The sequence below is a fragment of the Actinomadura terrae genome (genome assembly GCF_022751215.1).
Taxonomy (GTDB): Bacteria; Actinomycetota; Actinomycetes; order Streptosporangiales; family Streptosporangiaceae; genus Spirillospora; species Spirillospora terrae.
Map to the genome: position 1 here is coordinate 454,499 of NZ_JAICDG010000002.1, position 114,144 is coordinate 568,642.

The window sequence follows — 114,144 nt, forward strand, 5'->3', positions numbered from 1 at the left end:
CTGGAGGTCGCTCTCACCTACATCTTCGGCATCGGCCGGACCCGCGCCCTCGAGACCCTCGCGGGCACCGAGATCAGCGGTGACCTGCGGGTGCACCAGCTCGGCGACGACGAGCTGGTGAAGCTGCGCGACTGGATCGAGGCGAACTACAAGATCGAGGGTGATCTTCGCCGCGAGGTCCAGGCGGACATCCGTCGCAAGATCGAGATCGGGTGCTACCAGGGCATCCGGCACCGTCGCGGTCTGCCCGTCCACGGCCAGCGCACGCAGACCAACGCGCGCACCCGCAAGGGCAAGAAGAAGACCGTGGCCGGCAAGAAGAAGGCCGGCAAGAAGTAGTCCGGAGTCGGTCCTCCGGATCGATGACCTCAAGAGTAGAGAGAGCAGATGCCTCCTAAGAGCCGTGTCGGCGCCAAGAAGGTGCGCCGGAAGGAAAAGAAGAACGTCGCTCACGGGCACGCCCACATCAAGAGCACGTTCAACAACACGATCGTCTCGATCACCGACCCCAACGGCAACGTGATCTCCTGGGCCTCCTCGGGCCACGTGGGCTTCAAGGGCTCGCGCAAGTCGACCCCGTTCGCCGCGCAGCAGGCCGCCGAGGCCGCCGCCCGGCGCGCGATGGAGCACGGCATGCGCAAGGTCGACGTCTTCGTGAAGGGCCCGGGCTCGGGCCGCGAGACCGCCATCCGCTCGCTTCAGGCGACCGGCCTCGAGGTGGGCTCCATCCAGGACGTCACGCCCGTTCCGCACAACGGCTGCCGCCCGCCGAAGCGTCGGAGGGTCTGACCTGCGATGCGCAATCTGGAATTTGCACCGGCGGCACCGCCCGCCACTGTGCTTGCCGGCCGGGTCTGAGGCAGGGGAGATCTAAGAACAATGGCTCGTTACACCGGTGCGGACTGCAAGCTCTGCCGCCGCGAGAAGATGAAGCTGTTCCTCAAGGGCAGCAAGTGCGAGGGCCCCAAGTGCCCGATCGAGATCCGTCCCTACCCGCCGGGTGAGCACGGACGCGGTCGGCCGAAGGAGACCGAGTACCTGCTCCAGCTCCGCGAGAAGCAGAAGGCGCGCCGTATCTACGGCGTCCTGGAGCGCCAGTTCCACAACTACTACGTCGAGGCCAACCGCCAGGGCGGCAAGACGGGTGAGAACCTGCTCACGCTGCTGGAGCGCCGTCTCGACAACGTGGTCTACCGCGCGGGCTTCGCCAAGTCCCGCGACATGGCCCGCCAGCTGATCCGGCACGGCCACATCAAGGTCAACGGCCGCAAGGTCGACATCCCGTCCTTCCAGGTGGGCGAGGCCGACATCGTCGATGTCAAGGCCAAGTCGCTGGAGATGACGCCGTTCCAGGTCGCCAAGGCCGAGGCGGGCGACCGCCAGGTTCCGGCGTGGCTCGGGGTCGACGCCGACCGGATGCGGATCCTGGTCCACTCGCTGCCCGTCCGGCAGCAGATCGACGCTCCCGTCCAGGAGCAGCTGATCGTCGAGCTCTACTCCAAGTAGGGCTCGCCAGGCAGGACCCCGGCTCACCGGGGTTCCGCGGACGGAGTTCCGTGGAATCCTGGTGGGACGGGGAACATTCCAGAACGCGGTAGTCAAATAGCGGGCACCGCGGGAAGAAGGCACAACCATGCTCATCGCACAGCGTCCCACTCTCACCGAAGAGCAGGTCGACGAGTACCGGTCGCGGTTCACCATCGAGCCGCTGGAGCCGGGCTTCGGCTACACGATCGGCAACTCGCTGCGTCGCACGCTGCTCTCCTCGATCCCCGGCGCCGCCGTCACCAGCATCCGGATCGAGGGCGTCCTGCACGAGTTCTCCACCGTTCCGGGGGTGAAGGAGGACGTCACCGACATCATCCTGAACCTCAAGGAGCTGGTCGTCTCCTCCGAGCACGACGAGCCGGTGGTCATGTACCTGCGCAAGCAGGGCCCGGGCGAGGTGACCGCGGCCGACATCGCGCCGCCCGCGGGCGTCGAGGTCCACAACCCCGACCTGCACATCGCCACGCTGAACAACAAGGCCAAGCTGGAGATGGAGCTGACGGTCGAGCGCGGCCGCGGCTACGTCTCGGCCGCCCAGAACAAGCAGCCGGGCCAGGAGATCGGCCGGATCCCGATCGACTCCATCTACTCGCCCGTGCTCAAGGTCACCTACAAGGTCGAGGCGACCCGCGTCGAGCAGCGCACCGACTTCGACCGCCTGATCCTGGACGTCGAGACCAAGCAGGCGATGCTGCCGCGCGACGCGGTGGCCTCCGCCGGCAAGACCCTCGTCGAGCTGTTCGGGCTGGCCCGGGAGCTCAACGTCGAGGCCGAGGGCATCGACATGGGCCCGTCCCCGACGGACGCCGCGCTCGCCGCGGACCTGGCGCTGCCGATCGAGGAGCTGAACCTCACGGTCCGCTCCTACAACTGCCTCAAGCGCGAGGGCATCCACTCTGTGGGCGAGCTGGTCGCCCGCAGCGAGCAGGACCTTCTCGATATAAGGAATTTCGGCGCCAAGTCGATCGAAGAGGTCAAGCAGAAGCTCAACGACATGGGCCTGTCGCTGAAGGACTCCCCGCCCGGGTTCGACCCGAGCGCGGCGGCCGACAACTACGGCGACGACGACCAGAGCTACGCCGAGACCGAGCAGTACTAGAAGGCACGACCCCACGCGGCCGGGGGGACCTCCCCCGGCCGCGTCCGGCTGACATCGGTACCTGGTACGGCCGATGCAGGAAGGAAGCACCATGCCCAAGCCCACCAAGGGTCCCCGGTTCGGCGGCAGCGCCGCGCACCAGCGCCTGATCCTGGCGAACCTCGCCACGGCGCTGTTCGAGCACGGCCGCATCACCACCACCGAGGCCAAGGCCCGGCGGGTGCGTCCGCTGGCGGAGAAGCTGATCACCAAGGCCAAGAAGGGCGACCTGCACAACCGTCGCCTGGTGGCCAAGACGGTCCGCGACAAGGGCGTCCTGCACGAGCTCTTCACCGAGATCGCGCCGCGCTTCGAGAACCGTCCCGGCGGCTACACCCGGATCACCAAGCTCGGCCCCCGCAAGGGCGACGCCGCGCCGATGGCCGTGATCGAGCTGGTGCAGGAGCAGCTGTCCGCGTCCACGGGGACCGCCCCGGCGGCCACCACCGCGACGCAGGCCCCGGCCGAGGACGAGGCGCCCGCCAAGACCGAGGCGGACGACACCGAGGCGACCGCCACGGACGACACCGCCGAGGCCGCCGCCGAGGACAAGGCCAAGGACGACGAGTAACACGCGCTGCTGGAACGTCGGCATCGCGTCCCGCATGTGCTGGTTTGCTCCCCGGTGAGACCGGGGCGTGCTCCGGCGCCGGCGCGACGCGGCGTCAACAGGCCCACCGTCGGTACGGGACGGTGGGCCTGATCTTTGCCAGACTTGATCCCATGGTCACGTCAGGGGGGCGACGGTTCAGCGGGGGGCGTGTCGAGGGAGTGCCCGACGGGCGCACGAGCCCGTCGGGCGGAACGGACGGACGTTGCAGAACGACACGTCGGCTGACATGACCGCACTCGTACGGCTCCGGCTCGACATCGGGTACGACGGGTCGGGCTTCGCGGGCTGGGCGCGCCAGCCGAACCAGCGGACCGTCCAGGGCGTGATCGAGGACGCCCTGGCCCGGCTGCTGCGGCTCGACCCGCCCCCCATGCTCACCGTCGCGGGACGCACCGACGCCGGCGTCCACGCGAACGCGCAGGTCGCGCATCTGGTGGTGCCGGTCGCCGCCTACTCGGCGATCAACGGCACGATGCCGCGCCGCCTCGCCGGGCTGCTGCCCCCCGACGTGCGGGTGTGGCGCGTGTCGCTCGCCCCCGAGGGCTTCGACGCGCGGTTCTCCGCCCTGTCGCGCCGCTACGTGTACCGGGTGTGCGACAACCCGGTGGGGGTGGCGCCGCTGCGCCGGCACGACGTCCTGTGGCATCCGCGTCCGCTGAATTTGGACCGTATGAATGAGGCCGCGCGGCTGCTCGTCGGCGAGAACGACTTCGCCGCGTACTGCCGCAAACGCGAGGGCGCGACGACGATCCGCGAGCTGCTGCGCTACGAGTGGGCGCGCGACGACCGCGACCCGCACCTCGCGCTCGCCACCGTGGAGGCCGACGCGTTCTGCCACTCGATGGTCCGCGCGCTCGTCGGCGCGCTGCTCATGGTCGGCGACGGCCGCCGCGAGCCGGAGTGGCCCGCCCAGGTGCTGGCGGCCCGCGTCCGCGACTCGGGCGTGAACGTGGCCCCCGCCCACGGCCTGTCGCTGGAGGAGATCCGCTACCCGAGCGACGACAGCCTCGCCCGGCGCGCCCAGGAGACCCGCCGCGTCCGAACCCTGAACGCCACCGCCGCCGCCGACCCTCCGGCCTAGGCCGCGGTTCACAGCGACCTCAGCCGTCGCGCGGGCGCGCTGACTGGGCGGTGGGGCCGACGCCGAGGCGAGGCCCCACCGCGAAGATCGCGAAGCGATTCCGCGCCCGCCAAGGCACGGTCAAGGCACGAGCCGCCAGGCGAGTGCCTTGGGCCGGGACTTAATCAACTCAGCTGTGGTTGCGGGCTTCGATGGGGCGGACGTCGTAGTCGAGGAACTGCTGCGCGATCTGCTTGATCGTGGCGTCGCCGGGCTTGGTGGGGCGGCCGTCGGCGTGCTGGACGTAGGCGTAGACGAGGTAGCGGCCGCGGACGGTGGACGCGGCGTATCCGCCGGCCCGGTCGATGTCGGGGGCGTGCTTGGCCGACATCCCGCGGAACCACTCGTACTTGCCGGGGTCTCCGGCGCGGCTCACCTTGAGCGCGGCGGCCTTGGTGGGCAGCACCGCGACGCCGGAGGTGACGGCGATCTCGCGGTCCCGGTCCAGGAAGGTGGCGCGGACGACCTTCCGGCAGTTCTCCTTGGTGAGCGCGGACAGCAGCGCGCCGTTCGCCGCGTACCGCAGATCCTTGTTGATCGACCAGCGGTCGCGGACGTAGGGGCGGCCCCCGAGCGTGATGGTGGTGGCCGGGAAGATCTCGGCGAACTCCATCTCCTTGGGGTCGGTCTTCTCGTCTGAGATGTCGACCGGGGGCGGCTTGGGCGCCGGTGTGGCGCTCTGCTGCGCGGGCGGGGCCGCCTTGCCCTTGTCCTTGTCGGAGCCCGATCCCGTCCCGCCGAGGGCGAACAGCGCGACGACCGCGGCCAGCACCGCCGCCGCGCCCCCGCCGATCAGCAGGGGACGCCGCTTGTTGCCGCCCGCCGGGCGCATGGGGGGCGCGCCGGGACGGGGCGGGGGCGGCTGTTCGGACCCGGTCTCCGGGAAAGGCCCGCTGCCGGTGGGCGGGACCACGCCGGGCGGCAGGATCGCGTCCGGCACGAGGACGGGCGCGAGCGGCGCCTGCTGCTTCTCGGCCTCCTTGGCCTTCTCGAACGCCGACAGCCGCGCGGTCTCCTCCTCGGCCGCCTCGGGCTCCGGCTCGGGGTCGGCGCGCGGGGTCTCCTCGGGCTGCTTCACAAGCAGTTGCGCGGCCTGGACGGCGGGGATGCCGTCGGGGTCGGTGTCGGTCTCGTCCAGCGGCGGGCTGACGAGCGGCTCGGCCGGGACGGCGCGGCGCGAGTCGACGTTCGGCACGCCGCGTCCGGCGACGAGTCTGCCGGGCGAGTCACCCGGGGCCTGGACGGCGGCGGCCTCCGCCGGCGGCTGCTCGTCCGCGACCTCGGGCGGCTCCTCTGCCGTGACCGGCGCGGCGAGCGGGGCCTCGGCAGGGGCGGCCAGTGGCGTCTCGACCGAAGCGGCCGGCGGCGCCTCGACCGGGGCGGCCAAGGGGGCCTCGTCCGGTGCGGGGGCCTGCTGGGGGACGACCGACGCCGCCTCCTGCGTCTCGGCCGCCCACCAGGGGGTTTGCAGGCCGAACGGGGGAAGCGAGCGGGGAGCGGGGGGCGCGGGCTCCGTCCCGGCGACGGCGCTCGCCGCGTCGCCGGAGGGCGCCTCGTCCGGGGAGGCCGCGCCGCCGAAGCTCGGCGGGGCCGCGGCGGCGGGGACGCGCCGCGCCTCCGCCGTGTCGGCGGGCTCCCAGGTGTCTTCAGGTCCAGACATAAGCAGACAGCGTATTCAAAGGGGTCACTTTTGGAGAGGCTTGCCTTCGGTTTCCCTGTAGTGCAGGGCCAGCGAGAGGCCGCTGCCCTTGACGAGCTGCGCTCCGAACGCGCGGACGACCGAGTGGTACTTGGGGTCGATCTTCTTGCCGTCCGGCCGCTGCACCCAGGTCATGATGAGGTAGTGGCCGAAGGCCTCGGACGTGCCGAGCGCCTCGCCCTTGCCGTTGGTCCTGGAGACGCCCTTGCCGGGGAGCGCCTGGAGGAAGGCGTCCTTGTTGCCCGCCGCCTTCACGGCCTGCTTCGCGGCGGCCTCCGTCTTCAGGTTCAGGACGCCGACGGTGCCGATGAGCTTGCCCGTGCCGAGGGCGTAGGTGGCGCGCAGGGCCTGCGCGCAGCCGCCCCGCTTGAGCGTCTTCGTCAGCGTGACGCCGCCGACGACGCCGGTGCAGCCCTTCTTGGAGTTCACGGCCGTCCGCAGGTACTTCTGCTTGCCCGCCTTGAACGACGGCTTGCCGAAGACCTCGGTGAGCGTCAGCGCCTTCGGGTCGGTCGCGCGGCTCTTCAGCTTCACCGGCTCCAGCGGCGGCATCTGCGGGGACGCCTGCGCCTGCGGCTTGGACGCGGTGGGGGAGGGCGCCGCGGCCTTCTTCGGCTTCGGGTCGTCCTTCATCATCGACGCCACGCCGACGCCGCCGCCGATCAGCACGAGCCCCGCCGCCACCGCGCCGCCGATGATCAGCGGCAGGTTGCGGCGGCGCGCGGGGGCGGACTGGTCGTCGCGTCCGCCGGGCGGCATCTCGCCCGGCATGCCGAAGGACTGCCCGGCGACGGGCTGGTCCGCGGGCGCGAAGGGCTGGGGGCCCGACGGGTCGTCCGGGACGCCGAAGGCGTTGGTGCCGGACGGCGAGTCCGGGACGCCGAAGGGCGAGCCCGCGACGGTCTCGTCCGCCGGGTCGAAGGGCTTGGCGCCCGTCGGCTGCCCGAACGGCTGCTCCGGCTCCCCGAACGGCTGGGCGCCGAACGGGTTCGGGCCGGACGGGTCGTCGGGCGGGCCGAACGACTGGCCCGGCGGCTCGAACGACTGCCCGGGCGGCCCGAAGGACTGCGTGCCGGACGGCTCGCCGGACGTACCGGGCTGGTTGAACCCGCCGGGTGCGCCGAACGGGTCCGGTACGCCGAACGGGTCGGTGCCCGACGGACCGGGCCCTGCCTCCGCGCGCGGCGCGAAAAGGCTCTCGTCGTGGTCGTTGCCGTACGGGGACGCCTCTGGCCGGTCGCCTCCGGGGTTGTACGGCTCGTGCGGCGGCGGCACGGACGGCCGGCCGCCGGGCTTGCCTTGATCGCCCGGGTAACCCATGGGTGGGACCTTACCGTTCGTCGTTCGGGGCTCTGGACCTTCGGAACACCCACCATGACATGGGGGCGAACCGGGCGTCGGCGGTTTTGCCAAGGTCACGCCCGGTGCGCGCGCGGTGTCAGATCAGGGTCGGGCCGGGTCAGTCGGGAGCCTGTCAGGGCGCGGGCGCGGTGTCGCGCGCGTCACGTCCAGCCGAAGTCCTGTGTCCACAACGGGCCGCCCCGGCCCGCCGCCATGCCGACGCCGATCGCGCGCAGGTCGCAGTTGAGGATGTTGGCGCGGTGCCCCGGGCTCTTCATCCAGCCGGCCACCACGGCGGCGGCGGTCGCGTACCCCTTGGCGATGTTCTCCGCGCCGGGGCTCCGGTATCCGGCGTCCTCCATCCGCTTCCACGGGCTGTCGCCGTTGCGCGAGGTGTGGTCGAAGTAGTTGCGCGCGGCCATGTCGGCGGAGTGCCTGCGGGCGGCCCTGGCCAGCCGCGCGTCCACGCGCAGCGGTTCGCAGCCGGCCTTGGCGCGCTCAGCGTTGGTGAGCGACACGACCGTCGCCACCGCGCCGCCGGGTGCCACCCTGAGCTGCGGGGTCTCGCTGACCTTCGGCTTCGCGGTCTCGGACGGCTGGACGGACGGCCGCTGCCGCACCGGGGGCCGCGTCGACCGCGTCGGCGGCGGCGTCGGGCTCTCCACCACCGGTGTCGGCTTGCTCGGGCGGGGCTTCGGCGGGCTCGACGTCGTCCGCTGCATGCCGGACGGGGCCGCCGCGACGGACGTGGTGGACGGCGCCCCGGCCGCCGTCGGCTCGGACCGCAGCTCGGGCAGGACGAACCGGTCCAGCGCCACGCCCGTCCCGATGGCCAAGGCGGACGCGGTGACGGTGACGCCGAGGGCGATCATGGCCTTGGTCCCGGTGCGCCTGCGGCGGGGCGGCGGCGGTGCGGGCGGACGCGAGTGCCGTCCAACGGAGGGGGAGGAGCCGGAGGCGGGGGAGGCGGGATGCCGGGGCTCGTGGCGTCCGGCGGACGAGCCGGGTCTGCGGGGAGTGGACAGCGGGGGCTCCCGGGTGCGGGCCGGCGCGTGCCGGCGTGGACCGGTCGGGCGCACCTTATCCCGATATACACCTGAAAGCCCGTAGATCACGTAAATGAGCAACCCAGGCGCGGGGGAGGGTGTATTTGCTCTAGCCCTGGCGGCTGGGTATTCTGCGGGTTTGTTGTGTGTGTAGACGCCTGCCCGCAGGGCGGGGGGTCGAACGCGAACGACGAGCCGGTGTGTCCCCGTGTGAGCGCGCGGCCCCCGGCGTCCCGGAGCGCCTGGTCGGATGCAGACCTCTGATCGGCGCGAGCAGGATATCCGCTGAGAAGTCGACGAGAAACGAAGGTCTACGACCGTGCGCACGTACACCCCTAAGCCCGCTGACGTCCAGCGCCAGTGGCACGTCATCGACGCGACCGATGTCGTGCTGGGCCGTCTCGCCAGTCAGGTCGCGCAGCTGCTTCGGGGTAAGCACAAGCCGATCTACGCGCCGCACCTCGACACCGGTGACTTCGTCGTCATCGTGAACGCCGACAAGGTGGCGCTGACCGGCAACAAGCTGGAGCAGAAGCGCGCCTACCGGCACTCGGGCTACCCGGGCGGCCTGCGCTCGGTGGCCTACGCCGACCTGCTGGCCAAGCACCCGGAGCGGGCCGTCGAGAAGGCGATCAAGGGCATGCTGCCCAAGAACTCCCTCGGCCGGAAGATGTTCGGGAAGGTGAAGGTCTACTCCGGTCCGGAGCACCCGCACCAGGCGCAGAAGCCGGTCCCGTTCGAGATCACCCAGATCAGCCAGATCAAGAAGTAGGCCCGCGCACGCGACCGCGTGCCCGGAACGAAACCGTGGCCGCCGGGGCACCCGCTTGAGACGGGTCAGCCGCCCTGGCTAGAACACCAAGGAGAACCGTGGACGAGTCCACCGGCACGGAGGCGCCCGCCGAGGGCGCCGAGTTCGACTCCTACGAGGACGCGCCGTCCGAGTACAGCACCGAGACCCCCGAGACCGCGGGCGAGAACACGATCGGCCAGCCGATCGCGACCGGGCCCTCCGCGGGCACCGGCCGCCGCAAGCAGGCCATCGCGCGGGTCCGGATCGTCCCCGGCAGCGGCCAGTGGAAGATCAACGGTCGCACCCTGGACCAGTACTTCCCCAACAAGGTCCACCAGCAGATCGTGAACGAGCCGTTCGTGCTGCTGGGCCTGGAGGGCCAGTTCGACGTGCTCGCCCGCGTGAACGGCGGCGGCACCACCGGCCAGGCCGGTGCGCTGCGCCTCGGGATCTCCCGCGCGCTCCAGTTCGCGAACATCGAGCACCGCCCGGCGCTGAAGAAGGCCGGGTTCCTCACCCGCGACGCGCGCGTGCCCGAGCGTAAGAAGGCCGGTCTCAAGAAGGCCCGCAAGGCTCCGCAGTACAGCAAGCGCTGATTCACCCGGCCCAGGCCGGTCCGAGCCGCCGTATCCCGCAGGAGCGGGGTGCGGCGGCTCGCCCATGTCCGGGGTCTCGGTTCCGCGCCGCCGTATCCGGCCGGTGCGGGGCGCGGCGCCCGGTCCATGTCCAGGGTTTCCGTTCCGCACCGCTTATCCATGTCTCGCCATATCTGGCTTGACGCGACTCCGGAGCCGCGCGCCCGTTAGGTTTGATCGGCAGCCGGATCGCGGGCGGCGTCGCGCGGGACGCCGGGTCCGGACGTGTGGATCGTGTGGACATCTGGGACGGGGCCCGGCGCGGCCCTTCTCGTCTCTATCGGGAGAGTTGAACTGTGGGTCGTCTGTTCGGGACCGATGGCGTGCGCGGGCTCGCCAACCGTGATCTGACCGCCCGGCTCGCCATGGACCTGTCCGCCGCGGCGGCGCGGGTACTGGGCGAGGAGGGCGCGTTCCGGGGGCACCGGCCGCTGGCGGTGGTCGGGCGCGACACCCGGGCGTCGGGGGAGTTCCTGGAGGCCGCGGTCGTGGCGGGCCTGGCGAGCGCGGGCGTGGAGGTGCTGCGGCTCGGCGTCCTGCCGACCCCGGCGGTGGCGCACCTGGCGCACGCGCTGGACGCCGACCTCGGCGTGATGCTGTCGGCCTCGCACAACCCCGCCCCCGACAACGGGATCAAGCTGTTCGACCGCGACGGCTTCAAGCTGCCGGACGCCATCGAGGACCGCATCGAGGCGGGCATCGGCGCGCCGTGGGAGCCGCCGACCGGCGCGGGCGTCGGCCGGGTGCGGGACGCGCACGGCGCGGTCGAGCAGTACGTGGCGCACCTGCTGACGACGCTGCCGGTGTCGCTGGACGGGCTGCGCGTCGTCGTGGACTGCGCGAACGGCGCGTCCAGCGACGTGGCCCCCGAGGCGCTGCGCCGCGCGGGCGCCGAGGTGATCACGATCGGCACGGCGCCGGACGGGCTGAACATCAACGCCGGGTGCGGATCCACGCATCTGGAGGCGCTCCAGGCCGCCGTCCGCGAGCACGGCGCGGACGCGGGCATCGCCAACGACGGCGACGCCGACCGCTGCCTCGCGGTGACGGGGTCCGGCGAGATCGTGGACGGCGACCAGATCATGGCGATCCTGGCGCTGGACCTGCGGAAGGCGGGCGCGCTCGCGGGCGACACCGTGGTCGCGACCGTGATGTCGAACCTCGGCTTCAAGCTCGCGATGCGCGCGGCGGGCGTCACGCTGATCGAGACCGCCGTCGGCGACCGGTACGTGCTGGAGGCGATGAAGGACGGCGGCTTCAACTTCGGCGGCGAGCAGTCCGGCCACGTGATCATGCTGGACCACGCGAGCAGCGGCGACGGCGTGCTGACCGGGCTGCACCTGCTGGCGGCGATGGTGCGGCGCGGCCGTCCGCTGGACGAGCTGGCCAAGATCATGACCCGGCTGCCGCAGGTGCTGATCAACGTCCGGGACGTCGACAAGGGGCGCGCGACCACCTCGCCCGAGCTGGCGGAGGCCGTCGCGGCGGCCGAGGCGGAGCTGGGCGACACGGGCCGGGTGCTGATCAGGCCGAGCGGCACCGAGCCGATGGTGCGGGTGATGGTCGAGGCGGCCGCGCAGGACCAGGCGCAAGCGGTGGCCGAGCGCCTCGCGGGCGTCGTCCGCTCCGCCCTGGGGAACTAGCGCACCAGGTCGTCGATCTCCAGGCGGCCGACCTTGAGGTGCCTGATCTCGACGGTGCCCGCCTGGAGGTGCTCGACGACAGCGCGCTTGATCACGAGCTTGCCGATCGCGAGGGCGCCGACCGCGAGCGCCCCGACCGCCACCGAGCCGAGCGCGAGCGAGCCGAGGCCCGTGCCGGCGCGCAGCGTGAGGCCGGTGGCGGACGCGCCGGTCACCTCGGCGCCCGTCGCGCGGGCGCCGACGCCGCGCTCGGTGCGCACGCGCGGACGCGACTCCGCCTCGCCGTGCACCTGGCCGTTGGGCGACTCATCCTGGGGTTCGCTGGTCATCCCCTGATCCTAGGGTCAGCAGCGCGAGAGGAAGTTCTGGAGCGCGTCGTGGTCGGAACGCGTCACGGGCAGGTCGTACTTCTTGGCGACCGCGACGTACTTGACCGCGTACGTGCACTGGAAGTCCTTCTGCGGCTTCCACTCGCCGGGCCCCGAGTCGCTCTTCTGCCGGTTGGGCACGCCCCAGACGGCGAGCAGGTTCGCGGTGTCGTTGGCGAACCGTTCCCGCTGGTCCTCGCCCCAGCGGGACGCGCCCATCCGCCAGGCGAGCGCGAGCGGGTAGACGTGGTCGATCTGCACCTCGGACGCGTCCGACTTGCTGAACGTGATGTCCTTGCCGCTGTAGGGGTCGTGCAGGCGACCCGCCAGGACGACGCACGTCCCCTTCTTCCGGACGTCCTTCATGTCGCGCGCGAGGACGTCGTTGCGCTGGTCGCAGCCGTTGTGGTCGGTGTCCTTCCAGCGCGTTCCGAACTTGTCGCGCTTGTAGCCGCCGCCATCGCCCTCGGAGGCGACCCGCAAAGAGGACAGGTCCCGCCCCGACCCTTTCGTACCCGGCGCCGCCGAAGGCGAGGAGGTGTCGGACAGCCCGACCTTCCCCTCGCAGCCGCTCACCGAAAGGACGGCAAGCGCCGCCCCCGCGACCCACACCGCCGCCGTCCGGTTCCGCCACGCCATACCGCCACCACCCACGTTTTTTGTTGGGCTTTGCCCGTTAAGTCCCCGTTAAACGATCACACTGTACGACCAGCGGTGGCGCGTTTACGGCACGATGGTCGGCGTGCTGCACCTCAGAGCGATCGTTCCGGCGGATCGCACCGACGACGCCTGCGAGGCGCTCGCCGACTGCGCCGGAGCCACCAACGTCGTCGTGATCCCCGGAGCGGCGCGCGCGCCGCGCGGCGACCTGGTCCTGGCCGACATCGCCCGCGAGTCCGCCAACGAGGTGCTCGCCGCCCTCCAGGCCCTCGACCTGGAACGGGACGGCTCGATCAGCCTCGAGAAGATCGACCTGTCGCTGTCGGACGCGGCCGAGCGCGCCGAGCGGCGCGCCCCGGGCCACGGCGACGACGCCGTCGTGTGGGAGGAGCTCGACCGGCAGGTCAGCGAGGGCGTGGCGCTGACCTGGTCGTTCGTCGCTTTCCTCGCGCTGGCCACGCAGCTCGCCGCGATCGCCGCGCTGATCGACTCGCCGGTGCTGGTGGTCGGCGCGATGGTGCTCGGCCCGGAGTTCGGCGCGGTCGCGGCGATCTGCTACGGGCTGACCCGGCGGCAGCCGTGGCGGATCATGCAGGCGGTGCGGGCGCTGGTCGTCGGGTTCCTGGTGGCGATCGCGATCACCTATGTGTGCGCGGTGGTCAGCCACCTGACCGGGGTGATCGAGATGTCCCGGCTGCCCGACGACCGTCCGCTCACCGCGTTCATCTACACCCCCGACCGCTGGTCGTTCATCGTCGCGCTGCTCGCGGGCGCGGCCGGGGTGCTCTCGCTGACGGCGGGGAAGTCGTCCGCACTGGTCGGGGTGTTCATCTCGGTCACCACCGTGCCCGCCGCGGGCAACCTCGCGGTCGCGCTCGCGCTCCGGCACGGCAGCGAGATCAACGGGTCGCTGCTCCAGCTGGCCGTCAACTTCGCGGGCATGATCATCGCGGGTACGGCGACGCTGCTGCTCCAGCGCGCCACGTGGCACATCGTCCTGCGCAGGAAGAGACGGGCTCCCGCCGGCAGGGGAACTTAGGTCGATCGCACGTCGGACCTATGGCTGTGACGCGTAGCACCTAAGGGTGACGTGCGGCGGCGGGCCAGGCACTAGGTTCGGACTATGCCGATCATCGCCACCCAGGGGCTGTCGATGAGGTTCCCCCGGGTGACCGCCCTGGACGACCTCTCCGTGGCCGTCGAACCCGGTGTCGTCGGCCTCGTGGGCGCCAACGGCGCCGGCAAGTCGACGCTCATCAAGATCCTCCTCGGCCTGTTGCCGCCGACCACCGGTACCGCCACGGTGCTGGGCATGGACATCGCCCGCGAGGGCGTCAAGATCCGCGAGAGCGTCGGGTTCATGCCCGAGTACGAGTGCCTCCCGCCGGACGTGTCCGCCACCGAGTTCGTCGTGCACATGGCGCGGATGTGCGGGCTGCCGCCGACCGCCGCCCGCGAGCGCGCCGCCGACACCCTCCGCCACGTCGGGCTGTACGAGGAGCGCTACCGTCCGATCGGCGGCTACTCCACCGGCATGCGGCAGCGGGTGAAGCTCGCGCAGGCGCTCGTCCACGACCCGAAGCTCGTGTTCCTGGACGAGCCCACCAACGGCCTCGACCCGGCCGGGCGCGACGAGATGCTCGACCTGATCCGCCGCGTCGGCGCCGAGTTCGGCATCAGCGTCCTCGTCACCTCGCACCTGCTGGGCGAGCTGGAGCGCGTCTGCGACCACGTCGTGATCATCGACGGCGGCCGGCTGCTGCGCTCCCAGGCCGTCGAGGCGTACACGACCGAGAGCGGCGTGCTCACCGTCGAGGTCGAGGAGGGGCGCGACGACCTGCACCGCGTCCTCCAGGAGCACGGCGCCGCCGCCCGCGCCGAGGGCCGGTTCCTCGTCGTGGACATCGCGGGCGAGAGCACCTACGACCTCGTCCGCGACGGCGTCGCGGAACTCGGGCTGCGGCTGATCCGGATGGAGCAGCGCCGCCACCACATCGAAGAGGTCTTCCAGGACGCACCCGACGTCGCCGGAGCGCCCGGCGCGAACCTCCCGCAGGGGGCGCCGCGATGAGCACCAGCACGATCCACGACATCGGCTACCGGCACTACGACGGCCGCCGCAACGGCCGTGCCTACGTGCTGCGGTCGCTGTACCTGCACAGCCTGCGCGCCGCGTTCGGCCTCGGCCGCCCCGCCCGCGCCAAGGTGATGCCGTTCATCCTCGGGGCGATCATGCTGCTGCCCGCCGCCGGGTCGGTCGCGGTGTTCGCCGTCACCAAGCAGGAGGACGTGCTGATGCGCTACTCCTCCTACGCCCCGACGCTCCAGGTGATCATCGCGATCTTCCTGGCGACGCAGGCGCCCGTGCTGGCCTCGCGGGAGCTGCGCTTCCACGTCGTCCCGCTGTACTTCTCCCGGCCGGTCGGCCACCTCGACTTCGTGCTGGCGAAGATCGCGGCGATGGCCACCGCGTTGTTCGCGCTGATCGGGGTGCCCGTCACCGTCCTGTACGTCGGCGGGCTGGTCACGAAGGCGCCGGACTCGGCCGACCAGCTCGGCCGCTACCTCGCCGCGCTGGTGGGCTGCGCGCTGTTCGCGCTCGTCCTCGCCGCGATCGGGATGGTCGTCGCGGCGTTCACGCCCCGGCGCGGCTTCGGCGTCGCCGCCGTGATCGCCGTGTTCATGCTGAGCAGCACGCTCGTGCTGGTCGTCCAGGGCATCGCCGAGAACCAGACGAACTTCACGGTCTCGGGCTGGGCCGGGCTGTTCGCCCCGTTCAACCTGGTCGACACCGTGCAGGTCAGGCTGCTCAACGCGGAGAAGTCCTCGGTGCAGGTGGCGCCCGGCCTGAAGGGCGGCGTGGTCGCGCTCGCCATGTGCGCCGCCCTCGTGTTCGGCTCGGTCGCGGTCCTGTACCGCCGGTTCCGGAAGGCTGGCCTGTCGTGAGCGAACTGCGACTGGACGCGGTGTCGCGCTGGTACGGCAACGTCGTCGCCGTCAACGGCGTCTCGATGACGGTCGGGCCCGGCGTGACCGGGCTGCTCGGCCCGAACGGCGCCGGGAAGTCCACGCTGATCCACATGATGGGCGGGTTCCTCGCCCCCTCCTCCGGGACGGTCACGCTCGACGGCGCCCCGATCTGGCAGAACCCGGGCATCTACCGCAGCCTCGGGCTCGTCCCGGAGCGGGAGGCCGCCTACGACTTCCTCACCGGCCGCCAGTTCATCCTGGCGATGGCCAAGCTGCACAAGCTGCCCGACCCGCGCGCCGCCGCGAGCCGCGCCATCGGCCAGGTCGAGATGGACTACGCCGCCGACCGGACGATCGGCAACTACTCCAAGGGCATGAAGCAGCGGATCAAGATGGCCTCGGCGCTGGTGCACGACCCGCCCGTCCTGCTGCTGGACGAGCCGTTCAACGGCATGGACCCCCGGCAGCGCCTCCAGCTCATGGACCTCATCCGCCGGATGGCCGAGCAGGGCCGCACGATCCTGTTCAGCTCGCACATCCTGGAGGAGGTCGAGCGGCTCGCCAGCCATATCGAGGTGATCGTCGCCGGGCGGCACGCCGCGTCCGGGGACTTCCGCAAGATCCGCCGGCTGATGACCGACCGGCCGCACATCTTCCTCGTCCGCTCCTCCGACGACCGCCGCCTCGCCGCCGCGATCATCGCCGACGGCTCGGCGCGCAGCGTCCAGCTCACCGACAAGGGCCTCCAGGTCGAGGCCGTCGACTTCCAGCGCTTCACCTGGCTCCTCCCGCAAGTCTCGCGGGACGCGGGCGTCCGCCTCTGGGAGGTCTCCCCGGCCGACGAGTCCCTGGAAAGCGTCTTCTCCTACCTGGTGGCCCGATGAACAGCACCATTGCCATGATCACGTTCCGCGCGATGCTCGGCCGGCGCCGCGCGCTGCTGCTGCTCGCGCTGCCGCTGGTGCTGCTCGTCCTCGCGGCGGTCCTGCGCTACACCGACAACAACGACCTCGACATCTCCGCCGACGTCCTCCAGAAGTTCGGCCTCGCCACCCTGCTCCCGCTGCTCGCGCTGATCGCGGGCACCGGCGTGATCGGCCCGGAGATCGACGACGGCCAGATCATGTACGTGCTGACCAAGCCGATCCCCCGGCAGGTCGTCGTGCTGACCAAGCTCGCGGTGGCGATCGTGCTGGTCACGGTGTTCGCGGTGGTCCCCACACTCCTGGCGGGAGAGATCCTCACCGGCGGGACGGCCGGGATGGCGCCCGCCTTCACGGTCGGCGTCCTGGTCGGCGGCGTCACCTACAGCGCCGTGTTCGTCGCCCTCGCCGTGGCCAGCCGCAACGCCGTCACGATCGGCCTGCTGTACGCGCTGGTCTGGGAGAGCCTGCTAGGCAACTTCGCCCCCGGCGCGAAGTCGGCGTCGATCCAGCAGTGGGCCCTGTCGGTCACCGACGCGATGACCTCGGCCACCCCGGTCAAATCAACGGTGGACCTCTCGGTCGCGATCCCACTCCTGATCACCGTCTCCCTGGGCGGCACCCTCCTAGCCGCCTACCGCCTCCGCTCCCTCTCAGTAGCCCACGCCGAGTAAAAGGAGCCGCCATGGACGCCCTGACCGGCCTGGGCCTCGAAGTCTGGGCATGGCGTGCGGCCAGGAAGCCGCAGACCGGCGACGACGTCGATCACCGAATATGTTGCGACTGGTGACATCTCTATCACCTTCTGTGAAGCCCCGGTGAGGGTCACGCGGCGTGAGGACACTGGGGAGGGCGGTTACTGCCGTCCACCCGTGCGAGGTGCATCCGAAGATGTCGGCCGTGAAGAGGCCCGAGGGCGTGAAGAAGGTCATCGGTGCGCGGCTGCGCGCTCTGCGGGAGGAGCCACGGGACGAGCTCGGCCATTCTCGCTGGTCCCGGGAGAAATGGGCGATCAAGCTTCGCGGCGCGGCCGGGCCGTCCGCGCAGGCTATGCCGGGTGTGCAGAGCCTGGCGCAGATGATCAAGCAGTGGGAATGCGGTGACCATGTTCCCGGTCCCTTTTACCGGGCGTTGTACGCCAGTGTCACGGGTAAGACAGAGAAGGAGCTGTTCAAAGAGGCACTGAGCCCTGAGCCACCAACATCCCTGACGAAGCTCGTGGGCGAAAGTCCTCTCACCTCTCTGGAGGATGATGTGAGACGCCGTGCTGCGATGCAGGTGATCGCTGCGTTGGGTGCCGGGGCCGCGATTCCGCCGGGTCTCCTGGAGACCGCGCTGTCGGGAATCGAGGACGCCCTGGGCAATCCCCAGGACACCGCCGAGTGGGAACGCCTCGTCGCCGATTACGATCACCGGCTGAACGCGTCGCCTGCGGGCGCGCTCGCCGGTGAGCTCACCACCGACCTCGCCGCGTTGAGCGTCGTGCTCAAACGCAACCTCCCACCCCTCCAGACGGCGACATTACTGCGTGTGTCCGCCGCCCTTTCCGGGCTCTTGGCCATCGACTTCTCGGACGCGGGTGACTATCGCGCTTCGCGCGTTGCGTGGGGTGCGGCGACAAGAGCGGCGGATGGATCCGGCGACCAGGACATGCAGGTTTGGACGCGAGGGCAGCAAGCTAAGTTCTCCCAATACTCGGGAGGCTCGCCCTCCACGCTAGTGGCCCTTGCCGACGAAGCGCATCGGATAGCGGGCGGGACGGCATCGCCCGGTCTCGCTCACGCCATCGGCGCGCGCATGTACCTGGCGATCGACGACGGCGACGCCGAGAAGGTTCGCGCATTGCTGGCGGAAATGAACCGCGTGTGCGAACGGATAGGCGATACAGAGCCCGGGCATTCGGTGTTCAGATTCCGAGAGACGCAACGGCTGTGGAGCGAGTCCTACGCCTATGCTCAGGCGGGGGATAAGCGTGCCGCAGAGTCTTTGGCGCAGGCTCGGGGGTTGTACCCCATGAACGTGCTCGCCCCACGGGTGAATCTGACCTTGATCGAATCGGTGTCCCTGGTCAAGGGACGGGAGGTCGGGGAAGGTCTCGAACTGGCGCTGAACGTGCTTCAGGGTCAGGAGCGCACAAGTGCTGGAGGGCGCATGCTCACCGGTTCCGTCCTTGGGCTCCTGCCGCCTGAGGCTCGCTCCCTTCCAGAAGCGCGAGAAATTCGCGCCCTAACGGCGGGGCCCGTCTAGCCTGCGGGTTGGGTTAGGCGGGTTAGTTCTGCTAGGAGTTCTGAGGCTGTTACGTCGTCGAGGTCGCTGAAGGGGCGTTCGCCCTGGCCGTAGGACGTTTTGGCTAGGGCGACTATCTGGAACTCCTGTTGGGCGTACTCGTCCGGGTTGATGGCGCGGACGCCTGGGTCCAGGGCGATCACCAGGTAGTGGTCGTCGGCCAGTTTGCGGGAGACGTGGCGGTGGAAGCCGCCGGTCTCCTTGTCGCCGAGCTTCCAGCCCCGGTCGACCAGGCCGAGGATCGCGCCGAAGTGGACGGTCGCGCCCTCGAACCGCGACAGCCGCGTCGCGTCCCGTTCTTCGGGGGTGAGGGTGTGGACGGGGCGTCCGAGCTGCGGGAACGGCTGGAGGATCTCGTAGTCGGCGAAGACCTCCGACCAGGCGGCCGGGGCGGTGAGGCGCAGCGGGTGCGGCAGTTCGACGGGGGCGGTGATCTCGACCGGGTCGTCGTGGACGTCGGCGAGGGTGCGGTCCTCGGCGACGCGGAACTCGGTCTCGCCGGACTTCCAGACGAGGCGCCGCGCGATGTGCCAGATCAGGGGGTGGGTCAGGAACAGGGCCCGGAACTCGTCGGGGGTCCAGCGGCGGCCCTTCACCATCGCCGTTTCGAGGCGTTTGATCTGCTCGGCGGTGACGGTGCGCGCCTCCTTCTTCAGCTCGGTGAAGCGCTGGTAGGCGGCGGGGGCGAGGGTGTCGTCGTCCTTCACGCCGGGCTTGGGGAGGGTCTTGCGGCGCTTGCCGTCCTCGTCCGTGACGAACGGCTTGAGGTGTTCGTCGAAGCCGACCGTGAAGCGGCGGGGGCCGTAGTCGAGGGTGAGGCCGCCGCTCGCGTCCAGGCCGAGGTCGGGGACGAGCAGGTCGGCGAGCTGTTCGGCGTCCAGGCCGCGCCGCTTGGCTATGCCGTCGATCAGCGACTGGCTGTAGCGGCGGATCCGCCGCTGGTCCTTGGCCTTCTGCGCGAGGCGGTGGAGCTGGCGGAGGGCGCCGTCGGTGCCGATCGAGGTGAACACGCCCAGCGCGGCCGAGCCGCCGTTGTACCAGGACGTGCCCTTGTCCCAGCGCGCGACGATCGGGGCGAGCCGGGCGGCGGTCCGGTCGTCGCCGAGGAGGCACAGCGCGTACTCGACGCCGGGCGACGTCCAGCGCGGACGGGTGTCGTCGGCCTCGTAGAGCGCCCAGGCGAACTCGGCCAGCGACTCGGGGTCGCAGGCTTTCACCACCCGCTCGACTCCCGCGTACGGCTTCTCCGGGGTCGAGATCAGGAACATCGTGACCAGGTTCCGGACGGCGGCCTCCGGCAGCGCGTACTCCCGTCCCGCCAGCAGGACGGGCGGCAGCGCGGCCACGTCGAAGCCGATCTCCGGCAGGGGGTTCGGGTACCGGTCGAGCGGGTCGATGCCGAGCGACGCGACCGCCCGCACCACCTCCTCGCCGTAGGGGCGGACGGCCTCCAGCACCGCCTCGCCCCCGTGCACGTCCGCGACGGAGCGGACGTGGACCTCGGCCCGCTCGCGCTTGGGCCCGGGGCGGCGCACCAGGTCCGGGACGATCAGCGCGATCGCGGCCGGGCCGTGCTGGACGAACCAGTCCTTCGCCGGGTGGCTGTAGGAGTTGTCCTTGTGCTTGAGGCAGAGCTGCGCGATGTGGGCATCGAAGAAGGGGTACAGCGCCCAGAGGTTGTCCAGGTGGAGGACCAGGGGCAGCGCGTCCAGCTCGTAGCGGGCGACGATGCCGCGCAGCGCGAACGTCCCGGAGAGGTCGGCGTGGTAGCGCTCGTCGGCGACCAGGGCGCGGCCGTGCTCCTCGGGGCCGTGCAGGAGGATGTCGAACGCCAGCTTCCGGCGGTGGAGGCGATCGCTCTGCTGGATCGTTCCGTTGGCGAACGACGCGGCGGCGGCGTCGAAGTCGGTGTCGCCCCGCGGCGGGTAGTCGGCGCGGCCCTTCGCGAGCCACTCCTCCCGCTGGCCCGGCGCCCAGTGCACCGTGGTCGCGGTTTTGGGCGCCTTCAGGCCCTTCAGGACGACGGGCTCGGTGTCACGCGACGCGCCCTTGGACCAGGGCGGGTCCACCAGCAGCGGCGGCACGGACTCCTGCGGCGCTTCGGGGGGCGTGTGCGACATCTCACCTGTTTCCTGGGCGGGCCGGTCTCGTGATCGCGGTTTCGACTCGCGGCCGGACGGGACGGTTCCCAGGAAAGCCTGCCAGACCCCTCAGATGCGGCGCAGCCGGACGCGCTGGACGGCGTGCTCCCGATCCTTGTGCAGCACGAGCGTGGCGCGGGCCCGCGTCGGGAGGATGTTGGAGACGAGGTTGATCTCGTTGACGTCCCGCCAGACGCGCTGGGCGAACGCGGCGGTCTCGTCCTCGTCGAGTTCGTGGGCGTACTTGTGGAAGTAGGAGCGGGGGTCGGTGAAGGCGGTGCGGCGCAGCGCGAACAGCCGGTCGACGTACCACTGCCGGATGTCCTCGACCCGCGCGTCCACGTAGATCGAGAAGTCGAAGAAGTCCGACACGCCGAGCTGGCCCGCGGGCGGCGCCTGGAGCACGTTCAGCCCCTCGACGATCAGGATGTCGGGCCGCCGGACGGTCTGCGTCGCGCCCGGGACGATGTCGTACTCCAGGTGCGAGTAGACGGGGATCGCGTGCTCCTCCGCCCCCGCCTTGATCGCGGACACGAACCGCACGAGCGCGCGCCGGTCGTAGGACTCGGGGAAGCCCTTCCGGTCCATGATCCCGCGCTCGGTCAGCACGGCGTTGGGGTAGAGGAAGCTGTCGGTGGTCACCAACTCCACGCTCGGATGCTCGGGCCAGCGCGCCAGCAGCGTCCGCAGGAGGCGCGACGTCGTGGACTTGCCGACCGCGACGCTGCCCGCCACGCCGATGATGAACGGCGTCGGCTGGACCTCCCCGCCGAGGAACCCGCTGACGGTGTCGCGCAGCCGCCCGTCCGACAGGAAGAACAGGTTCAGCAGCCTGGACAGCGGCAGGTAGACCTCCTCGACCTCGGTGATGTCGATCGGGTCGCGCAGGCCGCGCAGCGCGTCGAGCTCACCGTGCGTGAGCGGCAGGGGGGTGTTCTCGCGCAGCGCGCGCCAGGCGTCGCGAGAGAGTTCCACATAGGGGCTCGGCACGCTGTCCCATCCGCTCGTCATGGGTCGAACAGTAACCATCAGCCCGGCCGGGCTTCCCGGTTTTGGACGCCCGGATCTTCACCGTGCGTACACGGTAGCGTCACATATTGGGGCGACTCGCTGGTGGGGCCGGGCGGCGGCATTGAATAGGCTTGCCCGCATGTGCGGAATCGTGGGTTACGTGGGCGGCAGGCCGGCGCTCGACGTCGTGATCGAGGGGCTGGCGCGGCTGGAGTACCGCGGCTACGACTCGGCCGGGGTCGCCGTCCTCGCCGATGGGGAGCTGGCGACGGCCAAGCGCGCGGGCAAGCTCGTGAACCTGCGCGGGGCGCTGGAGGAGGAACCGCCCCCCGCCGGGACGCTCGGCATGGGCCACACGCGGTGGGCGACGCACGGTCCGCCCAACGACCGCAACGCGCACCCGCACGTCGACTGCACGGGCTCGGTCGCGGTGATCCACAACGGGATCATCGAGAACTTCGCGGCGCTGCGCGGCGAGCTGGAGGAGGCCGGGCACAAGCTCGGCTCCGACACCGACACCGAGGCCGTCGCCCACCTGCTGGAGGACGAGCTGAAGGGCGGCGGCGACCTCGCCGCGGCCATGCGGCGGGTGTGCCGCCGTCTGGAGGGCGCGTTCACGCTGGTCGCCGTGCACACCGGCGACCCCGACCTCGTGGTCGGCGCGCGCCGCAACTCGCCGCTGGTCGTCGGCGTCGGGGACGGCGAGAACTTCCTCGCCAGCGACGTCGCCGCGTTCATCGCGCACACCCGCGACGCGATCGAGCTCGGCCAGGACCAGATCGTCGAGCTGCGCGCCGGCGGGGTGACGGTCACCGACTTCGACGGCCGTCCCGCCGAGGTGAAGGAGTACCACGTCGACTGGGACGTGTCCGCCGCCGAGAAGGGCGGCTACGACTACTTCATGCTCAAGGAGATCGCCGAGCAGCCGCGCGCTGTCGCCGACACCCTGCTCGGCCGGATCGGCACCGACGGGCGGCTCACGCTGGACGAGATGCGCATCTCCGACCAGGAGCTCCGCGAGGTCGACAAGATCATCATCGTGGCCTGCGGGACGTCGTTCCACGCCGGGCTGATCGCCAAGTACGCGATCGAGCACTGGGCCGGGCTGCCCTGCGAGGTGGAGCTGGCCAGCGAGTTCCGCTACCGGGACGCGATCCTGTCGCCGACCACGCTGGTCATCGCGATCTCCCAGTCCGGCGAGACGATGGACGCGCTGATGGCCGTCCGGCACGCCCGCGAGCAGAAGGCCAAGCTGCTCGGCATCTGCAACGTCAACGGCTCGACGCTGCCGCGCGAGTGCGACGGCGTCCTGTACACGCACGCGGGGCCGGAGATCGCGGTCGCCTCCACCAAGGCGTTCCTGACCCAGCTCGTCGCCGTCTACCTGATCGCCCTCTACATCGCGCAGGTGCGCGGCACCAAGTGGGGCGACGAGGTGTTCGCGATGGTGCAGCTCCTGGAGCGGATGCCGGAGAAGGTCGAGAAGGTCCTGGAGACGATGGAGCCGGTCCGGGAGCTGGCCCGGTCGCTGGCGGGGGAGCGGTGCGTGCTGTTCCTCGGCCGCCACGTGGGCTTCCCGGTCGCGCTCGAAGGCGCGCTGAAGCTCAAGGAGCTTGCCTACATGCACGCCGAGGGCTTCGCGGCGGGCGAGCTGAAGCACGGCCCGATCGCGCTGATCGAGCAGGGGCTGCCGGTCGTGGTCGTCGTGCCGCCCCGGGCGCGGGACGTGCTGCACGACAAGATCGTCTCCAACATCCAGGAGATCCGCGCCCGCGGCGCCCGGACGATCGTGATCGCCGAGGAGGGCGACCGGTCGGTCGCGCCGTACGCGGACACGCTGATCGCCGTCCCGGCCGTCCCGACCCTGCTCCAGCCGCTGGTCACGACCGTCCCGCTCCAGGTGTTCGCGTGCGAGCTGGCCACCGCGAAGGGGCACGACGTCGACCAGCCGCGCAACCTCGCCAAGTCCGTCACGGTCGAGTAGCCCGACCACCGAGCGTGATCGCCAGGGTGTGCTGACCGGGCGTAAGGGATAAATCACAACACTTCGCCGGGAACCGTGCGCCGTCCCGGCACGTCGCATGGGGAGACCCCGGCGTGTCGGGAGGTGGGCTTGTGGGAGCCCCGGAAGGACTCGGGATCGAGGCGCGCGGCGTGTCGCGGTGCTTCGGCCCGGTGCACGCGCTGCGCGGACTCGACCTCACCGTTCCCTACGGTCAGGTCACGGCGCTGGTCGGGCCCAACGGCGCGGGCAAGACGACGCTACTGCTCATCCTCGCGACGCTGCTGCGGCCGGACGACGGCCACGTGCGGGTCGCGGGGCACGACGTCCGCGCCGATCCCGGCGCGGCACGCCGGGCGCTCGGCTGGATGCCGGACACCTTCGGCGTGTACGACCAGCTGACCGTCCGGGAGTACCTGGAGTTCTTCGCCGACGCCTACGGGCTGGCGCGGGACGCGCGGGACCGCCGCCTCAGGGGGCTGCTGACCCTCGTCCATCTCGACGAGCAGCTCGGGCAGCCCGTCCACGCGCTGTCGCGGGGGCAGAAGCAGCGGCTCGGCGTGGCGCGGGCGCTGGTGCACCGGCCCCGCGTCCTGCTGCTGGACGAGCCCGCCTCCGGCCTCGACCCCCGCTCCCGCGTCGAGCTGCGCGACCTGCTGCGCTCGCTCGCGGCCGACGGGGTCGCGGTGCTGGTGTCCAGCCACATCCTGAGCGAGCTGGAGGAGATCGCCGACCGGGTCGTGCTCGTCGACCACGGCCGGACGGTCGGCGAGCACGCGATGGCCGACCTCGCCGAGGCCGCCGTCGCGCGCGTCCGGTGGCGGATCCGCTCGCTGGACCGCGAGCGGCTCGCCGCGGCGCTGACGATGGCGATCGACGACCTGCCCGGGCTCGACCCGGGCCTCGGGCCCGTCCGCGACCTGCCGTCGGGCGCCGAGGTCGGGCCGCTCACCGAGACCGAGGCCGCGGGCCTGCTCGCCGCGCTCGTCTCCCGGGGCGTGCCGGTCACCGGCCTCGCCCCGGCGGGCAGCGCGCTCGAGTCGGCCTACCTCGCCATGACCGAGACCCGGAGGTGACGCCGGGATGACGGCGCGCGGGGCCGCCCTGGTGGCGCGGCAGGAGATTCGGACCCGGCTGCGGACGGGCCGCTGGCGGGTGCTGCTCGCCGTCTGGTTCGCGGTGGTCAACGGGCTCGCCCTGCTGTTCCGGCTGGCGCTGGAGGCCGACTCCACGTCCCGCTACGGGAGCCCCGGCGTGCCGATGTTCGGCGGCGTGCTGCTCGCGGTGCTCGTGCTCACGCTGCTGATCACCCCGGCGCTCAGCGCCCAGTCGATCAACGGCGACCGCGAGCGCGGCACGCTCGCCACCCTCCAGGTCACCCCGCTCGCGCCCGGCGACATCGCGTTCGGCAAGCTCGCCGCCTCGTGGGGGACGGGCCTGGTCGTGCTGGCGCTCACGCTGCCCTCGCTGCTGTGGCCGGTCGTCGAGGGCGCGATCGGCCCGCTGCGCGCCGTGACCGTCCTGCTCGTCACCGCCCTGCTGATCGGCGTCGTCTGCGCGGTCTCGCAGGGCTGGTCGGCGCTGCTGGCGCGCAGCATCACCTCGGTCCTGATGTCCTACCTGACGGTGTTCGCGCTGATCGTGGGGACGCCGCTGCTGTTCACGATCGCGGTCCCGTTCACCACCGAGCGCCAGGCGAGCGGCTACGACCGCGACCGCACCGACCGGGTCTGGTGGCTGCTCGCGCCGAACCCCGTCGTCATCCTCGCGGACGCGGCGCCGAGCCTGCCCAAGCGCCGCGTCGTCATCGTGGACGGCTCCGCCGGCTACTCGGGCACCTACGACGACGACTCGCGGGCCTACTACGAGTCGCCGCCGAACGACCCGCTCGGCACGATCAGCCGGGGCGTCCGGAAGCTGCGCACCGACGACGGCCATTACCGCCCCTACCGTTCCCGGCGGTCCGACGGGCCGCCGGTGTGGCCGTTCGGGCTGGCGTTCGACCTCATTCTGGGCGCGGGCGCCGTATGGATCAGCGCGAGCCGGCTGCGGACGCCGCTGTACCGCGTGCCCAAAGGCGTCCGCATCGCCTGAACAGGCGCGTTCCACTCAATTCAATGTCGAATTGAGAATCTCAGATGATTTGCAATTCTCAAGGCCGGTCGAATCGGCCGCCCCTCGCCTGCGCGGCGAAACGCCGCCATTCCCGGGCGTCGAAGGCGAGGATACCGGCATCCTGCTCGCCGGCGCGTGTTCCGTCGCGGACACAGATCACGCCGGTGCCGAGTCGCATGACCTCGACGCATCCATTGCTGGCGCCGCATCGGGCGCTCTTTCGCCATCGGGCGGGCGGTGTCGCATCGAAACTCATTCCGGCTCCTGCCTTGAAAGTTGCATCTGCCCGCGGCCGCACTGCCGGTGCCTGAGCACAAGGTAACAAGATCACCGAACGCGGGTGAGGCGGGACGGACGGAAGGGGCGGATGGGGCGGGAGTGCCGAGGAAATACGAGGGTTTCGGTTGAGCCGACGACGAACCGGGCCCGGAAGGGGTGTGACTCCCCTCCGGGCCCGGTCCGTTCGTCACGGGCCCTCATCCCGCGAGAGGCGCGGGCCCCGTCCCTACTGTCAGCCCAGGTCGAATTCGCCCTTCTTGGCTCGTCCGACGAAGTCCCGCCACTCTCCCCGGGAGAATGACAGGACCGGGCTCTGCGCTCCGTGCTTCGCGTCCCGTGCCCCGACGAAAAGGGACGGACCGGCCAGTGCGGCCACTTCGACGCACGTGTTGCTCGCCCCGCAGTGGGCGCTTCTCCGCCAATGCGGAGCAGGAGTGGCGAAAGGGGACACCAGGTGCCTTTCACATAGTGAAGGCCACTCCGCGGCCCGTCACCAGGCATCCCTGGCCTCGATGATGCGCCGCCTCGACTCGGCGGCGTCCCATGCCTGACCAGCGAGATTCATATAGGCGAGCCTGTACATATACGTAACGGTCTCATCCGCAAAGTGGCTGATTGTCAGCGATTCGGTGTGCACGATATCAGGAAAGGTGATGTCGTGCACCGGCGAGAATTCCAGCAGGATAAACGTTTCCGCCAACACCGAGTGCGCGATGTCGAGTGGCAGTATCTGCACGGTCACGTTCGGAAGCTCGCTCATCCGGAGAAGATGGTCGAGCTGCTCGCGCATGACCTTCCGGTCGCCGATCCGGCGGCAGAGAACGGCCTCGTCCATGACCACCGCGAGCTCCAGCGGGCGGTCGCGGCGCAGGAGTTCCTGGCGCCGCATCCGCACCTCGACCCTGCGCTCCAGCTCCTGGGGCGGCAGCGTAGCGAGAGCGCTCCACCCGCCGATCACGTGCCGGGCGTAGCTCTCGGTCTGGAGCAGGCCCGGGAAGACGGTGCTGCCCCACTCCCGGACGGCCGTGGCCTCCGCCTCCAACGCGATGAAGTCCGCGAGGGGGCTCGGCAGGTCGCGGTAGTCCTCCCACCAGTCCCGCTCGGCGGCGGCGTGCGCAAGGGAGATGAGGTCGTCCCTACGCGAGCCGTCGATCTCGTAAAGGTCGAGCAGGCGGTGCACGTCACTGATCTTCGCGCCGGTCCGCGCGTTCTCGATCCGGCTCACCTTGGCGGTCGACCAGGTGAGCCGCTCGGCCACCTCGTCCCCGGTGAGGCTTCTGCGTTCGCGCAGCCTGCGGAGTTCGGCGGCGAGCCGACGTTGCCGGACGGAGGGACCTCGGGAAGTGCTCATTGCCGGAGCCTCTCCAGTCCTGGACGGACTGTTCAGGCCGCATTCTGCCGCACGGGGGCACGGCAGTGCGAACACATCGGACCGATGGACCATGATTCTACGACCGGAGATTCTTTTGCGCACATGACGTCGCAACTTGCATCGCATATTTCATACGGTTGCGGAGCGCGTCCCCGTGGCACCCTAAGTATGTGATCGCCGGGACGTGGAGGCGGCGGGCGGCGTCGAGGCTGGGGAGCTCGCGATGAGGTACGCGCACGAGGTCGGCAAGGTGCGGGCGGCGGAGCAGGCGCTCATGGCCCGCCTCCCGGACGGCACGCTGATGCAGCGCGCCGCCGCCGGGCTGGCGTCGGTCTGCGCGAGGCTCCTGCCCGCCGTCTACGGCGCGCACGTCGTGCTGCTGGTCGGCGGCGGCGACAACGGCGGCGACGCCCTGTACGCGGGCGCGCGGCTGGCCCGCAGGGGCGCGCGCGTCGACGCCGTCCGGGCCGGAACCAAGATCCACGCGGGCGGCCTGGCGGCGCTGCTGGGCGCGGGCGGCCGGCTGCGCGAGGCCGATGAGGACAGCGAGGCCGTGATCGCCGCCGCCGACCTGATCATCGACGGGCTCACCGGCATCGGCGGGTTCGGCGGGCTGCGCGAGCCGCACGCGACGTTGGCCGTCCAGGCCTCGCGGGCGCTCGGGACGGTCGTCGCCTGCGACGTCCCGAGCGGCGTGGACGCGGGCACCGGACGCGTCGCGGGCGCCGCCGTCCAGGCCGACGTGACGGTCACGTTCGGCACCCACAAACCCGGGCTGCTCATCGACCCCGGCGCGTCCTACTGCGGCGTCGTGGAGCTCGTCGACATCGGGATCGGGCCCGACCTGCCCGATCCGGACGTGGTGGCCCCGCGCTCCGCCGACATCCGCCCGCCGGAGCCGGGGCCGGAGTCCGACAAGTACCGGCGCGGCGTCGTCGGCATCCTCGCGGGCGGCGAGGAGTTCACCGGCGCGGCCGTCCTGTGCACGGGCGGGGCGCTGCACGGCGGGGCCGGGATGGTCCGCTTCGCCTCGGCGCCGCGTCCGGTCGAGCTGGTCCGGCAGCGCTGGCCCGAGGCCGTCACGACCGTGATCGAACCGGGCGACGGCGCGGCGCTGGCGAAGATCGGCCGCGTCCAGTCGTGGGTGGTCGGCCCGGGGCTCGGCACCGGGCAGGCCGCCGAGTCGCTGCTGGAGGCCGTGCTCGGCACCGACCTGCCCGTGCTCGTGGACGCCGATGGGCTCACCGTCCTCGCCCGCCGCCGCGACCTGCTGCGCCGGGACGCGCCGACCGTGCTCACCCCGCACGCGGGCGAGCTGTCGCGGCTGGTCGGCGCGAGCCGCGAGGCGATCGAGGCGTCCCGATTGGAGCATGCGCGCGGCGCCGCCGCCGAGCTGGCCGCGACCGTGCTGCTGAAGGGCTCGACGACGCTGGTCGCCGAGCAGGACCGGCCCGTCCGCGTCAACCCGACCGGCACGCCCCGGCTGGCGGCGGCGGGCACCGGCGACGTCCTGTCCGGCCTGATCGGCGCCCTGCTCGCGGGCGGCATGCCCGCGCTGGACGCGGCGACCGCGGGCGCCTACCTGCACGGCCTCGCCGCCCGCCTGGCCTCCGCCGGGCCCTGGACGGACGGCGAGCCCGGACGCGGCGAGGCCCCGATCACCGCCGCCGACGTGATCGCTGCCCTTCCCGAAGCCTTCCGGACGCTTGTTCGGGGGGAGTGGGGGGTCGTCCCCCCACAATGAACCGGGTCGTGTGAGCCGGGGTTGATGGGGCCCGAACAACGGTGGGGACATGGACGTCAAAGCGGGTAGAGGGCACCCTGGGTGCTCGCGGAGGGCGCGTACGGGGGCGTGAGCTGGGGCGGTATGCCCCGGGCACGGCACAGGTGACGGCACACTGGGTGGCCATGAGGGTTTCAGCGGAGGCTCGCGTCGATCTCGACGCGATCGGCGACAACATCGGTCTGCTGCGCGAGCGCGCGGGAGACGCCGAGGTCATGGCCATGGTCAAGGCCGAGGCGTACGGGCACGGGCTGGTCGAGGCGGGTCGGGCCGCCGTCGCGGGCGGTGCCACCTGGCTCGGCGTGGCCAAGCTCGCCGAGGGGCTGCGGCTGCGCGAGGCCGGGGTGGACGTCCGCACGCTGGTGTGCCTGGGCGTCCCCGGCGAGCCGTACGAGCAGGCCGTGGCGCGCGACGTCGACCTGGCCGCCGGCACGGTCTGGATGGTGGAGGAGGTCGTCGAGGCGGCCGAGCGCGCCGGGCGTCCGGCGCGGATCCACCTCAAGGCCGACACCGGCATGAGCCGGGGCGGCGCCGGGGAGCGCGACTGGGCCACGCTGGTGGACGCGGCGCTGAAGGCCGAGGCGTCTGGGCACCTGCGGGTCGTCGGGATCATGTCCCACTTCGCGTGCGCGGACGAGCCGGGCCACCCCTCGATCGCGGCGCAGCTCGACGCGTTCGGCGCGATGACCGAGCACGCCGAGCGGGTCGGCGCGCGGTTCGAGGTGCGGCACATCGCGAACTCGGCGGCGACGCTGACCCTGCCGGAGTCGCACTTCGACATCGTCCGGCCCGGGATCGCGGCCTACGGGCTGACGCCGATGCCCGCCGCCGGGACGTTCGGGCTGCGGCCCGCGATGACGCTCGTGGCCAGCGCGGCGCTGGTGAAGCGGGTCTCGGCGGGCAGCGGTGTGTCCTACGGCCACACTTACATCACCGAGCGTGAGACGACGCTGGCCCTCGTCCCGGCCGGGTATGGGGACGGTATCCCGAGGCACGGCTCGAACCTCCTGGAGGTCTTCGCGGCGGGACGGCGGCGCACGATCGCCGGGCGCGTCTGCATGGATCAGTTCGTCATCGACATCGAGGACGACGACATGGTCGCGGGCGACGAGATCATCCTGTTCGGCCCGGGCGACCAGGGCGAGCCCACCGCGCAGGACTGGGCGGACCCCCTTGGAACGATCTCGTATGAGATCGTCACCCGCATCGGGATCCGGGTGCCGAGGGCGTACTCCGGCCGGGCGGTGTAGGGGCGCGCGAATGGACAGCAGGAACAGGCGCAGGATCGGCATCGTCGGCGCCGTCGCGGGCGTCGGCGCGGCCGGGGTGGGCGCGGCGGTCGGCCTGCGCCGCCTCGCGGTCGGACGCGTCCGGCTGCGCCCCGATCCCGACGCCGACGAGCCGTTCGGCACGCTGCGCGGCGAGGAGCTGACCGTCCAGGCGGACGACGACCTCCCCCTGCACGTCGAGATCGATGAGGGCGCCGACGGCGCCAGCGACCTGACCGTCGTCTTCTGCCACGGCTACTGCCTCACCCAGGACGCCTGGCACTACCAGCGCCGCGACCTGCGCGGCCTCCGGATGGTCTTCTGGGACCAGCGCAGCCACGGCCGCAGCGGCCGGGGCAACCCCCTGCACGCGACCATCGAGCAGACCGGCGAGGACCTGTACGCGGTGCTCACCGCCGCCGTCCCGACCGGGCCGGTCGTCCTCGTCGGGCACTCGATGGGCGGCATGTCGATCATGGCGCTGGCCGACCGGCGTCCCGAGCTGTTCGGCGACCGGGTGGTCGGGGTGGCGCTGGTCAACACCTCGTGCGGGGACCTCGCGGAGATGACGCTCGGGCTGCCGCTGGTGCTGGGCAAGCTCGTCGGCCCGCTGGCGCCCCGGGCGCTGCGCGGCCTCGGCCGCCGCGCCGCCCTGGTCGACCGGGCGCGCGGGCTGAGCGCCGACCTCGCGTTCCTCGTCACCCGCAAGATGGCCTTCGCCGACAAGCAGGTCAGCCCCACGGTCGTCGACTTCCTCGAACACCTGATCAGGGCCACGCCGATCGACGTGATCGCCGAGTTCTACCCGGCGCTGGCCGGGCACGACAAGGCCGCCGCGCTGAAGACGATCGGCCGGTTGCCCGTCCTCGTGCTCGCTGGCGGCAAGGACCGGCTGACCCCCGCCGCGCACGGCCGCCTCATCGCCGAGGCCCTGCCGGACGCCGACCTGGTGGAGGTGGACGAGGCGGGCCACGTCCTGCCCCTGGAGTACCCGGGCGTGGTCACCGGCGCCCTCCGCCGCCTGATCGCCCGCGCGCACCCCAGCCACGTTGAGCCCGACCACGACGAACCCGGCCACGAACAGGAGCGCACCGCATGAAGGGGATCACCGTCGCCGTTCCCACGTCCGGGGACATGCGGGAGCTCGGGGTCCGGCTGGCGGGCAAGCTCGCGGCCGGGGACCTGCTCGTGCTCACCGGGAGCCTCGGGGCGGGCAAGACGACGCTCACGCAGGGGATCGGCGAGGGGCTGAAGGTGCGCGGGCCGATCACCTCGCCGACGTTCGTCATCGCGCGGGTGCATCCCTCGCTCGCGGGCGGGCCTCCGCTGGTGCACGTCGACGCCTACCGGCTGGGCGGTTTCGCGGAGCTGGACGATCTCGATCTGGACGCCTCCGTCGAGGAATCGGTGACGATCGTGGAATGGGGCGAAGGGCTCGCCGAGGGCCTCGCCGACGACCGGCTGGAAGTGATCATTTCCCGTTCGGACGGTCCCGCCGAGGACCGCGAAGTAATGATCAACGGAATCGGTGATCGCTGGTCCGACCTGGAGCTCGACCTCGGCTGACGGTCGCGGAAGATCCTTTTAGTACCCCATTAGTCCGGTCGAACTCGTTGGACCGGACATGTCGTACTCTTTGCCGGAACGAACCTCACCTCGCGACAAATCAGATTGCGCAAGCAGGAGAGGGATCAGGTGAGCGGCAGCGACAGATACAACGTCCCCGAGGGGCGCCGGAGCGGGAGCCATCGCGCCGTCCGCGAGCACCGTCCCCGGCGCCGCCGCCGGGCGGCGATCACGCTGGCCGGGGTCGGCGTGGGCCTCGTCGCGTGCGGGTTCGCCGCGTTCGCCCTCCTCGGCGGCGGAGGTGGGGACGGCGCGTCCGGCAAGGCCGTGGGCGGCGGCGCCACCGAGAGCAGCCCCATGACCGGCAGTCCGTCGATCAAGGCCGAGCGGGCCCTCGTCCCGGACGCGTGCACGCTGGTGGGCGACGAGCTCGCCGGACGGCTCGCGCCCGGCGCCACCCGCAACCAGGCCGACGGCTACCAGTCCGACGACCGGCAGAACCAGTGCGTGTGGGGCGCCTACACCGGCGACCGCAAGCGCCAGCTCACCGTCGAGCTCCGCGCGATCGCCGCCGCCGCGCAGCGGACGCCGACCGACACCGCCCGCGCCATGTTCGCCTCCGAGCGCAAGGACGACGAGTCGGGCAAGGGCCTCCCGGCGGGCCAGGAGCTCACCGAGAAGCGCGGTCTGGACGATGTCGGCGACGAGGGCTACGCCGTCTACAGCGTGGACGAGGGGCAGGGTTCGGGCGAGGCCATCGCCAACGTCCGTGCGATCAACGTGCTGGTCACCGTCCACTACGCGGGTTCGGACGACCGCGACCCCCTCGCCCCCGACGACGCCGTGGACGGCGCCGTGGAGGCGGTCAAGGCCGTGCTGCGAAACCTGACCTGACCTCGCGTCCTCCTAAACTGGCCTCGTGCTGGTTCTGGCTTTCGACACCGCTACCGCCGCGATCACCGTGGCCCTGTACGAGTGGACCCCCGGCGAGGGCGCCGTGCCCCGGGGGGCGGCGGAGGCCGTCGACCGGCGCAGGCACACCGAGTTGCTCACGCCGTCCATCGCCCAGGTGATGGCGGACGCGGGCGCCGCGCCCGAGGATCTGAGCGCGATCGCCGTCGGGGTCGGCCCCGGCCCCTACACCGGGCTCCGGGTCGGGCTGGTCACGGCGCGGGCGATGGGGGAGGCCCTCGGCGTCCCCGTGCACGGCGTCTGCACGCTGGACGTCATCGCCTGGGCCACCGGACGCGACGAGCCGTTCGCCGTCGCCACCGACGCCCGCCGCAAGGAGGTCTACTGGGCGCGGTACGACTCGTGCCGCGCGCGCGCCACCGAACCTGCCGTGGGCCCGGCGCCGGACGTCCTGGACGGCGCGCCCGAGGGCCTGCCCGTCGTGGGCGAGGGCGCGGCCCTGTACCCGGAGGCGTTGGGGTACCCGGAGGCGTCGGGCGACTCCGCGCACGAGCCGCTGCTGCCGACGGCGACGGCGCTCGCGGAACTGGCCGTGGCGCGCCTGGCCGGGCTCAAGGGCCCCGACCTGCTTCCCCCCGAACCGCTCTACCTGCGCCGTCCCGACGCCAAGGAGCCCGGGCCGCGCAAGAAGGTGACCCCGGCGTGAGCGACGTCGTCCTGCGGCAGATGACCGGGGCGGACCTGCCGTCCGTCCACCGGTTGGAGACCGTGCTGTTCCCGGAGGACGCCTGGAGCGAGGGCATGCTCCGCGAGGAGCTCGCCGAGCAGCCGCGGACCAGGCACTACGTCGTCGCCGAGGAGGCGGGCGGCGAGACCGGCGGCGAGATCGTCGGTTACGCGGGCCTCGCGGTCGCGGGCGGGCAGGCCGACGTGCAGACGATCGGGGTCCGCGCCGACCGGCGCGGCGGCGGCATCGGCGCCGCGCTGCTGACCGCGCTGATCGACGAGGCCGTCCGCCGCGAGAGCGAGGCGGTGTTCCTTGAGGTGCGCGCCGACAACGACGGCGCCCGGCGGCTCTACGAGCGGTTCGGGTTCGGCCGGGTCGGCGTCCGCAGACGCTACTACCAGCCCGCGAACGTGGACGCGATCGTGATGCGGCGGATGCTGCATCGCCGTCCCGTGGGCTTCTCCCGGGAGATGTGAATGATTCGCGACGAGCCGCTGGTGCTCGGCATCGAGACCTCCTGCGACGAGACCGGCGTCGGGATCGTGCGCGGGCACACGCTGCTCGCGGACGCGATCGCCTCCAGCGTCGACCAGCACGCGAGGTTCGGCGGGGTCGTGCCCGAGGTCGCCTCGCGCGCGCACCTGGAGGCGATGACGCCGACCGTGGAGCGGGCGCTGGCCGACGCGGGCGTGTCCTTCGCCGACGTCGACGCGTTCGCGGTGACGGCGGGCCCGGGGCTGCCGGGCGCGCTGATGGTCGGGGTGGCCGCCGCGAAGGCGTACGCGCTCTCGCTCGGCAAGCCGCTCTACGGCGTCAACCACCTGGCCGCGCACGTGTGCGTCGACCAGCTCGAACACGGGCCGCTGCCCAAGCCGTGCGTGGCGATGCTCGTGTCGGGCGGCCACTCCTCGCTGCTGCTGGTCCCGGACGTGGCGAGCGACGTCCGCTCGCTCGGCAGCACCGTGGACGACGCGGCCGGTGAGGCGTTCGACAAGGTCGCGCGCGTCCTGGACCTGGGCTTCCCCGGTGGGCCCGTGATCGACCGGATGGCGCGGGAGGGCGATCCGGCCGCGATCGCGTTCCCGCGCGGCAAGTACAACGACGGCACCTACGACTTCTCGTTCTCCGGGCTCAAGACGGCCGTCGCGCGGTGGGTGGAGGCCAGGGAGCGGGCCGGAGAGCCGGTGCCGGTCGCGGACGTCGCCGCGTCGTTCCAGGAGGCCGTGGTCGACGTCCTCACCCAGAAGGCGCTCAAGGTCTGCAAGGACAACGGCGTGCACGACCTGCTGATCGGCGGCGGCGTCGCGGCGAACTCGCGGCTGCGGGCGCTCGCGGCGGAGCGGTGCGCGGCCGCCGGGGTCCGGCTGCGGGTGCCGCGTCCGAAGCTGTGCACCGACAACGGCGCGATGGTCGCGGCGCTCGGGTCGGAGTTGGTCGCCTCGGGCCTCGCGCCGTCCGACCTGGAGCTTCCGGCCGACTCCAGCCTGCCGATCGAGTCGATCACCCTCTGAGGACCGTTACGGGCTGAGCGCGGCGACCAGCCCGGCGAGGTAGTCCTCCAGTAGGGGGACCTTCGCCTCGTCCAGCACCCGGCCCTCCTCCTCGGGCAGCAGGTCGAGGACGCACCGCACGTCCCAGTACGGGTCGTGCTCGTAGCCGCCCGACACCTGGTCGAACGCCGACAGGAACCGCTCGGCGACGCGCGGCCCGTACCGCAGGACGAGGCCGCACCGCATCCGCGCGATGTCGACCGCGATCGGGCCGGACGAGGCGTCCGACCAGTCGACGACGCCGGTGAGCTTCCCGTACGACCAGAGCGTGTTGTCGGTGTGGTAGTCGCGGTGGATGAACCGGGCGGGCGCGAACGGCGGCGGGCCCGACGCCAGCGCGAACGCGCGCTCCCACAGGCCCGGGCGCAGCGCGTGCCGGGGCGGGACCCGCACGTCGAGCCGGTTGTAGGGGACGTAGGGGGGCATCGTGGCCGCGCCGTTCAGCGCGTGCACCGCGAGCAGCGCGGCGGCGAGCTGGATCAGGTACTCGGGCAGGTCGTCGGGCGCGGGCCGGGGCGGATGACCGACCAGCCGCGTGATCAGCAGCGCGGGCACGTCGCAGTACGCGCCGGACGGGTCGGCGGCGACCAGCGAGGGCGTCGGGATCGGGCAGCCCGCCAGCAGCGCCAGCGCGGCGATCTCCCGCTCGGGCGAGAACTCGGTGTCGCCGTAGCAGCGCCGCGCGGTCGGCCCCCGGTCGGGCCCGGCACCGGCGTCGGCCCCGGCGGGCGCCTCGGCGGGCAGTTCGTCGCGGGGCGTCCAGCGGCGCAGGACGAGCCGGTGGGCGCTGCCCGACGGGGTCTCGACGAGCAGCGCGTGGTTGGCGTGGGCGGTGCCGCCCGCCAGCGGCCGGATCATCCGCACCTCGGCGCCCTTGCCCAGGCAGCCCTCCACCCAGCGCAGGGTGGTGGGGCCGAGCTGGGCGCGGGCGGGCGCGGTCGGAGCCGGAGTGTGGGTCACGAGATCCATGAAAACGGATTCCGAAGGGTATTGGGAGTGATTTTGCGAAGACGGAACGTAACATTCTGCACGTCATCGACGTGCCTTGATCAAGATCTTCCGGTGCGGAGGCGGGGTGCCCGGAGGATGCGGTGTGAGGCGGGTGGGGCCGCGTCGCCACAGCGGTGCGATCGCACGACCCCACCCACCCGGAGGTGGCTCAGTCCTTGCCGCCCTCGCGGCGCGGCCGCAGCAGCGCCTCGGCGAGTGCGAGCATCGTCTCCTCCAGCGTGGACAGCCGCTTCAGCACGTCCTCGTGCACCGCGTTGACCTGCTTGGAGACCTCGTCGTGGACGCCGTCGACCTTCTTGCCGACCTCGTCCTCGACGCGGGAGAAGCGCTTGGCGAACTCGGCCCGCGCGGCGTCGGCGCGGCGTCCGGCCTCGTCCTGCATGCCCTCGACCCGCCGCGCGAACTCCTCGTGCACGCCGCCGACGTGCCGGGCGACGTCCTCCTGGATGTCGCCGACCTGCTTGGCGACGTCCTCGTGGATCGTGCCGACCTGGCGGGTGACGTCCTCGTGGATGTCGCCGATGCGCTTGCCGAAGTCGTCGTGGACGCCGCTGACCTGCCGCGCCATCTCGTTGTGCACCGACTCGACCTGCTTGGTCATGTCGATGTGCACCGCCTCGACCCGGCGGGAGACGAGGTCGACCTGGGTGGTGAACTCCTCCAGCGCGCCGTCGACCCGCTTGGCGACCTCCTCGTGGATGCCCTCGATCCGCTTGCGGACGTCGTCGTGCACGTCCTCGAACCGGCGGGAGAACTCGTCCATGCGCTTGGCGACGTCGCTGTAGGCCGTCTCGGCGATCTCCGACATCGTCGCCTTGACCTCGTCGCGGTCCGGGCGGGCGCGCAGCTCCTCGATCAGCGGGTCGACGGCCTCGGCCAGGTGCTTCTCCAGCGCGTCGAACCGGTCGCCGTGGTCGGCCGCCGGACGCCGCGCGATCTCGCCCAGCAGCCGGTGCAGCTCGGCGATCTCCAGGGTGGCCGGGAGCCGTCCGATCCGCTCGCCCACGCCCTCCAGGCGGCTGTCGATGCTCTCGAACCGGCCGTCGAGGCTGCCGAGCTTGCCCGACAGGCCCTCCAGGCGGCCGTCCACGCCGTCGAGGCGCCCGTCGAGGCCGTCCAGCCGCCCGCCGACGCCCTCGACCCGGCCGTTGACCGCCTCCAGACCCTGCTCCATCCGCTCGGCCATCTCGCCGAGCGCCTGGTCGACCCGCGCCGTGACGCCGTTGATCGAGTGCTCCAGCCGCTCGGACCGGTGGCCGAGTTCGGCGAGCGACTTGTCGAGCCGGTTGAAGCGGACGGACGCGGCCTCCATGCTGCCCTGGAGCCTGTCGAGCCGCTTGGTCATCTCGTCCATGCGCTGCGCGGCCTGCTGCGTGGCCTCGGTGATGTGCTGCGCGGAGTCGAGGACGGCCTGGATGCGCGTCAGCCCCTCGTCGACGTTCTCGGCGACGACGCCCACGTCGGCCCACAGCGCGGGGAGCTCGGCGACGGGCTTGACCCGCTCGCCGAACGCCTCGATGTGCTCGGCCAGCCCCTCGGCCCACTCCGGGGGCTTGCTGGACAGGTCGTCCACCTGCCCGCGGACGCTGTCGAGCTGGCCGGTCAGCCCGCTCAGCTCCCGCTCGCGGACCTCGCGGAGCAGCCACTCCATGCCTTCGAGCCGCTGGCGGATCTCGTCCAGGACCTGGCCCTGGGAGCGCTGTTCGTAGACGTGGTCCTGCGCCGCACGGGCGAGCAACTCCCGCATCCGATCCGAGACCGGTTGACCCCCCGTCTGCAGGAAGTTGTGATTCGTTTCCACCCGATGCTCCTTCGTGTGCCGACGCGACGAATTGGCGCACGGCATTGAATCGTGAAGTCGCCACTGTAGTGCGTGGGCACCGCCACGAAAACGGGGAGCTGGGAACATTGTGAGTTCTGCGGAATGTGCCTGTTATCCCGTTGGAGTGAAAAGCGATGATTCGCAGGACGAGAGGGAAATTTCTGATTAGTCGGTCATGGTGGGGTTGGTCGGTTCATGTCCGCTGTCGGGCGGGCGCTGGGGGGTGCGCGGCCGGGTTTGCGGCGTCGAACTGTCCGTACATCTCGTCCAACATCGTCAGTTCGCGTCCCCGCTCGCGGACGGGCGGCGCGGCGGGCACCGGCCGGGCCCGGTCGCGCTCCGGTGCCCGGCGGGCCATTTCAGAGTCGCATTTGGGTCTGCCCGAGACCCGGCCGCTGAACCTGCCTTGGTGTTTCTTCGCCTGAGGATCTCAGCGGCACCGATTCCCGCGCCGGGCAGTGGTCTTGCTCGGAAGGGGAGAACCCTGGCCAACGCAATGCCGGAATACGCCGATGATTTGCGCCGCCGTGGCGCGTCGCCCGGGCCCGCTTGGCGTTCCCCGGCCGCGCGGAAGATCTTTGGCCCGATTAGCGGCCGGACGCCGCGTCCGGGCGGGTCAGCAGCGCGACCGGTGCGTCGCCGACCCGCGTCACCACGAGCGTCAGCGCGCCCCCCGCGGGCCTGCGCCGCCCGCCGAAGCCGAGGTCGCGGCGCAGCCGGTCGACGTCCACCGCCGAGCCGCGCTTCTTGACGGTCAGCACGCCGACCCCGCGGCGGCGCAGCTCCGCCTTCAGCCGCTTCACCGAGAACGGCAGCACGTCCTCGATCTCGTAGGCGGCGGCGAACGGCGTCGGACGCAGCGCGTCGGACGTGACGTAGGCGATCCGCGGATCGGCCAGCCCGCCGCCGACCAGGTCCGCGACCTCGGCGACCAGATGCGCCCGGATCACCGCGCCGTCGGGCTCGTAGAGGTAGCGACCCCAGGGCCGCACGTCGGGGTCGCCGAGCCCGCGCGCCGTGAGCGTGTGCACGACCTCCGAGGCGTCGGACGGTATGAGCGTCGCCCTGCGGCCCACCTCTCCCGCGAGGTCGCCCATCCACAGGGCGGCCTCCTTCACGTCCCCTCCGACCGACACCCACTCCGCTTCGGCGCCGTCCGGTACGGCCTCGTGCGGAATTCCCGGCGCGACCTTCACGCATGCGGCCGGGACCCGCCGCGCCATTTCCAGGACGGTGTCCAGCGGCGGCTCGTACGAACGCGGATCGAAGACACGGCCACGCGCAGTGCGGCGCCCCGGATCGGCGAAGACGGACGCGTACCCGTCCGTGTGCTCCCGCGTCGCGTCCCCCACCCGGACGGACGCGACGTCCTCCACCCCGAACGCCGCCGCGTTCGCCCTCGCCACCTCGACCGTCAGCGGGTCGATCTCCACACCGACCCCGGTGAGACCGGCGCGCGCGCGGGCGATTAGGTCCGCGCCTATCCCGCAGCCCAGTTCGAGCGTCTTTCCGGGACGTCCGGCGAACCGCCGCGTCCGATGCGCGGCCACGCTCGCCCGGGTGGACTGTTCGAGCCCGGCTTGCGTGAAGTACATGCGCGACGCGTCCCGTCCGAATTTGGCCAGCGCCCGTTCGCGGAGCCGCACCTGCGTCAGCGCCGCCGCGACCAGCGCGGGGTCGTGCCGCTCGCGCAGCCGCGACGCCGTGCCGAGCAGCGCGCCCTCGCTCAGGTCCGCGGCGGCGGCCTCGGCCAGGACGTCCTGCCCCGCCGGGGTCAGCAGGGCCCGGAACGACGCGATGTCCATAACCTGGAAGTTATCGCCCCGTGAACGGCGTGCGGCCGCCCGACCGGGGGCTTCGTGTCCGTGTTGACGGGCCACCGGGCACGGAATAGTCTCCAGACTGGCACTCTCCCCGCGAGAGTGCCAAACACAGCGACAAGGTCGGTCTGGCACCCGCGACGACAGGCCGGTCCAGGGTCGCCTTCTCTGTCACATGTGCCGGTCGGTCAGCCGTGGCCGGCCGAGGACCAATCGAAGGGGAGGTCAGATCGTGACGACCGCCACCAAGGTTGTTCTCAAGCCGCTCGAGGACCGCATCGTCGTCCAGCCGCTTGAGGCCGAGACCACCACCGCGTCGGGCCTGGTGATTCCGGACACCGCCAAGGAGAAGCCCCAGGAGGGCACCGTCCTTGCCGTTGGCCCGGGTCGCGTGGACGACAAGGGCGAGCGCGTGCCCGTCGACGTCAAGGTCGGCGAGGTCGTGCTCTACAGCAAGTACGGCGGTACCGAGGTCAAGTACAACAACGAGGACTACCTCGTTCTCTCGGCCCGCGACGTCCTCGCGGTCATCGAGAAGTAATCACCGAGACGTGATGCACCCGCCCCGGTCGGCGCCGCCTTCGGCGGGGCGGCCGGGGCGGATCGCGTGAATCAAGGAGTATCCGCATGGCGAAGATCCTGGAGTTCGAGGAGGACGCGCGCCGGGCTCTTGAGCGCGGCGTCAACGCTCTCGCGGACGCCGTCAAGGTGACGATCGGCCCGCGCGGCCGCAACGTCGTCATCGACAAGAAGTTCGGCGCGCCGACGATCACCAACGACGGCGTCACCATCGCCCGCGAGGTGGAGCTGGAGGACCCCTACGAGAACCTCGGGGCCCAGCTCGCCAAGGAAGTGGCGACCAAGACCAACGACATCGCGGGCGACGGCACCACGACGGCGACCGTGCTCGCGCAGGCGCTGGTCCGCGAAGGCATCCGCAACGTGGCCGCGGGCGCCTCGCCGCTCAGCCTCAAGCGCGGCATCGACACCGCCGCCCAGTACGTGTCCGACCAGCTCCTCAAGTCGGCCCGCGAGGTCGAGGAGAAGAGCGAGATCGCGCACGTCGCGACCATCTCCGCGCAGGACGCGCAGATCGGCGAGCTGATCGCCGAGGCGTTCGAGAAGGTCGGCAAGGACGGCGTCATCACCGTCGAGGAGGCCCACACGATGGGCCTGGAGCTGGAGTTCACCGAGGGCCTCCAGTTCGACAAGGGCTACCTGTCGCCGCACATGGTGACCGACCCCGAGCGCATGGAGGCCGTCCTGGAGGACGCCTACGTGCTGATCGTGGACGGCAAGATCTCCAACGTGCAGGAGTTCCTGCCGCTGGCCGAGAAGGTCGCCCAGACCAAGAAGCCGCTGCTCGTCGTGGCCGAGGACGTCGAGGGCGAGGCCCTCGCGCTGCTGGTCGCCAACAAGATCCGCGGCACGTTCACCTCCGTCGGCGTGAAGGCGCCGGGCTTCGGCGACCGCCGCAAGGCGATGCTGGGCGACATGGCCACGCTGACCGGCGGCCAGGTCGTCAGCGACGCGATCGGCCTCAAGCTCGACTCCATCGGCCTGGAGGACCTCGGCCGCGCCCGCCGCATCACCGTCACCAAGGACGCCACCACCATCGTCGACGGCGAGGGCTCCTCGGACGACATCGCGGCGCGGGTCAACCAGATCAAGGTCGAGATCGAGAACTCCGACTCCGACTGGGACCGCGAGAAGCTCCAGGAGCGGCTCGCCAAGCTGTCGGGCGGTGTGTGCGTGCTGCGCGTCGGCGCCGCCACCGAAGTGGAGCTGAAGGAGAAGAAGCACCGCCTGGAGGACGCCATCTCGGCGACCCGCGCGGCGATCGAGGAGGGCATCGTCTCCGGCGGCGGCAGCGCGCTGGTGCACGTGGCCAAGGAGGGCTTCGACACCCTCGGCCTGTCCGGCGACGAGGCCACCGGCGCGGAGGCCGTCCGCCGCGCGCTGGTCGAGCCGCTGCGCTGGATCTCCGAGAACGCCGGCCAGGAGGGCTACGTCGTCGTCTCCAAGGTGCAGGAGCTCCAGCCGGGCCACGGCTACAACGCCGCGACCGGCGAGTACGGCGACCTCGTCGCCCAGGGCGTCATCGACCCGGTGAAGGTCACCCGCTCGGCGGTCACCAACGCCGCCTCGATCGCGGGCATGCTGCTCACCACCGAGGCGCTCGTGGTCGAGAAGCCGGAGGAGGCCGACGAGGCCGCCGCCGGCGGTCACGGCCACGGTCACGGCCACGGCCACTGACCCACCCGGGTCATCGGGCCTCCGGCTCGGTCGCGGGGGCGGATGGGCGAGCGAACGGCCCGCCCGCCCCCGGAAGGCGACAGGACCCCCGTCCGGTACTCCCGGACGGGGGTCTCGCGCGTCGGGGCGCGCTCGCATCATCTGACGGAAGTCCGGTGGATGTTTTGGTGCAACTTTCTTAAAGTGCAAGGTTTCTGACACGAGCCGCGACAGCGTGACCGCGTTGCGTGGTATTTGAGGGCTCGTCCCCGCACTGTGACCATTCCGTTGCCGAGGACAGTGGAGACACGCCCGGCAGTGCTGGGCATCATGCTTGACGTGACCGAGGGATGCTACGCCGGGACCGTGACCGCGCGCGCTGACGAACCCTCACGGGGGCCGGCCCCCCCGCCACCCCGTGACCCGGGGCGCGGGATGCGGCTGCTGCGCGCCGCGAAGGCCGGCGACGGCGACCTCAAGGAGCTGACCTCGCTCGCCGTCCAGGGCGATCCGGGCGCGATCGAGGTGCTGATCGGCGAGGTCCGCCCGATGGTCGTCCGCTACTGCCGCGCCCGGCTCGGCCGGGTCTCCGGGCAGTACCACATCGCCGACGACGTGGCGCAGGAGGTCTGCATCGCGGTCCTGTCCGCGCTGCCCCGCTACCGCGACATGGGACGCCCGTTCGCGTCCTTCGTCTTCGGCATCGCCTCGCACAAGATCGCGGACGCGCTGCGCAGCGCGGTCCGCGCGGCCGTGCCCACCGAGGACCTGCCCGACGGGCCCGACGACCGGCCGGGCCCCGAGGAGACGGTGGTCCGCTACATCGAGGCCCAGCGTGCCCGTGATCTGCTGTCGCGCCTGCCGGACCACCAGCGCGAGCTGGTGCTGCTGCGCGTGGTGGCGGGCCTGTCGGCGGAGGAGACCGGTAATGTGCTGGGCATGTCCGCGGGGGCGGTACGGGTCGCGCAGCACCGGGCGCTGGCCCGGCTGCGGGCGATGGCCAGAGAGGAGTCGATCGCTTGACGGAACGGAGCCCTGGCGCCCCGGATCCGGCCGAGCCTTCGCATTCCGGCGATGCCCCGGCGCCGGGTGGCCGGCCGCAGGTCCCGCTGCCCGCCGACCTCGGTGCGGTGCGCCGTACCGACGCGCTCATCGAGGAGCTGGCGGGGCGGCGCGCTGCCGGTTCCGCGGCTGCGTCCGCGGCTGAGTGCGGCGATCCGGCCGTCCGCCTGCTGCGCGCCCTCGTCACCGACGTGGACGAGCCTGCCCAGGCCGCCCCCGAACCCGCCCGCGAGACCCCCGAGCCGTCGCCGTCCGGGCCCGGCCCGCGCCGTCGCGGCCCCCGTACGATCGTCGCGCTGGGCGTGGCGGGCGCGATGCTCGCCAGCACCGGCGTCGCCGCGGCCGGCGGGGAGATGGGCGGTCACCCGTCCGCCGCGCCCGCGCCGCGCACGCCCGGCCCGTCCGACAAGTCCGAGGGACGCGACAGCGACGCGGCACGCCACGGCGGCGCGCGGCAGCCCGGTACGTCGGGCCCCACGCCGGAGACCGTCCGGCCCGGACGTCCCGTCGACGACAAGCGGCTCGAATACGAGCGCTTCAAGCAGCAGCTGGAACGGACGTACTCGCGGCACTACCGCCCCGGCCGCATGCCCGAGGCCCCGGTGTACGCGGCGCCGCCCGCCCAGCCGTGCGGGGAGCGCATCCGGCCCGGCCGCTGCGGCGAGGAGGGCGGGAACGGCCAGCCAGGACAGACGGGCCCCAACGAGAACGGCGAGTACGAGCCCGGTCGGCCTGGGCAGCCGGGCACGCCCGGTCAGCCGGGTACGCCCGGGCCGCCCCGGCAGACCGGCGAGCCCGGTCAGCCGCCGCAGACGCCCGAGCAGCCCAAGCCGTCCCAGGGGCAGCCGACACCCGAGGACTCGACGACGACGCCCACCCCGTCCAGCACACCGTCCGGCCAGGGCGGGGAGCAGGCCCTCAACCCCGACGGCCGCCCATAAAAGGATGGCGACGGCGGGTCAGTCGTCGCGGCCCTCTTCGCTGTCGATGACGCCGTCCACGTACCCGCGCGCGTACTCCCAGCTCACGTAGTCGACGGGGTCGGGGGACATCGCGGGCTCGTGCACGCGGGGCAGGCCCTGGTCGAGCAGGTGCCGCAGGTTGCCGTGCAGCAGCTCCCAGTCGATGTAGTGGAGCTTGCCGCAGTCGCCGCAGTCGACGGTGAGCCCGCGCACGCCGAGGGGTTCCAGGAGGGCGCGGAAGACCTCCAGGTCGGCGAGGTCGGCCAGCACGTCCTCCCGCTCCGCCACGCTGAGCGGCGCGGTGTCGTCGCCGGGGTCGCCGAGCGACGCCGCCGGATCCTCCGGATCTCCGGCGAACGGGTCGAGCGGGGCATCGTCGTGCACAGTCCCACGCTACTGCGCGACGCACCGGGAGGTGCACCCCCTGGACTTCCCTGTGCGCAAACAATCACCCAGAGTGACAAGATGGGGCGACGGCGGGAACGCTGCGTGTTCACTGGGATGTCGTCAACACCACTCGCCCGCTCCGCCAACCGCCCTGTCGGGCGCCGCATGACGCCCTACCATGGGTACAGGGTCGCCGTGACCTGGCCCGATACCGCCACCTCTACGGGAAGGTAGTCATGAACCCCGCAGCCGAGCCCGCCAAATTCCTCCCGCAGGGTCTGACCTTCGACGACGTGCTGCTGCTGCCGGGCTACTCCGACCTGCAACCCGGCGAGGCCGACACGACGACGCGGCTGACCCGCGAGATCTCGCTGCGCATTCCGCTGGTGTCGGCGGCGATGGACACCGTGACCGAGGCGCGCACGGCGGTCGCGATGGCGCGGCAGGGCGGCATCGGCGTCCTGCACCGCAACATGCCGATCGAGGAGCAGGCCGAGCAGGCCGACCGGGTGAAGCGCTCCGAGGCCGGGATGATCACCAAGCCGGTGACCTGCATGCCGGACGCGACGCTCGCCGACGTCGAGGAGCTGTGTGCCCGCTACCGGATCTCCGGCGTGCCGGTCACCGACGTGCGGGGCGTGCTGGTCGGCATCGTGACCAACCGCGACATGCGGTTCGAGTCCGACCCCTCCCGTCCGGTGCGCGAGGTCATGACGCCGATGCCGCTGGTCACCGCGCCGGTCGAGGTGACCAAGGACGAGGCGTTCGCGCTGCTGGCGGGCAACAAGGTCGAGAAGCTCCCGCTGGTGGACGGCGAGGGCCGGCTGCGCGGCCTGATCACCACCAAGGACTTCACCAAGAGCGAGCAGTACCCCGACTCGACCAAGGACGCCGACGGCCGGCTGCTGGTGGCGGCGGCGGTGGGCGTCGGCGAGGACGCGATCCGCCGCGCCCGGGCGCTGATCGACGCGGGCACCGACGTCGTGATCGTCGACACCGCGCACGGCCACTCCAAGGGCGTCGCCGACACGATCGCCGCGATCAAGACGAACGCGCCGCAGGTCCAGGTCGTCGGCGGGAACGTCGCGACCTACGCGGGCGCGAAGCTGCTCGCGGAGGCGGGCGCGGACGCGGTCAAGGTCGGCGTCGGCCCCGGCTCGATCTGTACGACCCGCGTCGTCGCCGGGGTGGGCGTCCCGCAGATCACCGCGATCTTCGAGGCGGCCCGCGCGGCCCACGAGGCCGGCGTCCCGGTGATCGGGGACGGCGGCATCCAGTACTCCGGCGACATCGCCAAGGCCATGGTCGCGGGCGCCGACACGGTCATGCTCGGCAGCCTGCTCGCGGGGATCGAGGAGTCGCCCGGCGAGCTGATCTTCGTCCACGGCAAGCAGTACAAGTCCTACCGGGGGATGGGGTCGCTCGGCGCGATGCGCAACCGGGAGCGCGGCGGCTCGTTCTCCAAGGACCGCTACGCCCAGGCCGACGTCAGCAGCGAGGAGAAGCTGATCCCCGAGGGCGTCGAGGGGCAGGTGCCCTACCGGGGGCCGCTCGCGAACGTCGCGCACCAGCTGGTCGGCGGGCTGCACCAGTCGATGTGGTACGCGGGCACCCGCACGGTCCCCGAGCTGCAAGAGCGCGGGCAGCTCATGCGGATCAGCCCCGCGGGCCTGCGGGAGAGCCACCCGCACGACATCCAGATGACGGTGGAGGCCCCCAACTACCAGGGTCGCTGAGCTGACGTAAGCTCTTCCGGGGCTCGTTCCCGCCACCGGCGGGACTCAGATCACGGTAAGGAAGGGCGCAGTGGCTGCTGAGGTGGAGATCGGCCGGGGCAAGAGCGGCCGTCGGGCGTACGCCTTCGACGACATCGGCATCGTGCCGTCGCGCCGCACGCGCGACCCGGAGGAGGTCAGCGTCGCCTGGCAGATCGACGCCTACCGCTTCGAGATGCCGCTGGTCGTCGCGCCGATGGACAGCGTGGTCAGCCCGGCCACCGCGATCGCGGTCGGCCGCCTCGGCGGCCTCGCCGTCCTCGACCTCGAAGGGCTGTGGACGCGCTACGACGACCCGAGCCCGCTGCTCGCCGAGATCGCCTCGCTGGACGACGTCCGCGCCACCCACCGGCTCCAGGAGATCTACGCCGAGCCGATCAAGGAGGAGCTGATCGGCCGCCGGATCGCCGAGATCCGCGAGGCGGGCGTGACGGTCGCGGCACGGCTGTCGCCGCAGCGCACCGCGCAGTTCCACAAGGCCGTGATCGACGCGGGCGTCGACCTGTTCGTGATCCGCGGCACCACGGTCTCGGCCGAGCACGTGTCCGGACGGGCCGAGCCGCTCAACCTCAAGCAGTTCATCTACGAGCTGGACGTCCCGGTGATCGTCGGCGGCTGCTCCACCTACACCGCCGCGCTGCACCTGATGCGCACCGGCGCCGCGGGCGTCCTCGTCGGGTTCGGCGGCGGCTCCGGCCACACCACCCGCACGGTGCTCGGCGTCGCGGTGCCGATGGCGACCGCCGTCGCCGACGTGGCCGCCGCCCGCCGCGACTACATGGACGAGTCCGGCGGACGCTACGTCCACGTGATCGCCGACGGCGGCATGGTCAACAGCGGCGACATCGCCAAGGCCTTCGCCTGCGGCTCCGACGCGGTCATGGTCGGCTCGCCGTTCGCCCGCTCCACCGAGGCGCCCGGACGCGGCTACCACTGGGGCAGCGAGGCCCACCACGGCGACGTCCCCCGCGGCACCCGCCTCGACCTCGGCACGATCGGGACGATGGAGCAGATCCTGCACGGCCCGTCCCGCGTCGCCGACGGCTCGATGAACCTGATCGGGGCGCTGCGCCGCGCGATGGCGACGTCCGGGTACACGGAGCTGAAGGAGTTCCAGCGGGTGCAGGTGGTCGTGGCGCCCCGCCGGATGAGCGACTGATCGCCGACTGAGATCGGCGTCACCGGGAATCGGTGTCCCCGCACCGTGCGGCTTTCCTTACTGTTGGGTAGGTACAGCTTGTAGTACCAACAGCACTGGGGGGAATCGCGATGACGGGATCACCGGTGACCGGGCTCGGCAGCTCACGGCTCGGCCCGGCCGAGCGGGCGGCGGCGCTCGACCGCATGGCCCGCGAGGAGTTCGACGTCGTGGTCGTCGGCGGCGGCATCGTCGGGGCGGGCGCCGCGCTCGACGCCGCCACGCGCGGGCTGTCGGTGGCGGTGGTCGAGGCGCGCGACTTCGCCTCGGGCACCTCGTCCCGGTCGTCGAAGCTGATCCACGGGGGGCTGCGCTACCTGGAGCAGTACAACTTCGACCTCGTCCGGGAGGCGCTGACCGAGCGGGGGCTGCTGCTCCAGCAGATCGCGCCGCACCTCGTCCGTCCCGTCCCGTTCCTGCTGCCGACGACGCACCACGTGTGGGAGCGCGGCTACGTCGGCGCGGGCGTCGCGCTGTACGACGTGCTGTCGCTCCAGATGGGCAGCACCCGGGGCGTCCCGGCGCACCGGCACCTGACCAGGCGCGGCGCGATGCGGCTCGCGCCGTCCCTGCGCAAGGACGCCTTCACCGGTGCGATCCAGCTCTGGGACGCGCAGGTCGACGACGCCCGCTACGTCATGATGGCGCTGCGCACCGCCGCCGAGTACGGCGCGCAGATCGCCTCCAGGACCCAGTGCGTCGGGTTCCTGCGCGAGGGGGAGCGCGTCACGGGCCTGCGCGTCCGCGACCTGGAGAGCGACACGATGGCCGAGGTCCGCGCGAAGCAGGTCGTGAACGCCACCGGCGTGTGGACGGATGACATCCAGGAACTCGTCGGTGGCCGCGGCCAGATCCACGTGAAGGCGTCCAAGGGCATCCACCTGGTCGTGCCGAAGGACCGCATCCACTCCGCGACCGGCATCCTGTTGCGCACCGAGAAGTCGGTGCTGTTCGTGATCCCGTGGGGGCGGCACTGGATCATCGGCACCACCGACACCGCCTGGGACCTCGACCGGGCGCACCCGGCCGCGTCCAAGGCCGACATCGACTACGTCCTCGACCACGTCAACGCCATCCTCACCACGCCGCTCACCCACGACGACGTCGAGGGCGTCTACGCGGGCCTGCGCCCGCTGCTCACGGGCGAGACGGAGGAGACGTCCAAGCTGTCCCGCGAGCACGTCGTCGCCCACCCCGTCCCGGGGCTGGTGCTGGTCGCGGGCGGCAAGTACACCACCTACCGCGTCATGGCCAAGGACGCCATCGACGCCGTCGCCCACGGCCTGGACGGCAAGGTCGCCGAGTCGTGCACCGACCGCATCCCGCTCGTCGGCGGCGACGGCTTCCAGGCCATGTGGAACGCCCGGCACCGCCTCGCCGCCCGCTCGGGCCTGCACGTCGCCCGCATCGAGCACCTGCTGCGCCGCTACGGCACGCTGGTGGACGACCTGCTCACGCTCATCGCGGGCAAGCCCGACCTCGGCAAGCCCCTCGGCGGCGCCGACGACTACCTCCGCGCCGAGATCGTCTACGCCGCCAGCCACGAGGGCGCCCGCCACCTCAACGACGTCCTCGCCCGCCGCACCCGCATCTCGATCGAGACCTGGGACCGCGGCGTCGGCGTCGTCCAGGAGGCCGCCGACCTCCTCGCGCCCGTCCTCGGCTGGTCCAAGAAGCAGCGCGACCGCGAGATCGAGTACTACCGCAAGCGCGTCGAGGCCGAGCGCGCCTCCCAGACCCAGGAAGACGACCAGGAAGCCGCCGCCAGCCGCCTAGGCGCCCCGGACATCGTCCCTACCGCCACGCCCTGACGTCGGTCGCTGGCGCTCCGTCCTTCAACGGCACCGCGGCGATCCCCCCTCGGACGCCGCGATCGCGTCCGAAGGCAGGTACGAGCGAAGCGAGGACCTGATCGCGCAGCGAGCCGCCAGGCGAGTTCGGAGCGATGCCAGCGATCGCCGCGTTGCCCGCCGAAGGAAGGCGCTCTAGCGCCTGACGCCAAGGGCATCGCAATGAACAGGGCGGTACTTGCGGACAAGTTGGGATGAGGGTCTCTTAGTTCTTATTCATGCCCGAAATTGACCTCTGTGTCCGAAGGCATGGACAGCGGCTGACCCCGCGCTTACGGTGCTTCACGGCCGGCGACGGACGAGGACTCCGAGGGGGCGTGGCGTGGGTGACGGCGGGAGCCGTGGCGGTGGGCGCGGATGAGCCGACGCAGGGGAGAGTCGGCGCGCCTGGCGATCGTGACCCTGGTGCTGTCGCTCGTCGTCGGGGTGCTGACGGGTGTGGCGTCCAAGCCGTTCGAGGGGTGGGGGCAGCGGAACTGGCCGTGGACGCTGATCCTGCTCGCGGTGGTGGCGGTGATCTGGCTGATCCTCCAGGCCAGGGCCGATATGGCGCCGGAGGACGACCTCGACGTCGTCGCCGCGCAGCTCGCCGAGCTGGTCGACGAGGACTGGCACCGCGAGGCGGCCGTGCGGCGGCTCGACCTGCACGCGGGCCTGGTGCCGTTCCGGTGGACGCTGACCGGCTTCGACGAGGACGTGGTGGTCGACATCCGCACGATGATGGACGCGTTCGAGGCGTCCGGGTCCAGGCGGCTGGTCATCACCGGTGAGCCCGGCACGGGGAAGACGTCGCTCGCCGTTCTGCTCACGCTCGATCTGGTGCGGCGCCGCACGGAGAACGGGCGCGGCCCGGTTCCCGTCAAACTGTCGCTGGCGAACTGGGTGCCGCACGAGCAGGGTCTGATGAAATGGCTGGAACAGGAACTCGGAATGCAGTTCCTGTTCCTGCGCAACCGCAGCAGATACCCCCCTAACACGATCGAGCGGCTGCTGAGCACGCGGAGGATCCTCCCTGTCCTGGACGGCCTCGACGAGCTGAGCTGGAACGCGGTGCCCGGCCGTCCCGACCCCATCGACCAGATCAACGATGCCCTCGTGCGGCTTCCGGGGCTGATCGTCACCTGCCGGTCCGAGCAGTTCCGCAACGCCACCCGCGACCGCGCGCCGATCCGCGACGCGCGGATGGTCGAACTCCAGGACCTCAATCCGCAGAAGGTCGTCGACTATCTCGCGGGGATGATGGACGGCCTTTCCCGCTGGCAGCCGGTCTTCACGGCGCTGCGCGGCGAGCCGGAGGGACAGCTCGCCGCCGCGCTGTCCACGCCGCTGATGGTGGCGCTGGCCCGGGAGGTCTACAAGGCCCCGGACACCCGTCCCGGCGAGCTGGTGCGGACGGACCGATTTCCCGACGCCGAAACCATTCGCGACCATCTCTTACGGCGGCTCGTTCCGGCCGTTTTCCCCGAGCTTCCCGAGCAGGACCGGCGCGACGGCTGGCACGGCGCCGACGTCGGCCGCTGGCTGCGGTTCATCGCGGTCGGGATGAACGAGCGGGAGCTGCCCAACATCGCCTGGTGGACGCTGCCCGAGCTGGCGGGCCGCCGCCAGCGGGTGATGGCGGCGCTCCTCGGCGGGGTGGTCGCCGCCGCGACGGCGGGCCTGTCGTTCGGGTCGGTGACCTGGCTCAAATGGGGCCCGCTGACGGGTGTGGTGGCGGGCGGGCTGGCGGCGGCCGTCGGCGGCGTGGGGATGGCCGTGCCGGCGGCGCGGAACCTGCCGATCCCGTCCGAGTTGCAGTTCGGCTGGCAGGGCAAGGGGCAGACGATGCTGCTCGGCAGCCTGCTCGCCGCGCTCTGCGGGGGAGTGACGGGGTTCCTGCTCGGCGGGGCCGGAGGCGCGATCGTCGTCGGAGCGGTCGTCGGCGTCCCGCTCGGGCTGGCCTACAGCGGCGCGCAGCCCGACGCCACCGTGCGGATCGGCAGCCCCCGCATGCTGCTGCGCCGCGACCGCCGCGTCGTGGTGTTCTTCGGCCTCGCCTACGGGCTCACCAGCGGCGGCGTCGCCTGGTTCCTGGTGCACCCGGTGATGGGCGTTCTCTTCGGCGTGGTCAGCGCGTTGTGCGGCGGGCTGTTGTACGGGCTGCCGTGGGTGCTCGCGCTGAGGTCGGCGAAGGGGAAGGCGGGCGTGGTCGCGTCCGTGCACCTGTTCATCTACACGATGCTGCTGTGGCCCCGCGGTGAGACCCCGCCGCCCTGGAAGCTGATGGACTTCCTGGACGAGGCGCACCGGCGCGGCGTCCTGCGCAGGGTGGGGCCGGTGTACCAGTTCCAGCACGTGTTCCTTCAGAGCGAGCTGGCCCGTCCCGATACTTGAGGCGGCCCGGCGATCCGGAGCGCCGTCCAGCAGGCGAGGGCCGCGACGGCCAGCCCGGCGAGCATGTCGGCGATGTAGTGCTGGTGGACGAGCAGCGTGGACGCGATGATCAGCGCGCACCACACGGCGACGAACGCGCCCGCGCGCCGGTCATAACGCAGCCAGTGCACGGCGATGATCACCGAGAATCCGGTGTGCAGGCTCGGGAAGCAGTTGTAGGCACCGTCGCCCCCGTACACCGCGCGCAGCAGCCCGGCGAACACGTCGTCGCCGGTCACCTCGGGCCGCGCCACATGCGTCTGCGCGAACACGTAGAACCCGTAGGCGACGATCAGCAGCAGGATTCCCGAGACCAGCATCGAGCGCGCCAGCCTTACCGAGGTGACCAGCAGGAACACCAACGTGAGGGGCCCCAGCGCCAGCACCGAGACGTAGGGGACCACCATCTGCTTGACCAGCGGAATGTGCTCGTCCAGCGGGATCTTGGGCGACCAGCGCGCCGGACCCCGGTTGAGCGGACGGTATAACGCGAGGAGCCCGCCGAGCACCACCGCCTTGATCCCGATCCGTGGCCAGGGGCTCGCCGCCGCGGCCTCAGCCCACCTCGTCCGGCGTTTGCTGGGCTCGCGCGGAGGATCCGGCACGTCGAGACAGGCCTCCGTGGAAGGGATCGGCCTTTAGCCGCTATGTCTGGATAGTAGTTGTTTCGCTCCAGAAATGGCAGAAGGCACCCCTCGACGGTCACGGGTCGCGGAGAATCTCCAAACCCACGGAGTACAGGTGCGCGGGGACGCGCTCGGGATCCAGAAGATGCTGGAACGGCAACCCGATCTCCATCGCCAACGCCAGCGCGGCCCGGTCGTCGGCCGGAACCCCGTCCACCTCGGGAAGGTCGCGCGCCAGACGAGCACGCCGCTCGGCATACCAGTCGGCGATCCGCCAGCCCGCCGCGTAGTCGCGCATGCCGTACAGCCAGAACTCGACCATCAACAACGCGACCCGCCGCGCCCGCTCCTCCGCCTCGGCCCACGCCGCACTCTCGGCATCGCCCACACCCTGCCCCGCCCCGCCCGCCCGCCGACCACCCCGCCGAACGTCCTCCCCGTCCCCCCGTGCGCCCAAAGCCTCACCCGCGCGCCTGCTGACACCCACCCCCCCGCGCCCACCCGCGCCCCTGCCCGCCCCGCCGCGCCCGCCCGAGGGCCCACCGCCGCCCAGACTCCCGCGCTCCCCCGCAGGCCCGCTAACGCCCGCAGGCCCGCTAACGCCCGCCGGCCGACGCTCGCCCACGCGCCCGCCGCTGCCCGCGCCTCCGTCTTCACCCGCAGGCCCGCTGCCCCCCGCAGGCCCGTACTCGCCCACGCCCCCGCGCTCACCCGCGCCCCCGCGCTCGCCCGCAGGCCCGCGTCCGCTCGCGGACCCGCTGACGCTCCCAGGTCCGCGCTGACCTGGGGGCCCGTGTTCGGCTCCGGGTCCGCGTGCGCCTGGGGGGCCGCTTGCGCCTGCGGGTCCGTGTTCGGTTCCGGGGCCACGTGTGCCTGCGGGGTCGCCTACGCCCACGGGTCCGCGCTGACCTGCGGGTTTGTCTTTACTTGCGAGGCCACGTGCGCCTGCGGGGCCGCTCATGCCCGCAGGTTCGCGTTGGCCTGAGGGGCCGCGTCCGCCCGCGCGTCCGCCGATGCCTGCGGGTCCGTGTTCGCTTGCGGGTCCGGCTGCCCCCGTGGGGCCGCGTTGGCCTGGGCGTCCGGGGTCGCTCGGCGGCCTGCTCGCGCTGGCGGGGCCGCGTCCGGCTGCGGGGTCGGGCTCTATGGCAGGGGACGGACGTTCCGCGGGCGCGATGGGGGACGCGGAGTCGTGCGGCCCCGTGTCGTTCGCTGCTTCCACGTGTGTCGCGGAGGCTCCGGGCTGGAGGTCGTCCAGGAGGCCGTGGTAGGCGCGTTCGTGGGTGAAGTGGTCCAGCAGGGCGAGCAGCAGGTCGGTCTTGCCCGCGAAGTTGGAGTAGACGGCGCCCTTGGTGAGTCCGGCCGCGGCCGCGATGTCGTCCAGCGAGGCTCCGTGGATGCCGCGTTCGGCCCAGAGGCGTTCGGCGGCGGCGAGGAGTTTCGCGCGGGTCTGCTCGCGCCGGTCCCGGCGGGCGGGCGGGACGGCGGGGCCCGGGGGCCTGCCGCCGCGCGACCCGGGCGGGTGGGGGGCCCGGACGCCTGCGTCACCCTCGGGTGGTCCGTGGGTGTCGTTCATGCGCACATCCCTTCGGGGGTCGGGCGCGGTCCCGGGACGGGCGGCAGCGAACGTCCGGGGGCGACGCCGTTTTCTCCTCCTGCTTTCCGGGATACACCGGCCGGACATGGTCATTTGACGAGTTGCGCAAGTCGGGCCGAGTTGGAACGGTCCGCTTCGACGGCCGTGACGGCCAAATCGGGGTAGGTCCGGCATACCCGGTACAACCGCTTCGTTACTTACGGGTAGCGACGGACGGCCCGGGACCATACGCTGGCTCCATGGCATCCCCGACGGCCCCCGCCCAGGGGGAGCGCACCCTTCCCGAAGCCCTCACCTCCCGGCTGACCTCGCACATCGTCTCCAGCGGCGCCGCCACGGCGACGATCGACACCCCCTTCACGGGCGAGCCGCTCGCGACCGTCCCGCTGTCGGACGCGGGCGACGTGCGCCGCGCCTACGAGCGGGCGCGCGAGGCGCAGCGGGCGTGGGCGGCGCTGCCCGTCCGCGAGCGGGTCAAGCCCTTCCTGCGGCTGACGGACGCGCTCGTTGCGCGCCGCGCGGAGCTGCTCGACGTCCTGCAACTGGAGACCGGCAAGGCGCGCCGCCACGCGACGGAGGAGTTCCTGGACGTGGCGCTGTGCTCGCTCTACTACGCGCGCCGCGCCGGACGGCTGCTGAGGCCGCGCCGCAGGCAGGGCATGATGCCGGGGCTCACCCGCGTCCAGGAGCTGCGGCATCCGAAGGGCGTGGTCGGGCTGGTCTCGCCGTGGAACTACCCGTTCTCGCTCGGCCCCGGCGACATCGTCCCCGCGCTGATGGCAGGCAACGCGGTCGTCCACAAGCCCGACACGCAGACGTGCCTGTCGAGCCTGTGGGTGCGGGACCTGCTGGTCGACCTCGGGTTGCCGCCCGGGCTGTGGCAGATCGTCGTCGGCGACCCGTCCGAGATCGGAGATCCGCTGGTGGAGGGCGCCGACTACCTGGCGTTCACCGGGTCCACGCGCGCCGGAAAGGCCATCGCGGAGACGGTCGCGCCCCGGCTGGTCGGGTACTCGCTGGAGCTCGGCGGCAAGAACCCGATGATCGTGATGGCGGACGCCGACGTGGAGCGCGCCGCGCGCGGTGCCATCCGCGCCTGCTTCGCCAACGCCGGGCAGCTGTGCATCTCGACCGAGCGGCTGTACGTCCACGAGGACGTCTACGACCGGTTCGTCCCGCGGCTGGTGGAGCTGGTCGAGGGCGTGCGGCTCGGCACCGGCCTCGACTTCGACGCCGACATGGGCTCGCTGACCCACGCGCGCCAGCTGGACGCCGTGACCCGGCACGTCGAGCAGGCCGTCAAGGAGGGCGCGACCGTCCTCGCGGGCGGGAAGCCGCGTCCGGACGTGGGTCCGCTGTTCTACGAGCCGACGGTCCTCGCGGACGTCACCACCGACATGGAGGTGTGCGCCGACGAGACGTTCGGCCCGGTCGTCGCCGTCTACAGGTACCGCGACGAGGACGAGGTCGTCGACCGCGCCAACGACACTCCCTACGGCCTGAACGCCTCGGTGTGGACGCGGAACGTCGCCGCCGGACGCCGCGTCGCGGCCAGGCTCCAGGCGGGCACCGTCAACGTCAACGACGGGTACGGCGCGGCCTACGCGTCCCACGACGCGCCGATGGGCGGCATGAAGCAGTCGGGCGTCGGACGCAGGCACGGCGCGGAGGGCATGCTCCGGTTCACCGAGGTCCAGACGGTCGCGAGCCAGCACCTGATGGACCTCGAACCCCTCGGCGGCCTCGGTTACGAGAAGTTCGCCGATCTGATGGCCGGCGGTGTCAAGATCATGAAGTGGCTTCGCATCAAATAGGGATCTCTCGTGCGGTATGACTTCGACGTCCTCGTCGTCGGGTCGGGGTTCGGCGGCAGCGTCGCCGCGCTGCGGCTCACCGAGAAGGGCTACCGGGTCGGCGTGATCGAGGCGGGCCGGCGCTTCGACACGAATCCGAACGGAGCGCCCGGAGCCCGCTACCCGGCGCTGCCGAAGACGAACTGGCGGATCGCGCGCTACCTGTGGGCGCCCGCGCTCGGCCTGACGGGCATGCAGCGGATGCACCTGATCCGGGGCGCGCGGTCGAGCCGCGTCCTGGTGCTGGCGGGCGCGGGCGTCGGCGGCGGCTCGCTCAACTACGCCAACACGCTGTACGTGCCGCCGGAGCCGTTCTTCAAGGACCGGCAGTGGGCGCACATCACCGACTGGCGCGAGGAGCTGGCGCCCTTCTACGAGCAGGCGAAACGCATGCTCGGCGTCGTCCAGAACCCGACGGTGACGGCGGCGGACGAGGTCATGCGGAAGGTCGCCGACCGGATGGGCGTGGGCGGCACGTTCGTCCGGACCCCGGTCGGCGTCCATTTCGGACGCGGCCCGGGAATCGAGAGCGCCGACCCCTATTTCGGCGGCGCCGGGCCGCGCCGCCGCGGCTGCATGGAATGCGGCGAATGCATGGTCGGCTGCCGCCACGGCGCCAAGAACATGCTCACCGAGAACTACCTCTACCTCGCCGAGAAGGCGGGTGCGCGGGTGATGCCGCTGAGCCGCGTCACGCGCGTCGCGCCGCTGGCCGGTGGCGGATACGAGGTCGGCATCGTCCGGACGGGGTCGTTCGGCCGCCACCGGAAGACGCTGACCGCGCGGCAGGTCGTCCTCGCCGCGGGGACCTACGGGACGCAGAAGCTCCTGCACAAGCTGCGGGCGACCGGCGTCCTGCCGGACCTGTCCGACCGGCTTGGAGCGCTGACCAGGACGAACTCCGAGGCGATCCTCGGCGCGGGACGGCGGCGCGGGCGACCCGGCCCCGACTACTCCACCGGTGTGGCGATCACGTCATCGTTCCATCCCACGCCCGACACCCACATCGAGCCCGTCCGCTATGGGCGCGGCTCGAACCTGCTCGCGGGCCTCCAGACCCTGCTGGTGGACGGCGACCGCCCCGGCGAACCGCACACGCCCCGCCTGCTGAAGTTCGCCCGCGCGGCGGCGCGGCGGCCCCGCGACGTCCTCCAGCTTCTGGACGTTCGGAACTGGTCGGAGCGGACCGTCATCGCGCTCGTCATGCAGACCCGCGACAACTCGATCACGCTCTGGCCGCGCCGGGGCCCGTTCGGCTGGGACGTCCGCGCGTCCGCCGGGCACGGCGAGCCGAACCCGACCTGGCTGCCCGAGGGCCACGAGGCGACCCGCCTGGTCGGCGAGGAGATCGGCGGCATCGCGGGCGGCACCTGGGGCGACCTGTTCGACGTCCCGATGACCGCGCACTTCCTCGGCGGCTGCGTGATCGGCGACTCCCCGGAGTCCGGCGTCATCGACCCCTACCAGCGCGTCTACGGACATCCCGGCCTGCACATCGTGGACGGCTCGGCCGTCTCGGCGAACCTCGGCGTCAACCCGTCCCTGACGATCACCGCGCAGGCCGAGCGGGCGATGGCGTTCTGGCCCAACCACGGCGAGGACGACCCGCGTCCCGAGCTCGGTTTCGGCTACCGCCGCGTCGCCGCCGTCCCGCCGAGGAGCCCGGTCGTGCCTCCGAGCGCTCCGGCGGCGCTGTTCACCACGATCCCCGTCCGAAACCCGGCCCAAGGCGGCGACCGCCCCGAACCGGCGAACCCGGCCCAGAGCGGCGACCGCCCCGAACCGGCGAACCCGGCCCAGAGCGGCGACCGCTCCGAGCCGGGATCACGGAATCATTGACGGTAGGCGGCCCACTGCGCGGCCATGCGCTGGTTCTGGCCGGTCGTGAACTCCGTCATGCACGAGTCGTACCCGTAGTCCATGTAGTTGTGGACGGGGTCGAGGCCCGGCGCGGTGCAGGTGTCGCGGTTGGTGGGGCAGCCCTGCGCGGGGCTCTGCTCGGCCGGGGTGTCCGCCACCTCGTCTCCCGCGCCATTACATCCGCCCTGGAACGTGTGGTACAAACCCAGCCAGTGCCCCACTTCGTGGGTCGCGGTGTCGCCCTCGTTGTAGTTCGTGAGGGTCCCCCCGGGCACGCTCTGGTAGTGGATGACGACGCCGTCCAGCTTGGGCTTGGAGCGGTAGTCGGCCGGGAACGTCGCCCAGCCGAGCAGGCCCCCGGCGAGGTTGCCGGTGTAGAGGTTGAGGTCCTGCGCGCCGCCCGCCCGCAGGGCGTTCTTCATCGCCGCCTCGTTGCGCTCGGGGTCGCCGAACCAGGTCGCGTTGTTCGTCCGCTTGGTCTCGACGAGAGTGAACGTCACGCCGCTGGACGCGTAGGCCTTGTTGAGCACGTCCATCTGCTGCTTGACCGTCGCGTCCGACAGGTTGCCCGCGCTGCCGTAGACGATCTGGAAGTGCACCTTGACGTTGATGGCCTTCGCGGGCTTGCCGGACGCGGCGAACCGGTTCCGGAAGTCCTTCTCCATGGCCGCGACCCTGGCGGCCCCGGGCTGGTTGCGCTCGGTGACGTGCACCCCGGCGCGCACCCTGGCCTGGATGTTCTGCGGGGCGCAGTCGGTACGCGCGGCGGCGGTGCCGGTGGACGCGGCGGCGGTGCTGAGGGCGGGAGCGGCGGCGGGCGCGTAGGCGGTGAACGCGGCGAGCATGCCGATCGCGGTGGTGATTCCAGCGCGTTTCATGAAACTCCTAGGGAGCGGGCGCGGTGGGGGACGCGCGCGGGGGAGCGGAGTTGTTCGCTGGAACCAGGTTGGGGGCCAACAACTGCGACGTCTTTGGCAATCCTGGACAAATCAGGACATATATTGCCGAATTCGGCGCCGTAGCGAGGGGCCGTCCGGGACTGTCAGGGGCGGGGCGTAGCGTGACGCCCATGGACGTGGAGGGGGAGGCGGCACGCGTCCTGGTGGAGCTGCGCGCGCTGGGCGACCCGTCCCGCGCCGAGAGCGAGCGGCGCTACCTCAAGAGCGACCTCGCGCATATCGGCGTGCCCGTGCCGGTCCTGCGCAAGGTGGCCCACTCCTCGGTACGCCGCGACCCGTCCCGGGAGGATCTGCTGGCACTCGTCCACAGCCTGTGGACGGTGACCGAGGAGGGCCGCCCGGTGCACGAGGCGCGGATGGCGGCGATCGAGGTGCTGTCCCGACGGGTGAACGTCCTCGGCCCCGCCGACCTGCCCGTCGCAGAGCAGCTAATCCGCGATTCGGTGAGCTGGGCCTACGTCGACCACCTGGCCGAGAAGGTGGTCGGTGCCCTCGTCCTCCGCCACCCGGACCTGGGCACGGTGCTGGACGCCTGGGTCGCCGACCCCTACATGTGGATCCGGCGCACGGCGATGCTGGCGCTGCTCCCCGGCATCCGAACGGGCAACCCCGACCTGGACCGCCTGGACCGCTTCGGCGACGCGCTGATCGGCGAAAAGGAGTTCTTCATCCGCAAGGCCCTCGGCTGGGTCCTCCGCGAACACTCCAAACGCGACCCGGCCTGGGTGACCACCTGGGTCACCGACCACATCACGACGATCTCCGGCGTAACGTTCCGCGAAGCCGTCCGCCGCCTCCCCACCCCCGCCGCAACCCACCTGCAAACCGCCTACCGCACCCGCTGACCCCGCGACTCCGCAACCGTCCGCAACCCCGAGAACCCAGCGCGCCCTGCAAACCACCCGCCGCACCCACTGCTCGCGCAGCGGCCACGTCGTCCGGCGCCGCTGAAAGCCCGGCGCTCCGCCTACCGACAACCGGCGCACCCACTGATTGCGCAGCGGCGAGGCTGTCCGCAGCCGCCGAGAACCCGGCGCACCCCCCTACGCCCCCGCCGCACCTATTGACCGCGCGACTCCGCGACCCTCCGCAGCCCCGAGAACCTGGCGCGCCCCTGCGAACCACTCGCCGCACCCGCTGCCGAGCGGCGGCGTCGTTCGGCGCCGCTGAAAGCCCGGCTCGCTCCGCGTACAGACCACCCGCCGCACCCACTGCCCGCGCAGCGGCGAGCCCGCCCGAGCACCCGCTCCGGACGACCGCTATGCGCCGTCCAAGCCCGAGCGCGAGCAACGCAGGGCTATGCGCCAAGCGCGGCCTGTGCCGGGTGCGTCCTTCATCGAAGCCGGGCTTGGCCCCGTGTTGGACGGTGGCCGCTGTGGCACGGCAATCATGCGCTGGTCAGGGCCGTGCCCTGCGCGATGGCGGCGCACCGGGCAAGCGGCCGTGCGCCAAGCGGGGCCTGGGCCGGACGGCTGCGCGGTCGGCGGGGCGCCGGAGCGCGTGGGACGCGGCGGGCTTCAGCGGGGCGTCGTGGGGTGGTCAGGCGCGGTAGGCGGCCCAGGCTTTGTGGATGCGGGTGGCCTGGCCTGCGGTGAAGGAGGTCATGCAGGTGTCGTAGCTGTAGTCCATGTAGTTGTGGATCGGGTCCTCGCCCGGGGCGGGGCAGGTGTCCTTGCCGGACGGGCAGCCGTTGGTGGGGTCGCGCTCGGCGGGGGTGTCGGCGACGCGGTCGCCCTTGCCGCCGCAGCCGTCCTGGAAGGTGTGGTAGAGCCCGAGCCAGTGGCCGACCTCGTGGGTGGCGCTGAACCCCTTGTTGAAGTGCTCGATCGAGCCGCCCGGCATGCTGGCGTAGTGGATGGTGACACCGTCCATCTTGGGTTCGGACGTGTACTTCCACGGGAAGGTGGACCAGCCGAGCAGGTCGCCGCCGATGTAGGCGCTGTAGAGGTTCAGGGTGTTCTTGCCGCCCTTGCGGAGCCGCGGCTTGTAGGTGCCCTCGTAGCGCTCGGGGTCGGCGTACCACTGGGCGTTGTCGGTGCGGTCGGTCTGCTGGAGCCTGAACGTGACGTCGGTGCCCGCGCCCCCGTTGCGTCCGCCGTAGGAGTCGTTCAGCACGGCGATCTGCCGCCGGACGTCGGCGTCGGACACGTTTCCGTTGGCCCCGTCGTGCAGGACGTGGAAGTACACCGGCACGCTGATCGGCGCGGCGAGGCGCTTGGCGGCGCGCGGGGAGGTCGGGGCGCCGGGACCGGCGAGACCCAACCGGCCGAGGATGCGGTCGAGGCCGCGTTCGGTGGCGGCGGCCTGCCGCGGTGTCAGGTCGTTGCGCTCGCGGACGTGGGCGCCGGGCCGGAGCCGGGCCTGCGGGGACGCGCAGTCGATGCGTCCGGCCGCCGCCGTCGCCGTGCCCGGCCGACCCGCCGAGGCGGCCTGCACGGACGGGACGGCGGGGATGAGGGCGGCGATCAGGGCGGCGGCGAGCAGCTTCACGACACTCCTGGAAAGGGACGTTCGAACGCGGACGGGAGCCGGTCGTGCACATGGCGTTATCAAGAGGTATCAGAGTGAAGTCCTGCTGCGTGTGTGATCAAGGTAAACGATCGCTGACCGTTATCGGCCAGTTTCTCTAAGTGGCGAAGGGGGCCGGGGGCGGCGACATCGGCGCAGGCAGGGCCCCCGTAGACTGGGGAGTCCTTCCCGGCCGTGCGAAAGGCGTTGTTGGTGGCCGCAGACCAGTCCTTTGACACCGTGCTCGTCGTCGACTTCGGCGCGCAGTACGCGCAGCTCATCGCGCGGCGCGTACGCGAGTGCCATGTGTTCAGCGAGATCGTGCCGTCCACGATGTCCGCCGCCGAGATGCTCGCCAAGCGGCCGAAGGCGATCATCCTGTCCGGCGGCCCCGCGTCGGTGTACGAAGAGGGCGCCCCCGCCGCGCCCGAGGGCCTGTTCGACCTCGGCGTCCCCACGTTCGGGATCTGCTACGGCCATCAGGTGATGGCGCGGGCCCTCGGCGGGACGGTCGAGAACTCCGACGTCGCCGAGTACGGCGGCGCGACCGTCGCCGTGACCGCGCCGGGCATGCTGTTCGCGGGGCTGCCGCACGAGCAGGCCGTGTGGATGTCGCACCGCGACTTCGTCAGCGCCGCCCCCGAGGGCTTCACGGTCACCGCCAGCACCGACGTGACCCCGGTCGCCGGGATGGAGAACCGCGAGCGCGGGTTCTTCAGCGTCCAGTTCCACCCCGAGGTCCTGCACACCGAGCACGGCATGGAGATTCTCCGGCGATTCCTGTACGAGGGCGCCGGATGCCGTCCGAACTGGACGATGGTGAACATCGCGGACGAGTCGATCGAGGCCGTCCGGGAGCAGGTCGGCACCGGCCGCGCGATCTGCGGGCTGTCGGGCGGCGTCGACTCGGCGGTCGCCGCAGCGCTCGTCCAGCGGGCCATCGGCGACCAGCTGACCTGCGTGTTCGTCGACCACGGGCTGCTGCGCAAGGGCGAGGCCGAGCAGGTGGAGAAGGACTTCGTCGCCGCCACCGGCGTGAACCTGCACGTCGTGGACGCGCAGGAGCGCTTCCTCACCGCGCTCGACGGCGTCAGCGACCCCGAGCAGAAGCGCAAGATCATCGGTCGCGAGTTCATCCGCGTGTTCGAGCAGGCGGCGCGGGAGATCGTCGAGGGCGGGTCCGAGCCGGTCCGGTTCCTCGTCCAGGGCACGCTCTACCCGGACGTGGTCGAGTCGGGCGGCGGCACCGGCACGTCCAACATCAAGTCGCACCACAACGTCGGGGGTCTGCCCGAGGACCTCCAGTTCACGCTGGTCGAGCCGCTCCGCACGCTGTTCAAGGACGAGGTGCGCGCGCTCGGCGAGCAGCTCGGCCTGCCGTCGGAGATCGTGTGGCGGCAGCCGTTCCCCGGCCCCGGCCTCGGCATCCGCATCATCGGTGCCGTCACCCGCGAACGCCTCGAAATCCTGCGCGACGCCGACGCGATCGCCCGCGCGGAGCTGACCCGCGCCGGGCTCGACCGCGAGATCTGGCAGTTCCCGGTCGTCCTGCTGGCGGACGTGCGGTCCGTCGGCGTCCAGGGCGACCTGCGCACCTACGGCCACCCGATCGTGCTGCGCCCGGTGACCAGCGAGGACGCCATGACCGCCGACTGGGCGCGGCTCCCCTACGAGGTCCTCCAGCGGATCTCCACCCGCATCACCAACGAGGTCCGCGAGGTCAACCGGGTCACGGTGGACATCACGTCCAAGCCCCCGGGCACCATCGAGTGGGAATGACGAAAGGGCCCGGACGCGTCGCGCGTCCGGGCCCTTTCGTCGTCGCTCACACTCCGGCGGGGGCCAGCACGGCCTCGGCGTCCAGCGTTGCGGCGGTCGCGTTGACCACCGCGGCCAGACGCAGCGCCTCCTGGATCAGCTCGCGCGAGAGGCCGCCGTCACGCAGCACCTTCTCGTGCGACTCCAGGCACCGCCCGCAGCCGTTGATCGCCGACACGGCCAGGCACCACAGCTCGAAGTCGAGCTTCTCGACCCCGGGCCTCCCGATGATCGACATCCGCAGCTTGGCGGGCAGCGTCGCGTAGGTGTCGTCGCCGATGAGGTGCGTGGCGCGGTAGTAGACGTTGTTCATCGCCATGATCGACGCGGCGCCCTTGGCCGCCTCGAACGCCTCCGCCGACAGGTGGTCGGCCGCGTCCTCCGCCAGCTCCCGCAGGACGACGGGGCTGCGCGTGGCGAACGCACAGGCCAGGACCGTCCCCCAGAGCTGCTGGTCGGTGAGCTGCGAGGTGGAGGTCAGCGAGCCCAGGTTGAGCTTGGTGTCCTTGGCGTACCCGGGAAGGGCGGACTTCAGCGCGTCAACGCTCATGATCATGCGTCCTTTCGATCAGAAACGGCCGGCCGCGACGGGCGCGACCGGCCGTACCGTTCGGCAGGGTCAGACCCCGGCCAGCAGCTTCGTGGCGTCGAGGGTGTCCTCGCCCTTGTTCCAGTTGCAGGGGCAGAGCTCGTCGCTCTGGAGCGCGTCCAGGACGCGCAGGACCTCGGTGACGTTCCGGCCGACGGAACCGGCGGTCACCATGGAGAACTGGATCTCGTTGTTCGGGTCGACGATGAACGTCGCCCGCTGCGCCACGCCGTCCTCGGTGAGGATGCCGAGCGCCTCGACCAGCTCGCGGTTCAGGTCCGAGAGCATCGGGAACGGCAGCTCGCGCAGGTCAGGGTGGTCCTTGCGCCACGCGAAGTGGACGAACTCGTTGTCGACGGACGCGCCGAGCACCTGGGCGTCGCGGTCGGCGAAGTCCTCGTTCAGCCGTCCGAACTCGGCGATCTCGGTCGGACAGATGAACGTGAAGTCCTTCGGCCAGAAGAACACCACGCGCCACTTGCCCTCGTAGGTCTTGTGGTTGATCGTTTCGAACGCGTTGTCCGGGTCCGGCGAGACGCAGGCGGTCAGTTCGTACTCGGGGAACTGGTCACCGACAGTAAGCACGCAGGCTCCTTCGTCTACGGGATGACTGCCTCGGACCCGAGGCAGAAAAAGGTGTTGGGAGGCCGCCAGGCGCTGGCGGGGGCCGGCGGCTGATGTCACTCAGCGTGCCGCAGCCCTCGTGAAAAGAGAAATCGATCTATCCCAAGAGATCGATAGGTGCTACCTATCAGCTGTCGTGATGGTGCCCCTGACCTGCGAAGAAGCCTTCGATGGCATCCGCTCGCGCCCCGCCGGGTTAACGTAGATCACATCCCGAACCACCCAAGGCGTCACTTACTCGCCGTAACCATACTGCCTGCCCCCTCCCCGCACATAACGCCCGCTCGTCCGCATGGCTGGCTCCAGGGGCGCCTACGCCTTCCGCCGAGTGGTGCTCCGGGCGAGCAGCGCATGGACCTTCTTCTCGGGGTAGCGGCGGTGCCCGCCGAGCGTCCAGACGAAGGGGATCTTTCCCTGTTGCGCCCATCGTGTGACGGTCTTGGCGTCCACGCGGAACATGTTGGCGACTTCGCCCGGTGTGAGAAGGGCTTCGAACTCTGCTGTTCTCTTTGGCATTGGGGGTCTCCTTTGGGGGTTGGACCTCCGGGCACACTGGCGGGGCCCCGTTGTGTGCCCGGAGGGGCTCAGGGAAGAGGGAGGCGCCGGACGGAGGTGATGCGCATAATCGCCCACACCGTCTTGCCGCTGCGCTCTTTGCGCACGCCGTGGCGCCGGGAAAGGGCCTGCACGATGGTCATGCCCCACCCATGCGGATCGGGCGCATCATCGGGCACCGGCTCGGTGGGCATCGTCAGATCGGGCTCGCCCTTCTTGGGCTTGTTCTTGGCGAAGTCGTGGACCTCGATGTGGAAGCCGTCCTTGGAGACGAACATCCGCAACGTGATCGGTCGCCTGGTCGCCCGGATCGCGTTGCTGACCAACTCCACGGCCACCAGCACCGCGTCCTCGGTGGTCTCGGTCCCGATGTTGTAGGCGCAGGCCGCCGCCCGCACCAGACACCGCACGTCCGGCAGCACACTCGGCGTGGCGGCCAACTTGTGCCGCACCGCCACCATCACCGATGCCCTCTCATCCACCCGCGGGGTCACGTTTCACTCACCCGCGACCCAGCGTTGGCGGCCAGCGCGTCCTGCTGCGCCATAAGCGCAGCAAGAGTTTCCCTGTTAGTAGCTGTGAGAGTGTCCACCAGGCGGACATCGTCGCCCAGCAATTCGGGAAGCCGAAGGTGCACCGTCCACATTTCCGTCTCGGCTTGCTGATAGGGCTCCGCCCACCTGCCTGTGGGCGGCGAGGCCGCTGGCAGCGGGTCCTTGGGATCGATGTGGGGGATCGTGCTGACGCGATCTCCTGAGTGAGGGCTGTCCATGCCCATGGGTCCTCTTCCTCGCCTGCTCCGATTTCACCGGACAGCACACTTCTTTCGCCGTCCCATTCGATACCTAGGCCCGACTATTTCCGTTTTGTACGCAATGGATTTTGTCGGAACCTGTGGCTAGAGTGCTATCCGTCATCAACCGTGTCCATTAATCAGGCCACTTCCATGGAGTCCATGGAAATGATCAAAGGGGGTGACCGGGCGAAATGAGCATGACGGATGAGGTGGACCCACGCTCCTCCCTGTGGGGCCTCATAGGCTTCTACCTGCGGTTTCTTCGGACATCGAAGGGGCTCACGGGTGCGGAGGCAGGCAAGATCGCGGGATGTGCACCATCGACCATTTCCCGTATCGAGACCGGCGCTCAGCTCATGTCGAGGAAGCACGCCGTGCGCCTCGACGAGGCATGGAGGACGGGTGGACTGTTCACGCTGCTGATCTACTACGCCGTCCGCGCCGCAACACCCGACTGGTTCAACTCGTACCTGTCTTACGAACACGCGGCCGACAGAGTGCGGATGTTCGCCGGACAGTACGTCCCGGGACTGTTCCAGACTCCCGAGTACGCCCGGGCACTACTGGCCGCAGGACGGACGAAGGACAAGGAGGCGTCCCTCGAGCGGCGCATGGCGCGACAAGAGATCTTGAGCAGGCCCAACCCTCTTGAAGTGTGGGCCATCATCGCTCAGACCGTGCTTGAGTGGCCGGTCGGCGGGAAGGATGCCTTCAAGGCGCAGCTCGCCAGACTGCTGGAACTGTCCGAACAGCCGAACGTAAGCATCCGTGTCGTGCCAACCACGGCAGGGGCCTACGAAGGAATGGACGGCCCCTTCCTGATCACCACCAGCCGGGGAAGCGAACTCGCATTCGTCGAGGCCCCGAACGCAGGGAGACTGGTCGCTCATCTGGAGGAGGTGAACGACTTCGTGATCCGGTTCGACCGGATCGGCATGCTGGCCCTCCCCGTCGGCCCATCTCGTGACCTGATCAAGAAGAGCATGGAGCAGATAGCGTGAACTCGTCCCCCACCTGGCGCAAGTCCACCCGTTCCACCGGAGGCACCAGCGGCGAGTGCGTCGAACTCGCTTCCCTGCGCGGAAAGATCGGCATCCGCGACAGCAAGACTCCCCACACCCCCCACCTCACGGTTGGCCGCCAGGCCCTGGCAACCCTCCTCGTCCAAATCAAGTCCGGCGCCCTCGACCTCTAGCCGCCACAAGAAGCCCCTCGACCTCGGTCGAGGGGCTTCTTGTTGTCTGGGGCCCAGGACCTGACTTGGCTCAAATTAGTGCGCACCGCGGTCGTGGATGCGGGTGAGGGCATCGCGGAGGTCGTCGGGTAGCGGGTCGACGGCGGTGAGGGTGTGCTCACCGGCCTGGATGTTGATGGTGCGGTAGCGGCGGGTGGTGCGCACGAACTTCTTGATCGACCAGCCGGTGGTCTGCTCGATCCACCTGCTGACGGCCAGGGCGGCGAACACGACCGTCAGGTGCGCGTCGATCGACTCGCGCTTGTGGTGGTAGATCGGCCGCGCACGTAGGTCGTGTTTAGACATGATGAACGACAACCCCGCGGCCTCGATGGCCTGCTGGTTGGCCGCAGAGATCATGCCAGCGTCGGCCACGACCGTGACATCAGCCAGCTGGTGGGCATCCATGAACGCACGGATGGTCGGCAGCATCGTAGTGGTCTCGCCCCGGTTGCCCTCGAACGCGTTAGCCATCAACGGAAACCCGCTTGCGTCGGTGAGCAGCCCGATCGTGATCTGCGGCTCCAGGCGGCGTTCTTTGGAGAACCCGGGCTCACGGAACCCGTCCCCGGCATCGGTCTCGAAGTACAGGTGGACACATCGTAGAGAACCAGTGACGCCGGCCCCAGATCAGCGGTGCGGGCGCACGCCGCGGCCAACTTCTGCCGCCAGGACTCTTTCGCGAACGCGGGCAGACGCCGCTTGAGGGTCGCGTACGCCGGCGGGTCGAAACCTGCCTCCTCGACCACCCGCAGACTGTCCAGCTTGCTGGTCGGCTCGACGATCCGTGCCAGCACCAGTAATCGGAACACCTCGTCACCACCAGCGGCCTCCTCGAACCCCAACAGCTGGTAGGCGTGGCCGAGCGCGTCCCACAGGTACCCCATCCGCGACGACGTGATCGCAAGCGGCCCACCACCAGCACCACTGCCGGCCTGCGACGCCGCGAAGTCCGGGCCAAAGTCGAGCTCGGGCTGCCCCACAGCCAGACGCTGCCTCGCCACCGCCTTGAGCGCCTCCAACGCCGCATCGTCATGCGCCGAGCCGATGTGCTCGATGTCCCGCCACCCGCGACCCGCGACGCGAGGAGTGCACGATCTGCACCGCCCTGGCCCCCGACGCCGTCTTCACCGTGCGCACATACGCCACGAGAGACAGCCTAGAACCGGCCGCCTAGTGCGCAGACTTTCGCCGTTCACACGACGAAACCGCAGCTCAACAGCCAGCACCCTACCCAAGATCAGCGATCTTGAGCCAAAGTCAGGTACGGTGACGCAATGGTCATGCGGGTGGCGGTTCCCGTGCTGCCGTGCCGAGATGTGCAGGCAGCGCGGTCGTACTTCACGGACGTGCTCGGATTCGACACCATATTCACCTGGGAGACCCCACCTAGCTACGCGGCCGTGATCCGCGACACCGCCGAGTTCCACCTGTACGCCGAAAGCAGCGTCGGCCCGGCCAGGGTGACGGTTGTCCTCGACGACGTCGATTCCTGCCACGACGAGCTGCGCGCCCGCGGCGCCGACATCGTCGAGCCACTGGCTGACCGGCCCTACGGGATGCGCGACTTCAACGTACGGACACCCGATGGGCACTTGTTGATCTTTAGCCAGCCGCTTACCGAGTACGGGTGACCATCAGCGGACCAGCCGGAAGAATGACCGGACCTCGTCGACGAACAACGCCGGCTGCTCGAACGCCGCGAAGTGGCCGCCCTTGCCGGGCTCGTTCCAGTACCGGATGTTCGGGAACCGGCGCTCCGCCCACCGCCGAGACGGGCGCTGCAGCTCCTTGGGGAAGACCGAACAGCCGGTGGGTAGGGTCACCGGCGCGCCGGCCGACCCGGAGATCTATTCGTTGACCTGCCGGAGGCTTTCCCAGTACAGCCGGGCGGATGAGGCACCGGTGCCGGGCAGCCAGTAGAGCATCAGGTTGTCGAGCAGCTCATCCCGGGTAATAACCCGATGCAGGTCGCCACCGGAGTCGGTCCACGACCAGAACTTCTCGACGATCCAGGCGCAGAGGGCGGCCGGCGAGTCGACCAGCCCGTAGCCGACCGTCTGCGGCCGGGTCGACTGCTGCGCCGAGTATCCGGAGCCCCATTCGTCCGCCTCCCGCAGTGTCGCGAGCGCCGCCCGCTCGGCACCGGTGAGGTCGTCCAACGTGGCCGGATCGGGCGGTGCGAGCGGCGGCATGAGATGGATGCCGGCGACCCGATCGGGTTGCCGTTGACCGATGCTCGTGGCGATGCTGGTGCCCCAGTCGCTGCCCTGGGCGCCGAACCGCCGGTAGCCGAGCCGGGCCATCAGCTCGCACCACGCGTCGGATATCCACTCGATCCCCCACCCCGGCGCGGCCGGCTTGTCGCTGAAGCCGTAACCGGGAAGCGATGGGCAGACCCCTAGAACCGGCCGCTTAGTGCGCAGATTTTCGCCGTTCACACGACGAAACCGCAGCTCAACAGCCAGCACCTTACCCAAGATCAGCGATCTTGAGCCAAATCAGGTCTGGGGCCCAGGACGACCTCGGAGCGTGACCGACCGTCAGCGCATCGCGCGTCCAGCCCATTACGAGAAGGGTTACAGAACTCAACGCCGGGCCTGAAACGGTCACCATTTGCAACAATGGACTAATGGACGCGCAGGCCAGTCGTTGGTTACAAATTGATCTTGGCCGGAGTGGGCGGATTTCGCGCGAAGTCACATAGCTGCCGCGACTGAGCCCCTGGCATACTGTGCCGCAGTGCCAAGGAAATGGCCTCGCCAATTGGAGGAGATTTCATGCGTCGACCACTTCTCGGACATGTGTCCAACGCGTCCTCAATTGCCAAACCGCTAGCCGTCTTGGCAGCGGCCAGTGCCGCTCTCTTCGCCGCTCCGACAGCGGCATCCGCCGCACTGACCAGCACGGTCACGACAGTCGCCCGGAACCAGGCCGCCACCTCCATCTCCGGAACCACGAGCAGCCAGCGTGCCGGCGCCAACATCGCCGCCGTCTTCAACTGCCGCTACTTCGGCAGTTCACCATTCCAGGTGCTCCAGTTCAACTGCTTCGTGCAGTCCGGTCACCTACAGGTGGTCCTGAACTGCACCGACGGACGGCGGATCGGCGGCCCCGTCCTGGGCGCGGCCGGCTACTGGCAGAGCTTCAGCATCAGCTGTGCGCCCGCCCAATACTCCACCTTCAACTACTACGGGAGCGACTGACATATTCCAGAAAGCCCGACAGAATCACGGTCCCCGCGTGGACTACCGCTAGTGCCGCATCAAGCAACGTGGCTCTTCGAATTCAGAGCGAGCGCGGATAGGTGCGGCGGGGACCTGGGCAGCAGAACGGGCACAGGTCATAATGATCATGGGGTGGGGACGCTCTGTGATCCCCGGAAGGGCCTGTGCCCGCGCTGCCACCGCCACGGATCGGCGACCGGATCGTCTTCGACATGCTCTCGCGCTGAGGCGATTGCCGACACGACATGCTCGGCCACCACGATCCGGGGCCGTCGCGACGAGTGGATCCGGCCCAGCGCCTCCGCCCAGCTCAAGCAGATCACGCTGGAGTCCTACCCCCGGATCCTCGGCCGAGGGCTTCTTGGGGCCCCTGGCTGCGCGGTCTACGTGGCTTCGCGGGCGCTCGCCCTGAAGAAGCGCCCGGAGGGCGGGACCCATAGCAGGGTCAGCACTCCGAGCATCACCGCCCACCCGACCGCGATCAGCACGAGCACTCCGGTGAGGTCCTCCAGGACGAACACCACGCCCTTGCCGACGAACTGGACCGCGATAAGGGCGGTCAGCCACACGCGAGCCCAGTTTCGCGGGCTCCTGAGTAGCATGGCCAGCCCGCAGAAGGCGGCCCCCCACACCACGTGGAATAAGTCCGCAGGCACGTGTGGCGGATAGACCAGCGCGAACACATGGGCCGCGAGCAGGACGAATGTCCCTGCGATTGCTGCCGTCACCGTCCAAGGCGCCCTGTCGTGCGCGGTCAGCGAACTCATGAATCCTCCACTTGATCGCCATGCCGCCCACCCGCACGACGTTAGGAGGCCCCTCTCATCCCCGGCCATGAGGTTAACCCCCGGGTCAGTTCGACCGTCGCCTCACCCGTACGACCACGCTCGTATCGTGCCCTCGATCTCTAGCCCCCCACGAGAAGCCCCCCGACCTCGGCCGAGAGGCTTCTTGCCGCTCGGCAGCGCGTCTACGTCTCCTTCGATGTGCTCACCGGTGCCCGGCGATGCGGCATGGTCGGATTGTGCACGTCGCAGGCCACTGGGAAGGGCACCTGCCAGGTCAGGTTCGAGCGGTGGTGGTAGTTGAGCACTCAAGGCTCGCCCGGCGCGTCCACAACGGGTGTTCCGGTCGGCGGATCCCAGTTGCGGGTGAACTGCAACTCGACCGGTTCGTTGTCCGCGAGCTTGGCTCGGGGCATTAGCGCAATAACAATGACCCAGGCGAGCATCGCCATCCTTCGGTGCCCGGGTGGAGAAAACCACTTTGCTAATTCGAAGGGTAGCCCGAGGTCCCGGGAGGGGTCCCGCTGCCGCCGCCACATTGACCTACCGCAACCAGGTCGCCGTCACGCGAGGCCCTCACCGGACGAGACACGGGCTCGATCGCGGCCGCTACCTCCAACCCCTGAGATTGCATGCCGACAAGGTCTACGAACGTCCCCACCGGCGGGGCCGCCAGTCCCATCCCCTGCCGACCGAACACACGCAGAACCGTCGGACGAGTGAACACCGCATTCTGAAGCTCATATCGCGTGGGCCGCGATAGCCTCGATGACTCGCCGCCTCACACGGCCGCGGACACCCGCAGGGACGCCGGTCAGCGCCGCGACCAAGTCGGGCACGAGGGGGCTGCCGTCGAGGCAGACATACGAATCTCTTTTAAGTGAGTGTTGACGAGACGGAAGGCCATGGAGGTCTTCGTCCTCACGAGTGCGCGGGGCTTGCTTCGCCCCGTTCGCCAGCGACAGAAGCTCTCGCCGCCGTCCTGCGCCGTTTCCCGAAGCCAGGATTTCCGGAGTTCGTATATCGCGGACGTATCAATAAACGCATACGTCGCCACAACGGTCCTGCGTCTTGGGTAGAGGCATGGACCGCGGCCGTCCGCGCCGGAAGCATGGCGCTTTCCTCCGGAAGGCGCCACAAAAAGGAGCGCGTAGTGTCTAATAAGAAGATTCGTCCGCCCCTGAAAGGGGTCGCTCTGGCCGCAGGGGTCGCCATGCTGGTGGCGACCCAGGCGTGGCCTGCCACCGCCTCCCCAGCACCGGCCGGGAAGGTGCAGAAGGCGATGGAGGAACTGGCCGACACGCCCGGCGTGGTGGGCGCGATCGGCGCCGCGTACGTGGACGGCAAGCCCGTCGGCACCGGCACCGCCGGGTCTCGGCTGCTCAACGGCGAGGGCGGCACGATCCCGGCGAACTCCCGCTTCGCCATCGGCTCGCAGACCAAGGCGATGGTGGCCACCGCCCTCCTCCAACTCGTCAAGGAGGGGAGGGTCGGCCTGGACGACAAGCTCGCCGACCTGCTGCCCGAGGTGGCCGTCGACGGACTGGTGGAACGAGCCGACGAGATCACCGTCCAGCAGCTGATCCAGCACACCTCCGGCATCCCCGACTTCTGGTCCCGAACCGGCTCGGCCGACCCGTCGTTCGACATCTTCGACTTCACCACCTACTACCGACCCATCGACGTCGTGGGGACGACGCGCGGCTGGCCGCGCACCGGCGAGCCGGGCAAGGCGTTCGCCTACTCCAACACCAACTACACGCTCATCGGCATGATCATCGAGAAGGTGAGCGGGCACACCCTGGCCACCGAGCTGGACCGGCGCCTGTTCCGCCCGCTCGGCATGAAGCGGAGCTACGCGCTCACCAAGCCCCCAGAGGGCATCAAGGGGCCGCACGGGCACGGCTACTACCCGGACTCCACCGGCACCCTGCGTGACATGCACCACGTCAACGCAAGCTGGGGTTTCGGTGCCGGCAATGTCGTCTCGACCACGCATGACGTCAGCGCCTTCCAGCGAGCCTTCGACCAGGGCAGGCTGCTGCCGCCGTCGCTCCAGAAGATCCTCACCGGTGGCGCCGGTGGTGCCGTCGGCGGCCGGGTGCAGCAGCGCACGGGCGAATGCGGAGACGAGCTGAACGTACAGGGCGGCTCGGGGGTCGGCTTCGCCCAGCTCCCGCGCCAGCGGTCGTCGTCCACGACAGCCAGGGCCTGAAACCGAATCGCGGCACGTGCCACCGGCTCACGTGTCGCTGAAGTCGGGAATGGTGACCGAACCGTCCTCGGCCAAGGGGAAGCTGGGATTGTGCGCGACCTCCCACGCGTGCCCGTCGGGGTCGGTGAACGCCCCGGTATAGAAGCCCAACGGGGACCGGACGCCCGCCTTGGTGATCGTTCCCCCCGACTCGCCGGCTTCGCTGCGGGCTCGGCAGGGGCGCGGGGCAGTCACCCTGCTCAGGAACGTCCGGTTTCCGGGCCGCAGACGGCGTGGTCGATGAGGTTCTGCCGGGGAGCGGCCGTCTCGGCCGACTGGCTGTCGGTGGATTCCGACAGGATCACGCTGGTGCGACCGCCGGGGGTCACGGCGTTGCCGGTGACGAAGCCGGGCGTCCCCCCGGGATGCGACCATACGGCGCCGCAGCTCAGTCGCATCCGCATGATTCCCAGGCCGTAGTCCCAGCCCGCAACGCCGGTGCTGACAGTGGTCTTCATCTTCTTCAGCTGCCGGTGGGTGAGGAGCTCTCCACCTAGCAGGCCCCGCCAGAAGCGGCCGAGGTCGTCGGCGGTCGAGATGATCTCCCCGGCCGGTCCGGCCCAGCCGAGGCTGACCACGGTGCTGCGGAAGGGACGGGACGTCGTCGGGTCTATCGTGTAACCCTCCGCGTGCGGCCGAGGCAGGGACGGCGAGTCGCCGGGCAGCAGCGTGTGCCGGAGCCCGAGGGGCGCGATGATCCGGCGTTTCACCTCGTCCCGCCAGGAATGCCCGGTGGCCTTGTCGATGATCATTCCGACGATCATGTAGTTGACGTTCGAATAGCTCCATTTCGATCCGGGTCTGAAAAGCGGAGCGTGCGCGATGCTGCGGGCTACAGACTGCCGTGGCGTGAAGCGCGCGAACTGGTATTTGTGAAAGCCCTGCGGGGTCTGCATCTGCGTTTCGATGTCATGCGGCCAGTCGTACAGGCCGCTGGTGTGCTGAAGTAGATTCCTGATGGTGATCTTTCGTCCGTCGTTTCCGTTGCCCTTCACCAGGCCCGGCAGCCAGTCCTCGACGGTGTCGTCCAGCGAAAGCCGTCCCTCTGCCTCCAGTTGCAGGGCCACCGTCGCGACGAACGTCTTGGTGTTGCTGCCGATCCGGAAGTAGCCATTCCGGGGGACGGGGACGTCCCGTCCGATGACGGCGGTTCCGCTTCGCGCGGCATAGCGGCCGCCAGGCGTCACCACCTGCGCCTGAACACCGATGACGCCCGCGTCCCGGACCGCATCCGCGTCCCGCTGCAACTGGGTTTGACGGCTGTCGGCGGGACGGGCGCGCTCGACGGCCACGGCCGGCCCCACCGGATCGGCGAGAAGGGCGGCCGCGACGATCGCGGCCATGCATCCGGTTCGGCGAAGGCGCTCGCCGGGGGTCTTGGATTGGGCCCTGAATTCGGACACGGTGTTTTCGTCCTCGCTCGGTCTCGATCGTTGGCGGTGATTCCACGCTAAAGATCACGATGCGGGCTTCACCAGCGGGAAGACCCCCGAGCGGTACTCCGGCTGGCCCTACTCCCGGTCGGGGACGCATCGGCGCGCATGCCAGCCCGGCGGCCTAGCGCTCGCCTTCGGGTGACCTGTGGCGTAGTGCCGACCACGCCGCGGCTCCCTCCTCGGCCTGACACGGACGCTGCGGTACGGCGCCTGGCCGTCATCCAGCGCTGGACCGTCCGCGCCGTCCTGATCTGGACCGGCGCCCCACCCGCCCGCTACCAGCGCTACCTGGACGAGGCCCAGCAACGCGTCCTGTTGCGCCGCTTCGGCGGCGGCTACGTGTTCCTGCACGGAAAACTGCGAACGCACCTGACGGAAGACCCGGAAAACTCCTCCGCCGCCTGAACCTGGACGTCCTAGACGCCGAACTCATACCCGTCCCCGCATGACAGCCGAAAACCCCACCGCCTTCAAACCACCATCGGGCCCTTATCCCGGAGGGCTACCGTCCCGGGAGACTGCCGCATTGCTGTCACTTCGACGCTTTCGGCACCGACGAGGATGCCTCGCGGGCGGTTTGGATGGTGTGGTTGCTCAGGGTGCGCCAGGCGCATGCGGTGAGTGTGGCGGTGCAGGCCAGGGCCAGCCAGAAGGGGGCGGTCAGATCGAAGTGGTGTGCGAGGACGCCGCCGAGGATGGAGCCGAGGAACATACCGCTGTTGGTGACCAGCCGGTAGGCGCTGTGGACACGTCCAAGCAGGTCGGCGGGAACGATGTGCTGGCGCAGTGAGGCTCCGATGGTGGAGAAGACGATCAGGTGCATGCTGAGCAGCGCGAACAGGGCGCCTGCGGTGATCGCGTCGCGAGTCAACGCCAGCGAGAGGTGGACGAGCATCTCGATGACCAGGCCGATGCGCAACGTGGTGCCGGTGCCGAACAGGGCGGTGATCCGGCCGGCGGTCAGGCCGCCGATGACACCGCCCACTGCTCCCGCGGTGAGCAGTAATCCGTAGCCGACCGGGCCGACGCCGAGCCGTTCCCGGGCGATGAGGACCGCGATGGAGAACACCGCGCCCAGGCCCAGGTTGGACAGTCCGACGGTGACCGACATGGTGCGCAGCAACCTGTGGTGGCCCAGCCAGGCGAGTCCTTGGCCGATCGCGTCGCGGAAGGTCGGATGGGGTGCAGCGGTCGCCCCCCGTGGTGCCCGGACGGGGAGCGCGGTGATCAGGACGGCGGCCGCGAGCAGGGCGAGGGTGTCGAGGGTGAAGGGTGCCCATGCCGCCAAGACGAACAGCACTCCTCCGAGCGGTTTGGCGAGGAGTTGCTGGCTGAGCACGGCGGCTGCCTGGAGCCTGCCATTCGCGCGTTGCAGTTGGGAGGCGTCGATGATGGAGGGCAGCAGCGCGACGGAGGCGTTCTCGAACAGCAGGCTGACACAGCCGACGGTGAAGAAGCTCGCGTAGAGCAGCGGCAATGACGCGTGCCCGGCTGCGGTCGCCGTCGCCGGAAGGCCCAGGGCGGTCGCGCGGACCAGGCAGGCGGCGACCATCACGCGACGGCGGTCAAGCCGGTCGACCAGCACTCCGCTGGGCAAGGCGAACAGCATCAGGGGAAGCTGCTGGGCGACCGTGATTCCGGCGATCTGGACGGGGTCCCGAGTGAGAGAGGCGGCCAGCAGGGCCGCGGCGACCTGGGTGATCCCGTCGCCCAGGCCGGAGAGCGTGCTCGCCGTCCACAACCTCGCGAAATGGCGACCGAGCCTTGGACTCACTCCCGCTGCCTCGGCCGATCCGGTCACGTCCTTGCGTCCAGAACCCCGGCTGGTCCAGGCCATGCGAGTTATGACGCTTGCCCTTCGGGGCCGGTTCGGATCACACGCCGTCTGGCCGTTCGCCGGTGAAGTAGCGGGCGGGCCGGACGGGGTGAGCGATATCGAAAGTCGACCAGGTCGTAGAAGTGCGTTTGTTGGCGCTATACGGAGAGGTGCGTGATCCGTGCGGGACAGCCTCCTGTAAAGATCTTGTTCGGCCACTGGCTGATCACTATGTGTGTGCCTAGAGTGAGCGCATGATGACGTCCGCCAAGAACATTTCCGTCGTGATCACTGCGGTCGCGATCGCCGTAACCTCTGCCAGCCCGGCCGTCGCGGCAGTGCGGAACTACGAGGCGGAGATATGCTCCAAAAGCCATCTCTACGCTGGCTCGTCCGGCAACGTCGGCGGATATAACCAGAACAACAGGTTCGTCCACACCCCCAACTTCAACGTGGGCAACGAGCGTGGTTGCGGATACAAACCCAAATACTGGTTCATGCCGAACCAGACAATAGAGATCAATGTCTACAACCAGCGTACAGAGAAATGGGACCGCTACTACCGGAAATTCTCCAAATGCCCGATCACCCCATCGAACCCGGGGCGCCGATCGTGCAGCATCCGCTAAGGGGCGCCGAGGACGGAGACGGCGGGCACGCTCGCTCCACCCGTCTAATGCTCCTGCGACGCGGTGTGAACGGCGGCGAGGTGGTCGTGGAACTCGGCGTGCCGGAACTGGTAGACCGGGCCGACGGTCCGCAGCAGGCCCAACCGGTGCGCGTCGTCCAGGAACGCCATCAACGACCGCGGCAGCAGCCGCCGCCGGGCCGACCAGAAGGTCACGACCAGATACGCCAGCCACGCATGGCGCCGCCCGAACCCCAGCCCACCCACGAGCCCGCCCAAGAGCCCGAACCCGAGCCCGCTCGCGAGCCCGCCCCCCGTCCCGAACGCGACCCCGCCGAAGGTTCCGCCCACGAGGCCACTCACAAGCCCGAACCCGCCCCCGACCGTGCAGATGCGCAGAAGGTTCAGGGCACGGTCCACGCGCCAGGTGGCGATGGGTGTGTTGGCATGTCCCGAGGCCGCCGGGGTCTCCACCCAGGCGATGAGCCTGCCCACGAGTCCGTATGTCGCCCCGATCACAAGCCCGGCCGCGATCCCGAACACGAGCCGGGGGCCCAACCCGGGCTCCGGCCCGGACCTCAGCTCGTCCGCGAGCCCTGTCGCGAGCCCGAACACGAGTCCGCCCACGGACCCGCCGACAAGGCCGAGCACAAGCCCGCCCGCGAGCCGCTTGACCAGAAGAAGCCTTCCTCCTGTGGTCTTGAGATTCGCATAGCCGGGGGTGTCCGGCGCCCACCAGTGGGCGTAGAGCACGACCGCGAGCCCGCCCACGAGCTCGATCACGAACTCGACCATGACTGCGAGCATGTATCCGGACACGAGCCCGACCAAAAGCCCGACCGCGATCCCGACCACGGGCCCGGCCCCCGCCCCGACACGGAGCCCGGTCGCGAGCCCGCCCACGAGCCCGAACACGAGGCCGCCCACGAGCCTGAAGGCGAGTTTGTTGAGGCGGACGTTGGGCGGGTCGGTGATGGCGGCCAGTCGCCACCAAGCCAGGTCTCGCGTGGGGACGGTGTCCAGGAGGTGGGCGAGATAACCCAGCCAGCGGGTCGCCTGGACGGGATCGTGTCGGCGGCGGGGGCGGAACAGCACTGCGGGGTCGGCGCTGGGTGGACGGGCGTCGATGAGGGCGGGGATGAGCTGGTCGAAAAAGTGGGTTCGCAGGCTTTGCGGGGTGGGGAACCGGGCCGGGTCGGTGAGCGGGGCGGGGTCGGTGCGGGTGGTGATGTGGGTGGTGCGCAGCAGCCACAGCCCCAGCGGGGCGGACACGACCTCGGTCAGGTGCGGGGCGCGGCCGGTGCGAATCTTGTGCAGGGTGTCGGCCCAGGCGGGCGACGGGACCGGTGGCAGGCAGGAGGCCAGGTAGTCGGCGGCGGCGTCGGCGGTCACCGGTTGCGGCTGGATGACGGCGGCGGAGGTGAGAACGTCGCGAGCAAGGGCGGCGTCGGTGAACTCGCGGGTGCGGCTGGTGAGGATGAGCTGGTCGTGGTCGGCCAGCGACCGGTTGAGGGCGGCGATCACGGCGGCGCGGGTCTGGGCGGGGATCTCGTCCAGGCCGTCCAGCACGGGCAGGATGTGGGCGCGCTGTACTAGCTGGTCGGCGGCGTCCGGTCCGTACTGCGGTGCGCGCAGCGACGGGTAGGTCTCGCGCAGGCGGGCGGTGAGCCAGCCCTGTAATCGCGGGAACCGTTCGGTGTCCCAGTCGGCGACCGAGACCAGCACCGGCACCGGCTCGTCCGGTTCGGGATGCTCCAGCAGTTCCCGGACCAACTGCACCGCCAGCGTCGTCTTGCCCGACCCAGGCCCGCCGATGATCACCAGTCGGCGGCGCCGCAATGCCCGGAACCGTCCGGCCATCGCCCCGATCTGGTCTGCGGTGCCCGACCACGCCAGGGCATCGTCGGCGGTGATGTGCGCCGGGTGGTCCATGATCCGCTGATCGGTGGTCAGCTCCCACCGCACCGGGATCGGGGCGGGGTCGTCCAGTTCCCGGATGCGGGCCTCCTCCCGCCACTGCGCGGCGACCATGACCGCCAGCGCGTCCTTGGCCAGGGCCACCGTCTCGGCGTCGGCCACGGGCGCCGGGCCCCGCTGCCGCCACCACAACACCAACTTGACCACCAGCGTCGGCACGGCCAGCAGCACCCCGACCAACTGCGCCACGTTCGCCGACGTCTGCAACCCGTCCTTGCCGCGCCAGACCGCGAACATCCACACCAGCAGCCCGACCACGATCAGCAGCCCGGCGGCCACCACCACCCCGCGCCATCCATCGCCACGCCCTCGCATGCCCACCATCGTCAGGGCGCAGCACCGACCATGCCGGGAAACCACACAAACCGTGACGCGCGTCCCCGACGGCCACTACCGACCGCCCAAAGCAGCAATCCGCACCGACGAGCTGATCGCGCGGCACTGACGAGCGCGAACGGTTCGGCGTCGGAGTCAGTCGAGACGATGCCGTCGGACGCCGCTGCCTAGGCGGCTCACATATCGCTGAAGTCGGGAATGGTGACCGAACCGTCCTCGGCCAAGGGGAAGCTGGGATTGTGCGCGACCTCCCACGCGTGCCCGTCGGGGTCGGTGAACGCCCCGGTATAGAAGCCCAACGGGGACCGGACGCCCGCCTTGGTGACCGTTCCACCCGACTCGCCGGCCGCCGCGAGCACGGCATCCACCTCGGCGTCCGAGCGGACGTTGTGCGCCAGGACGATGCCCTCGAACCCCGCCACGGGCGTCGGCTCCAGACCGCAGTCCCGCGCGAGCTTGCCGCGGTCCCACAGGGATATCCCGATACACCCCGCCTGGAAGAAGACCGTCTCCTCGACCTCCTGCCCCCGCCACCCCAACGCCTCGTAGAACGCCCGAGCCCGAGCCAGATCAGTCACACCGAGTGTTATCAAAGTTACACGTTGTTCCATATCGCCGACACTACGCCCCACCCCAACTCAATCCACTTCGGGGCTCGATTTCCGCCCCTTGCCCCCGCGTGGCGGCAGCGCCTCCAGCCCCGTGCGGCCTGGCCTCCGCGGTCAGGCCGCACGAGCCGTGCACCCTCCAACCGCCCGACCACGGCACAACGGTCGCTCCCGCACCTCGCTTGAAGACCAGCCGCGGGTGGCCTGGTCATCCGTCCTCCGCGCGGAGCACTTCGGCGCGTCCGCGCAGTGACCACGGAATTTCGTCGCGGTCCACGCGCGCGTCGATGAGCCAGGGGGCTCCGTGGTCGAGGGCCGTGCTCAGAGCCTGGTCGAACTGCGGCAGGGTGGTGGCCGTGGCGGCCTCGGCGCCGAGTCCGCGCGCTATCGCCGCGGCGTCCAGGGGCCGGGAGTACGACGACCCCGGTGCATTGCTGAAGATCACTTCTTGAAGGTTGGTGACCATGGCGTTGCCGCCGTTGTTCAGCACGATCCAGATCACGTCCAGGTGCTGTTCGACAGCGGTGTGGATCTCCATTCCGGTCATCGCGAACGCGGCGTCTCCGACGACTGCGACGACGGGCCGCTCCGGTCGTGCCATCTTCGCTCCGATGGAGGCCGGGATGGCATAACCCATGCATGCCAGGTTGATGGAGCAGAAGATTTCGCCGGGCGGACGGGAAACGTACTGCTCCCCGATCCAGCACAGCGAGTTGCCGTTGTCGATGAAGATCAGCGCGTCGCGGGGCAGGGTGCTGTTCAGGCGTGCGGTCAGGGCCGATGCCCGCAGGACCGGATGTCCCTTCTGAAGGACGTCGGAGCGGTCCGTCGCCGCCGAGCGGACGGGGACACGGGGACACGGTGCGTCCAGCGGAGCGAGAAGGGCGAGCACGTCGTCGAGCGCGGACCGCACATCCGCCACGACCGCGTGGTCGACCGGGAAGTTCCTGCCGATCTGGAGGGGGTCCGCGTCCACCTGGCATATCGTCCGGCCGGCGGTGAGCCGCTCGTCCCAGCCGAAGGTCGAGACCTCGCCCAGGCTGCTGCCGAGGACCAGCAGGAGGTCGACGTCCTCGGACAGGACCGCGCCATGGGTCTCCGGACTTCCGCCGTAGGTGCCGAAGACGCCCAGGGAGAGCGGGTGCTCCTCGGGGAAGACGCTCTTTCCCTTCGTCGTCGTCGCTACCGGGATGCCACGCCGTTCGGCCAGCGTGACGAGCTGGGGCCCGGCGCCTGAGACCTTCGCGCCCTGACCCGCGAAGATCACCGGATTGCGGGCGGTGGCGATGGCCTCTGACAGTGCCTCGATCTGGGCCCGGTCGGCCCGCCTCGCCGGCACCGCCGGGAGGGCACGCCGCCTGCCTTCGGGAGGCTCGGGGGCGCTGAGCACGTCACCCGGCAGCCCGAGGTAAACCGCCCCGGGCAGATCGGACGTCGCCGTCCGGATGGCGCGAAGGACATGATGCGCCAGCTGCCGGGGATCGGTGACGAGTGCTGACAGCTTGACGGCCGACCGGAACATGGCGACCGAATCGATGCTCCAGTTCCCGCCGCTGCCGTCCTGGAGGCCGCCCTGTCCGAAGGTGGCGGTCGGAACCTGCGCCCCGAGGACGAGCAGCGGGGCCCAGTCGCTCGTGGCGCTCGCCGCCGCCGTGATCGCGTGCATCGTACCCGGCCCGGCGGTCACACACGCGACGCCGAGTCCACCGGTCGCCTGCGCGTGCCCTTCCGCCATGAACACCGCTCCCTCCTCGTGCTTGGTCAGCACGAAGTCGATGCCCGTCCTTTCGTCGACGACGTTCAGCAGAGAAAGCAGCGGGCCGCCGGGGACACCGAAGATCCGCGACACCCCCGCTTCGGCGAGCATGTCGAGGAGCAGGTGTGCTGTGGTCCGGTCCTGAGTCATCTCCGCCGCCCACCGCTCATGGCGGGGCCCGCCGCGTCCGGAGGATCCATGGGGACCGACAGGGGTGAATCCTGGGGCAGAAAATAGACGACGTGTAATACCAGCGGTGCCGCTTCCCGGTTCTCACCTTTATGGACGTTGTCTGGTCCACTCGCCTCGACCGCGCACTGCCCGGCGGTGAGGACGTGGCTGGATAGATCCGCGGACGTGTGGGTGAGGCTGCCCGAGGAGACCACGACCAGGAGCGGCCCCGGATGGTAGTGCCAGCCGGTCGAGCCCCCGGGCGGAAGGATCATCCTCTGCATCACGATCGTCGAGGCGTCCCGGCCGAGGTGCGGCAGGGCGTCCCCGGCTTCCCCCGCGGCGAAAGTCACACTTTTCGGCGAGGGGGCCCGTTGCGGATTGCGGTCTGATTTTTCCGTTGCCCGGGTATTCATGATCAAAAACTTTCGGTATGCGGTGGCAATAAATGAATCGACGGCGTGCTACCCGCCCGATGGAAAGCTCAAACCGAACATGAATGAAATCAGCCAACGTTCCGTAGTACGCCAGAGAATCCAGTTGCCGCGGTAGCTGCATTAGTACTCGAATTATGCGCGGCATCGGTGTGCTGCCGATGTAGTAGGCGGTGGCGATTGACCGGTTGGCCAGAAGTCACGGCCGGGTTTCGATGACATGAGCGTGTTCGGGCGAGCCTGGGATCTCGCGACAAGTAGTCTCACTATTTGGACGATTTTTCTCAAGATATGGACTTAGGTGTTACGATCATGAAGGGGTGGGGACGGAGGTGAGGGGGTGGTCGAGGCTGTGGCGCTTCCGGCTCCTTGGCGGGTCAGGTTCGAGGCGGGCGGCGACGAGGGCTTCGCCGATACGTGCAAGGACGGCATCGGTGGTTCGGCGGGGATGCGGCCGCATGAGCTGTTGGAGGCCGCCCTGGCCACCTGCATGACCATCTCGGCGCGGATGGCGCTGGCCGATCTCGGCATCGCCGACGCCGACGTGGGGTCCGGGTCGGCCTTGAGCGCGAGGAGTCGGCGACGCGGTTCGTGTACGAACTCCTGCTCTCCCCGGAACTTGAGATTCACAGGAGCGTGCTCGAAGAGCGCATCGCCTGCTCGCCGGTGCGCTCCACGCTGAGCAAGCCGTTGGTTTTCGAACCCGCCTGACGGGCTGTTCGGCGGGTTGGCTCGCTGGACGGGCCCCTGGTGTGCGGGCGATTTTCGCAAAGCGGTTGTGGTGCCTGTTCTGTCGTGCTTGAGTTGATCAACGGTGGAACGAACTCCGCCGGGCCGGTGCGCCTTCGCGGACCGGAGTCCGGTGGTACCACCGGCCACAGACGTGGCATGTACCGATTTTGGCTGCGTTTTTCCGCAGCGTCACCCCGGTTGGCCTTTCGCGGTTTCTCGGATTGGTTCCGCGTTTTCTCCGCCGTGCCGTGAAGATTCCGGCGCGTGGCGACCTCGGGTGACGGCCGATTTCTGTACACCCACGTCGAATGAGGTTTCATGCGTCGCCGGACACCGGCCCATCGTCGTCTCGTGCCCGCTCACCGTCGTCAGCTCCGGACGTTCTTCCAGGCCGTTCGAGGTTCGTCCAGGCTGTGGAAGAAGCGGCCGAAGTTGTGGCGCCGCCTGCGCGGTGTGCTCTGTGGCCTTCTTGCGCTCTGTCTTGTGCTGGTCGGGACGGTCGTCATCGCGTATGTGCGCACGCCGCTGCCCACGGAACCGCAGGACGGTGTGACGGACGAAGGCTCCGCGGTCTACTACGCCGACGGCCGCACGCCCGCGTTCCGGCTCGGCGCCAATCGCGAGGGCGTCCGCTACGACCAGATCCCGGAGCATGTGCGATGGGCCGTCATCGCCGCCGAGGATCGCGGCTTCTACGGGGGCCATGGGGTCTCGCCCGTGGGCATGGTCCGTGCGCTGGCCAAAGGGGCATCCGGCGGCGAGTCGCAAGGCGGTTCGACGATCACCCAGCAGTTGGCGCGCAACTATTTCAAGGGGCTCAGCCAGAAACGGTCTTTCAACCGGAAGTTCAAGGAGATCTTCGTCGCGCTCAAGCTGGACGAGCATCGCAGCAAAGAAGAGATCCTCACGCTTTACCTCAACACCGTCTACTTCGGCCGCCAGGCGTCCGGGGTCCAGGCGGCGGCGCGGGCGTACTTCAACCGGGATGTCTGGGAGCTGTCCGTGAGCCAGGCGGCGCTGCTCGCGGCGATGATCCAGCGGCCCACGTACTTCCACACGAAGGGAGACGACCCGCCCGCCCGCGCGCTGCGAGCCCGATGGCAGTACGTGATCGACGGGATGGTGGCAATGGGCAGGCTGACCCGCGCCCAGGCTCAGCGGGAACGTTTCCCCGAGACCCGGGACGAATGGCAAGGTGTGAGCGTCTCCGGCCAGACTCTGATGGTCCGGCAGCGCATTCTGGACGAGCTGCGCGAACTCTCCGTCCCGGTCCAGAGCGTGGTGAACGGACGCCTGAAGATTTACACCAGCCTCGACCAGAACTGGATGCGGTACGCCGAGGAGGCGATGCGCGACGCCGGCGAGCCGCGCTGGCCCGGAACGGTCCGAACCGGGCTGATCGCGGTCGATCCGCAGGACGGAGCGGTAAAGGCGTTCTACGGAGGCGATCCGAAACGCAGCCAGTACGACGGCGTCTTCAATCCGGTGGCGCAGGCCGCCTCCACCTTCAAGCCATATGTATTGGCGGCGGCGCTCCGGCGCGGCTACAGCGTCCGGTCGGTCGTGAGCGGCGCATCGCCGCAGAAGTTCGCGCCGGATGGTCAGCTGACGCCGATGACCGCGCCAGGCTATCTGGTATCCAACGACGAGAACGTCGGCTCACTCGGCACCATCGACCTGGCCAAGGCGACGGCCCTCTCGGTCAACACCGGCTACGTCAAGCTGGCCTTCGAAGCCGGGCTCCCCAACGTCAGCCGGACCGCCGAGGATTTCGGAGTCCCGCACTCCGCCCTCGCGCCGTTCAAGGGCCAGGTCGGCGTCGCCCTGGGCACCGCCAATATCTCCGCGGCGGTCCAGGCGGCCGGATACGCGACGTTCGCCAACGGGGGTCTGGCCGTCCGGCCGCACGTCATTACGAAAATCGTCGACGCGCGGGGACGGGAGCTCCCGCTGCCCTGGCGGCAGCATGGGCGCCGCGTCCTCACGACCGAGCAGGCCGCTCAGGTGACCTACGCGCTCCGGGAGACCGTCCGCTCGGGGACCGGACGCCGCGCGGCCCTGCCCGGACGAGACGTCGCAGGCAAGACGGGCACCTCGGACCGCAACCGTGCCGCATGGTTCGTCGGCTATGTGCCGCGACTGTCGGCCGCGGTGATGATGACCGACACCAGCGGCGCGCCGTTGAAAGGCCTGGCGGGACAGCGCGGCACGGTCTCCGGAGAGACGGCTCCGGCGAATATCTGGCGCTCTTTCATGAGCAAGGCCACCCAGGGCATGCCGCTCGAACCGTTCACCGAGCCGCTTTTCACCGGGCAGACCAAGGACTGGGCGAGCAAACTCACTGACACCACGCCCGCGCCGCCACCGTCCACTGTCACCAAACCCTCACCCAGGCTGGGCCCTGTCACCAAGCCCACGCCGAGTGCCGGCACCACGCCCTCGCAGACACCGTCCGCCGACGCCAAGCTCCGGCGAATCTGCGAGCTGCCCGCCAACCGCACAAAGCCCGCCTGCAAGCAAGCAAAACCCAGATGAGGAACGCCACGTCGCGTGGACGAGGCATCCGCGGGCGGGTCGCGGACGTCCGCGTGCGCCGCCTTTCGCGCCGGGGCATTGCACGTCAGACTGTCAGCGGAGTGTCCGGTGGTGTTGTGTTCGGAGGGTCGTGATGGCTGTCAACCGGCCTACTGTGGCGCAGTTGCGGGCGTTTCTGGCGCTTGCCGAGCATCTGCATTTCCGGGACGCCGCCGCCGCGCTGCGGATGAGCCAGCCCGCGCTGTCGGGGTCGGTCGCGGCGCTGGAGGAGACGCTCGACACGCGGCTCGTCGAGCGGACGACGCGCAAGGTGCTACTGACCCCGGCGGGGGAGCGGGTCGCGCGGCGGGCCGAGCGGGTGCTCGCGGAACTGGACCGGATGGTCGAGGAGGTCCACGCGGTTCGCGGGCCGCTCGTCGGGCCGTTGCGGGTCGGTGTCATTCCCACTGTCGCGCCTTATCTGCTGCCGATCGTCCTGCCGAGGCTGGCACGGGAGTTTCCCGAGTTGGAGCTTTCCGTGCACGAGGAGCAGACGGACCAGATCGTCGCCGAGTTGCTCGCCGGACGGCTGGACGTGGTGCTCCTCGCCCTTCCCGTCCCCGTTTCGGGCGTGACCGAGCTGGTCCTTTATGACGAGGATTTCGTGCTGGTGACGCCATCTTCGTACGACGTGGGGGACGCGCCGGGCGGCGTGCCGCGCGAGGCGTTGAGCGATCTCGATGTGCTGCTGCTCAATGAGGGCCACTGCCTGCGCGATCAGGCGTTGGACGTGTGTCGCGAGGTCGGGGCCCGCGCGGCGGCGGCCACGTATGCGACGAGCCTCGCCACACTGGTGCAGTTGGTCTCGGGCGGGCTCGGCGTGACGCTCGTCCCGGAGACGGCGCTGCCGGTGGAGACGCGGCGGGCGCCGAACCTGTCACTGCACCGGTTCGCGTCTCCGGCGCCGTTCCGCCGGATCGGGCTCGGGTTCCGCTCCACCTCGCCGCGCGCGGACGAGTTCGCGGCGCTGGCCGCCACCGTCCGCGCGGCCACCGAGGAAATTCGCACCCGCTAGTCCGTGGGCTCGCCGTTCCTCGGGCCCCGTTCATCCTCGCCATAAATCAGTAAATTGGCGATCAAGTCGGACGGTCGATGTCCGAGTTTTGCGTGATGCATACCTGTTGGTTACCGCGGCTATACGGCGTGGATGAGTAACTACTCCTGATGCGGAATTGAGGGCGAATTCCGTGATCAATTCTTGGTACGGGCGCCTCGCGGGGCGCCTCCCCCCGGTACGCAAGATCGAAGGAGTGGTACGTGAATTACGGAGACGAGCTACGACGCGAGATCAACTCGAAAGGCGTCACGCCGCTCATCGGCGTGTTCGACATGTTCTCCGCCTCCGTCGCCGCCCAGCACTACAATGGCCTGTTCGTTTCCGGCTTCGGGTTCGCCGCGTCCTATTACGGGCTGCCCGACATCGGCTTCATCGCCTGGCCGGACATGGTCGCGTTCGTGCAGCGGCTACGGCTCGCCTTCCCGGGCAAGCACCTGCTGGTCGACATCGACGACGGCTACGTCGATCCCGAGGTGGCCTGCCATGTCGTCGAGCAGCTCGAACTCATCGGCGCGTCCGGCGTCATCCTCGAAGACCAGCAGCGCCCCCGCCGCTGCGGGCACGTCGAGGGCAAGCGGATTCTTCCGCTGGAGGAGTACCTGGAGAAACTCGACCTGGTCCTGCGCACCCGCAAGGACCTCGTCGTCGTCGCGCGCACCGACGCCGGGGAGGAGAGCGAGATCCTGCGGCGCGCCGAGGCGCTGGCCGCGACCAAGGCCGACGTCATCCTCGTCGACGGCGTCCGCAGCGTCGAGTGGATCAGCCGGGTACGCGAGGTCATCGGCGACAAGCCGCTGCTGTTCAACCAGATCGCGGGCGGAAAGTCGCCGCGCGTGTCGCTGCCCGAGCTCGGCGATCTCGGGGTGAACGTCGCGATCTACAGCACGCCGTGCCTGTTCGCGGCGCAGACCGCGATGGAGGACGCGCTCCGCCGCCTCAAGGGCGACGACGGGCGGCTTCCCGAGGCCACCGCCGGAAGCGTCGGCGTCAAGGAGTCGATCGCGCTGCTGGAACGCAACATCAGCCGCAACCATTCCGAGAGCGACCGGCGGCTGGCGAGCTGATCCGCTGTTCTCGGAGCGGGCGATCACATGCGCGTCCTTGCGCGTCTGCATATCGACCCCTACATCGCGGCGATTCTGTGCACCGTGGGAATCGCCGCGATGTTCCCCGCCGGTGGCGAAGCGAACAGGATTCTCCACCATGCGGGAACGGTCGCCATCACCCTTCTGTTCTTCTTCTACGGAGCGCGCCTTTCCACCGCCGAGGCGCTGCGCGGCCTGCGCCACTGGCGGCTGCACACGGCGATATCGTCGGTGACGTTCGTGGTGTTTCCCATGCTCGGAATCGGCTGCTCCCTTTTTCTGGACGACCCGCTCTCCACGGGCGTGGTCTTCCTGTGCGTGCTGCCGTCCACGGTGCAGTCGTCGATCACGCTCACGTCGATCGCCGGGGGCAATGAGGCGGGCGCGATCTGTAGCGCCTCGCTGTCCAACCTGGTCGGGGTCGTGCTCACACCGCTGATGGCGGCGGCGCTGATCTCGGTGAAAGGCGGGTTCTCGCTCGGGTCGATCGGCGACATCACCGTGCGGCTGCTGCTGCCCTTCCTGCTCGGCCAGATCGCGCAGCGGTGGATCGGCGACCAGGTGCGGGCCCGCCGCAAAACGCTGTCGCTGTACGACCGGGGCGTGATCCTGCTGGTCGTCTACACGGCGTTCAGCCAGGGCGTGGTCAGCGGCGTCTGGGACGAGACGGCGACCCCCGAACTCGGCCTGCTGGCGCTCGTCACCGCCGGGCTGCTGGCGGTCGCCCTGGGCGCCGCCGGGCTCCTTTCCCGCCTTGTCCGGTTCGATGACGCCGACCGCATCGCCGTTCTTTTCTGCGGCTCGCAGAAAAGCCTGGCGAGCGGGCTGCCCATGGCGACCGTGCTTTTCACCGAGGCGAGCGTGAGCACGGCGGTGCTGCCGCTGATGCTCTACCACCAGCTCCAACTGCTGGTGTGCTCGTGGCTCGCCCAGCGCTACGCCAAGCGCCAGGTCCGCGACCGCGCCCACGAAGCGGCCGAGGTCTCCGCTTAATCCTGAAAGGAAACCATGCTGGTCAAAGTTTTCGTCAGCGTCGCCGCCGCCTGCGTCATCGGCATCGGGACGGCCGGCGCCGCGTCCGCAGCGTCCGGCCCCGTGATGAGGGACGTCAACCTCAACCTCTACAACGTCCACAACAGCGGTGAGGACGCGGGCAACGACAGCCTCCTGGAGATCGACCGCTCGCTCAACGTCGCGAAAGGGGACGGGAGCCCGGGCAGCGACATCATCAACGAGGTCGCCGGCGCGTCCAGCGGCATGTCGCCCGGATCGTCCAACGGCCCGCTCACCGGCACGTCCACCCACGTGTCCCCCGGGGAGTCACAGGATGAATGATCCAGGTAGCTGGTTGTTACCACACTATGAATGATTTAGGACGAATTCCGGATGTCTAATGGGGAGACCCATTACTGTCGGTGCGAGGTCACCCACGTAACGGGATGGCCAGGCCGACCATACGGAGGAGTAGTGACCCCCCAGACGCGAACGGACGCGGGCGAACTCGCCCACATGGGCGAAGTCGACGTGAATCCCGGAGTCCATCAGGCGACCGAGACCGACGAAGAGGAGGTCCTCACCCGGCTCTACGGAGAGCCCGACGCCGACGGCGTCTTCCGCGCGGAGGGCGACACCTCGGCGGAGGACGATACCGAGGACGACGCCCCGGCGGAGGGCGCCTGATGGGCGCCGCGCAGATGCTGGCCGAGGCCCGCAGATGCCTCGGCATGGCCGGGCGACCGAACACGATCACGCGGGAGTACGCGTCCAGGCACGGCAAGGAGTTCCTCGACGCCTCATGGTGCGACATGGCCATCACGTTCTGGGCCAGGCACAGCGGCAACGCGGCCGCCGTCCTCCCGGGCGGCGACCGTGCCTTCACTGTGTGGCACGCGCAGGATTTCCAAAAGATCGGACGCTGGCACGTCGGCACCACCGCCGAGGTCAACCGGGCCAAGCCGGGCGACATCGTCTTCTTCGACTGGGGCGCGACCAACTCGGTCGGCGCCATCGACCACGTCGGCATCGTCGAGAAGGCGCTCGGCGGCGGACGGGTCCAGACCATCGAGGCCAACACCGCGAACGCCTGCAAACGGCGCGTACGCGCGTCGAACGTCATCGCCGGATACGGACGCCCCGCCTACGGCGGCGGCAACTGGACGGAGGACATGGTGAAGAAGCTGCCGGAACTCGCCAAGGGTGCCACGGGCGAGCACGTCGAGAGCGTGCAGGCGCTGCTGCTCGCGCGCAGCCACCCCGAGATCAAGATGACCGGACGGTTCGACGACGCGACCGAGAAGGCGGTGAAGGCCGTCCAGAAGTGGGGCGGAGTCACCTCCGACGGCGTCGTCGGTCCGAAGACCTGGCCCGTCCTGCTCCGGGTGAACTGAATCCCGCGCTCGTGAAGCCGGCGTGACCCGCCCCGATGCGCCGACACCCCACCGGGGCGGGTCACGCCGATGACGCCTGTGCCCGGTGGCACCGTGCCCGGGGGCGCTGGGAGTGGGGCGGGTGAGTCGGGCGGGGTTCCAAATAAAGAGCGCAACCTCCGGGTAAACAAACGGCGCCGGGGACTGGTACGCGGTTCAACCTCGACATACGTTCGTTAGGTCGCCTTTCGCGGAGGTGGCCGATGACGTGGCCCGACCAGCGCGCACCGCCCAGGGACGCCCCTCTCCAGCCAACCCCGAGACGTCCCTGGGAGAAACGCATGCCACGTATCCGTGTCGATGTCGATGGCGCGACGTATGAGGACGACGTCGAGCCGCGAGTCCTGCTCGTCCACTACCTGCGCGACCGGCTGGGCAAGGTCGGCACCCCGGTCGGGTGCGACACCAGCAACTGCGGAGCCTGCACCGTCCTGATGGACGGCGTGAGCGTGAAGAGCTGCTCCGTTCTCGCCGTCCAGGCCGACGGACGTGACGTCACGACCGTCGAGGGCCTGGGGCTGAACGGCACCGAGCACCCGATGCAGCGCGCGTTCCACGAGGAGCACGCGCTCCAGTGCGGCTACTGCACCCCCGGCATGATCATGGCGTCGATCGACCTGCTGCGGGAGAACGCGGACCCGTCCGAGGAGGAGGTCCGGGACGGGCTGGAGGGCAACCTGTGCCGGTGCACGGGTTACCAGAACATCGTCCGGGCGGTGCGGCGGGCGGCGGGCGAGATGCGCGAGCCGTCGGAGCGGGAGGTGACGTCATGACCGCGACGGCCGAGGGCCCCGCGACGGCCGAAACCCGGGCGACCGCGAAGGAGATCGGGGCGCCGCGCAAGCGCAGCGAGGACGCCCGCCTGGTCACCGGACGGACGCGCTGGACCGACAACATCGCCCCCACCGGGACGCTGCACGTCGCGTTCCTGCGCAGCCCCCACGCGCACGCCCGCATCACCCGCGTCGACACGTCGCAGGCACGGAAGCACCCCGGCGTCGTCACCGTACTCAGCGGGTCCGACATCGCGGACGAGCAGGGCGCGCTGCCCTGCGCATGGGTCGTCACCGAGGACATGAAGCATCCGGACCATCCGCCGATGGCGGTGGAGGAGGTCCGCTACGTCGGCGAGCCCGTGGCGTGCGTCGTCGCCCGCGACCGGTATGCGGCGATCGACGCGCTGGAGGAGATCGACGTCGACTACGAGCCGCTGCCCGCCGTCGTCGACATGGAGGACGCGCTCGCCGAGGACGCCGACCTCGTCCACGCAGGGCTCGGAACGAACAAGTCGTATACGTGGGTGTTCGAGAACGGCGATCTGGACGCGGCGCTACGGGACGCGCCGGTCGTCCTGGAGCGCCGGTACGTCCAGCAACGCCTGATCCCGTCGGCGATGGAGCCGCGCGCGGTGTTGTGCGTCCCGGACGGGGACGAGTTCACGCTGTACTCGGCTACGCAGATCCCGCACATCCTGCGGCTGATGCTCGCGACCGTCACCGGAATCCCCGAGCACCGGCTGCGGGTCGTCGCGCCGGACGTCGGCGGCGGGTTCGGGTCCAAGCTCCAGGTGTACGGGGAGGAGGTCATCGCGTTGCTGCTCGCGCGGCGGCTCGGCCGTCCCGTCAAGTGGACGGAGTCGCGCAGCGAGGGCAACATGACCGTCCACCACGGCCGCGACCAGATCCAGCGGCTCACGCTCGCCGCCGAGCGGGACGGCCGGATCCGCGGCCTCAAGGTGGACCTGCTCGCCGACATGGGCGCCTACCTGATGCTCGTCACGCCCGGAATCCCGCTGCTGGGCGCGTTCATGTTCAACGGCATCTACAAGATGGACGCCTACTCCTTCACCTGCTCGGGCGTGTTCACCACCAAGACGCCGACCGACGCCTACCGGGGCGCGGGCCGTCCCGAGGCCACCTACGCGATCGAGCGGCTGATGGACGAGCTCGCCGCCGAACTGGACCTCGACCCGATCGAGGTGCGGCGCCGCAACTGGATCGGGCACGAGGAGTTCCCGTACGAGACGATCGCGGGCCTCACCTACGACTCCGGCGACTACGAGTCGGCGACGGAGAAGGCGCTCGAACTGTTCGACTACGACGCGTTGCGTGCGGAGCAGGTGTCGCGACGGGAGCGGCGCGACCCGGTGCAGCTCGGCATCGGCGTGTCCACGTTTACCGAGATGTGCGGGATCGCGCCGTCCCGGGTGCTGGGGTCGTTGGCGTACGGCGCCGGGGGATGGGAGCACGCGTCGGTGCGGGTGCTGCCGTCCGGGAAGGTCGAGGTCGTCACCGGCACGTCCCCGCACGGGCAGGGCCACGAGACGGCGTGGGCGCAGATCACCGCCGACCGGCTCGGCGTCCCGTTCGAGGACGTGCGCGTGCTGCATGGTGACACTGCCGTGTCCCCCAAGGGCATGGACACCTATGGCTCACGGTCCCTCGCCGTCGGCGGCATCGCCCTGTACTCGGCCTGCGACAAGGTCGTCGACAAGGCCCGCCGCGTCGCCGCGCACCTGCTGGAGGCCGCCGAGACCGACCTCGACTTCGACGGCGGACGGTTCAGCGTCCGCGGCGTCCCGGAGGCGGGCCGGACGATCCAGGAGGTGGCGTCCGCCGCGTTCGCCGCGCACGACCTGCCGGACGGCATCGAACCGTCCCTGGACTCCGACGCCACCTTCGACCCGACGAACTTCTCCTTCCCGCACGGCACGCACCTGTGCGCCACCGAGGTCGACACCGAGACCGGGATGGTGCGAATCCGCCGATATGTCGCCGTGGACGACGTCGGCAAGGTCGTCAACCCGCTGATCGTCGAGGGCCAGGTGCACGGCGGCCTCGCGCAAGGCATCGCCCAGGCGCTCTACGAGGAGGCCGTCTACGACGCCGAGGGGAACCTGACGACGACCACGATGGCCGACTACCTGGTTCCGTCCGCGGCGGATCTGCCCCACTTCGTCACCGGACGCACCGAGACCCCGGCGACGTCCAACCCGCTCGGCGTGAAGGGCGTCGGCGAGGCGGGCACGATCGCCTCGACCCCGGCGGTCGTCAACGCGATCGTGGACGCGCTGCGGCCCCACGGCGTGCACGACGTCCCGATGCCGTGCACGCCGGAACGCGTATGGCGCGCGCTGCGCGGTGGGTCGCCCCCTCGCGGTACGTCGCCCGGCGCGGGCGGCGGGCTCGGCTCCGAGGGAGGCACCCGATGATCCCCGCGACGTTCGACTACGTCCGTCCGGACACGGTGGACGAGGCGGTCTCCGCGCTCGCGGACGCGGGCGAGGACGCCAAGATCCTCGCAGGTGGGCAGAGCCTCATGCCGCTGCTGCGGCTCCGCCTCGCCTACCCCGACTCGCTGATCGACCTCGACCGCGTCGACCCGCTGCGCGAGATCCGCGACGAGGGTGACACTTTGGTGATCGGCGCGATGGCCACGCATCACCAGGTCGTCCGGGACCCGCTGGTGCGCGAGTTCGCCCCGCTGATCGCGCGGGCGACGGAGACGGTCGCCGACCCGGCCGTCCGGCATCGCGGAACGTTCGGCGGCTCCCTCGCGCATGCCGACCCGGCCGGTGACCTGCCCGCGGTGGCGCTGGCGCTGGACGCGGTGTTCCTCGTCCGCTCCGTGCGGGGCGAGCGGGAGATTCCGGCGGCGGACTTCTTCGTGGACTGGATGACGTCCGCGATGGAACCCGACGAGCTCTTGCTCGGCGTCCGGATTCCCAAGCTCGGCGCGGGCTGGGGTGCGCATTACGAGAAGTTCCACCGGACGGCCCAGGCCTGGGCGATCGTCGGCGTCGCCTGCGCCGTCCGCCGCGAGAACGGCACGGTGCGGGAAGCCCGGATCGCGCTGACCAACATGGGGTCCACGCCGGTTCGCGCGTCCGACGTGGAGGGGGCCGTCGCCAGCGGCGCGGACTTCGGCTCAGCCGCCGAACACGCCGCCGCGGGCACCGAACCGCCCACCGACCTGCATGGTTCCGCCGAGTACCGCCGCCATCTCGCGACGGTCCTCACCACCCGAGCTTTGGCGGCGGCCGCCACGCCCTGACCATGCGCTACTGGCGTCCGCGCTCGGACAGCCCGGCCTAAGGCCAGGCCGCCCGGGCGCGGTCGCAACTACCTGGACACATTGCGAGGCGGCGCCCGCCGGGGAACTGCCCTGGCCAACCGCCCAAGTAGGCCAGGTCGTTAGGACGCGGTCGCATAGTCCCCGGACACATCGGGTGTCTCCGCCGCGAGGCAGCGGCGCTCGATGGGGCGCTGCCCTGGCCAACCGGCCTTAGGCCAGGCCGCCCGGGCGCGGTCGCGTAATCCTTGGGACACATTGGGAGTTTCCGCAGCGAAGCGGCGGCGCCCGTCGCTGCCCTGGCCAACCGCCCTTAGGCCAGGCCGCCCGGGCGCGGTCGCGTAGTCCCTGAACACATCGGGTGTTTCCGCCGCGAGGCGGCGGCGCCCGACGAGGGAGTGCCCTAACTATTGGGACGGCGCGGACCGGAGCATGGTCACGGCAGTGCGAACATGATCACGCGACCCGGACGCGCCGGGCCGGACCGCATGATCTCGGAGTGGCGGCGCCCCCGGCGGCGGTCGTAAGGTCGCGAACAAGGTCTCCGGACGAGAAGGACTGCGATCATGGAACTAGACCACGATTTCACCGTCCCCGTGCCGGTGGACCAGGCCTGGCCCGTTCTGCTGGACGTGGAACGCGTCGCCGCCTGCATGCCCGGCGCGACCCTCGACTCGGTGGACGGCGAGGAGTACGCCGGGCGCCTGAAGGTCAAGGTCGGCGCGATGACCATCACCTATCGCGGCACCGCCCGCATCGTGTCCGCCGACGAGGCGTCCCGCTCGGTCACACTGGAGGCCGCCGCGAAGGAGGCCCGCGGCTCCGGTACCGCGTCCGCCACCGTCCAGGCACAGCTTCACGAGGAGGACGGCACGACCCGCGTGACCGTCCGGACCAAGCTCAACGTCACCGGCCGCCCGGCGCAGTTCGGCCGCAACATCCTGTCCGAGGTCGGCTCCAAAATCGTCGCCCGCTTCGCGAAGTCGCTGGCCGCCGAGCTGGAATCCCCCGGCACCCCGTCGGCCACCCCCGCCCCAGCACCCAACCCGTCCCCCCAACAAGCCACGGAAACAACCGCGAAACCGCCCACCCCCACAAAGTCGGACGTGCCCGCAGAGCCCAGCGCGCCTGCGACGCCGGACGCTTCCGCGCCGGACGCTTCCGCGCAGCCCGAAACGCGCGCGGAGTCGGATGCGTCTGCGAAGACTGGCGCTTCTGCGCAGTCCGAGGCGTCCGCGAAGTCGGACGCCGCACAGCTCGGGGCGTCCGCCAAGCCCGACACGCCTGCGGAACCGGACGTGCCCGCGGAGCCGTCCGCGTCCGCGGAGCCGTCCGCGTCCGCGGAGAACGGAGCCATCGGCGGGGCGGCCTCCGAAGCTCCTGCGAGCTCCGAAGCGTCTGCGTCTCCGGAGACGTCCGCGAAGGCTGGGGAAGAGACGTCGGGGGAGCCCGGCACATCACCAGGCCCCGAGCCCGCCCAGGGGGCCGGGTCGGGCTCGTCCACGAAGGACGCGACGGCCAAGGCGGAGAACTCCGAACCAGCGTCCGCAGGGACGCGGGCCTCCGCCGCCCCGCCGCGCCCGGCCGAACAACCGCACGCCCGGCCCGTAGACGACGCGATCGACCTGCTGGAATTCGCGGGCCCCTCGCTGGTGAAGCGGGCCGTCCCGGTGCTTGGTGCCCTGGTCGCCCTCATCCTGGCCATCCGGTTCCTGACCCGCCGCCGCAAGGCCCACTGAACCACCCCTCACACAAGAGCGAGGCACGGTCACCAAACCAGTAGCCGGGTGGCCTGACGCGTCCGACGTCCCCCTGGGCCCCGGACAGGTCAAAGCAAGGTCAACGATCCCTCCGGGGACGGCGACGACGATGGCCCGAAGGTGCCCCCATGCCGTCGGCTTGTGCCGTGGACACCATTGAACTCCAGCGGGTCGCGCGGATCGAGAACGACAACTGGTGGTACCGCGAGCGCCGCGTGATCCTCTCCAGGGAGCTGCTGCGGTACAGCGTGCCCGGAGAAGCGGTCGACATCGGCGCCGGAGCGGGCGGCAACTCCAGGGAACTCGCCGCCCACGGCTGGCAGGCCACCGCGATCGACCTCAATCCGACGGCCGTGGCTCTGGCGCGCGCCCAGGGCGTCGAAGCCTACGAGGGGGACGCGCGCTATCTGCCGCTGCCATCCGACCGCTACGACATGGCGCTGGCGATGGACGTCCTGGACCACATCGAGGACGACGCGCGTGCCGCCGCCGAGATCACACGCGTGCTGCGCCCTGGCGGGACGGTGTTGCTCTCCGTGCCGTGCGACATGGCCCTGTGGTCCGCGCACGACGTGTCGCTCGGCCGCGTCCGCCGCTACACCCGTCGCGCGCTGGTCGACCTGCTGGACGGCGCCGGACTCCTCCTCGACCGCGTCTGGAGCCGCGGCGTCCTCCTTCGCCCCCTGCAACGCCTACTCAGGCACCGCAGCGCACACTACGAAGACCTGGCCCCGCTCCACCCGTTCACCAACGAAGCCCTCCGCCTCGCGGCGGCGCTCGAACGCCGCCTTCCCACCTCCACCTGGCCCGGCACCTGCCTCTTCGCCCGCGCCCACCGCCCCGGCTGACCCCCGGACACGCGCCCCTTCCGCCCCCGTCCTAGAGCGCGCTGGTCGGCGTCACCGACTCGACCTCCGTCCAGACCCAGCGCCCGAGGCCGCTCCACTCCCCCCGCGACGCCCGCGACCGCTGCTTGCAGCGCTCCCCCACAGGCCCAATATGACCTCACCGCCTGACCATTGCGAGCATGCGAAACAGCCGCATCAATAACACTTTGAGGTGAGTTCGAGCGGCGACTACGTTCCTCTGACATGGCCCGCCCCCGTCCCACCCGCCGCCTTGTCGTCGGACCGTTCACCTACCACTGGAAATCGGGCCACCAGCATGAGCGCTACCAGGACAAGGACGGTCGCCCGCGATGCGACGGCTGCCGAGAGGTCCTGAGCCTGCGGCGGGCAGGTGCCCCTGGCCGGTTGGTCATCGTCTTTCGCGAGGGGCCCGGACGCCTGGTCAACGACGGCATGTTCCACGACGGTGGAGTGCTGCGAACCAGCGACCGCGCCTACCTCAACCTGCACCGCCCCGGGGTGGTCCGCGCCCTGCTGGACCAAGCCCAGGACCGCGGCCACGACTTCGCGACCGCCGGAACAGTCGAAATCAACGGCTGGGACCTCCTCGACGCCGCCGTGGACCGCCTGCAACCACCCGCCCAACCCGGACCACAGGACGTCCAGAACCCGTAGCCCTCCAGCCCGCGCCAAAACGCCACCGACCGGCGCCGCCAGCCCTCCGGGCGTAGGGGTCGTAGTCGCAGTACAAGTCGGGTGCGGTCGGATCGACGCACCACAGATCCGCCTCCGGCGGCTCACCGGACACGGTGACTTCCGGCTTCCCGCAGTCCAGGCGACGCAGCGCGTCCACCTAAGAATCCTTCGTGTGGCCCAGTGGAACAGCCGCTACGTCGACGGCGCCGTCGGCCCAGCCCCGCCGAGCGAAGGGCATCAGGGAGGACGGCGTGGCCCGGCTCTCCGTTCAAGGAGCAGGACATCCAGCTCCCGGGCCGCTATCCGTTCAACCTTCAGGCCAGCGGCCCGGCCAGGGCCTGCGCCCCGGTCAAGGTCTGCGCCCCGGACAAGGTCTGCGCCCCGGACAAGGCCTGCGCCCTGGCCAGGGCCTGCGGCCCGGTCAAGGCCTGCGGCCCGGTCAAGGCCTGTGACTCGGTCAGGGACTGCGCCCCGGTCAAGGCCTGTGACTCGGTCAGGTCGAAGACCGCGGCGGCGGTGGGCGGCGATCCTCGGTGAACAGGGAGCGCCGGAGGTTCGTGGGAGAGGCCGCGACGGCGTGCGAGTACGTAACGATGGCTCGCTGCGGTATGGGGAGTGCGGGCGCGGATTCAGGCGGCGCGATACGTCGCGGCGGTGCTGGTGGCGGAGCGCCCTCCGCTCCCGCTTCGCTTATCGTTCGCCGCTGTGCGGGTCATGACGCGCAGGGCGGCGGCGGTGGTGGCGGCTGGTGGAGCGGTCGCGTTCGGGTGCTGATTTGCTGCCCCCGGGGTTGCTCTGCCCGGGGGAGCGTGGCGGTGCTAGGCCGTTGGCGGCGGTGGTGTGACGGTTGCCTTCGCGGAGAAGGGGACGGGAACGTGGTGGAGGCTGGTAGGGCGGCGGTTGCTGATTAAGGCGCGGATGCTCTTTAGGAGCGCGGAGGGTAATGGTTGTTCTGGAGTGTGGCGGGGTGCCTCGATACCTGGTGGCGGCGCGTCGCTTGGAATGTGCTGGGACGAGTGGGCGCGGGGCAGATTAGTCGTGGGGATCGTCGATTACGGCGACGGCCTCGACTTCGACGAGTTGGTCGGCGTAGCCGAGTGTTGCGACGCCGAGGAGCGTGCTGGGTGCATCGTGGTCGCCCATGTGTTCGCGGACGACTTGCCACGCCTGGACAAGGTCGGCCTGCTTGGACGAGGCGACGTACACGGTGGTCTTCACAACGTCGGTCAGCGTTGCGCCGGCGCCGCGCAGGGCCTCCTCAAGGTTGCGCATCACCTGGTGGGCCTGGCCCGCGTAGTCGCCGACGGCCACGGTGGCGCCGTCGCTGTCGAGTGGGCACGCTCCGGCCGTCCAGATGGCCCGCGTTGAAGATAGGGACGCGGTCGCCGCGTAGGCGTATTCAACGGCCTGGGTGAGGCGCTGGTTGCGGACGAGGGTGACGCGGTCAGTCATTGCGCTCCGTTTCGGATGGTCCTTAGTTTCGGAAACGGAGAAAACAACTGCGGTTCCTGTGAACCATGCTGTCCTGTTCCGGCCCGCATTGTCGCACTCGAAAAGGACGAGGTCGCCTCGCTGGCCCGTCCTCATCCACAAGGGCGTCTTCCTGGGCTGGGTGTTCGGGTGTGGTCAGGTGAGGAGGCGTTCGGCTGCTCGGGCTGCGGCCTTTCCGTCGTCGTGCGGGCAGTACTTGTCGAAGAACGTGTCGTAGGCGTCGACATAGGCGTCCTGGACCTCGTCCACCGCCCGGAGCGCTTCGGCGACCTCGGCGGAGGTGGACAGGAGCGGTCCCGGGGCCTCGGCCTCGAAGTCGAGGGAGAAGCCGCGCGCGCGGTCGCGGTAGTGCTCCAGGTCGTAGGTGTAGAAGAGCATGGGCCGCCCCGTGCAGGCGAAGTCGAACATGGCGGACGAGTAGTCGGTCACCAGCACGTCGGACGCCAGGTACAGGTCGGCGATGTCGGGGTAGCGGGAGACGTCGATCGTGAAGCCGTCCGATGGGGGACGGTGCCCCTCGGTGATCAGGAAGTGGGGGCGGACGAGCAGGACGTGGTCGTCGCCGAGGGCTCGCCGCAGGGTCTCCACGTCCAGTTCCATGGAGAACGCCCGGCGGCCCGGGGCCAGATGGTGATCGTCCCGCCAGGTCGGCGCGTAGAGGACGACCTTCTTGCCGCGCGGTATGCCGAGCCGCTCGCGGACGCGGGCGCCGAGGCGGTCGAACTCCGGGCTGCTCAGGACGTCGTTGCGCGGATACCCGGCCTCCAGGATCTCGCCCTCGTAGTGGAAGGCCCGCCGCATGGTGTCGGACGTGAACGTGTTGGGGGAGAGCACGACGTCCCACCGCGGGACCTCGTAGTCGATCCAGCGGAGGTTCTCCGCGCGCTGGGAGTGCAGGTCGCTGAGGTCATAGCCGAGGCGTTTGAGCGGGGTGCCGTGCCAGGTCTGCATGTACCTCTGCTCGGGACGCTTGACGAACCCCGGCGTGAGGCCGTAGTTCGTGACGATGTACCGGGCGCGTGCGAGCGCGCGGTAGTGCTCCCTCGTCCCCGCTATGACGACCTTGGCGTCGCCTTCGACGCTGAACTGGCCGTCGGTGGAGATCCAGACGCACTCCAGGCCGGGGTGGCTCCGTGCGATCTCCTCGTAGATCGCCCTGGGGTTGCAGCTGTACTGGGACGCGCCGTAGCTGTCGAACACGACCAGGTCGGTCAGCGGGCTCCGCAGGTAGACGGGGTAGTCGTGCTCCCAGAGGAGGCGCTGGGCATGCCCTCCGCGTTCGTCCTCGGCCATGACGGCGCGGCTCCTCAGTTGCAGGGCGTCCGTCTGGTGGACGCGGGCCTCGAACTCGTGTGTTCCGGCCGCTCGCCATTCCGGAAGGTCGGATATCACCGCGCGCTCGACGACGACCGTGGTCTCTTCCGGCGCCTCAAGGGTCGGGGGCCGGGGGCTCTGCGGGGTCGCGGTCATGGCGGTCGCGGCTGCGCTCGTGTTCGTGCCGAGCGGCTTGATCATGACCGTCGCGGGTGTCGGAACCTTGGGCCTTCTCATTTCCCGGGTCTTCGCCGGGCGGGCATTGGAGTTGCTCGCGGAGGCGTGCTTGGCGAGGCGGTTCGCCGCGGCCGGGGTGGGGGCCAGGAGGTCCCACAGACCGGTGGCCAGGGGCCCGGCCGTTCCGAAGAGCGGCATGGCGCCGGGGGCGAAGGTGGTGGTGAAGGTCGCGCCGTCCCAGGTGAGGGGGAGGCGGTGCTCGTCGCCCGAGCGGCGGCGGCGGAGGATCAGGTGGGTGGGACGGTGGGTCGGGTCGGACAGGTCGCCGGTCAGCGTGAGGCGGTCGTCGGGGGTCCACCGGACGGACGTGACGACGGGACGGAAACTGCGCTCGACGCCGCGCAGGTTGCCGTAGGCGGTCCGGGTGAGGGCGAACTCACGGCCCCGGGTCGCGAAGCGGGCACCGGGGAGGGTGCGGGCCATGGTCAGCCGCAGGGGCCCGTCGGAGCCGAGGAGGCGGATGTCCCAGTCGATCGCGTCGCGCAGGTGGGCGGCGCGGGGGCCGCGTTCGGCGATCGCCGGGCCGGAGTGGAGGGCGTCCAGGGGAAGGGTGGCCATGAAGTCGAAGCCGGTGCCCTTCTCCATCCGCATGCCCGCCGCCGGGCGCACCGTCACCTCGCCGCGGACCTCGGGACCGCCGTGCCGGCGGACGGCGACGATCGCGGCGCCGGGGCCGAGCGCGAGCCTCGTCCAGCCGGTGATCTCCAGCAGGTCGCCGACCCGGCGGTAGCCGGTCACGACGGCCTTGGCGCGCTTGACGTGGACGACGAATCCCTTGTCGGCGGCGGGCTGGACGGCGACGTGCTCGTCGACCTGCCGCGCGGCCGCCCAGTTCACGGCCGGTTCGGCGGAGGTGAGGCGCTGGACGGCCTTGCAGCCGGACGTGCTGACCTCGGCGAACAGCTCCCATGTCACCGTCGGCCACTCGTCGCCGTCCTGGAGGAGGTCCGGCTCGATCCGGATCGAGAACCCGGACCAGTCGTAGGAGACCAGCGACTGCCCCGACCGGGCCGTGGCCTCCGGGCAGGGCATCCGCTCCACGGGGAGGCGGACCTCCTTGCCGCTCTTGGCGTCGTGCATCCAGATCCGGATGCGGGAGTCCTTGGCGGAGGTCACGGCGAGCCGGTCGAAATGGGCGTGCCCCTGGACGACGAGGCAGCCGGAGTCCCAGCCGACGCGGTCGACCTCGGCGTGGAGTTTGAGTTCGTCGGTGACGTCGTAGACCTCGTCGGGGATCGCCCGGGCCGGGTCGCCGAAGAAGGGGTAGCGGGCATACCAGCGCTGCCGCCGCCTGCGTCGGCTCACCAGCGGGACGTCGTGCAGGCCGTTCTCCTCGAAGCGGAGCACGTCGAGCAGTTCGGGCAGCATCCGCTCGCGGAGCAGGTGCAGTTCGAGGCGTTTGATCGCCTCCAGCCCCTGGAAGGCGGACGGGGCCGCGGCGGCGACGATGTCGGCGCCCGCCTCCAGCAGGCGGTCGCGGTGCTCGCCGGACGCGGCGGGCAGCGCGAGGATCAGGGCGCGGACGTCCAGGTCGAGGGCGTGCTTGTCGTAGGCGGGCAGCAGCGCGGGCGCGTGGTCGCCGAGGATGCCGCGCACCATCTCCAGCGAGGCGAGCCGGTCGGCGGCGTCGGCCTGCGGGTTCGCGAGCGGTTCCCGGCGGTGCCGCCAGAGGTAGACGGTCGTGTCGAGGACGTCCACGGCGGAGGCGAGCACGTGCGCCTCCAGGCTGACCGGCGGGTCCTCGTGGGACATCGCGGGGAACTCGAACCGGTGCGCGTCCCAGAACGAGCGCCGGTACACCTTGTTCCAGACGGTCCGGTCCTGGAGCAGGGCGGGATGGCGGGTGATGTGCGTGCCCTTCACCGTGGCCGCGTAGGCCTCGGCGTGCAGCGGCGACTGCCAGGCGTGGTCGCGGTCGACGCGCAGGACGTTGCCGCCCGCGATGTCGGACCCGGTCGCCTCCAGCGTGCGGACCAGCAGCTCGTAGGCGTAGGGCGGCACGGTGTCGGCGGCTCCGGCGAAGGCGAGGTACTGGCCGCCGGCGCGCGCGACACCGGCGTTGCGGGCCGGGCCGAGGCCCTCGCCGCCGCGGTGCAGCAGGACGAAGCGGTCGTCGCGGTCGGCGAACTCCTTCGCGATGACGGGGCCGCCGTCCGCCGACCCGTCGTCGACCATGACGACCTCCAGGTCGCGGAGGGTCTGTCTGGCCAGCGACTCCAGGCACTCGGCGAGGTGCGCCTCGACGTCGTGGAACGGGACGACGACGCTGATCTTGGGCGGCACGGGAGGCTCCGTTCTCAGTGGGTGGACGTGGCGTCCTGGAGGACGCGGTCGAGCACGCGGGAGGCGGCGCGGCCGTCGTCGAGCGGGCAGTAGCGTGCGGCGAACGCGGCGCGGGCCGCGCCGAACCCGGCGTCGAGCGCGGCGGGCTCGGCGAGGGCGTCGATGACCTCGCGCGAGGTCGCGAGCAGCGGACCGGGCGCCTCCGCCTCGAAGTCGAAGTAGAAGCCGCGCACGTGGTCGCGGTAGCGCTCCAGGTCGTAGGTGTAGAACAGCATCGGCCGCCCGGTGACGGCGAAGTCGAACATCGCCGAGGAGTAGTCGGTGACGAGGACGTCGCTGATGAGGAACAGCTCGGAGATGTCGGGATAGACCGACACGTCGAGGACGCAGTCTCCGGGACGCCAGCGCGGCCGGTCGGTCACCAGGTAGTGGGTGCGCAGGAGCAGCATGTGGTCGCGCCCCAGCGCGGTCCTGAACCGGTCGACGTCGAGTTCGAGGCGGAACGCCCGTTTCCCGATCGTGAGATGGAAGTCGTCGCGCCAGGTGGGCGCGTACAGGACGACCTTCTTGCCCGGCGGGATGCCGAGCCGCCGCCGCACCGCGTGGGCGATCTCGTCGCGGTGCGGGCTGTTCAGGATGTCGTTGCGGGGATAGCCGCTTTCGAGGATCTCGCCGTCATAGCCGAACGCCCGCCGGAACAGCGGCACCGAGAACGCGTTCTGGGACAGGAGCAGATCCCACTGGGGGACGTCGTGCTCCATCCAGTTGAGGCCCTCGGTGCGTTTGAAGGGCATCTCCTTGACGTCGTAGCCGAGCTTCTTCAGCGGCGTGCCATGCCAGCACTGGACATAGGTCTGGTCCTCGCGTTTGGCGAACCACCGCTGCTGCGACCAGTTGCCGAACACATAGCGCGCCCGGGCGAGGGCCTCGTAGTGCTCGCGCGTCCCGGCGAGGACGGTGCGCGCGCCGGTCGGCTTCCCGAACTGGCCGTTCTCGGTGACCCAGACGCATTCGATGCCGGTGTCGCGCCGCCGCAGCTCGTCGTAGATCCCGCGCGGATTGCACGAGTACTGGCGTCCCTTGTAGGCGTCGAACACGGCCATCTCGCGGATGGGCAGGTTCAGGTGGCGCCGGTAGTGGCCCGAGCGGAGCCGCGCCTGCGCGTACGCGCCGCGCTCGTCCTCGTCGAGCGCGGTCTCGATCCTCAGCTGGAGGTGGTCGGCCTTGCGGGCGCGCACGATGACCCGGTGCAGGCCCGTCTCGTGTGGTTCGGGCAGGTCGCGCAGCGTGTTCCGGCGGATCACGACCGGCTCCTCCCGCCCGTCGATGGGCGCCAGCACGTCCCACCGCCCGGCGACCAGCGGCCGGGACAGCCCGAGCACCGGCATCCGCGCCGGTGAGAACGACGCGGTGAAGCGGTCACCGTCCCAGTGCAGCGGGACGGTGTGCTCCTCGCTGGACCGGCGGCGGCGCAGCAGCAGCACGGCCGGCTGGTTCGCGGGGTCGGGGCAGGAACCGGCCAGCTGCAATGCCCCTTCCGTAGCCCAGGTCACCTGGTCCACGGCGAGGGCGCGTTCGCGGACGACGATCCGGAGCGTGTTCCGGCGGGTGGGTGCGATCTCCAGTTCTCCGCCGGGGAAGGGGAACACGGCTCCGGCGGCCCTCTCGTCGAGGTGGGGTCTGATGCCGCCGGGAAGGGAGATCTCCCAGTCCCCGGGCCGTCGGGCCAGTCCGGCCAGCGGCAGTTTCGCCCGGAAGCCCGTTCTGGGCGCGCTAAAGCCTTTCCGCGCGCCCGGGCTGCTTGCGGCTCCGGCGCTGGTGACGCGCATGGCCCGGCGGAGCAGCGTGCCGTTTCTGCCGTTCCCTGGGGCCCGGTTCTCGAATTCGTCGGCCGCGCAAGTGGTTGCTGCGCTGCTCTCGGTGGTTTCGAGTGCTGTCTGACCGTGCGCGGCGTCTGCCGTTCCGCTGTCTTCGGGGTTCACGTCGCCCGTTCGGCGGCCGTGCAGCCGGTCGCCGGCTTCTTCGGTGCCGGGTACCCCGCTGTTCGTGCCCCCGAGATCGGCGCTCGCCGCCTCCCCGTTGCCCGATCCCGCGCTGGCCGATCCCGCGCTGGCCGCCCCCGGGTTGGCCGCCCCCGGGTTGGCCGCCCCCGGGTTGGGCACCCCCGGGTTGGCCGCTCCCGGGTTGGGCACCCCCGGGTTGACCGACCCTGCCTTGGCTGGCCCTGCGGTAGGTGGTCCCGCGTTGGCTGAACCTGCTTTGGCTGAGCCCGTGTTGGGTGGTGCTGCGTTGGGTGGTGCTGTGTGGGGGGTGTTGGTGGTTGTGTCTGGAGACAGGGTGGGGGGCGGTCCGTCGGGGGCGTTGCCGGAGGCGACGCTGATCAGCGCTTGGAGCGCGCCTTCGGGGCTTGCTTCGGGTGTGCCGTCGGGCGTGGTGGCGTTCGGCAGGGGGACGGGCACGACGCCGGGCTCGTCGATCGGGCCCACCACCGTCGCGCGGCCCGTCCTCGGGGTGGCGGTGATCTGCGGCTCGTCGCCGAGAGGGGCGCAGCACCAGCCGTCCAGCCAGAGCTCGTTGCCCTCCAGGTGGCAGCCGATGATCTGTGCCGTCGTCCGCCGCACCTGGAGGACGAAACGCCGCTTCCCGGCGACGCCCTGGACCAGGACGCCGGGCGCGCACTCGCGTTCCTCCGGCCATTGGCGGCTGGTGAGGGCCGGGTTGCCGAACGTGCGGCGCCGCCACAGGCCCCGGTTGATGATCTCCACACACGGGATCCAGTCGACGTCGCGCCAGCGGCCGAAGATCTTGAGGCTGGCCGGGTCGAGCTCCGCGACGAAGCCGGACCAGTCGTAGGAGACCACGGGCTGCTTGGAACGCGCGGTCACGTCCGGGCGGCGGATCCGTCTCACCGGCACGCGCATGAGGCCGCGGCGGTTCGAGGCGAGCAGCCAGAGCCGGATGCGGGAGCCGTCCCTGGTGGAGGAGTCGAGGTGCCTGATGTAGGCGTGGCCCTCGATGCGGAGCCGCCCGTCCACCCAGCCGACCCGGTCGATGGCCGCGACCGGGGTGAGCTCGTCGGTCACGTCGTAGACATGGGACGGGACGGCGCGCTCATCGTCCTCGAAGAACGGGTACTCCGCGAACCAGCGCGGCCGCAGCCCGCGCCGGACCCTCGGCGTCTGCGCGGGCAGCCCGAGCTGGACGAACTGGAGCACCTCCAGCAGCTCGGGGACCATCCGCCTGCACAGCAGGTGCAGTTGCAGCCGCAGGATGGCGGGGAAGCGCTTGAGGACGCGGGAGCTGATCTTTTTCGCCAGGGCGGCCCCGACCTCGACGAGGTCGTCGAGGTGGTCGTCGTCCGTTCGGGGCAGCGCGTCGAGGAGCACGCGCAGGTCGATGTCCACCAGGGCGTGTTCGTCGAAGGCGCCCAGCAGGTGCGGCGCGTAGTCGGCCAGCCCGGCCCGCAGGACGCTCACCGAACGCATCCGCTGGGAGAGGTTGTCCCAGCCGTGGCGGTCTTCGGTGATGGACCCCGGGCGCTTACGCCAGTAGTAGACCGTGTCCTTCAGGACGTCGACCGAGGAGGCCAGCGCATGCGCCCGCGCCATGACGGGTGGGTCTTCGTAGAAACCCGGGGGGAACCTCAGCTCGGCGTTCTCCCAGAACGTGCGCCGGTAGACCTTGTTCCATGACGTCCGGTCGCGCATCAGCATCGAGTGGGACGAGACGTGCGTCCGCAGGCGGGTCTCCGCGAACACCCCGTCATGCAGGACCGACTGCCAGCTCCGATCACCGTCGCACCGCTCGACATTGCCGCACGCGAAGTCGGAACCCGTCCGCTCCAGGGACCCGACCATCCGCGCATAGGCGTCGCGGTGGACGATGTCGTCCGCGTCGGCGAACGCCAGGTACTTGCCGGTCGCGGCCTCCACGCCCGCGTTGCGCGCGGGCCCGGGCCCTTCGTTGTCCCGCGTCAGCAGCCGGAACCGGGGATCGCGGCCGCACACGTCCTTGGCGATCACCGCTCCGTTGTCGGTGGACCCGTCGTCCACCATGATCACTTCCAGGTCGCGGTAGGTCTGCCCGGCCAGCGACTCCAGGCACTCCCGGAGGTACTCCTCGGTGTTGTGGAACGGGACGACGACACTGAGCTTCGGGGACATGCGGCCTCCAGGTCGGTTTCGCGGGGTGCCGCCGCAGAGCGAGCGGGCCACCGGACGGAACCTCGCCACACCGAGCATGGTGACGTCACGCGCCCATCCGAACACGCATCGCGATTGCAAGGCTGTGGCCTGACACAGACTTGACCTGCCCTGGCCCACGTTTACCGCCCCCTGAACCTCGCGCTCGTGACCGCACGGTCACCTTCGCCGCCGGGCCCGTCCTCGCACCTCCGAGCCCGACACCCCCATGCTCAGACCCCCGCCCGCCGAACAGAAGTAGAACGTCATTCTGTGGAAAACCCGCCGCCCGGGGCGGCCCGGGGCGGGCTGGAGCCCGGCCCGGCAAGGCGCGCTCTGCCGGGGCGCGCGGGTCGAGGGGAACCGGGGCGAGTTGTTCGGCCTGGGGCAGCGGCCCTAGAACCAGGGGTGCTCGATAGGGCGAGAGATAGGACGGGCGCTACGCCGGGCGTATCCCGGGCGCGCGGTGGGACGCCAACTGGCGGATACCTCGATCGAGGACGTGCCGGCGGAGACGTTGAGTCCCGGCGGCCAGCAGCGTCCTCCTCACCTTTTGTGCCCTATGACGCGACCGTCCGCCCCGGAGGAAAAGCACGGGGCGGACGGTCGCGGAAGAACGGTTACGGGTTCAGGGTCTGCGTGTAAAGGGTCTTGCCGTTCAGGTCGCGCAGGCGGACGGTCAGGTTCCGGGAGTGCGCGTCGATGTCCACCTCGCCGAAGAATTGCGAACCCTCGGCCGGGGAAGTGTTGGCGTGCGGCGGGGCCTGGACGAACTTCAACTGTGGGCCAAAAGTGCCATCAAGGGCGTTGGGGCCGAAAGACCCTGCGTTCAGCGGGCCGGAGACGAATTCCCAGAACGGATCGAAGTCGGAGAAGGCCGCCTTGGACGGGTCGTAGTAATGGGCCGCCGTGTAGTGGACGTCGGCGGTCAGCCAGACCATGTTGCGGACGCGGTGCTTCTTCGCGTAGGACAGCAGGTCGGCGATCTCGCGCTCGCGGCCGAGCGGGACGCCGTTGTCGCCCTGGGACGCGGATTCCTGCGCCGTCCCGTCCGGGACGACCAGGCCAAGCGGGAGGTCGTTCGCGATGACCTTCCAGGTGGCCTTGGAATGGCGCAGCTCCCGCTTGAGCCAGGCGGACTGCTCGGCGCCGAGAAGGCCGTCCTTCTGGGTCGGGGAGTTGTCCGCGTCGTTCGGGGACTTGTAGGTGCGCATGTCGAGGACGAAGACGTCCAGCAGAGGGCCGTAGGAGAGCTTGCGGTACAGGCGCCCGGAGCGGGCCGTCCTGACCGGGGTGTACTCGAACATGGCGCGGCGGGCGCGGGACGCGAGGACGTCGACGCGCTTCTCGGTGTATTGCGGAAGGTCGAGGATCTCGCCGGGGTACCAGTTGTTGAGCGTCTCGTGGTCGTCCCACTGGTAGATCATCGGAACGCGGGAGTTGAACGCCTGGAAGTTCGCGTCCTGCAAGTTGTAGCGGAACTGGCCCCGGTATTCGGCCAGGGTCTCGGCGACCTTGGTCTTCTCGGGGGTGACGATGTTGCGCCAGGTGCTGCCGTCCGGCAGCTTCACCGTTTCGGTGAGCGGGCCGTCGGAGTAGACGAGGTCGCCGCTGCAAAGGAAGAAGTCGGGGCTCAGCGCGTCCATCGCCTTGAAAATGCGGTAGCCGCCGAATTCGGGGTTGATTCCCCAGCCCTGACCCGCCAGGTCGCCGGACCAGACGAAGCGGATGTCCTGCGCGCGACGAGGCGCGGTGCGGAAGCGCCCGCTGACCGGCGCGGACGTGAGATGCCGGTCCAGGTCGGCGAGCCGCACGCGGTAGTGCAGTTCCTCGCCGGACGGCAGCCCGCGCAGGAACGCCTTCCCCGTGAGGTCGGTGTCGGGCGACAGGATCGGGCCCCTGACGGTGTGCGCGCCACGGAAGTCGGGACGGCGGCTCAGCTCGACCAGCATGCGGGACGGACGGTCCGCGCGCGCCCAGACGACCGCCTCGCTGGCGGTCACGTCACCGCTCTGCACGCCGTGGGTCAGGCGCGGACGGCCACCGCGGACGAGACCGGGCGCCCCGGCACGGGCCAGGGCGGACGCCTGCCCGCCGGTCACCAGGGCGAGGGCCGTCCCGCCGGTTGTGATCAGTCCACCGCGCAGCACGCTTCGACGGTCCATGGGCCACTCCGTTCCGTTGATCTCTGCGCGCATGCTCGCGGCTCGCGACGGCGCGATGGTGGACGGACGGTGAACTCGTGCGATCGACTTGACAACGCTCGGTCACGAGTGTTGCCTTGACCCATGCCAGCGCGAGTCTCTCTTGACGGGCCCGTGGCGCTTCGCCGCGTGGCCAGCGCGCTGTGTCCTTCGTGTCGCTGATCTCCCTCCCAGGACCGGCCCACACTCGAAGGACGAACATGGTTCCCGACCTCACCATGCGTGGTCAGGAAGACCCGCACGGACGCACGATCATCGCTCGCCCGCCCACTGTCGGACAGCTCGCGGCGCGCGTCAACGACCTCGCCGCACGGCCCGAGACCTGGTGGCCGCTCGCCACTTTCGGCGCCGCGCCCGTCACCGTCCCGCTGGAGGAGGCGGAGGGCATCCGCGTGTGGCTCACGACCTGGCCGCCCGGCCGCCGCGACGAGGTGAACTGCCAGGTCAGCACCCTGGTCGCGGGCGAGCTCGGCGAGGTCGTCATCACCCCGGACGGCGTGAGCGAACGCCCCCTGCGCGCCAACCGCGTCCGCGTCCACGGCGGCGGAGCCCCCACCGGCGGAGCCCACCCTGGCGGAGCCCACGCCAGCGGGGCGCGCGCCTTCACCAACCCCGGCCCCGCCTACGCGATCACGCTGCATTCATGAAGCCCTGGCCCAAGGCACGCGCCTGACGTCTGCGTTCACCGCGTCAACGGCCCACGTCCTTCGCCTTGCGGCTGTGTGCATCCATGTCACGCGCTCGGTCGAACATGTGGTCGCCCGACGACCCCGGCAAATGAAGAGGCGCCCCTCCCTTTCGGGAGGAGCGCCTCAGGTGGGTCAGGCCGGGGCCGGTTCGGGGGGCGGCTCGCGGCGGGGGCGGTCGCGGGTCTCGTCGGCCTCGGTGGACGTCAGTTCGACGGGCTTGGAGTTGAAGATGTCCTCGTCCAGCAGGCCCTCCGACTTCGCCACCAGGACGGGGACGGTGAGCTGGCCGGTGACGTTCAGCGCCGTCCGGGCCATGTCGATGACCTTGTCGATCGCGATGAGGTAGCCGACCGCCTGGAGCGGGAGGCCGACGGTGGTCAGGGTCAGGGTCAGCGCGACCAGGGCCGGGCCGGGGGTGCCGCCGGTGCCGAGCTGGCCGATCACGGCGGCCAGGGCGATCAGGGCGTAGTCGGCGATGCCGAGGCTGACGCCGGTGTACTGGGCGACGAAGATCGCCGCGACCGCCGGGTAGATCGCGCCGCAGCCGTCGAACTTGATCGTCGCGCCGAGCGGCTGGGCGAAGTTGGCGTACTCGGGCTGGACGCCGTTGCGCTCGATCGAGACCCGCTGGGCGATTGGCAGCGTCGCGATCGAGGACGAGGAGACGAAGGCGAACTCGATCGCCGGCCAGGAGTTGCGCAGGAACTTCAGCGGGTTCACGCGGCCGAACACCTGGAGCAGGATCGGGTAGCCGAGCAGCAGCATGATCGCGACGGCGAGGTAGATCGCGCCGGTGAACTTGGCGAGCGGCTCCAGCGAGCTCGGGCCATAGGTGGCCACCACCGAGCCGATCAGGAAGAACGACCCGATCGGGGTGAGGCGGACGACCCACCACACGGCCTTCTGCATGACCAGGTAGAGGTCGTCGATGATGCCGGTGATGCGTTCGCCGCGTTCGCCGATCGCGACGAGGGCGGCGCCGAACAGCACCGCGAACGTGACCACGCCGAGGACGTTGCCGTCGCCCATCGCCTTGATGATGTTGGACGGGAACAGGTTGTGCAGGACCTGTGTCCAGGTGACGGGCTCGGTCTCGGTCGTCTCGTTCGCCAGTTTCCCGAGGCCCTTGCCCGGCTTGATGATCAGCGCGACGGCCAGGCCGATGGCGGTGGCGATCGCGGAGGTCACGACGAACCAGCCGAGCGTCTTGCCGGTGAGGCGGGCGACGCTGCCGACGTTGCGGAGCCGTCCGACGCTCACCACGATCGCGGCGAACACCAGCGGGACGACGACGATCTTGAGCAGGCTGATGTAGACGTCGCCGAACGGGTCGAGCCAGTCCTCGGCGGTCGCCTTACCGTTGTCGGAGAGGTTGTGGATCAGCGCGCCGACGGCCACACCGAGCACGAGCGACAGCACGATCTGCTGCCAGAACTGCCATTTCCAGACGCGTAGGTTCATTGAAGGTCTCCAGGCGCGGTCGCCGCACCGTCCTCAGGGCAGGGCGCGGCGGCGGAAGGATGGAAGGGAGAAGAGGGGCGGGAGGCGGACGGGGAGGGCGACGGCCTCCCGGCGGCCGGGCCTGACCCGGCCTGGACGGCCGTCAGCGGGGACGGCTGCTCACGCGTGACACAGCACGCTGGCCAGGCGGCACAGGTCGACGTGCAGCCGGGCCACGAGCAGAACGCTCTTCTCGGAGAACTTCACGGGTTGCTTCAACGACGGGGACGGACCGGGGGTTCCCGATCACCATCATGATCTATATCACAATGGTGGGAAATAGGCGATGGCGCCCGTTTTATCGGAGGTTTCGGCGGCGTCCCCGGGTGAGGATCCGGACGGTGCCGACCAGCGCGAGGCCGATCAGGACGACCGGGAGCAGCGTCGCGGCGGGCAGCACCGAGTCGTCCGACAACCCGTCGGCGAGGAAGATTCCCGCGAGCGCCAGGAAGAACAGGCCGGTGACCGGGCCCGCCGGGTCGAACCGGCGGCGGGCGGGACGGCGGTCCCGAGGGCCGTCAGACACGTGACACCTCCACGTCGCCGATCCTGCCGCGGATGCGCAGGACGATCTCCGGCGGGTTCGCGACGGCCGGACCCTCCGGCTCCAGCACCCGCGCGACCTTGGCGTTCGGGCCGCTGGTGGTGTGGAGCTCGACGCGCAGGTCGCCGAGGCTGATCCGGGCGTCCAGCCGGACGCGGGCGCCGCGCGGCAGCGTGACCCGCAGCTCCCCGAACGTGACCCCCGCGTTGACCGTGATGCTCTGGCCGGGGACGACCGGGAGCGCGGTCAGGTCGAGCGTGCCCCGCCCGGCCCCGAGCTTGTACTCCTGGTTGGTCTGGCTCACGTCGGTCGGGCGCCACTCCACCTCGCCGTACTTGGCGTTGCGGGGCACCTCGGCGGCGGCGGACGTGGTGAGCAGCGCCAGCGTGAGCACGGTCCCGGCGGTGGCGAGCCCGCGCGTGCGCAGCCAGCCGCCCGCGACCAGGCCGAGACCGATCACCGCGAGCGCGGGCGCCATGACGATGAGCCAGGAGTCCGGCGCCGGGTAGGAGCGCGCGACGGGGATCATCGCGGCGCCCGCCGCCATCGCGGCCAGCAGCGTGATCGAGGTGGCGGGCGACGTCCCCTTCTCCCGCTTCTCGGCGGGAGACGCGCCGCCCGGCGCGTCACCAACCGGGAAATCGTCATACGGCGCGTCCGAGTACGGCGCGTCGCCCCACGGATCGTCCACGGGCGAACCGAACGTGTCCTCGGCGGGCGGCGCCGGGGGGCGCCCGTAGGCGGCCAGGTCGATCATGCCCTCGGGCAGGCCGCCGCCCGTCCCGGACGGGGTGCCCGCGTCCTCCTCGAACCGGAAGCCGGACCGCCCGGGCGGATGCCCCGCGAACCGTTCCGGCACCGACCGCGCGACCGCCACGAGGTCCACCCCCCGCGCGTGCGAGACCAGCAGCACCAGCCCGAACACCACCACGATCGCGATCGCGTCCGAGGACACGCCGCCGAACAGGCTGCCCGCGACGCCGACGCACAGCAGCGCGCCGAGGATCGTCAGCACCGCCGGGGCGTCGAACCAGCGCCGGAACACCTGCTCGATCGGCGACGACACGCCGGGGCTCCCCGGCATCAGCAGCGCCGCCACGACGTAGAGGATGATCCCCTGCCCGTGTGCGAGGACGAGGATTCCGAACCCCACCCGGTACACGACGGGGTCGATGCCGGTGTATCGGGCGAGCCCGGTGCACACTCCGGCGAGCACGCGCCGCTGCGGGTCGCGCGCGAGCCGCCGGTGCCCCGGCCGCCCGATCGGAGCGGCGGCGTGCGCCCCGCCCGTGGTCTGGTTCTGCTCCTCGCCCATGGTGACCATCGTGTCGTCCCGCCGCTCGGCGCGGTATCCGGGAGGTCCCTGACCCGACCCTGAGCCGGAACGGGGGAAGGTCCCTGATGCGGGGAGGGAGGTCGGCGTGTGACGATCGGTGACGTGGGGGATCGGGAGGAATCATGGCGGCGGTGAGCGGCGGGGCCGGTTCGGACGGCCGCGGCGCCGGTCCGCGCGCCCCGCAGGACCAGCCGCCCCCGAGCCGCGAGCAGGAAAAGCCCCCTCCTGAGGACGAGGTGCCTCCGAAGGGTGAGGTGCCTCCTAGGCGTGGGCGGGGCGGGCCGCGCCCGCGGTTGGAGCGGGCCGTGCGCGGGCGGCTTGTGGCCGGGGTGTGCCGTGGGCTGGCCGAGCACCTCGGCGTGGACGTGCTGATCGTCCGGCTCGCGTTCGTTGTGCTCTCCACGGCGAGCGGGCTCGGGGTCGCCGCCTACACCGCGTTCTGGGTGCTCGTCCCGCGCCGCGACCCGGCCATCGAGCCCGAGGTGGGCGTCCAGCGCAAGCGCGGCGGACGCGACTGGGGCAAGCTGCTCGCCTACAGCGCGCTCACGATCGGGCTGGCGGCGCTGCCGCTCGGGGCCGGGTTCGTGAAGCTGGCGCTGTGGCCGTTCATCGTCGGCGGCGTCGGCGCG

General features: G+C 70.6%; 102 protein-coding genes and 3 pseudogenes (2 of these 105 only partly in view). 61 read left to right on the forward strand and 44 right to left on the reverse strand.

Annotation, left to right across the window (positions count from 1 at the left end; genetic code table 11):
- The 6 genes from rpsM to truA all read left to right on the forward strand — a co-directional run.
- Positions 1–339: the 3' portion of a 30S ribosomal protein S13 gene (gene rpsM / locus K2F47_RS12320; protein ID WP_067454606.1), read on the forward strand. 42 nt of this gene lie to the left of the window's left edge; 339 of the gene's 381 nt are visible here — the last part of the coding sequence; its start codon lies off the left edge, out of view; it ends in the stop codon at positions 337–339.
- Positions 340–387: 48 nt separating this feature from the next.
- Positions 388–789 (forward strand): 30S ribosomal protein S11, encoded by a 402-nt coding sequence (rpsK, locus tag K2F47_RS12325; RefSeq protein ID WP_021596710.1) that lies wholly within the window; start codon positions 388–390, stop codon positions 787–789.
- A 90-nt stretch (positions 790–879) separates the two neighbouring features.
- Positions 880–1,506 (forward strand): 30S ribosomal protein S4, encoded by a 627-nt coding sequence (rpsD, locus tag K2F47_RS12330; protein WP_242902985.1) that lies wholly within the window; start codon positions 880–882, stop codon positions 1,504–1,506.
- A gap of 127 nt (positions 1,507–1,633) precedes the next feature.
- A complete protein-coding gene (locus K2F47_RS12335; protein WP_131741171.1) occupies positions 1,634–2,647 on the forward strand; it encodes a DNA-directed RNA polymerase subunit alpha in 1,014 nt (337 codons plus the stop codon).
- A gap of 91 nt (positions 2,648–2,738) precedes the next feature.
- A complete protein-coding gene (rplQ, locus tag K2F47_RS12340; protein ID WP_242902986.1) occupies positions 2,739–3,257 on the forward strand; it encodes a 50S ribosomal protein L17 in 519 nt (172 codons plus the stop codon).
- Between the two features lie 268 nt (positions 3,258–3,525).
- On the forward strand, positions 3,526–4,380 hold the full coding sequence (gene truA / locus K2F47_RS12345; protein ID WP_242902987.1) for a tRNA pseudouridine(38-40) synthase TruA: 855 nt from the start codon (positions 3,526–3,528) through the stop codon (positions 4,378–4,380).
- A gap of 169 nt (positions 4,381–4,549) precedes the next feature.
- On the opposite strand, the gene K2F47_RS12350 is transcribed toward truA, so the two are convergent.
- From K2F47_RS12350 to K2F47_RS12360, 3 genes are all read right to left on the reverse strand, one after another.
- Positions 4,550–6,079, reverse strand: coding sequence for a hypothetical protein (locus tag K2F47_RS12350; protein WP_242902988.1), 1,530 nt, complete (start codon positions 6,077–6,079; stop codon positions 4,550–4,552).
- 24 nt (positions 6,080–6,103) lie between these two features.
- Positions 6,104–7,438, reverse strand: a complete 1,335-nt coding sequence (locus K2F47_RS12355) for a hypothetical protein (RefSeq protein WP_242902989.1) — start codon at positions 7,436–7,438, stop codon at positions 6,104–6,106.
- 182 nt (positions 7,439–7,620) lie between these two features.
- Positions 7,621–8,331: a CAP domain-containing protein gene (locus tag K2F47_RS12360; protein WP_242902990.1), complete on the reverse strand. Its 711-nt coding sequence runs from the start codon at positions 8,329–8,331 to the stop codon at positions 7,621–7,623.
- Between the two features lie 493 nt (positions 8,332–8,824).
- Here K2F47_RS12360 and rplM point away from each other — a divergent pair, with 493 nt between their 5' ends.
- The 3 genes from rplM to glmM all read left to right on the forward strand — a co-directional run bounded on the left by rplM (position 8,825) and on the right by glmM (position 11,576).
- Positions 8,825–9,277 carry a 50S ribosomal protein L13 gene (gene rplM / locus K2F47_RS12365; RefSeq protein ID WP_242902991.1) on the forward strand — a complete coding sequence of 151 codons (453 nt, stop codon included), beginning with the start codon at positions 8,825–8,827 and terminating at the stop codon, positions 9,275–9,277.
- Positions 9,278–9,375: 98 nt separating this feature from the next.
- On the forward strand, positions 9,376–9,894 hold the full coding sequence (gene rpsI, locus K2F47_RS12370) for a 30S ribosomal protein S9 (protein ID WP_242902992.1): 519 nt from the start codon (positions 9,376–9,378) through the stop codon (positions 9,892–9,894).
- Positions 9,895–10,229: 335 nt separating this feature from the next.
- Complete coding sequence (glmM, locus tag K2F47_RS12375) at positions 10,230–11,576, forward strand: phosphoglucosamine mutase (protein ID WP_242902993.1); 1,347 nt, start codon at positions 10,230–10,232, stop codon at positions 11,574–11,576.
- On the opposite strand, the gene K2F47_RS12380 is transcribed toward glmM, so the two are convergent.
- Both K2F47_RS12380 and K2F47_RS12385 read right to left on the reverse strand, forming a co-directional pair.
- Positions 11,573–11,905 carry a hypothetical protein gene (locus K2F47_RS12380; protein WP_242902994.1) on the reverse strand — a complete coding sequence of 111 codons (333 nt, stop codon included), beginning with the start codon at positions 11,903–11,905 and terminating at the stop codon, positions 11,573–11,575. The two genes, glmM and K2F47_RS12380, sit on opposite strands and share 4 nt — an antisense overlap.
- Before the next feature lie 15 nt (positions 11,906–11,920).
- Positions 11,921–12,583, reverse strand: a complete 663-nt coding sequence (locus K2F47_RS12385; protein ID WP_242902995.1) for an HNH endonuclease family protein — start codon at positions 12,581–12,583, stop codon at positions 11,921–11,923.
- A 103-nt stretch (positions 12,584–12,686) separates the two neighbouring features.
- On the opposite strand from K2F47_RS12385, the gene K2F47_RS12390 reads away from it, so the two are divergent.
- The 6 genes from K2F47_RS12390 (at position 12,687) to K2F47_RS12415 (ending at position 18,744) form a co-directional block, all read left to right on the forward strand.
- Positions 12,687–13,643, forward strand: a complete 957-nt coding sequence (locus K2F47_RS12390) for a DUF389 domain-containing protein (RefSeq protein WP_242902996.1) — start codon at positions 12,687–12,689, stop codon at positions 13,641–13,643.
- A gap of 84 nt (positions 13,644–13,727) precedes the next feature.
- Positions 13,728–14,675 (forward strand): ABC transporter ATP-binding protein, encoded by a 948-nt coding sequence (locus tag K2F47_RS12395; protein ID WP_242902997.1) that lies wholly within the window; start codon positions 13,728–13,730, stop codon positions 14,673–14,675.
- The gene (locus K2F47_RS12400) at positions 14,672–15,550 is read left to right on the forward strand and encodes an ABC transporter permease (RefSeq protein ID WP_242902998.1); all 879 of its coding nucleotides are present in this window, start codon (positions 14,672–14,674) and stop codon (positions 15,548–15,550) included. Before K2F47_RS12395 ends, K2F47_RS12400 begins: the two co-directional genes overlap by 4 nt.
- Positions 15,547–16,458 carry an ABC transporter ATP-binding protein gene (locus tag K2F47_RS12405; protein ID WP_242902999.1) on the forward strand — a complete coding sequence of 304 codons (912 nt, stop codon included), beginning with the start codon at positions 15,547–15,549 and terminating at the stop codon, positions 16,456–16,458. Before K2F47_RS12400 ends, K2F47_RS12405 begins: the two co-directional genes overlap by 4 nt.
- A complete protein-coding gene (locus tag K2F47_RS12410; RefSeq protein ID WP_242903000.1) occupies positions 16,455–17,171 on the forward strand; it encodes an ABC transporter permease in 717 nt (238 codons plus the stop codon). Before K2F47_RS12405 ends, K2F47_RS12410 begins: the two co-directional genes overlap by 4 nt.
- Before the next feature lie 217 nt (positions 17,172–17,388).
- Positions 17,389–18,744: an XRE family transcriptional regulator gene (locus K2F47_RS12415; protein ID WP_242903001.1), complete on the forward strand. Its 1,356-nt coding sequence runs from the start codon at positions 17,389–17,391 to the stop codon at positions 18,742–18,744.
- Here the strand turns inward: K2F47_RS12415 and K2F47_RS12420 are convergent.
- Positions 18,741–20,903, reverse strand: a complete 2,163-nt coding sequence (locus K2F47_RS12420; protein ID WP_242903002.1) for a DUF4132 domain-containing protein — start codon at positions 20,901–20,903, stop codon at positions 18,741–18,743. The two genes, K2F47_RS12415 and K2F47_RS12420, sit on opposite strands and share 4 nt — an antisense overlap.
- Before the next feature lie 90 nt (positions 20,904–20,993).
- Entirely contained in the window at positions 20,994–21,935 is a 942-nt protein-coding gene (gene coaA, locus K2F47_RS12425) for a type I pantothenate kinase (protein ID WP_242903003.1), read from the reverse strand.
- A gap of 139 nt (positions 21,936–22,074) precedes the next feature.
- On the opposite strand from coaA, the gene glmS reads away from it, so the two are divergent.
- The 3 genes from glmS (at position 22,075) to K2F47_RS12440 (ending at position 26,031) form a co-directional block, all read left to right on the forward strand.
- Positions 22,075–23,919, forward strand: a complete 1,845-nt coding sequence (gene glmS, locus K2F47_RS12430) for a glutamine--fructose-6-phosphate transaminase (isomerizing) (protein ID WP_242903004.1) — start codon at positions 22,075–22,077, stop codon at positions 23,917–23,919.
- Positions 23,920–24,050: 131 nt separating this feature from the next.
- Complete coding sequence (locus K2F47_RS12435; protein ID WP_242903005.1) at positions 24,051–25,013, forward strand: ABC transporter ATP-binding protein; 963 nt, start codon at positions 24,051–24,053, stop codon at positions 25,011–25,013.
- A 7-nt stretch (positions 25,014–25,020) separates the two neighbouring features.
- On the forward strand, positions 25,021–26,031 hold the full coding sequence (locus K2F47_RS12440) for an ABC transporter permease (protein ID WP_242903006.1): 1,011 nt from the start codon (positions 25,021–25,023) through the stop codon (positions 26,029–26,031).
- 58 nt (positions 26,032–26,089) lie between these two features.
- On the opposite strand, the gene K2F47_RS12445 is transcribed toward K2F47_RS12440, so the two are convergent.
- The 3 genes from K2F47_RS12445 to K2F47_RS12455 all read right to left on the reverse strand — a co-directional run bounded on the left by K2F47_RS12445 (position 26,090) and on the right by K2F47_RS12455 (position 27,682).
- Positions 26,090–26,308: a DUF397 domain-containing protein gene (locus K2F47_RS12445; protein ID WP_242903007.1), complete on the reverse strand. Its 219-nt coding sequence runs from the start codon at positions 26,306–26,308 to the stop codon at positions 26,090–26,092.
- A 255-nt stretch (positions 26,309–26,563) separates the two neighbouring features.
- Positions 26,564–26,782, reverse strand: coding sequence for a DUF397 domain-containing protein (locus K2F47_RS40615; protein WP_308198405.1), 219 nt, complete (start codon positions 26,780–26,782; stop codon positions 26,564–26,566).
- Between the two features lie 39 nt (positions 26,783–26,821).
- Positions 26,822–27,682, reverse strand: coding sequence for a helix-turn-helix domain-containing protein (locus tag K2F47_RS12455; RefSeq protein ID WP_242903009.1), 861 nt, complete (start codon positions 27,680–27,682; stop codon positions 26,822–26,824).
- Between the two features lie 244 nt (positions 27,683–27,926).
- Here K2F47_RS12455 and K2F47_RS12460 point away from each other — a divergent pair, with 244 nt between their 5' ends.
- The 8 genes from K2F47_RS12460 to tsaD all read left to right on the forward strand — a co-directional run bounded on the left by K2F47_RS12460 (position 27,927) and on the right by tsaD (position 35,470).
- Positions 27,927–29,447 carry an NAD(P)H-hydrate dehydratase gene (locus K2F47_RS12460; RefSeq protein ID WP_242903010.1) on the forward strand — a complete coding sequence of 507 codons (1,521 nt, stop codon included), beginning with the start codon at positions 27,927–27,929 and terminating at the stop codon, positions 29,445–29,447.
- Between the two features lie 164 nt (positions 29,448–29,611).
- A complete protein-coding gene (gene alr, locus K2F47_RS12465) occupies positions 29,612–30,736 on the forward strand; it encodes an alanine racemase (RefSeq protein ID WP_242903011.1) in 1,125 nt (374 codons plus the stop codon).
- A gap of 10 nt (positions 30,737–30,746) precedes the next feature.
- Positions 30,747–31,853 (forward strand): alpha/beta fold hydrolase, encoded by a 1,107-nt coding sequence (locus K2F47_RS12470; RefSeq protein WP_242903012.1) that lies wholly within the window; start codon positions 30,747–30,749, stop codon positions 31,851–31,853.
- On the forward strand, positions 31,850–32,320 hold the full coding sequence (gene tsaE / locus K2F47_RS12475; RefSeq protein WP_242903013.1) for a tRNA (adenosine(37)-N6)-threonylcarbamoyltransferase complex ATPase subunit type 1 TsaE: 471 nt from the start codon (positions 31,850–31,852) through the stop codon (positions 32,318–32,320). The genes K2F47_RS12470 and tsaE overlap by 4 nt, the downstream gene beginning before the upstream one ends.
- Positions 32,321–32,449: 129 nt before the next feature.
- Positions 32,450–33,214 (forward strand): hypothetical protein, encoded by a 765-nt coding sequence (locus K2F47_RS12480; protein WP_242903014.1) that lies wholly within the window; start codon positions 32,450–32,452, stop codon positions 33,212–33,214.
- Between the two features lie 25 nt (positions 33,215–33,239).
- The gene (gene tsaB, locus K2F47_RS12485; protein WP_242903015.1) at positions 33,240–33,938 is read left to right on the forward strand and encodes a tRNA (adenosine(37)-N6)-threonylcarbamoyltransferase complex dimerization subunit type 1 TsaB; all 699 of its coding nucleotides are present in this window, start codon (positions 33,240–33,242) and stop codon (positions 33,936–33,938) included.
- Positions 33,935–34,435: a ribosomal protein S18-alanine N-acetyltransferase gene (rimI, locus tag K2F47_RS12490; protein WP_372490846.1), complete on the forward strand. Its 501-nt coding sequence runs from the start codon at positions 33,935–33,937 to the stop codon at positions 34,433–34,435. Before tsaB ends, rimI begins: the two co-directional genes overlap by 4 nt.
- A complete protein-coding gene (tsaD, locus tag K2F47_RS12495; RefSeq protein ID WP_242903016.1) occupies positions 34,436–35,470 on the forward strand; it encodes a tRNA (adenosine(37)-N6)-threonylcarbamoyltransferase complex transferase subunit TsaD in 1,035 nt (344 codons plus the stop codon).
- Between the two features lie 6 nt (positions 35,471–35,476).
- Here tsaD and K2F47_RS12500 read toward each other — a convergent pair whose 3' ends face one another.
- From K2F47_RS12500 to K2F47_RS12510, 3 genes are all read right to left on the reverse strand, one after another.
- Positions 35,477–36,478, reverse strand: a complete 1,002-nt coding sequence (locus K2F47_RS12500; protein ID WP_242903017.1) for a phosphotransferase family protein — start codon at positions 36,476–36,478, stop codon at positions 35,477–35,479.
- A 190-nt stretch (positions 36,479–36,668) separates the two neighbouring features.
- On the reverse strand, positions 36,669–38,267 hold the full coding sequence (locus K2F47_RS12505; RefSeq protein WP_242903018.1) for an apolipoprotein A-IV repeat region-like domain-containing protein: 1,599 nt from the start codon (positions 38,265–38,267) through the stop codon (positions 36,669–36,671).
- A gap of 662 nt (positions 38,268–38,929) precedes the next feature.
- Positions 38,930–40,147, reverse strand: coding sequence for a class I SAM-dependent methyltransferase (locus tag K2F47_RS12510; RefSeq protein WP_242903019.1), 1,218 nt, complete (start codon positions 40,145–40,147; stop codon positions 38,930–38,932).
- 247 nt (positions 40,148–40,394) lie between these two features.
- Between K2F47_RS12510 and groES the strand changes: the two genes are divergently transcribed.
- The 4 genes from groES to K2F47_RS12530 all read left to right on the forward strand — a co-directional run bounded on the left by groES (position 40,395) and on the right by K2F47_RS12530 (position 44,400).
- Positions 40,395–40,703, forward strand: coding sequence for a co-chaperone GroES (gene groES / locus K2F47_RS12515; RefSeq protein WP_067454521.1), 309 nt, complete (start codon positions 40,395–40,397; stop codon positions 40,701–40,703).
- An 86-nt stretch (positions 40,704–40,789) separates the two neighbouring features.
- Positions 40,790–42,418 carry a chaperonin GroEL gene (gene groL / locus K2F47_RS12520; protein ID WP_242903020.1) on the forward strand — a complete coding sequence of 543 codons (1,629 nt, stop codon included), beginning with the start codon at positions 40,790–40,792 and terminating at the stop codon, positions 42,416–42,418.
- A gap of 414 nt (positions 42,419–42,832) precedes the next feature.
- Entirely contained in the window at positions 42,833–43,420 is a 588-nt protein-coding gene (locus K2F47_RS12525; protein ID WP_242903021.1) for a sigma-70 family RNA polymerase sigma factor, read from the forward strand.
- Complete coding sequence (locus tag K2F47_RS12530) at positions 43,417–44,400, forward strand: chromosomal replication initiator protein DnaA (protein ID WP_242903022.1); 984 nt, start codon at positions 43,417–43,419, stop codon at positions 44,398–44,400. Before K2F47_RS12525 ends, K2F47_RS12530 begins: the two co-directional genes overlap by 4 nt.
- A gap of 18 nt (positions 44,401–44,418) precedes the next feature.
- On the opposite strand, the gene K2F47_RS12535 is transcribed toward K2F47_RS12530, so the two are convergent.
- A complete protein-coding gene (locus K2F47_RS12535) occupies positions 44,419–44,805 on the reverse strand; it encodes a DUF5319 domain-containing protein (RefSeq protein ID WP_214618267.1) in 387 nt (128 codons plus the stop codon).
- 239 nt (positions 44,806–45,044) lie between these two features.
- On the opposite strand from K2F47_RS12535, the gene guaB reads away from it, so the two are divergent.
- The 4 genes from guaB (at position 45,045) to K2F47_RS12555 (ending at position 52,004) form a co-directional block, all read left to right on the forward strand.
- Complete coding sequence (gene guaB / locus K2F47_RS12540; protein WP_242903023.1) at positions 45,045–46,544, forward strand: IMP dehydrogenase; 1,500 nt, start codon at positions 45,045–45,047, stop codon at positions 46,542–46,544.
- A gap of 82 nt (positions 46,545–46,626) precedes the next feature.
- Positions 46,627–47,742, forward strand: coding sequence for a GuaB3 family IMP dehydrogenase-related protein (locus K2F47_RS12545; protein ID WP_242905925.1), 1,116 nt, complete (start codon positions 46,627–46,629; stop codon positions 47,740–47,742).
- Between the two features lie 110 nt (positions 47,743–47,852).
- Entirely contained in the window at positions 47,853–49,592 is a 1,740-nt protein-coding gene (gene glpD / locus K2F47_RS12550) for a glycerol-3-phosphate dehydrogenase (protein ID WP_242903024.1), read from the forward strand.
- A gap of 396 nt (positions 49,593–49,988) precedes the next feature.
- Complete coding sequence (locus K2F47_RS12555) at positions 49,989–52,004, forward strand: NACHT domain-containing protein (RefSeq protein WP_242903025.1); 2,016 nt, start codon at positions 49,989–49,991, stop codon at positions 52,002–52,004.
- On the opposite strand, the gene K2F47_RS12560 is transcribed toward K2F47_RS12555, so the two are convergent.
- The 3 genes and pseudogenes from K2F47_RS12560 to K2F47_RS41340 all read right to left on the reverse strand — a co-directional run.
- The gene (locus K2F47_RS12560) at positions 51,974–52,648 is read right to left on the reverse strand and encodes a phosphatase PAP2 family protein (protein ID WP_242903026.1); all 675 of its coding nucleotides are present in this window, start codon (positions 52,646–52,648) and stop codon (positions 51,974–51,976) included. The genes K2F47_RS12555 and K2F47_RS12560 overlap by 31 nt on opposite strands.
- A 97-nt stretch (positions 52,649–52,745) precedes the next feature.
- Positions 52,746–53,057, reverse strand: a complete 312-nt coding sequence (locus K2F47_RS41335) for a hypothetical protein (protein WP_242906024.1) — start codon at positions 53,055–53,057, stop codon at positions 52,746–52,748.
- Between the two features lie 966 nt (positions 53,058–54,023).
- Positions 54,024–54,509, reverse strand: a pseudogene (locus K2F47_RS41340) (TetR/AcrR family transcriptional regulator); the annotation flags it as partial.
- Between K2F47_RS41340 and K2F47_RS12575 the strand changes: the two are divergent.
- Positions 54,503–56,077: a succinic semialdehyde dehydrogenase gene (locus K2F47_RS12575; RefSeq protein ID WP_242903027.1), complete on the forward strand. Its 1,575-nt coding sequence runs from the start codon at positions 54,503–54,505 to the stop codon at positions 56,075–56,077. The pseudogene K2F47_RS41340 and the gene K2F47_RS12575 sit on opposite strands and share 7 nt — an antisense overlap.
- A 9-nt stretch (positions 56,078–56,086) precedes the next feature.
- Complete coding sequence (locus tag K2F47_RS12580; RefSeq protein WP_242903028.1) at positions 56,087–57,955, forward strand: FAD-dependent oxidoreductase; 1,869 nt, start codon at positions 56,087–56,089, stop codon at positions 57,953–57,955.
- Here K2F47_RS12580 and K2F47_RS12585 read toward each other — a convergent pair.
- Complete coding sequence (locus K2F47_RS12585; RefSeq protein WP_242903029.1) at positions 57,949–58,854, reverse strand: zinc metalloprotease; 906 nt, start codon at positions 58,852–58,854, stop codon at positions 57,949–57,951. The two genes, K2F47_RS12580 and K2F47_RS12585, sit on opposite strands and share 7 nt — an antisense overlap.
- A 191-nt stretch (positions 58,855–59,045) precedes the next feature.
- On the opposite strand from K2F47_RS12585, the gene K2F47_RS12590 reads away from it, so the two are divergent.
- Positions 59,046–59,780 (forward strand): DNA alkylation repair protein, encoded by a 735-nt coding sequence (locus K2F47_RS12590; protein ID WP_242903030.1) that lies wholly within the window; start codon positions 59,046–59,048, stop codon positions 59,778–59,780.
- A gap of 694 nt (positions 59,781–60,474) precedes the next feature.
- Here K2F47_RS12590 and K2F47_RS12595 read toward each other — a convergent pair.
- Positions 60,475–61,425: a zinc metalloprotease gene (locus tag K2F47_RS12595; RefSeq protein ID WP_242903031.1), complete on the reverse strand. Its 951-nt coding sequence runs from the start codon at positions 61,423–61,425 to the stop codon at positions 60,475–60,477.
- A 225-nt stretch (positions 61,426–61,650) separates the two neighbouring features.
- Between K2F47_RS12595 and guaA the strand changes: the two genes are divergently transcribed.
- On the forward strand, positions 61,651–63,222 hold the full coding sequence (gene guaA / locus K2F47_RS12600; protein ID WP_242905926.1) for a glutamine-hydrolyzing GMP synthase: 1,572 nt from the start codon (positions 61,651–61,653) through the stop codon (positions 63,220–63,222).
- Positions 63,223–63,268: 46 nt separating this feature from the next.
- Here the strand turns inward: guaA and ahpD are convergent, their stop codons facing one another.
- From ahpD to K2F47_RS12625, 5 genes are all read right to left on the reverse strand, one after another.
- Positions 63,269–63,811, reverse strand: a complete 543-nt coding sequence (ahpD, locus tag K2F47_RS12605) for an alkylhydroperoxidase, AhpD family (protein ID WP_242903032.1) — start codon at positions 63,809–63,811, stop codon at positions 63,269–63,271.
- A 69-nt stretch (positions 63,812–63,880) separates the two neighbouring features.
- Positions 63,881–64,435, reverse strand: a complete 555-nt coding sequence (locus K2F47_RS12610; RefSeq protein WP_242903033.1) for a peroxiredoxin — start codon at positions 64,433–64,435, stop codon at positions 63,881–63,883.
- Positions 64,436–64,786: 351 nt separating this feature from the next.
- Complete coding sequence (locus K2F47_RS12615) at positions 64,787–64,990, reverse strand: BldC family transcriptional regulator (protein WP_242903034.1); 204 nt, start codon at positions 64,988–64,990, stop codon at positions 64,787–64,789.
- 68 nt (positions 64,991–65,058) lie between these two features.
- Complete coding sequence (locus tag K2F47_RS12620) at positions 65,059–65,523, reverse strand: ATP-binding protein (protein ID WP_242903035.1); 465 nt, start codon at positions 65,521–65,523, stop codon at positions 65,059–65,061.
- Entirely contained in the window at positions 65,520–65,807 is a 288-nt protein-coding gene (locus K2F47_RS12625; RefSeq protein WP_242903036.1) for a hypothetical protein, read from the reverse strand. The genes K2F47_RS12620 and K2F47_RS12625 overlap by 4 nt, the downstream gene beginning before the upstream one ends.
- Before the next feature lie 215 nt (positions 65,808–66,022).
- Here K2F47_RS12625 and K2F47_RS12630 point away from each other — a divergent pair, with 215 nt between their 5' ends.
- Together K2F47_RS12630 and K2F47_RS12635 are read left to right on the forward strand one after the other, a co-directional pair.
- Positions 66,023–66,826 (forward strand): helix-turn-helix domain-containing protein, encoded by an 804-nt coding sequence (locus K2F47_RS12630; protein WP_242903037.1) that lies wholly within the window; start codon positions 66,023–66,025, stop codon positions 66,824–66,826.
- Entirely contained in the window at positions 66,823–67,020 is a 198-nt protein-coding gene (locus K2F47_RS12635; RefSeq protein WP_242903038.1) for a DUF397 domain-containing protein, read from the forward strand. The genes K2F47_RS12630 and K2F47_RS12635 overlap by 4 nt, the downstream gene beginning before the upstream one ends.
- Before the next feature lie 75 nt (positions 67,021–67,095).
- Here the strand turns inward: K2F47_RS12635 and K2F47_RS12640 are convergent.
- Positions 67,096–68,208, reverse strand: a pseudogene (locus K2F47_RS12640) (IS1634 family transposase).
- Between the two features lie 128 nt (positions 68,209–68,336).
- Here K2F47_RS12640 and K2F47_RS12645 point away from each other — a divergent pair.
- Positions 68,337–68,693 carry a bleomycin resistance protein gene (locus K2F47_RS12645; RefSeq protein WP_242903039.1) on the forward strand — a complete coding sequence of 119 codons (357 nt, stop codon included), beginning with the start codon at positions 68,337–68,339 and terminating at the stop codon, positions 68,691–68,693.
- A gap of 3 nt (positions 68,694–68,696) precedes the next feature.
- On the opposite strand, the gene K2F47_RS12650 is transcribed toward K2F47_RS12645, so the two are convergent.
- Complete coding sequence (locus K2F47_RS12650; RefSeq protein ID WP_242903040.1) at positions 68,697–68,885, reverse strand: alpha/beta fold hydrolase; 189 nt, start codon at positions 68,883–68,885, stop codon at positions 68,697–68,699.
- Positions 68,886–68,909: 24 nt separating this feature from the next.
- Positions 68,910–69,530, reverse strand: a complete 621-nt coding sequence (locus tag K2F47_RS12655; RefSeq protein WP_242905935.1) for an alpha/beta fold hydrolase — start codon at positions 69,528–69,530, stop codon at positions 68,910–68,912.
- A 372-nt stretch (positions 69,531–69,902) separates the two neighbouring features.
- Between K2F47_RS12655 and K2F47_RS12660 the strand changes: the two genes are divergently transcribed.
- Together K2F47_RS12660 and K2F47_RS41695 are read left to right on the forward strand one after the other, a co-directional pair.
- Positions 69,903–70,265 (forward strand): hypothetical protein, encoded by a 363-nt coding sequence (locus K2F47_RS12660; RefSeq protein ID WP_242903041.1) that lies wholly within the window; start codon positions 69,903–69,905, stop codon positions 70,263–70,265.
- A gap of 173 nt (positions 70,266–70,438) precedes the next feature.
- Positions 70,439–70,637 (forward strand): annotated as a pseudogene (locus K2F47_RS41695) (IS5/IS1182 family transposase); the annotation flags it as partial.
- Between the two features lie 32 nt (positions 70,638–70,669).
- On the opposite strand, the gene K2F47_RS12670 reads toward K2F47_RS41695, so the two are convergent.
- Together K2F47_RS12670 and K2F47_RS12675 are read right to left on the reverse strand one after the other, a co-directional pair.
- Complete coding sequence (locus K2F47_RS12670; protein WP_242906025.1) at positions 70,670–71,053, reverse strand: hypothetical protein; 384 nt, start codon at positions 71,051–71,053, stop codon at positions 70,670–70,672.
- 326 nt (positions 71,054–71,379) lie between these two features.
- Positions 71,380–71,517: a hypothetical protein gene (locus tag K2F47_RS12675; protein ID WP_242903042.1), complete on the reverse strand. Its 138-nt coding sequence runs from the start codon at positions 71,515–71,517 to the stop codon at positions 71,380–71,382.
- Positions 71,518–72,284: 767 nt separating this feature from the next.
- On the opposite strand from K2F47_RS12675, the gene K2F47_RS12680 reads away from it, so the two are divergent.
- Positions 72,285–73,286 carry a serine hydrolase domain-containing protein gene (locus K2F47_RS12680; RefSeq protein ID WP_242903043.1) on the forward strand — a complete coding sequence of 334 codons (1,002 nt, stop codon included), beginning with the start codon at positions 72,285–72,287 and terminating at the stop codon, positions 73,284–73,286.
- A 27-nt stretch (positions 73,287–73,313) separates the two neighbouring features.
- Here the strand turns inward: K2F47_RS12680 and K2F47_RS12685 are convergent, their stop codons facing one another.
- Both K2F47_RS12685 and K2F47_RS12690 read right to left on the reverse strand, forming a co-directional pair.
- On the reverse strand, positions 73,314–73,520 hold the full coding sequence (locus tag K2F47_RS12685) for a VOC family protein (RefSeq protein ID WP_242903044.1): 207 nt from the start codon (positions 73,518–73,520) through the stop codon (positions 73,314–73,316).
- 5 nt (positions 73,521–73,525) lie between these two features.
- Positions 73,526–74,668, reverse strand: a complete 1,143-nt coding sequence (locus K2F47_RS12690; RefSeq protein ID WP_242903045.1) for a serine hydrolase domain-containing protein — start codon at positions 74,666–74,668, stop codon at positions 73,526–73,528.
- A 246-nt stretch (positions 74,669–74,914) separates the two neighbouring features.
- Between K2F47_RS12690 and K2F47_RS12695 the strand changes: the two genes are divergently transcribed.
- Entirely contained in the window at positions 74,915–75,166 is a 252-nt protein-coding gene (locus tag K2F47_RS12695; RefSeq protein ID WP_242903046.1) for a hypothetical protein, read from the forward strand.
- A gap of 127 nt (positions 75,167–75,293) precedes the next feature.
- On the opposite strand, the gene K2F47_RS12700 is transcribed toward K2F47_RS12695, so the two are convergent.
- The gene (locus tag K2F47_RS12700; RefSeq protein ID WP_242903047.1) at positions 75,294–76,598 is read right to left on the reverse strand and encodes an MFS transporter; all 1,305 of its coding nucleotides are present in this window, start codon (positions 76,596–76,598) and stop codon (positions 75,294–75,296) included.
- Positions 76,599–76,831: 233 nt separating this feature from the next.
- Between K2F47_RS12700 and K2F47_RS12705 the strand changes: the two genes are divergently transcribed.
- Positions 76,832–77,206, forward strand: coding sequence for a hypothetical protein (locus K2F47_RS12705; RefSeq protein WP_242903048.1), 375 nt, complete (start codon positions 76,832–76,834; stop codon positions 77,204–77,206).
- A gap of 44 nt (positions 77,207–77,250) precedes the next feature.
- On the opposite strand, the gene K2F47_RS12710 is transcribed toward K2F47_RS12705, so the two are convergent.
- The 4 genes from K2F47_RS12710 to K2F47_RS41700 form a co-directional block, all read right to left on the reverse strand.
- Positions 77,251–79,497 (reverse strand): NACHT domain-containing protein, encoded by a 2,247-nt coding sequence (locus K2F47_RS12710; protein WP_242903049.1) that lies wholly within the window; start codon positions 79,495–79,497, stop codon positions 77,251–77,253.
- 197 nt (positions 79,498–79,694) lie between these two features.
- Positions 79,695–80,096, reverse strand: coding sequence for a VOC family protein (locus tag K2F47_RS12715; RefSeq protein ID WP_242903050.1), 402 nt, complete (start codon positions 80,094–80,096; stop codon positions 79,695–79,697).
- 238 nt (positions 80,097–80,334) lie between these two features.
- Positions 80,335–82,032: a thiamine pyrophosphate-binding protein gene (locus K2F47_RS12720; RefSeq protein WP_242903051.1), complete on the reverse strand. Its 1,698-nt coding sequence runs from the start codon at positions 82,030–82,032 to the stop codon at positions 80,335–80,337.
- Positions 82,029–82,469 (reverse strand): cupin domain-containing protein, encoded by a 441-nt coding sequence (locus K2F47_RS41700; RefSeq protein ID WP_372490867.1) that lies wholly within the window; start codon positions 82,467–82,469, stop codon positions 82,029–82,031. Before K2F47_RS41700 ends, K2F47_RS12720 begins: the two co-directional genes overlap by 4 nt.
- A gap of 1,233 nt (positions 82,470–83,702) precedes the next feature.
- Between K2F47_RS41700 and K2F47_RS12725 the strand changes: the two genes are divergently transcribed.
- From K2F47_RS12725 to K2F47_RS12785, 13 genes are all read left to right on the forward strand, one after another.
- Positions 83,703–85,754, forward strand: a complete 2,052-nt coding sequence (locus K2F47_RS12725; protein ID WP_242903052.1) for a transglycosylase domain-containing protein — start codon at positions 83,703–83,705, stop codon at positions 85,752–85,754.
- Between the two features lie 154 nt (positions 85,755–85,908).
- Positions 85,909–86,808 (forward strand): hydrogen peroxide-inducible genes activator, encoded by a 900-nt coding sequence (locus K2F47_RS12730; protein WP_242905937.1) that lies wholly within the window; start codon positions 85,909–85,911, stop codon positions 86,806–86,808.
- A 242-nt stretch (positions 86,809–87,050) separates the two neighbouring features.
- Positions 87,051–87,914: an isocitrate lyase/PEP mutase family protein gene (locus tag K2F47_RS12735; RefSeq protein WP_242903053.1), complete on the forward strand. Its 864-nt coding sequence runs from the start codon at positions 87,051–87,053 to the stop codon at positions 87,912–87,914.
- Positions 87,915–87,941: 27 nt separating this feature from the next.
- On the forward strand, positions 87,942–88,928 hold the full coding sequence (locus tag K2F47_RS12740; RefSeq protein ID WP_242903054.1) for a bile acid:sodium symporter family protein: 987 nt from the start codon (positions 87,942–87,944) through the stop codon (positions 88,926–88,928).
- A 15-nt stretch (positions 88,929–88,943) separates the two neighbouring features.
- Complete coding sequence (locus tag K2F47_RS12745) at positions 88,944–89,270, forward strand: hypothetical protein (protein ID WP_242903055.1); 327 nt, start codon at positions 88,944–88,946, stop codon at positions 89,268–89,270.
- A 132-nt stretch (positions 89,271–89,402) separates the two neighbouring features.
- Positions 89,403–89,615: a hypothetical protein gene (locus K2F47_RS12750; protein WP_242903056.1), complete on the forward strand. Its 213-nt coding sequence runs from the start codon at positions 89,403–89,405 to the stop codon at positions 89,613–89,615.
- On the forward strand, positions 89,615–90,322 hold the full coding sequence (locus K2F47_RS12755) for a C40 family peptidase (RefSeq protein WP_242903057.1): 708 nt from the start codon (positions 89,615–89,617) through the stop codon (positions 90,320–90,322). The genes K2F47_RS12750 and K2F47_RS12755 overlap by 1 nt, the downstream gene beginning before the upstream one ends.
- 320 nt (positions 90,323–90,642) lie before the next feature.
- The gene (locus K2F47_RS12760; protein WP_242903058.1) at positions 90,643–91,134 is read left to right on the forward strand and encodes a (2Fe-2S)-binding protein; all 492 of its coding nucleotides are present in this window, start codon (positions 90,643–90,645) and stop codon (positions 91,132–91,134) included.
- Entirely contained in the window at positions 91,131–93,572 is a 2,442-nt protein-coding gene (locus K2F47_RS12765; RefSeq protein ID WP_242903059.1) for a xanthine dehydrogenase family protein molybdopterin-binding subunit, read from the forward strand. Before K2F47_RS12760 ends, K2F47_RS12765 begins: the two co-directional genes overlap by 4 nt.
- Positions 93,569–94,414: an FAD binding domain-containing protein gene (locus K2F47_RS12770; protein WP_242903060.1), complete on the forward strand. Its 846-nt coding sequence runs from the start codon at positions 93,569–93,571 to the stop codon at positions 94,412–94,414. Before K2F47_RS12765 ends, K2F47_RS12770 begins: the two co-directional genes overlap by 4 nt.
- 584 nt (positions 94,415–94,998) lie before the next feature.
- Positions 94,999–96,171: an SRPBCC domain-containing protein gene (locus tag K2F47_RS12775; RefSeq protein ID WP_242903061.1), complete on the forward strand. Its 1,173-nt coding sequence runs from the start codon at positions 94,999–95,001 to the stop codon at positions 96,169–96,171.
- A gap of 167 nt (positions 96,172–96,338) precedes the next feature.
- Entirely contained in the window at positions 96,339–97,040 is a 702-nt protein-coding gene (locus K2F47_RS12780) for a class I SAM-dependent methyltransferase (protein ID WP_242903062.1), read from the forward strand.
- A gap of 243 nt (positions 97,041–97,283) precedes the next feature.
- Complete coding sequence (locus K2F47_RS12785) at positions 97,284–97,715, forward strand: hypothetical protein (RefSeq protein ID WP_242903063.1); 432 nt, start codon at positions 97,284–97,286, stop codon at positions 97,713–97,715.
- Positions 97,716–98,768: 1,053 nt separating this feature from the next.
- On the opposite strand, the gene K2F47_RS12790 is transcribed toward K2F47_RS12785, so the two are convergent.
- From K2F47_RS12790 to K2F47_RS12805, 4 genes are all read right to left on the reverse strand, one after another.
- Positions 98,769–99,188, reverse strand: a complete 420-nt coding sequence (locus K2F47_RS12790; protein ID WP_242903064.1) for a RidA family protein — start codon at positions 99,186–99,188, stop codon at positions 98,769–98,771.
- Between the two features lie 174 nt (positions 99,189–99,362).
- A complete protein-coding gene (locus tag K2F47_RS12795; RefSeq protein ID WP_242903065.1) occupies positions 99,363–103,061 on the reverse strand; it encodes a bifunctional glycosyltransferase/CDP-glycerol:glycerophosphate glycerophosphotransferase in 3,699 nt (1,232 codons plus the stop codon).
- A 14-nt stretch (positions 103,062–103,075) separates the two neighbouring features.
- Positions 103,076–107,224 carry a CDP-glycerol glycerophosphotransferase family protein gene (locus K2F47_RS12800; RefSeq protein WP_242903066.1) on the reverse strand — a complete coding sequence of 1,383 codons (4,149 nt, stop codon included), beginning with the start codon at positions 107,222–107,224 and terminating at the stop codon, positions 103,076–103,078.
- A 638-nt stretch (positions 107,225–107,862) separates the two neighbouring features.
- Positions 107,863–109,407 carry an alkaline phosphatase D family protein gene (locus tag K2F47_RS12805; RefSeq protein ID WP_242903067.1) on the reverse strand — a complete coding sequence of 515 codons (1,545 nt, stop codon included), beginning with the start codon at positions 109,405–109,407 and terminating at the stop codon, positions 107,863–107,865.
- Between the two features lie 257 nt (positions 109,408–109,664).
- Between K2F47_RS12805 and K2F47_RS12810 the strand changes: the two genes are divergently transcribed.
- Positions 109,665–110,093, forward strand: a complete 429-nt coding sequence (locus K2F47_RS12810) for a cysteine dioxygenase (RefSeq protein WP_242903068.1) — start codon at positions 109,665–109,667, stop codon at positions 110,091–110,093.
- A 174-nt stretch (positions 110,094–110,267) separates the two neighbouring features.
- Here the strand turns inward: K2F47_RS12810 and K2F47_RS12815 are convergent, their stop codons facing one another.
- The 4 genes from K2F47_RS12815 to K2F47_RS12825 form a co-directional block, all read right to left on the reverse strand.
- On the reverse strand, positions 110,268–111,596 hold the full coding sequence (locus K2F47_RS12815) for a dicarboxylate/amino acid:cation symporter (RefSeq protein ID WP_242903069.1): 1,329 nt from the start codon (positions 111,594–111,596) through the stop codon (positions 110,268–110,270).
- A 159-nt stretch (positions 111,597–111,755) separates the two neighbouring features.
- Positions 111,756–111,842, reverse strand: a complete 87-nt coding sequence (locus K2F47_RS41705; protein ID WP_372490868.1) for a putative leader peptide — start codon at positions 111,840–111,842, stop codon at positions 111,756–111,758.
- 91 nt (positions 111,843–111,933) lie between these two features.
- A complete protein-coding gene (locus K2F47_RS12820; RefSeq protein WP_242903070.1) occupies positions 111,934–112,161 on the reverse strand; it encodes a hypothetical protein in 228 nt (75 codons plus the stop codon).
- Positions 112,154–113,494 carry a PspC domain-containing protein gene (locus K2F47_RS12825; protein WP_242903071.1) on the reverse strand — a complete coding sequence of 447 codons (1,341 nt, stop codon included), beginning with the start codon at positions 113,492–113,494 and terminating at the stop codon, positions 112,154–112,156. The genes K2F47_RS12820 and K2F47_RS12825 overlap by 8 nt, the downstream gene beginning before the upstream one ends.
- Positions 113,495–113,769: 275 nt before the next feature.
- Here K2F47_RS12825 and K2F47_RS12830 point away from each other — a divergent pair, with 275 nt between their 5' ends.
- A protein-coding gene (locus K2F47_RS12830) for an ATP-binding protein (protein WP_308198428.1) crosses the window boundary here: on the forward strand, positions 113,770–114,144 show its start. Its footprint extends 813 nt past the window's final position; only the first 375 of its 1,188 coding nucleotides appear in the window; it begins with the start codon at positions 113,770–113,772; the stop codon falls past the right edge of the window.

Bases quoted from the DNA above. Each gene is read 5' to 3' on its own strand.
- K2F47_RS12740 (WP_242903054.1), top strand. From the start codon at position 87,942: ATGCGCGTCCTTGCGCGTCTGCATATCGACCCCTACATCGCGGCGATT.
- K2F47_RS12675 (WP_242903042.1), bottom strand. From the start codon at position 71,517: ATGCTCGCCTGGGTCATTGTTATTGCGCTAATGCCCCGAGCCAAGCTC.
- coaA (WP_242903003.1), bottom strand. From the start codon at position 21,935: ATGACGAGCGGATGGGACAGCGTGCCGAGCCCCTATGTGGAACTCTCT.
- K2F47_RS12445 (WP_242903007.1), bottom strand. From the start codon at position 26,308: ATGAGTTTCGATGCGACACCGCCCGCCCGATGGCGAAAGAGCGCCCGA.
- K2F47_RS12625 (WP_242903036.1), bottom strand. From the start codon at position 65,807: ATGGGCATGGACAGCCCTCACTCAGGAGATCGCGTCAGCACGATCCCC.
- K2F47_RS12415 (WP_242903001.1), top strand. From the start codon at position 17,389: ATGTCGGCCGTGAAGAGGCCCGAGGGCGTGAAGAAGGTCATCGGTGCG.
- K2F47_RS12350 (WP_242902988.1), bottom strand. From the start codon at position 6,079: ATGTCTGGACCTGAAGACACCTGGGAGCCCGCCGACACGGCGGAGGCG.
- groL (WP_242903020.1), top strand. From the start codon at position 40,790: ATGGCGAAGATCCTGGAGTTCGAGGAGGACGCGCGCCGGGCTCTTGAG.
- K2F47_RS12410 (WP_242903000.1), top strand. From the start codon at position 16,455: ATGAACAGCACCATTGCCATGATCACGTTCCGCGCGATGCTCGGCCGG.
- ahpD (WP_242903032.1), bottom strand. From the start codon at position 63,811: ATGAGCGTTGACGCGCTGAAGTCCGCCCTTCCCGGGTACGCCAAGGAC.
- K2F47_RS12700 (WP_242903047.1), bottom strand. From the start codon at position 76,598: ATGGCCTGGACCAGCCGGGGTTCTGGACGCAAGGACGTGACCGGATCG.
- K2F47_RS12400 (WP_242902998.1), top strand. From the start codon at position 14,672: ATGAGCACCAGCACGATCCACGACATCGGCTACCGGCACTACGACGGC.
- K2F47_RS12460 (WP_242903010.1), top strand. From the start codon at position 27,927: ATGAGGTACGCGCACGAGGTCGGCAAGGTGCGGGCGGCGGAGCAGGCG.
- K2F47_RS12705 (WP_242903048.1), top strand. From the start codon at position 76,832: ATGATGACGTCCGCCAAGAACATTTCCGTCGTGATCACTGCGGTCGCG.
- K2F47_RS12710 (WP_242903049.1), bottom strand. From the start codon at position 79,497: ATGCGAGGGCGTGGCGATGGATGGCGCGGGGTGGTGGTGGCCGCCGGG.
- K2F47_RS12555 (WP_242903025.1), top strand. From the start codon at position 49,989: ATGAGCCGACGCAGGGGAGAGTCGGCGCGCCTGGCGATCGTGACCCTG.
- K2F47_RS12720 (WP_242903051.1), bottom strand. From the start codon at position 82,032: ATGACTCAGGACCGGACCACAGCACACCTGCTCCTCGACATGCTCGCC.
- K2F47_RS12335 (WP_131741171.1), top strand. From the start codon at position 1,634: ATGCTCATCGCACAGCGTCCCACTCTCACCGAAGAGCAGGTCGACGAG.
- K2F47_RS12360 (WP_242902990.1), bottom strand. From the start codon at position 8,331: ATGATCGCCCTCGGCGTCACCGTCACCGCGTCCGCCTTGGCCATCGGG.
- K2F47_RS12505 (WP_242903018.1), bottom strand. From the start codon at position 38,267: ATGCGGGAGTTGCTCGCCCGTGCGGCGCAGGACCACGTCTACGAACAG.
- glpD (WP_242903024.1), top strand. From the start codon at position 47,853: ATGACGGGATCACCGGTGACCGGGCTCGGCAGCTCACGGCTCGGCCCG.
- K2F47_RS12800 (WP_242903066.1), bottom strand. From the start codon at position 107,224: ATGTCCCCGAAGCTCAGTGTCGTCGTCCCGTTCCACAACACCGAGGAG.
- truA (WP_242902987.1), top strand. From the start codon at position 3,526: ATGACCGCACTCGTACGGCTCCGGCTCGACATCGGGTACGACGGGTCG.
- tsaD (WP_242903016.1), top strand. From the start codon at position 34,436: ATGATTCGCGACGAGCCGCTGGTGCTCGGCATCGAGACCTCCTGCGAC.
- K2F47_RS12355 (WP_242902989.1), bottom strand. From the start codon at position 7,438: ATGGGTTACCCGGGCGATCAAGGCAAGCCCGGCGGCCGGCCGTCCGTG.
- K2F47_RS41700 (WP_372490867.1), bottom strand. From the start codon at position 82,469: ATGAATACCCGGGCAACGGAAAAATCAGACCGCAATCCGCAACGGGCC.
- K2F47_RS12775 (WP_242903061.1), top strand. From the start codon at position 94,999: ATGGAACTAGACCACGATTTCACCGTCCCCGTGCCGGTGGACCAGGCC.
- K2F47_RS12690 (WP_242903045.1), bottom strand. From the start codon at position 74,668: ATGGCCGCGATCGTCGCGGCCGCCCTTCTCGCCGATCCGGTGGGGCCG.
- K2F47_RS12815 (WP_242903069.1), bottom strand. From the start codon at position 111,596: ATGAACCTACGCGTCTGGAAATGGCAGTTCTGGCAGCAGATCGTGCTG.
- K2F47_RS12670 (WP_242906025.1), bottom strand. From the start codon at position 71,053: ATGAGTTCGCTGACCGCGCACGACAGGGCGCCTTGGACGGTGACGGCA.
- K2F47_RS12385 (WP_242902995.1), bottom strand. From the start codon at position 12,583: ATGGCGTGGCGGAACCGGACGGCGGCGGTGTGGGTCGCGGGGGCGGCG.
- rpsD (WP_242902985.1), top strand. From the start codon at position 880: ATGGCTCGTTACACCGGTGCGGACTGCAAGCTCTGCCGCCGCGAGAAG.
- K2F47_RS12585 (WP_242903029.1), bottom strand. From the start codon at position 58,854: ATGAAACGCGCTGGAATCACCACCGCGATCGGCATGCTCGCCGCGTTC.
- rpsK (WP_021596710.1), top strand. From the start codon at position 388: ATGCCTCCTAAGAGCCGTGTCGGCGCCAAGAAGGTGCGCCGGAAGGAA.
- K2F47_RS12760 (WP_242903058.1), top strand. From the start codon at position 90,643: ATGCCACGTATCCGTGTCGATGTCGATGGCGCGACGTATGAGGACGAC.
- K2F47_RS12785 (WP_242903063.1), top strand. From the start codon at position 97,284: ATGGCCCGCCCCCGTCCCACCCGCCGCCTTGTCGTCGGACCGTTCACC.
- alr (WP_242903011.1), top strand. From the start codon at position 29,612: ATGAGGGTTTCAGCGGAGGCTCGCGTCGATCTCGACGCGATCGGCGAC.
- K2F47_RS12590 (WP_242903030.1), top strand. From the start codon at position 59,046: ATGGACGTGGAGGGGGAGGCGGCACGCGTCCTGGTGGAGCTGCGCGCG.
- glmS (WP_242903004.1), top strand. From the start codon at position 22,075: ATGTGCGGAATCGTGGGTTACGTGGGCGGCAGGCCGGCGCTCGACGTC.
- K2F47_RS12575 (WP_242903027.1), top strand. From the start codon at position 54,503: ATGGCATCCCCGACGGCCCCCGCCCAGGGGGAGCGCACCCTTCCCGAA.
- K2F47_RS12395 (WP_242902997.1), top strand. From the start codon at position 13,728: ATGCCGATCATCGCCACCCAGGGGCTGTCGATGAGGTTCCCCCGGGTG.
- K2F47_RS12765 (WP_242903059.1), top strand. From the start codon at position 91,131: ATGACCGCGACGGCCGAGGGCCCCGCGACGGCCGAAACCCGGGCGACC.
- K2F47_RS12420 (WP_242903002.1), bottom strand. From the start codon at position 20,903: ATGTCGCACACGCCCCCCGAAGCGCCGCAGGAGTCCGTGCCGCCGCTG.
- K2F47_RS12680 (WP_242903043.1), top strand. From the start codon at position 72,285: ATGCTGGTGGCGACCCAGGCGTGGCCTGCCACCGCCTCCCCAGCACCG.
- K2F47_RS12630 (WP_242903037.1), top strand. From the start codon at position 66,023: ATGACGGATGAGGTGGACCCACGCTCCTCCCTGTGGGGCCTCATAGGC.
- K2F47_RS12790 (WP_242903064.1), bottom strand. From the start codon at position 99,188: ATGACTGACCGCGTCACCCTCGTCCGCAACCAGCGCCTCACCCAGGCC.
- tsaE (WP_242903013.1), top strand. From the start codon at position 31,850: ATGAAGGGGATCACCGTCGCCGTTCCCACGTCCGGGGACATGCGGGAG.
- guaB (WP_242903023.1), top strand. From the start codon at position 45,045: ATGAACCCCGCAGCCGAGCCCGCCAAATTCCTCCCGCAGGGTCTGACC.
- K2F47_RS12805 (WP_242903067.1), bottom strand. From the start codon at position 109,407: ATGGACCGTCGAAGCGTGCTGCGCGGTGGACTGATCACAACCGGCGGG.
- K2F47_RS12810 (WP_242903068.1), top strand. From the start codon at position 109,665: ATGCGTGGTCAGGAAGACCCGCACGGACGCACGATCATCGCTCGCCCG.
- rplQ (WP_242902986.1), top strand. From the start codon at position 2,739: ATGCCCAAGCCCACCAAGGGTCCCCGGTTCGGCGGCAGCGCCGCGCAC.
- K2F47_RS12470 (WP_242903012.1), top strand. From the start codon at position 30,747: ATGGACAGCAGGAACAGGCGCAGGATCGGCATCGTCGGCGCCGTCGCG.
- K2F47_RS12770 (WP_242903060.1), top strand. From the start codon at position 93,569: ATGATCCCCGCGACGTTCGACTACGTCCGTCCGGACACGGTGGACGAG.
- K2F47_RS12825 (WP_242903071.1), bottom strand. From the start codon at position 113,494: ATGGGCGAGGAGCAGAACCAGACCACGGGCGGGGCGCACGCCGCCGCT.
- K2F47_RS12440 (WP_242903006.1), top strand. From the start codon at position 25,021: ATGACGGCGCGCGGGGCCGCCCTGGTGGCGCGGCAGGAGATTCGGACC.
- K2F47_RS12380 (WP_242902994.1), bottom strand. From the start codon at position 11,905: ATGACCAGCGAACCCCAGGATGAGTCGCCCAACGGCCAGGTGCACGGC.
- K2F47_RS12525 (WP_242903021.1), top strand. From the start codon at position 42,833: ATGCGGCTGCTGCGCGCCGCGAAGGCCGGCGACGGCGACCTCAAGGAG.
- K2F47_RS12500 (WP_242903017.1), bottom strand. From the start codon at position 36,478: ATGGATCTCGTGACCCACACTCCGGCTCCGACCGCGCCCGCCCGCGCC.
- K2F47_RS12510 (WP_242903019.1), bottom strand. From the start codon at position 40,147: ATGGACATCGCGTCGTTCCGGGCCCTGCTGACCCCGGCGGGGCAGGAC.
- K2F47_RS12745 (WP_242903055.1), top strand. From the start codon at position 88,944: ATGCTGGTCAAAGTTTTCGTCAGCGTCGCCGCCGCCTGCGTCATCGGC.
- K2F47_RS12645 (WP_242903039.1), top strand. From the start codon at position 68,337: ATGGTCATGCGGGTGGCGGTTCCCGTGCTGCCGTGCCGAGATGTGCAG.
- K2F47_RS12615 (WP_242903034.1), bottom strand. From the start codon at position 64,990: ATGCCAAAGAGAACAGCAGAGTTCGAAGCCCTTCTCACACCGGGCGAA.
- K2F47_RS12455 (WP_242903009.1), bottom strand. From the start codon at position 27,682: ATGAGCACTTCCCGAGGTCCCTCCGTCCGGCAACGTCGGCTCGCCGCC.
- K2F47_RS12755 (WP_242903057.1), top strand. From the start codon at position 89,615: ATGGGCGCCGCGCAGATGCTGGCCGAGGCCCGCAGATGCCTCGGCATG.